At 71.3% G+C, this 115,343-nt stretch carries 91 protein-coding genes, 1 tRNA gene and 2 pseudogenes; 48 read left to right on the forward strand and 46 right to left on the reverse strand.

The features are described 5' to 3' along the window. The 3 genes and pseudogenes from ABZV93_RS24290 to ABZV93_RS24300 form a co-directional block, all read right to left on the reverse strand. Positions 1–209: pseudogene (locus ABZV93_RS24290) on the reverse strand (hypothetical protein); the annotation flags it as partial. A gap of 118 nt (positions 210–327) precedes the next feature. Continuing rightward, positions 328–538: pseudogene (locus tag ABZV93_RS24295) on the reverse strand (IS3 family transposase); the annotation flags it as partial. 290 nt (positions 539–828) lie between these two features. Then, positions 829–901, reverse strand: a tRNA-Arg gene (locus ABZV93_RS24300). Between the two features lie 216 nt (positions 902–1,117). On the opposite strand from ABZV93_RS24300, the gene ssb reads away from it, so the two are divergent. Both ssb and ettA read left to right on the forward strand, forming a co-directional pair. Further along, on the forward strand, positions 1,118–1,738 hold the full coding sequence (ssb, locus tag ABZV93_RS24305; RefSeq protein ID WP_354940012.1) for a single-stranded DNA-binding protein: 621 nt from the start codon (positions 1,118–1,120) through the stop codon (positions 1,736–1,738). A 192-nt stretch (positions 1,739–1,930) separates the two neighbouring features. Then, positions 1,931–3,613, forward strand: coding sequence for an energy-dependent translational throttle protein EttA (gene ettA / locus ABZV93_RS24310; RefSeq protein ID WP_354940014.1), 1,683 nt, complete (start codon positions 1,931–1,933; stop codon positions 3,611–3,613). 173 nt (positions 3,614–3,786) lie between these two features. On the opposite strand, the gene ABZV93_RS24315 is transcribed toward ettA, so the two are convergent. Next, positions 3,787–4,359, reverse strand: coding sequence for a MarR family transcriptional regulator (locus tag ABZV93_RS24315; RefSeq protein WP_354940017.1), 573 nt, complete (start codon positions 4,357–4,359; stop codon positions 3,787–3,789). Between the two features lie 98 nt (positions 4,360–4,457). On the opposite strand from ABZV93_RS24315, the gene ABZV93_RS24320 reads away from it, so the two are divergent. Further along, positions 4,458–5,009 carry a YceI family protein gene (locus tag ABZV93_RS24320; protein WP_354940020.1) on the forward strand — a complete coding sequence of 184 codons (552 nt, stop codon included), beginning with the start codon at positions 4,458–4,460 and terminating at the stop codon, positions 5,007–5,009. A 187-nt stretch (positions 5,010–5,196) separates the two neighbouring features. Further along, entirely contained in the window at positions 5,197–5,619 is a 423-nt protein-coding gene (locus tag ABZV93_RS24325) for a thioesterase family protein (protein WP_354940023.1), read from the forward strand. Positions 5,620–5,807: 188 nt separating this feature from the next. Here the strand turns inward: ABZV93_RS24325 and ABZV93_RS24330 are convergent, their stop codons facing one another. Beyond that, entirely contained in the window at positions 5,808–6,464 is a 657-nt protein-coding gene (locus ABZV93_RS24330; protein WP_354940026.1) for a DUF1707 domain-containing protein, read from the reverse strand. Positions 6,465–6,741: 277 nt separating this feature from the next. Between ABZV93_RS24330 and ABZV93_RS24335 the strand changes: the two genes are divergently transcribed. Then, entirely contained in the window at positions 6,742–8,187 is a 1,446-nt protein-coding gene (locus ABZV93_RS24335; RefSeq protein ID WP_354940029.1) for a Gfo/Idh/MocA family oxidoreductase, read from the forward strand. Between the two features lie 36 nt (positions 8,188–8,223). Here the strand turns inward: ABZV93_RS24335 and ABZV93_RS24340 are convergent, their stop codons facing one another. The 8 genes from ABZV93_RS24340 to ABZV93_RS24375 all read right to left on the reverse strand — a co-directional run bounded on the left by ABZV93_RS24340 (position 8,224) and on the right by ABZV93_RS24375 (position 18,930). Beyond that, complete coding sequence (locus ABZV93_RS24340) at positions 8,224–10,689, reverse strand: glycoside hydrolase family 95 protein (protein WP_354940032.1); 2,466 nt, start codon at positions 10,687–10,689, stop codon at positions 8,224–8,226. Positions 10,690–10,831: 142 nt separating this feature from the next. Beyond that, positions 10,832–12,544 carry a glycoside hydrolase family 13 protein gene (locus ABZV93_RS24345; protein ID WP_354940035.1) on the reverse strand — a complete coding sequence of 571 codons (1,713 nt, stop codon included), beginning with the start codon at positions 12,542–12,544 and terminating at the stop codon, positions 10,832–10,834. 60 nt (positions 12,545–12,604) lie between these two features. Next, complete coding sequence (locus tag ABZV93_RS24350; RefSeq protein WP_354940038.1) at positions 12,605–13,003, reverse strand: globin; 399 nt, start codon at positions 13,001–13,003, stop codon at positions 12,605–12,607. Then, positions 12,996–14,045 carry an ABC transporter ATP-binding protein gene (locus ABZV93_RS24355; protein WP_354940041.1) on the reverse strand — a complete coding sequence of 350 codons (1,050 nt, stop codon included), beginning with the start codon at positions 14,043–14,045 and terminating at the stop codon, positions 12,996–12,998. The genes ABZV93_RS24350 and ABZV93_RS24355 overlap by 8 nt, the downstream gene beginning before the upstream one ends. Beyond that, complete coding sequence (locus ABZV93_RS24360; protein WP_354940044.1) at positions 14,042–15,061, reverse strand: ABC transporter ATP-binding protein; 1,020 nt, start codon at positions 15,059–15,061, stop codon at positions 14,042–14,044. Before ABZV93_RS24360 ends, ABZV93_RS24355 begins: the two co-directional genes overlap by 4 nt. Next, positions 15,062–16,015: an ABC transporter permease gene (locus ABZV93_RS24365; protein WP_354940047.1), complete on the reverse strand. Its 954-nt coding sequence runs from the start codon at positions 16,013–16,015 to the stop codon at positions 15,062–15,064. Continuing rightward, positions 16,012–17,094: an ABC transporter permease gene (locus ABZV93_RS24370; RefSeq protein ID WP_354940050.1), complete on the reverse strand. Its 1,083-nt coding sequence runs from the start codon at positions 17,092–17,094 to the stop codon at positions 16,012–16,014. The genes ABZV93_RS24365 and ABZV93_RS24370 overlap by 4 nt, the downstream gene beginning before the upstream one ends. A gap of 9 nt (positions 17,095–17,103) precedes the next feature. After that, the gene (locus tag ABZV93_RS24375) at positions 17,104–18,930 is read right to left on the reverse strand and encodes an ABC transporter substrate-binding protein (RefSeq protein ID WP_354940053.1); all 1,827 of its coding nucleotides are present in this window, start codon (positions 18,928–18,930) and stop codon (positions 17,104–17,106) included. A 264-nt stretch (positions 18,931–19,194) separates the two neighbouring features. Between ABZV93_RS24375 and ABZV93_RS24380 the strand changes: the two genes are divergently transcribed. Next, positions 19,195–19,623, forward strand: a complete 429-nt coding sequence (locus ABZV93_RS24380; RefSeq protein ID WP_354940055.1) for an OsmC family protein — start codon at positions 19,195–19,197, stop codon at positions 19,621–19,623. 90 nt (positions 19,624–19,713) lie between these two features. On the opposite strand, the gene ABZV93_RS24385 is transcribed toward ABZV93_RS24380, so the two are convergent. Then, positions 19,714–20,625: a mechanosensitive ion channel family protein gene (locus ABZV93_RS24385; RefSeq protein WP_354940058.1), complete on the reverse strand. Its 912-nt coding sequence runs from the start codon at positions 20,623–20,625 to the stop codon at positions 19,714–19,716. A 255-nt stretch (positions 20,626–20,880) separates the two neighbouring features. On the opposite strand from ABZV93_RS24385, the gene ABZV93_RS24390 reads away from it, so the two are divergent. The 3 genes from ABZV93_RS24390 to ABZV93_RS24400 are packed head-to-tail and all read left to right on the forward strand — an operon-like array spanning position 20,881 to position 22,578. Beyond that, complete coding sequence (locus ABZV93_RS24390) at positions 20,881–21,279, forward strand: hypothetical protein (RefSeq protein ID WP_354940061.1); 399 nt, start codon at positions 20,881–20,883, stop codon at positions 21,277–21,279. Continuing rightward, positions 21,266–21,655, forward strand: coding sequence for a DUF5130 family protein (locus ABZV93_RS24395; RefSeq protein WP_354940063.1), 390 nt, complete (start codon positions 21,266–21,268; stop codon positions 21,653–21,655). The genes ABZV93_RS24390 and ABZV93_RS24395 overlap by 14 nt, the downstream gene beginning before the upstream one ends. Positions 21,656–21,714: 59 nt before the next feature. Further along, positions 21,715–22,578 (forward strand): nucleotidyltransferase domain-containing protein, encoded by an 864-nt coding sequence (locus tag ABZV93_RS24400; protein ID WP_354940066.1) that lies wholly within the window; start codon positions 21,715–21,717, stop codon positions 22,576–22,578. Positions 22,579–22,707: 129 nt separating this feature from the next. Here the strand turns inward: ABZV93_RS24400 and pepN are convergent, their stop codons facing one another. Continuing rightward, positions 22,708–25,263, reverse strand: a complete 2,556-nt coding sequence (gene pepN, locus ABZV93_RS24405; protein ID WP_354940069.1) for an aminopeptidase N — start codon at positions 25,261–25,263, stop codon at positions 22,708–22,710. Positions 25,264–25,473: 210 nt separating this feature from the next. Between pepN and ABZV93_RS24410 the strand changes: the two genes are divergently transcribed. Further along, positions 25,474–26,103 (forward strand): DsbA family protein, encoded by a 630-nt coding sequence (locus ABZV93_RS24410; RefSeq protein WP_354940072.1) that lies wholly within the window; start codon positions 25,474–25,476, stop codon positions 26,101–26,103. A 197-nt stretch (positions 26,104–26,300) separates the two neighbouring features. On the opposite strand, the gene ABZV93_RS24415 is transcribed toward ABZV93_RS24410, so the two are convergent. The 4 genes from ABZV93_RS24415 to ABZV93_RS24430 all read right to left on the reverse strand — a co-directional run bounded on the left by ABZV93_RS24415 (position 26,301) and on the right by ABZV93_RS24430 (position 34,013). Then, the gene (locus ABZV93_RS24415) at positions 26,301–29,459 is read right to left on the reverse strand and encodes a M36 family metallopeptidase (RefSeq protein WP_354940075.1); all 3,159 of its coding nucleotides are present in this window, start codon (positions 29,457–29,459) and stop codon (positions 26,301–26,303) included. A gap of 176 nt (positions 29,460–29,635) precedes the next feature. Then, positions 29,636–30,922, reverse strand: a complete 1,287-nt coding sequence (locus ABZV93_RS24420) for an MFS transporter (protein WP_354940078.1) — start codon at positions 30,920–30,922, stop codon at positions 29,636–29,638. 44 nt (positions 30,923–30,966) lie between these two features. Continuing rightward, positions 30,967–32,634 carry a beta-N-acetylhexosaminidase gene (locus ABZV93_RS24425; RefSeq protein WP_354940081.1) on the reverse strand — a complete coding sequence of 556 codons (1,668 nt, stop codon included), beginning with the start codon at positions 32,632–32,634 and terminating at the stop codon, positions 30,967–30,969. Then, entirely contained in the window at positions 32,631–34,013 is a 1,383-nt protein-coding gene (locus ABZV93_RS24430) for an MFS transporter (RefSeq protein ID WP_354940083.1), read from the reverse strand. Before ABZV93_RS24430 ends, ABZV93_RS24425 begins: the two co-directional genes overlap by 4 nt. A gap of 215 nt (positions 34,014–34,228) precedes the next feature. Between ABZV93_RS24430 and ABZV93_RS24435 the strand changes: the two genes are divergently transcribed. Then, the gene (locus ABZV93_RS24435; RefSeq protein WP_354940086.1) at positions 34,229–35,404 is read left to right on the forward strand and encodes an ROK family transcriptional regulator; all 1,176 of its coding nucleotides are present in this window, start codon (positions 34,229–34,231) and stop codon (positions 35,402–35,404) included. Between the two features lie 66 nt (positions 35,405–35,470). Next, a complete protein-coding gene (locus tag ABZV93_RS24440; RefSeq protein ID WP_354940089.1) occupies positions 35,471–35,932 on the forward strand; it encodes a ribose-5-phosphate isomerase in 462 nt (153 codons plus the stop codon). 30 nt (positions 35,933–35,962) lie between these two features. Here the strand turns inward: ABZV93_RS24440 and ABZV93_RS24445 are convergent, their stop codons facing one another. After that, positions 35,963–37,192: a GNAT family N-acetyltransferase gene (locus ABZV93_RS24445; protein WP_354940092.1), complete on the reverse strand. Its 1,230-nt coding sequence runs from the start codon at positions 37,190–37,192 to the stop codon at positions 35,963–35,965. A gap of 98 nt (positions 37,193–37,290) precedes the next feature. Between ABZV93_RS24445 and ABZV93_RS24450 the strand changes: the two genes are divergently transcribed. The 8 genes from ABZV93_RS24450 (at position 37,291) to ABZV93_RS24485 (ending at position 48,412) form a co-directional block, all read left to right on the forward strand. Then, entirely contained in the window at positions 37,291–38,139 is an 849-nt protein-coding gene (locus ABZV93_RS24450; protein ID WP_354940095.1) for a DMT family transporter, read from the forward strand. 372 nt (positions 38,140–38,511) lie between these two features. Next, the gene (locus ABZV93_RS24455; RefSeq protein ID WP_354940098.1) at positions 38,512–40,932 is read left to right on the forward strand and encodes a helicase; all 2,421 of its coding nucleotides are present in this window, start codon (positions 38,512–38,514) and stop codon (positions 40,930–40,932) included. Positions 40,933–40,985: 53 nt separating this feature from the next. Continuing rightward, positions 40,986–41,894, forward strand: a complete 909-nt coding sequence (locus tag ABZV93_RS24460; RefSeq protein WP_354940101.1) for a Gfo/Idh/MocA family oxidoreductase — start codon at positions 40,986–40,988, stop codon at positions 41,892–41,894. Between the two features lie 139 nt (positions 41,895–42,033). Next, positions 42,034–43,056, forward strand: a complete 1,023-nt coding sequence (locus ABZV93_RS24465; protein WP_354940104.1) for a Gfo/Idh/MocA family oxidoreductase — start codon at positions 42,034–42,036, stop codon at positions 43,054–43,056. Then, positions 43,053–44,075, forward strand: a complete 1,023-nt coding sequence (locus ABZV93_RS24470) for a Gfo/Idh/MocA family oxidoreductase (protein WP_354940107.1) — start codon at positions 43,053–43,055, stop codon at positions 44,073–44,075. Before ABZV93_RS24465 ends, ABZV93_RS24470 begins: the two co-directional genes overlap by 4 nt. A 135-nt stretch (positions 44,076–44,210) precedes the next feature. Then, the gene (locus ABZV93_RS24475) at positions 44,211–45,005 is read left to right on the forward strand and encodes an RNA methyltransferase (RefSeq protein ID WP_354940109.1); all 795 of its coding nucleotides are present in this window, start codon (positions 44,211–44,213) and stop codon (positions 45,003–45,005) included. A 3-nt stretch (positions 45,006–45,008) separates the two neighbouring features. Next, positions 45,009–45,857 (forward strand): class I SAM-dependent methyltransferase, encoded by an 849-nt coding sequence (locus ABZV93_RS24480; protein ID WP_354940112.1) that lies wholly within the window; start codon positions 45,009–45,011, stop codon positions 45,855–45,857. An 80-nt stretch (positions 45,858–45,937) separates the two neighbouring features. After that, on the forward strand, positions 45,938–48,412 hold the full coding sequence (locus ABZV93_RS24485) for a polysaccharide lyase 8 family protein (RefSeq protein WP_354940115.1): 2,475 nt from the start codon (positions 45,938–45,940) through the stop codon (positions 48,410–48,412). A 7-nt stretch (positions 48,413–48,419) separates the two neighbouring features. On the opposite strand, the gene ABZV93_RS24490 is transcribed toward ABZV93_RS24485, so the two are convergent. Next, a complete protein-coding gene (locus ABZV93_RS24490) occupies positions 48,420–50,294 on the reverse strand; it encodes an ABC transporter ATP-binding protein (RefSeq protein WP_354940118.1) in 1,875 nt (624 codons plus the stop codon). A 184-nt stretch (positions 50,295–50,478) separates the two neighbouring features. On the opposite strand from ABZV93_RS24490, the gene ABZV93_RS24495 reads away from it, so the two are divergent. Then, complete coding sequence (locus ABZV93_RS24495; protein WP_354940121.1) at positions 50,479–51,009, forward strand: MarR family transcriptional regulator; 531 nt, start codon at positions 50,479–50,481, stop codon at positions 51,007–51,009. A 13-nt stretch (positions 51,010–51,022) separates the two neighbouring features. Here the strand turns inward: ABZV93_RS24495 and ABZV93_RS24500 are convergent, their stop codons facing one another. The 3 genes from ABZV93_RS24500 to ABZV93_RS24510 all read right to left on the reverse strand — a co-directional run bounded on the left by ABZV93_RS24500 (position 51,023) and on the right by ABZV93_RS24510 (position 56,775). After that, entirely contained in the window at positions 51,023–51,979 is a 957-nt protein-coding gene (locus ABZV93_RS24500; RefSeq protein ID WP_354940123.1) for an SWIM zinc finger family protein, read from the reverse strand. After that, entirely contained in the window at positions 51,976–54,843 is a 2,868-nt protein-coding gene (locus ABZV93_RS24505; RefSeq protein WP_354940126.1) for an SNF2-related protein, read from the reverse strand. Before ABZV93_RS24505 ends, ABZV93_RS24500 begins: the two co-directional genes overlap by 4 nt. Before the next feature lie 156 nt (positions 54,844–54,999). After that, positions 55,000–56,775: a hypothetical protein gene (locus ABZV93_RS24510; protein WP_354940129.1), complete on the reverse strand. Its 1,776-nt coding sequence runs from the start codon at positions 56,773–56,775 to the stop codon at positions 55,000–55,002. A gap of 246 nt (positions 56,776–57,021) precedes the next feature. Here ABZV93_RS24510 and leuS point away from each other — a divergent pair, with 246 nt between their 5' ends. Next, positions 57,022–59,538, forward strand: coding sequence for a leucine--tRNA ligase (gene leuS, locus ABZV93_RS24515; protein ID WP_354940132.1), 2,517 nt, complete (start codon positions 57,022–57,024; stop codon positions 59,536–59,538). 28 nt (positions 59,539–59,566) lie between these two features. Here the strand turns inward: leuS and ABZV93_RS24520 are convergent, their stop codons facing one another. After that, the gene (locus ABZV93_RS24520; protein ID WP_354940135.1) at positions 59,567–62,461 is read right to left on the reverse strand and encodes a BTAD domain-containing putative transcriptional regulator; all 2,895 of its coding nucleotides are present in this window, start codon (positions 62,459–62,461) and stop codon (positions 59,567–59,569) included. 272 nt (positions 62,462–62,733) lie between these two features. Between ABZV93_RS24520 and ABZV93_RS24525 the strand changes: the two genes are divergently transcribed. The 7 genes from ABZV93_RS24525 to holA all read left to right on the forward strand — a co-directional run bounded on the left by ABZV93_RS24525 (position 62,734) and on the right by holA (position 72,813). Beyond that, entirely contained in the window at positions 62,734–63,189 is a 456-nt protein-coding gene (locus ABZV93_RS24525) for a hypothetical protein (RefSeq protein WP_354940138.1), read from the forward strand. Between the two features lie 339 nt (positions 63,190–63,528). Next, a complete protein-coding gene (locus tag ABZV93_RS24530) occupies positions 63,529–65,853 on the forward strand; it encodes a class I tRNA ligase family protein (protein ID WP_354940141.1) in 2,325 nt (774 codons plus the stop codon). A 166-nt stretch (positions 65,854–66,019) separates the two neighbouring features. Continuing rightward, positions 66,020–66,874, forward strand: a complete 855-nt coding sequence (locus tag ABZV93_RS24535) for a DegV family protein (protein ID WP_354940144.1) — start codon at positions 66,020–66,022, stop codon at positions 66,872–66,874. Positions 66,875–66,946: 72 nt separating this feature from the next. Then, positions 66,947–67,888, forward strand: a complete 942-nt coding sequence (locus ABZV93_RS24540; RefSeq protein ID WP_354940147.1) for an aminoglycoside phosphotransferase family protein — start codon at positions 66,947–66,949, stop codon at positions 67,886–67,888. 232 nt (positions 67,889–68,120) lie between these two features. After that, positions 68,121–69,089, forward strand: a complete 969-nt coding sequence (locus ABZV93_RS24545; RefSeq protein WP_354940153.1) for a ComEA family DNA-binding protein — start codon at positions 68,121–68,123, stop codon at positions 69,087–69,089. 56 nt (positions 69,090–69,145) lie between these two features. Then, complete coding sequence (locus tag ABZV93_RS24550) at positions 69,146–71,641, forward strand: ComEC/Rec2 family competence protein (RefSeq protein ID WP_354940156.1); 2,496 nt, start codon at positions 69,146–69,148, stop codon at positions 71,639–71,641. A 167-nt stretch (positions 71,642–71,808) separates the two neighbouring features. After that, the gene (gene holA / locus ABZV93_RS24555; protein WP_354940159.1) at positions 71,809–72,813 is read left to right on the forward strand and encodes a DNA polymerase III subunit delta; all 1,005 of its coding nucleotides are present in this window, start codon (positions 71,809–71,811) and stop codon (positions 72,811–72,813) included. A 159-nt stretch (positions 72,814–72,972) separates the two neighbouring features. Here holA and rpsT read toward each other — a convergent pair whose 3' ends face one another. From rpsT to ABZV93_RS24590, 7 genes are all read right to left on the reverse strand, one after another. Further along, the gene (rpsT, locus tag ABZV93_RS24560) at positions 72,973–73,233 is read right to left on the reverse strand and encodes a 30S ribosomal protein S20 (RefSeq protein ID WP_354940162.1); all 261 of its coding nucleotides are present in this window, start codon (positions 73,231–73,233) and stop codon (positions 72,973–72,975) included. Positions 73,234–73,360: 127 nt separating this feature from the next. Beyond that, complete coding sequence (locus ABZV93_RS24565; RefSeq protein ID WP_354940165.1) at positions 73,361–74,077, reverse strand: hypothetical protein; 717 nt, start codon at positions 74,075–74,077, stop codon at positions 73,361–73,363. An 82-nt stretch (positions 74,078–74,159) separates the two neighbouring features. Then, positions 74,160–75,077, reverse strand: coding sequence for an ABC transporter ATP-binding protein (locus tag ABZV93_RS24570; RefSeq protein WP_354940168.1), 918 nt, complete (start codon positions 75,075–75,077; stop codon positions 74,160–74,162). Continuing rightward, positions 75,074–76,003 carry an ABC transporter permease gene (locus ABZV93_RS24575; protein WP_354940171.1) on the reverse strand — a complete coding sequence of 310 codons (930 nt, stop codon included), beginning with the start codon at positions 76,001–76,003 and terminating at the stop codon, positions 75,074–75,076. The genes ABZV93_RS24570 and ABZV93_RS24575 overlap by 4 nt, the downstream gene beginning before the upstream one ends. After that, positions 75,987–76,997: an ABC transporter ATP-binding protein gene (locus tag ABZV93_RS24580; protein WP_354940173.1), complete on the reverse strand. Its 1,011-nt coding sequence runs from the start codon at positions 76,995–76,997 to the stop codon at positions 75,987–75,989. Before ABZV93_RS24580 ends, ABZV93_RS24575 begins: the two co-directional genes overlap by 17 nt. A gap of 137 nt (positions 76,998–77,134) precedes the next feature. Further along, positions 77,135–78,109 carry a phosphotransferase gene (locus ABZV93_RS24585; protein ID WP_354940176.1) on the reverse strand — a complete coding sequence of 325 codons (975 nt, stop codon included), beginning with the start codon at positions 78,107–78,109 and terminating at the stop codon, positions 77,135–77,137. A 111-nt stretch (positions 78,110–78,220) separates the two neighbouring features. After that, positions 78,221–79,228, reverse strand: coding sequence for a hypothetical protein (locus tag ABZV93_RS24590; RefSeq protein WP_354940179.1), 1,008 nt, complete (start codon positions 79,226–79,228; stop codon positions 78,221–78,223). 307 nt (positions 79,229–79,535) lie between these two features. Between ABZV93_RS24590 and lepA the strand changes: the two genes are divergently transcribed. The 3 genes from lepA (at position 79,536) to hemW (ending at position 84,854) form a co-directional block, all read left to right on the forward strand. Beyond that, the gene (lepA, locus tag ABZV93_RS24595) at positions 79,536–81,377 is read left to right on the forward strand and encodes a translation elongation factor 4 (protein ID WP_354940385.1); all 1,842 of its coding nucleotides are present in this window, start codon (positions 79,536–79,538) and stop codon (positions 81,375–81,377) included. A 222-nt stretch (positions 81,378–81,599) separates the two neighbouring features. Beyond that, the gene (locus ABZV93_RS24600) at positions 81,600–83,474 is read left to right on the forward strand and encodes a long-chain fatty acid--CoA ligase (RefSeq protein WP_354940180.1); all 1,875 of its coding nucleotides are present in this window, start codon (positions 81,600–81,602) and stop codon (positions 83,472–83,474) included. 87 nt (positions 83,475–83,561) lie between these two features. Beyond that, a complete protein-coding gene (gene hemW, locus ABZV93_RS24605) occupies positions 83,562–84,854 on the forward strand; it encodes a radical SAM family heme chaperone HemW (RefSeq protein WP_354940183.1) in 1,293 nt (430 codons plus the stop codon). A 185-nt stretch (positions 84,855–85,039) separates the two neighbouring features. Here the strand turns inward: hemW and ABZV93_RS24610 are convergent, their stop codons facing one another. The 3 genes from ABZV93_RS24610 to ABZV93_RS24620 all read right to left on the reverse strand — a co-directional run bounded on the left by ABZV93_RS24610 (position 85,040) and on the right by ABZV93_RS24620 (position 87,702). Next, a complete protein-coding gene (locus ABZV93_RS24610; RefSeq protein WP_354940186.1) occupies positions 85,040–85,378 on the reverse strand; it encodes a DUF4870 domain-containing protein in 339 nt (112 codons plus the stop codon). Positions 85,379–85,837: 459 nt separating this feature from the next. After that, positions 85,838–86,689: a DUF3097 domain-containing protein gene (locus ABZV93_RS24615; RefSeq protein WP_354940189.1), complete on the reverse strand. Its 852-nt coding sequence runs from the start codon at positions 86,687–86,689 to the stop codon at positions 85,838–85,840. A 107-nt stretch (positions 86,690–86,796) separates the two neighbouring features. Further along, positions 86,797–87,702 carry an MBL fold metallo-hydrolase gene (locus tag ABZV93_RS24620; RefSeq protein ID WP_354940192.1) on the reverse strand — a complete coding sequence of 302 codons (906 nt, stop codon included), beginning with the start codon at positions 87,700–87,702 and terminating at the stop codon, positions 86,797–86,799. Between the two features lie 331 nt (positions 87,703–88,033). Between ABZV93_RS24620 and hrcA the strand changes: the two genes are divergently transcribed. The 6 genes from hrcA to ABZV93_RS24650 all read left to right on the forward strand — a co-directional run bounded on the left by hrcA (position 88,034) and on the right by ABZV93_RS24650 (position 93,811). Next, a complete protein-coding gene (hrcA, locus tag ABZV93_RS24625) occupies positions 88,034–89,053 on the forward strand; it encodes a heat-inducible transcriptional repressor HrcA (RefSeq protein WP_354940195.1) in 1,020 nt (339 codons plus the stop codon). 38 nt (positions 89,054–89,091) lie between these two features. After that, positions 89,092–90,225, forward strand: coding sequence for a molecular chaperone DnaJ (gene dnaJ / locus ABZV93_RS24630; protein WP_354940388.1), 1,134 nt, complete (start codon positions 89,092–89,094; stop codon positions 90,223–90,225). A gap of 79 nt (positions 90,226–90,304) precedes the next feature. After that, positions 90,305–90,658: a histidine triad nucleotide-binding protein gene (locus ABZV93_RS24635; protein ID WP_354940198.1), complete on the forward strand. Its 354-nt coding sequence runs from the start codon at positions 90,305–90,307 to the stop codon at positions 90,656–90,658. Between the two features lie 223 nt (positions 90,659–90,881). Beyond that, entirely contained in the window at positions 90,882–91,913 is a 1,032-nt protein-coding gene (locus tag ABZV93_RS24640) for a PhoH family protein (RefSeq protein WP_354940391.1), read from the forward strand. Between the two features lie 117 nt (positions 91,914–92,030). Beyond that, a complete protein-coding gene (ybeY, locus tag ABZV93_RS24645) occupies positions 92,031–92,501 on the forward strand; it encodes an rRNA maturation RNase YbeY (protein ID WP_354940201.1) in 471 nt (156 codons plus the stop codon). Then, on the forward strand, positions 92,498–93,811 hold the full coding sequence (locus ABZV93_RS24650) for a hemolysin family protein (RefSeq protein WP_354940204.1): 1,314 nt from the start codon (positions 92,498–92,500) through the stop codon (positions 93,809–93,811). Before ybeY ends, ABZV93_RS24650 begins: the two co-directional genes overlap by 4 nt. 128 nt (positions 93,812–93,939) lie before the next feature. Here ABZV93_RS24650 and ABZV93_RS24655 read toward each other — a convergent pair whose 3' ends face one another. Beyond that, positions 93,940–94,323: a VOC family protein gene (locus tag ABZV93_RS24655; RefSeq protein WP_354940207.1), complete on the reverse strand. Its 384-nt coding sequence runs from the start codon at positions 94,321–94,323 to the stop codon at positions 93,940–93,942. 37 nt (positions 94,324–94,360) lie between these two features. On the opposite strand from ABZV93_RS24655, the gene ABZV93_RS24660 reads away from it, so the two are divergent. Beyond that, a complete protein-coding gene (locus ABZV93_RS24660; RefSeq protein ID WP_354940210.1) occupies positions 94,361–94,873 on the forward strand; it encodes a MarR family transcriptional regulator in 513 nt (170 codons plus the stop codon). Between the two features lie 23 nt (positions 94,874–94,896). Here ABZV93_RS24660 and ABZV93_RS24665 read toward each other — a convergent pair whose 3' ends face one another. The 3 genes from ABZV93_RS24665 to ABZV93_RS24675 all read right to left on the reverse strand — a co-directional run bounded on the left by ABZV93_RS24665 (position 94,897) and on the right by ABZV93_RS24675 (position 97,131). Beyond that, positions 94,897–95,679 carry an SDR family NAD(P)-dependent oxidoreductase gene (locus tag ABZV93_RS24665; protein ID WP_354940213.1) on the reverse strand — a complete coding sequence of 261 codons (783 nt, stop codon included), beginning with the start codon at positions 95,677–95,679 and terminating at the stop codon, positions 94,897–94,899. Positions 95,680–96,058: 379 nt separating this feature from the next. Continuing rightward, positions 96,059–96,259 carry a DUF397 domain-containing protein gene (locus ABZV93_RS24670; RefSeq protein ID WP_354940216.1) on the reverse strand — a complete coding sequence of 67 codons (201 nt, stop codon included), beginning with the start codon at positions 96,257–96,259 and terminating at the stop codon, positions 96,059–96,061. After that, complete coding sequence (locus ABZV93_RS24675) at positions 96,256–97,131, reverse strand: helix-turn-helix transcriptional regulator (protein WP_354940219.1); 876 nt, start codon at positions 97,129–97,131, stop codon at positions 96,256–96,258. Before ABZV93_RS24675 ends, ABZV93_RS24670 begins: the two co-directional genes overlap by 4 nt. 195 nt (positions 97,132–97,326) lie before the next feature. On the opposite strand from ABZV93_RS24675, the gene ABZV93_RS24680 reads away from it, so the two are divergent. The 6 genes from ABZV93_RS24680 (at position 97,327) to ABZV93_RS24705 (ending at position 102,928) form a co-directional block, all read left to right on the forward strand. Beyond that, on the forward strand, positions 97,327–97,656 hold the full coding sequence (locus ABZV93_RS24680; protein WP_354940222.1) for a hypothetical protein: 330 nt from the start codon (positions 97,327–97,329) through the stop codon (positions 97,654–97,656). Positions 97,657–98,256: 600 nt separating this feature from the next. Then, complete coding sequence (locus tag ABZV93_RS24685; protein WP_354940225.1) at positions 98,257–98,379, forward strand: hypothetical protein; 123 nt, start codon at positions 98,257–98,259, stop codon at positions 98,377–98,379. Between the two features lie 97 nt (positions 98,380–98,476). Then, a complete protein-coding gene (locus tag ABZV93_RS24690; protein WP_354940228.1) occupies positions 98,477–98,773 on the forward strand; it encodes a hypothetical protein in 297 nt (98 codons plus the stop codon). A gap of 294 nt (positions 98,774–99,067) precedes the next feature. Beyond that, positions 99,068–99,418 (forward strand): cytidine deaminase, encoded by a 351-nt coding sequence (locus ABZV93_RS24695; RefSeq protein ID WP_354940230.1) that lies wholly within the window; start codon positions 99,068–99,070, stop codon positions 99,416–99,418. A 15-nt stretch (positions 99,419–99,433) separates the two neighbouring features. After that, positions 99,434–100,363 carry a GTPase Era gene (gene era, locus ABZV93_RS24700; RefSeq protein ID WP_354940233.1) on the forward strand — a complete coding sequence of 310 codons (930 nt, stop codon included), beginning with the start codon at positions 99,434–99,436 and terminating at the stop codon, positions 100,361–100,363. 171 nt (positions 100,364–100,534) lie between these two features. After that, positions 100,535–102,928, forward strand: a complete 2,394-nt coding sequence (locus tag ABZV93_RS24705) for an excinuclease ABC subunit UvrA (protein WP_354940236.1) — start codon at positions 100,535–100,537, stop codon at positions 102,926–102,928. A 90-nt stretch (positions 102,929–103,018) separates the two neighbouring features. Here the strand turns inward: ABZV93_RS24705 and ABZV93_RS24710 are convergent, their stop codons facing one another. Beyond that, positions 103,019–104,005 carry a GNAT family N-acetyltransferase gene (locus tag ABZV93_RS24710; protein ID WP_354940239.1) on the reverse strand — a complete coding sequence of 329 codons (987 nt, stop codon included), beginning with the start codon at positions 104,003–104,005 and terminating at the stop codon, positions 103,019–103,021. A 232-nt stretch (positions 104,006–104,237) separates the two neighbouring features. Here ABZV93_RS24710 and leuA point away from each other — a divergent pair, with 232 nt between their 5' ends. Continuing rightward, positions 104,238–105,941: a 2-isopropylmalate synthase gene (leuA, locus tag ABZV93_RS24715; RefSeq protein WP_354940242.1), complete on the forward strand. Its 1,704-nt coding sequence runs from the start codon at positions 104,238–104,240 to the stop codon at positions 105,939–105,941. Between the two features lie 227 nt (positions 105,942–106,168). On the opposite strand, the gene ABZV93_RS24720 is transcribed toward leuA, so the two are convergent. From ABZV93_RS24720 to ABZV93_RS24740, 5 genes are all read right to left on the reverse strand, one after another. Next, positions 106,169–107,329: a Gfo/Idh/MocA family oxidoreductase gene (locus ABZV93_RS24720; protein WP_354940245.1), complete on the reverse strand. Its 1,161-nt coding sequence runs from the start codon at positions 107,327–107,329 to the stop codon at positions 106,169–106,171. Beyond that, positions 107,326–108,099 (reverse strand): ThuA domain-containing protein, encoded by a 774-nt coding sequence (locus ABZV93_RS24725; RefSeq protein WP_354940248.1) that lies wholly within the window; start codon positions 108,097–108,099, stop codon positions 107,326–107,328. The genes ABZV93_RS24720 and ABZV93_RS24725 overlap by 4 nt, the downstream gene beginning before the upstream one ends. Beyond that, complete coding sequence (locus ABZV93_RS24730; RefSeq protein WP_354940251.1) at positions 108,096–109,175, reverse strand: LacI family DNA-binding transcriptional regulator; 1,080 nt, start codon at positions 109,173–109,175, stop codon at positions 108,096–108,098. The genes ABZV93_RS24725 and ABZV93_RS24730 overlap by 4 nt, the downstream gene beginning before the upstream one ends. 216 nt (positions 109,176–109,391) lie before the next feature. After that, complete coding sequence (locus ABZV93_RS24735) at positions 109,392–110,006, reverse strand: malonic semialdehyde reductase (protein ID WP_354940254.1); 615 nt, start codon at positions 110,004–110,006, stop codon at positions 109,392–109,394. Between the two features lie 67 nt (positions 110,007–110,073). Continuing rightward, entirely contained in the window at positions 110,074–111,042 is a 969-nt protein-coding gene (locus ABZV93_RS24740) for a LacI family DNA-binding transcriptional regulator (RefSeq protein WP_354940257.1), read from the reverse strand. A 360-nt stretch (positions 111,043–111,402) separates the two neighbouring features. Between ABZV93_RS24740 and ABZV93_RS24745 the strand changes: the two genes are divergently transcribed. Then, positions 111,403–113,517: an ABC transporter substrate-binding protein gene (locus ABZV93_RS24745; protein ID WP_354940260.1), complete on the forward strand. Its 2,115-nt coding sequence runs from the start codon at positions 111,403–111,405 to the stop codon at positions 113,515–113,517. Between the two features lie 435 nt (positions 113,518–113,952). Here ABZV93_RS24745 and ABZV93_RS24750 read toward each other — a convergent pair whose 3' ends face one another. Further along, entirely contained in the window at positions 113,953–114,309 is a 357-nt protein-coding gene (locus ABZV93_RS24750) for a Fe-S cluster assembly protein HesB (protein ID WP_354940262.1), read from the reverse strand. Positions 114,310–114,524: 215 nt separating this feature from the next. Here ABZV93_RS24750 and ABZV93_RS24755 point away from each other — a divergent pair, with 215 nt between their 5' ends. Then, positions 114,525–115,289, forward strand: a complete 765-nt coding sequence (locus tag ABZV93_RS24755) for a type II CAAX endopeptidase family protein (RefSeq protein ID WP_354940265.1) — start codon at positions 114,525–114,527, stop codon at positions 115,287–115,289. Positions 115,290–115,343 lie beyond the last annotated feature (54 nt).

Raw genomic sequence — 115,343 nt, forward strand, 5'->3', positions numbered from 1 at the left:
AGCAGGATCGAGGAGAAGACCGCCCACTGCGCGAGCTCGAGCAGGGTGAGCCACCACGCCGGCCTGGTGGGGGACAGGTTGCCGAGGACCCACAGTGACTCCCGGAAGAAGGACCTGCCCCACCGGGCCTGCTGGCGGACGAAGTGGTTGAAGCGCTCGGGTACGGCGGTATGCGCGATCGCGTGCCGTCCTCGCCGTGGCCGCCACACTCGCTCTAGCCGGCTGCAGTCCGCTGAAGGCTCACATCGAGAGTGGCGGCAAGAGCAAGGTCACCGTCACCGCAACACCGTCGAAGGGGACCGCTGCACGATCCGGTGACAGGTGGGGTTAGGCAGCCTGAGTGGCTCGTGGGGCTGTGATTGTCTCGTACTCGATGGGGGTCAGCCGGTTGAGGGCGTGTTGGCGTCGTCGTCGGTGGTAGGTCCGTTCGATCCAGGTCACGATCGCGATTCTGAGCTGGTCGCGGGTGTCCCAGTAGCGGGGTCCAGGACGTTGTTTGCAGCAGGGCGAAGAACGATTCCATCGCGGCGTTGTCCCCTGTGGTGCCCTTGTCCGAGAACTCGCCACTGCTCGCAGCGCCACCGGACGCCGGGCCAGACTTCGGTGAGGACACCGAGGACCGGACCCACGCAGTATGGCTATCGGAAGGCGGGCACCGAGGCCGCCGTCATAGACGTGTTCGGCTCAGATCGGACGACCGGTGCTGCGCCCTGGGGTCGTGCTCGGACCTAGTGAGTACGTCGGTCGTCTTCCGTGGTGGTTGCGGCGGGCTGCAGCGGGCGGACGGGTTGTAGCGCCCGCGCCTGCATATTCGCAGGTCAGAGTGGGTGCGCCCGGGAGGATTCGAACCTCCGACCATCGGATTAGAAGTCCGGTGCTCTATCCGCTGAGCTACGGGCGCCGGTCCACGTCAGGAGTGACCGCGTTCTGCTTCGTCGCGGCAAGAGCGTAGTTGTCGTGCCGGACGCGGACAGACTAGTACCCGCCTCGGGCGTGCCGGTTTTCTGTCCACAGGTCGGGGTTCGGCGACTTTGTCCACAGGCGGGATTTCGGCGGGCTGATCCGCCGGCGATCCGGGCCAAGGTGGTGACCACAGATCACGAAGAAGGGTCGCCCCATGAACGAGACGATGATCACCATCGCCGGCAACGTCGCCACCGAGCTGCGCTTCGTCCGCTCAGATCGCGGCACGTCGCTCGTGTCCTTCCGGCTCGCATCGACGCCGCGGCGGTACGACCGCAACCAGGGCGGCTGGGTCGATGGCCATACGACGTATGTCACGGTCGTCTGCTGGCGCACCCTCGCCGAGAACGTCGCCGGCAGCCTCCACAAGGGGGACCCGGTGGTCGTCTTCGGCCGCCTCCGAGTGGAGAACTGGGAGCGCGAGGGGAAGACGGGCACGACCGTCGAGGTCGAGGCCCAGTCGCTCGGTCACGATCTGTCACGGGGAACCTCGGCTTTCCGGCGGACCCGCCGTGAGCAGCAGCGGGAGGTCACCTCCGACACCTCGCTGGCCGAGGAGCTGGCCAGGAGCTGGGACATCGGCGAGGCCGCCGACGGCTCCGCCGCTGCCGGCGAGGATGCGACACCAGGCGACACCGACCGCCCGGACGGGCGTACAGACGTCGGCGTCGATCACACCGAGGACGGCGCGATGCCCACGCGCCGGCGCGGCAACGGCCAAAGCCCCCTGGCCAACGCCGACGCCTCGGACGGCGCCGATCGGCGGGCTGCCTGACAAGCCCGCCAGCAGAGAGCGCGGGCTTCCCTGAGTGCCCGCCTCTCCAGCTGCCGGGCGGCGACCTCGGCTGCGGTGTAACCCACCCCCACCGCGGACGTGCCCCCGGACGCCGCCCGGCAGCACCCCCACGTCGTCGATGTTGCAGGATGGTTGTTGTCTTGTTTGCCCCCGACCCCGAGGTGGAATCGCGTGCCGGAGTACATCTACACGATGCGGGGCGTCCGCAAGTCGCTCGGCGACAAGGTCGTCCTCAACGACGTGACGCTCTCCTTCCTACCCGGCGTGAAGATCGGTGTGGTTGGTCCCAACGGGACGGGTAAGTCCACTCTGCTCAAGATCATGGCCGGCATGGAGCAGGTCTCCAACGGTGACGTGCTACTTGCGCCCGGTTCCTCCGTGGGCATCCTGCTTCAGGAGCCGCCTCTGACCGAGGACAAGACCGTCCTGGAGAACGTCCAGGAAGGGGTGGCCGAGACCAAGCAGATGCTCGACCGCTTCAACGAGATCTCCGCGGAGCTCGCGGACCCCGACGCCGACTACGACACGCTCCTCGCGGAGATGGGGGAGCTGCAGACCCAGCTCGACCACCGGGACGCCTGGGACCTCGACTCCCGGCTGGACATGGCGATGGACGCGCTGCGCTGTCCGCCCGGTGACTCCGACGTCACCCGCCTGTCCGGTGGGGAGCGGCGTCGGGTCGCGCTCTGCAAGCTGCTGCTGTCCCAGCCCGACCTGCTGCTGCTCGACGAGCCCACCAACCACCTCGACGCCGAAAGCGTCCAGTGGCTGGAGCAGCATCTGGCGGCCTACCCGGGCACCGTGCTGGCCGTCACCCACGACCGGTACTTCCTCGACAACGTTGCCGGCTGGATCCTCGAGCTCGACCGTGGCAAGGCCCACCCGTACGAGGGCAACTACTCCACCTACCTCGAGACCAAGCAGCAGCGACTGTCCATCGAGGGCCGCAAGGACGCCAAGCGCCGGCGGATCCTGGAACAGGAACTGGAGTGGGTGCGGTCCAACCCCAGGGCCCGTCAGGCGAAGAACCGCGCGCGTCTGCAGCGGTACGAGGAGCTGGCGGCCGAAGCCGAGCGGGTGAAGAAGATCGACTTCGAGGAGATCCAGATCCCGCCAGGCCCGCGCCTCGGCAACGTCGTCCTCGACGCGCACGGCCTCAAGAAGGGGTTCGGTGACCGCGTACTCATCGACGACCTGTCGTTCTCCCTCCCCAGGGCCGGCATCGTCGGTGTGATCGGCCCGAACGGCGTCGGCAAGACGACGCTGTTCCGCATGATCGTGGGCGAGGAGAAGGCTGACGCCGGTGAGCTGCGGGTGGGGGAGACGGTCAGCATCTCCTACGTCGACCAGACTCGCGCCAAGCTCCCCGCGGAGAAGAACGTGTGGGAGACGGTCTCCGACGGCCTGGACTGGATCCGGGTGGCCAGCTTCGAGATGCCGAGCCGTGCCTACGTCGCGTCGTTCGGCTTCAAGGGGCCCGACCAGCAAAAGCGTGCCGGCATCCTCTCCGGCGGCGAGCGCAACCGGCTCAACCTCGCGCTGACGCTGAAGCAGGGCGGCAACATGCTCCTGCTCGACGAGCCCACCAACGACCTCGACGTCGAAACGCTCCAGTCGCTGGAGAACGCGCTGCTGGAGTTCCCCGGCTGTGCGGTCGTGACCTCCCACGACCGGTGGTTCCTCGACCGGGTGGCCACCCACATCCTCGCCTGGGAAGGCACGGACGAGAACCCCGGGAAGTGGTTCTGGTTCGAGGGGAACTTCGCCGACTACGAGGCGAACAAGATCGAGCGTCTCGGACCCGAGGCGGCTCGTCCCCACCGGGTCACCTACCGCCGGCTCACCCGCGACTGAGCATTGAGGGAGTCGGCCCGTCACCCGGTGGGTGGCGGCCCGTCGCCTGGTCGGGGAGGGCCGGCAGCGGACCAGGCGTGATCACGGGCGCGTCGGTCCCCGCGCAGGTGGCGGCGGCCGAAGGGGTAAGCGGCGACCGGCGCCTGGTCGACTGAGTGTCCGCGCGAGCGGGCTCAGTCGGCAGTCGACAGCTCTGGGGTGGCAGGTGCGTTGGCATCGGCCACCCCGTTGTCGTTCTCTTCGCCCGGGCATCCCGCCACGAGATCGCCTGCGCGGTCACGCCTACCGGTCAGTGCCGCCGTGTTGCGGGCGCTCACCGCGGCGAACACCCGGCCTAGCGCGGCAAGATCTTCCTCGCTCACCAGGTCGATCAGCCCGTCGCGCACACCTGCCACATGGTGCGGGGCGGTCTCCACCAGCCGGGCGTACCCCGCATCCGTGAGTCGAGCCAGGACACCCCTCCGATCGGACGGGCAGGCCTCGCGCTCGACCAGGCCGGCGGCCTCCATCCGGGCGATGGTGTGCGTGAGCCGGCTACGGGAGTGATGCACCGACTGCGCCAGCTCGGCCATCCGGAGGGTGCGCTCTGGCGACTCCGACAGCCGGACCAAGATCTCGTACTCCGGCATCGACAGCCCCAGGGCCCGTAGATCACGGTCGATGCGCTCCATCAACTGCGCGCTCCCGAGGAGGTAGGCGCGCCAGGCTCGCTGCTGCTCAGCGCTGAGCCAGTTCGTTGATCCCATGCATTCAGCATACTCGATGGTTGACAGTTCAACCATAGTGCTGGCACCATGGCGTACGTACGAAGGTTTAACCTTCAACATACTGCTGTGGAGGCACCATGAGCACCCTGACGACCCCGCCCGAGCTGACTGCCGGAACCTGGACGATCGACCCGGTTCACTCCGAGGTGGGCTTCACCGTCCGTCACCTCATGACCAAGGTGCGTGGCTCGTTCCGCGACTTCGAGGGAAGCCTCGAGATCGCCGACGACGCGGCCGCGTCCAAGGTCAACGTGCAGGTCCAGCTGGCCTCGATCGACACCGGAAACCAGCAGCGCGACGATCACGTCCGCTCCGGTGACTTCTTCGACATCGAGAAGTTCCCGGCGATGACCTTCGTGTCCACCGGCGTCCGCCCGCACGCCGACGGTTTCGTCCTGGTAGGCGACCTCACGATCAAGGACGTGACCAAGCAGGTCGAGCTGGTCGGTGAGTTCCTCGGTGTCGAGGACGACGCCTACGGCAACACCCGCGCCGGGTTCGACGCCAGCACGACCATCAACCGCAAGGACTTCGGCGTCGACGCCAACGTCCCGCTCGGCGGCGAGAAGTTCCTGATCGGCAATGACATCGCCGTCCAGCTCTCGGTCCAGGCGATCCTGCAGAAGTAAGCAAGACGCGTACGCCCACGGCAGCAGCGGGGTGGCTCGAGCATCGCTCGAGCCACCCGTTGCGCATCTTCGCTGCCTGTGGGCCCCGATGTACTGCGTGACCGCGCGGGGAGTTCGGCAGCTGCGAGCAGCTCGGCGCGCGGACCGGGCCGAGCCGGGCGGTAGGCGGCCTGAGAGGATCGCCACCGTGAGTCGCTTCGTCTTCCGCTGCCCGCTGCGCTGGTCCGACATGGACGCTTACGGGCACGTCAACAACGTGGTCTACCTCCGCTACCTGGAGGAGGCGCGGGTCGCGATGTTCTTCGAGGGCGCGCGTACCGCCGGGGTGAGCACGTTCGAGGGGGAGCTGGTCGTCGTCCGGCACGAGATCGACTACCGCCGCCCGCTGGTGTTCCTGCCGGAGCCGATCGAAGTCGAGACCTGGGTGACCGACATTCGGAACTCGTCCTGCTCGCTGCGCTACGAGGTCAGGAACAACGACGTCGTGTACGCCGAGGCGCGCAGCGTGCTCGCCGCCTACGACGCGAAGGCCGGACACGCCCGCCGGCTGACTGACCCCGAGCGCGCCTGGCTGGAGAAGTTCCGCGACGACGCCGCGCCGACGGCGTGATCCCGGACGGCAGCTGAACGCGTACGCCGAGACGCAGGGGGCTGCCCTGCACCGGCCGCGTCGCTCCGCAGCCGGGACCGCGCGGAAGGCGGCGAACCGCCGGTACCGCCGCGGAGCGAGAGTACGCAAGGCCCGGGTAGCTTGCCGCGGCCGCACGCGAACCCTGCCAGGTCGGCTGCGGGGCTGACCTAGGCCGGCTCGACCTCCGCGCGAGCCGTGTCGCCGCCGCGGCGCTTCTGCTTCACGTCGACCCCGCCCCAGAACGCGAACCCGGTGACGCGGACGACCGGCCTGCCGTCCTGCGGGTCGGAGTGCTGGGAGGTGCCGTCGAAGCCGCCCATGATCCCCACGCCGTCGATGGTCACCGTGACGTCATCGGGGACGACGATCTCGATACCGCCCATCACCGCGAAGGCGCGAATCGTCGTCTCCCGCTGGGTGAACCGCGCCTCACGTAGGTCGAGCTGGACGCCGCCCATCATGGCGAACGCGGTGTAGTCGGGCGGCACCAGCCACGCACCGCGCCTGGTGGCCCCCGACAGCACCGCGATCGAGAACGACTGCCCGGCCGCACCGCCGGTGATCCGCGAGTCCGGCCCCGTCGGCGCCGCGGCCGCCCGTGGCGGTTGCTGGACCGTCGACCCCACGCCGGGCAGGTCGGTGGTGAAACGTTCGAGCTCGGCGTAGGTCTTGGCCGCGTAGACGCCCTCGAGTCGCTCGTCGAGTTCTTCCAGGGTGAGGCGGCCCTCCCCGGCGGCGTCGCGGAGGACGTCGGCGACACGCTGCCGGTCGGCGTCCGAGGCCCGCAGGTGGCTCGGGCCGGTGGGTTCGGGAAGCTGGCTCACGGCGCAAGTTTAGGGTCTGCTCCGCCGATCATGCGCGACAAATGACCGCGCGGCAGAGTCCGGACGCCGTGCGTCCGGGGGCCGACCTTGCCTTGCCACCCGCCGTTACGCTGGTCTACGTTCCGAGCAAGCGCTTACCCGCCTGTCCGACCGCTCCGCCGCGAAGGTCGGCTGCCCGAGGTTGGCGGGAGCGCCGTCCGACACTGGATCCAGGTCGCGGAGCAGTTGCCTGAACACAGCAGTAGCCGCAGGTGCAGATCGCCGAGAGGGAGTCTCGATGACCACGGAGCAACCGTCCACCCAGGAGAGTGCCGTCGACGCCGGAACCGCCCTGGCCGGGTCCGGCAGCGGACGGACCCGATACGCAGTGGTCGGCTTGGGGTCGCGCTCGCGGATGTTCACCACCGCACTGCTCACCGAGTACCGGGACCGCGGCGAACTGGTCGCGCTGTGCGACCCGAACGAGACGCGGATGAGCTACCACAACAAGTCGTTCGCCGACGCCCACGGCACCGAGCCGATCCCGACGTACCGTCCGGACGAGTTCGTCTCGATGCTCGCCGAACAGCGGGTGGACGTGGTGATCGTGACGTCGATGGACCGTACGCACGACCACTACATCGTCACGGCGATGGAGAACGGCTGCGACGTCATCAGCGAGAAGCCGCTGACCACGGACGCGGACAAGTGCCAACGCATCCTTGACACCCAGGCGCGCACCGGCCGCAAGCTGACCGTCTCGTTCAACTACCGCTACGCGCCGCGCAACTCCGCGGTCAAGGAGCTCATCCAGTCCGGTGCCATCGGCGACGTGCTGTCCGTCCACTTCGAGTGGGTGCTGGACACCAAGCACGGAGCGGACTACTTCCGCCGCTGGCACCGTGACAAGCGCAACTCCGGCGGGCTGATGATCCACAAGGCCAGCCACCACTTCGACCTGGTCAACTGGTGGCTGGGCGAGACCCCGAAGACGGTCTTCGGCTTCGGTGACCTCCGGTTCTACGGCCGGGACAACGCCGAGAGCCGCGGCGAGGCCCCGCGCCCCTACCGCAGCCACGGCAGCCCCGACCTGGAATCGGACCCGTGGGCCATCGACCTCGCCGGAGAGCCGACGCTGCGTGCGCTCTACCTCGACGCCGAGCACGAGGACGGCTACATCCGCGACCGCAGCGTCTTCACCGACGGCATCAGCATCGAGGATGACATGGCGGTGCTGGTGAAGTACCGCTCCGGCGCGACCCTCAGCTACCACCTCACGGCGTACTCGCCCTGGGAGGGCTACCGCGTCATGTTCAACGGCACCAAGGGCCGACTCGAACTCGACGTGGAGGAACGCTCCTACGTCAGCGGCGCCGCGCAGGACCCGAACAAGCCGGGCGGCGGCGCCGACGACACCGACCCCACGAACCCCGAGCAGAGTGCCGACAGGCCGCCGGCCACGCCGATCGACGCCGCTCGGCTGACGCTGCGTCCGTTGTGGGACGTGCCCCGCCGGGTCGAGGTCGAGGAGGGCAGCGGCGGTCACGGCGGCGGCGACCGGCGGCTGCTGAACGACCTGCTCGGCGACGCAGAGGCCGACCCGCTGGGCCGAGCGGCGACGCACGTCGACGGTGCGTACGCGATGCTCGTCGGCGCGGCCGCCAACCGTTCGTTCGCCACCGGAGGTCCGGTCGAGATCGCCGACCTGGTGGCGTTCCCCGGCGGCGGAGCAGAGTCCAGGTAACGAGCACGACGGACACCTCGCGCGCTGCGGGCCGGCTCAACCTCCGGCCCGCAGCCGGTAACGGTGGCCGGCGTGTGCGGTGAACCCGATCACGTGGTCGACGTCGTCGCGGCTGTGCGGCACCGACTCGCCGGTGGTGCGGTCAGTCAGTGAGTACGCCGATCCGACGAGGTTCGTGGACAGGCGCAGGTCACGGGTCTGTCCGGGCAGCAGGTCGATCCGGTCCGCCCGGCAGTCCACCCAGCCGGCGTCCACGGTGATGTCGCCACGGGCCCGCAGCCCGCACACCCGGCCCCTGGACCACGCCGCGGGCAGTGCCGGCAGCACGTGCACGAACGCCGTTCTGCCCTCCAGCCTGCTCTGCAACAGCATCTCGGCGATGCCGGCCGTGCCCCCGAGGTTGCCGTCGATCTGGAACGGCGGATGGGTGTCCCACAGGTTGGGCAAGGTGGAGTTGCGCAGGAGTTCGCGCAGCATCAGGTGCGCGTGGTCGCCGTCGAGCAGCCGCGCCCAGAAGTTCACCTTCCAGGCCTTGCTCCAGCCGGTGCCACCGTCGCCGCGGGCGCGTAGGGACGCCTGTGCCGCCTTGGCGAGCTCGGGTGTGATGAGTGGCGAGATCTGGCTTCCCGGATGCAGGGCGTAAAGGTGGGAGACGTGCCGGTGGTCGTCGGTGGCCACGTCGAGGTCACCCTTCCACTCCTGCAGATGTCCCCAGGAACCGATCCGCAGGCCGGGGTCCAGCCGAGCCAGGGTGTCAACCAGGCGTTGGCGGAGCTCACCATCGGCGTTCAGCATCTGTGCGGCCGCGAGCGTGTTGGACAGCAGGTCCCACACGATCTGCTGAGACATCGACGCGCCGGCGGTCACCGGCCCGTGCTCGGGTGAGTAGCTGGGGGAGACCACCAGCGTCCCGTCGGTGTCCTCGACCAGGAAGCCGAGCCAGAACCGCGCCGTCTCGGCCATCACCGGGTAGGCGCGTTCGCGCAGGAACTCCACGTCGCCGCCGAACTCGTAGTGCTCCCACAGATGGCGGCACAGCCACGCGCCGGCCTCGGGAAACCAGAACGCCGTCGGCCAGTCGTGCACGCCGGCGAAACCCCAGACGTTCGTCTGGTTCTGGACCACCCAGCCGCCGACGCCGCAGATCTGGCGGGCGGCCTCCCGGCCCGGCGGACGCAGGCCGTCGATGTAGTCGACCAGCGGGCCGACGGTCTCGGCGAGGTTGGTGACGTGGGCGGGCCAGTAGTTCATCTGCAGGTTGATGTTGACGTGGTAGTCGCTGTTCCACGGTGGTGTGGTGGAGGTGTTCCAGCCGCCCTGCAGGTTGGCCGGCAGCGAACCCGGACGGGACGAGGCGATCAGCAGGTATCTGCCGTACTGGAAGAACAACGTCTCCAGCTCGCGGGCGTCCGGACCCGTGCCGTCGTAGCGGGCCAGGAGTTCGTCGGTGGGCATCGGCGAGCGCGCCGGCTGGCCGAGATCGAGGTGGACGCGGCCGAAGAGGTTCGCGTGGTCGGCGACGTGCGCGGCGCGCAGACTCGCGTACGGCTGCGCGGCGGCGGCGTTGACCCGGCGAGTGAGCCGGCGGTGCGGGTCGCGCCCGCGATAGTCGGGAAAGGTGGGGGAGTACGACGTGCCCGCACCGAGGATGACGGTGACCGCGTGCGCCTCCCGGACGAGCACCGAATCCTCGCAGTCGAAGAGCATTCCGTCCTCGGCGACGACGAGCACCTGCGCCTCGTAGCCGAGCTGGTTGTCGGGAAGCGCACCGCGGACGGTGATCCGGCCGTTGTGGACGCGGACGTGCGCGCCGGGATGAGGTGTCTCCAGGCACACTGTCAACGACAGGTTGCGCGGCTCGCTCGCGCGCAGCCTGGTGACGAGTACGTCCGCCGGATAGCTGGCGAAGTGCTCGCGGGTGAAGCGCACGCCGTCCAGGTGGTAGTCGACCCAGGCAACTCCCTCGGTCAGGCTGAGACCTCGCCGGTAGTCGAGGGGAGCCGCACCGGGATCGTGCAGGTCGAGAACGAGAGTGCCGAACGGCTGGAACGCACCGAACGCCGTGGCGGGCTGGCCGAGAGCGGCCGCCAGCCGAGCGGGCTCGACCGCGCCCGCGGCGACGATCTCGCGGCGTACCGCGGCCAGCGCGTCCGGACGGGGCTGCTCCCACAGGCCGTGACGGTAGGACCGGCCGTCCTCGACCGCACCGGGTCCGCCGGTCCACAACGACTTCTCGTTCAGGGCAAGGCGTTCGGTGGCGATCCCGCCGAACACCGAAGCGGCAAGACCGCCGTTGCCGATCGGCAGCGACTCGCGTTCCCAGTCGTCGGCCGGTGTTTCGTACCACAGCGTCGCCGCGTCGACGGCATCGGGAATCGAGGGGTCGGCAGCCGATCGTGAGGACGTGATGGCGAGCCTCCTGACGAGTGGTCGGGAACGGGCTCGAGCTAGTCCTTGATCGTACCTCCGTGATTTCGGCCGTGTCAGGAAAGAGAGGTGCATCGTGATGAGCGAAGTAGGACAGGAGAAACGAAGCCGCCGGGCGGTGGAGTTCCGTGGGGAACCACCGCCCGGCGGACGTCGCGCAGGTGCTGTCAGGTCACGCCAGCTGTCGGATCACCTGAGCTTGGCAGATCGGGCGAGCTCAGGAGGACAGGCGCAGCCAGACCGAGGTGTCGGTGGGCAGCTTGCCGTCCGGCAGCGGTGCGCTGGCCAGCAGCACCTCGGCGTCGGAGGGCAACTCCACCGGCTCTTCGCCGAGGTTGACCACACACCGGAACGACGAGCCGCGGTCGAACGCCAGCACGTCGGCGTCGCTGTCGCGCCACGCCAGCTCGGCCTCGCGAGGACCAGTAGATCCACCAGACCCAGCCGACTCCGACAGCCCGGACAGCTCGGACAGTGAACGCCGTACCGACAGCGCCTCGCGGTAGAGCGAGAGGACGGAGTCCGGGTCGCCGGTCTGCGCCTGCACGCTGAGCTGCTTCCACTCGGCAGGCTGCGGCAGCCACGGCTGCGCGTCGCCGAAGCCGAGCGCGGGCCCGTCACCGCTCCAGGGCAGCGGCACCCGGCAGCCGTCCCGGCCGCGATGCTTGTGCCCGGATCGCTCCCAGATCGGGTCCTGCAGCACCTCGACCGGGAGGTCCTCCACCTCGGCCAGGCCGAGTTCCTCGCCCTGGTAGACGTACGCGCCGCCGGGCAGGCTGAGCATCAGCAGCGTGGCGGCCCGGGCCCGCGCGCGCCCCAGCTCCAGGTCGACCGGGACCGTGCCGGCCGGCTTGGCGATCTCGTCGGCGTCGCGGCCGTAGCGGGTGACGTGCCGGATGACGTCGTGGTTGGACAGCACCCAGGTGGGCGGTGCGCCGACCTCGTTGAGCGAGCTCAGCGTGTGGTCGATGGAGGCGCGCATCTGCGCGGCGTCCCAGCCGCGCTTGAGGAAGTCGAAGTTGAACGCGGTGTGCAGCTCGTCCGGACGCAGGTAGCGCGCCAGCCGGTTCGCGCGCGTACCCACCCAGGCTTCGGCGACGAACACCCGCGCACCTTCCGGGGTGCCGGCGTAGGACTCGGCCACGGCCCGCCAGGAGCGGTAGATGTCGTGCACGCCGTCGCGGTCCCAGTGCGGGTGGTCGGCGAGCTCGGGCTCGGCAAGGAGCTCCTCGTCGTCCCAGCCGATGTCGGGCAGAGCGGGGTGCTTGTCCATCCCGTGCGCGACGTCGATCCGGAAGCCGTCCACGCCACGGTCGAACCAGAACCGCAGGATGTCCTCGAACTCCCGGCGAACCTCCGGGTTGGACCAGTTCAGGTCGGGCTGCTCCGGCGCGAACAGGTGGAGGTACCACTCCTCGGGCACGCCCTCCTCGTCCAGCAGTCGGTTCCACGCCGGACCGCCGAAGACCGAACGCCAGTCGTTGGGCGGGAACGCGCCGTCGGGTCCGTGACCGGGGCGGAACCAGTACCGCGCCCGCTCCGGCGATCCGGGGTCGGCGGCCAGCGCCTCCTTGAACCACGCGTGCTGGTCGGAGGTGTGGTTGGGCACGATGTCCAGAATCACCCGCAGGCCGAGCTCGTGCGCCTCGGCGATCATCGCCTCGCCCTCGGCGAGGGTGCCGAACTCCGGCGCGATCGCCCGGAAGTCGGCCACGTCGTACCCGCCGTCGGCCATCGGGGAGACGTACCACGGGGTGATCCAGATCGCGTCCACCCCCAGCTCGGCGAGGTAGGGCAGCCGGGACCGGATGCCGGCGATGTCGCCGATGCCGTCGCCGTTACCGTCGGCGAAGCTGCGGATGTAGATCTGGTAGATGACGGCGGTGCGCCACCAGTGGGGCGAGGAGTTGCCCGGCGAGGAGTTGCTCATGGAGGGAGAGCTTCCCGGTCGTGGAGGGCTTTCGGCAAGTCCGGGTGGCGACGGCCCTGGCTAGAGCAGGTTGGGCCGCTGCCCCTCGACGGTGTTGACCATCGAGTTGGCCGCCATCACGAGGTACGTCCACAGCTGGTGCTCGTGCTCGGGGTCCAGGCCCAGCTCGTCCAGGGCCGTCCGCATGTGCCGCAACCACCGGTCGCGGGCGTCCTCGGTCACCGCGAACGGTACGTGCCGCATCCGCAGCCGTGGGTGACCGCGCTGCTCGGAGTAGGTGCGGGGGCCGCCCCAGTACTGCTCGAGGAACATCCGCAGCCGCACCTCGGCGGCGGCGAGATCCTCCTCGGGGTAGAGCGCCCGCAGCTCCGGGTCGCTCGCCACCCCGGCGTAGAACCGGGCCACCAGCCGCTCGAAGGTCGGGTGGCCGCCCACGGCGTCGTAGAAGGTCTCACTCATCGCGTTCCATTGTGACAACAGGTGGCGGCGCGGCGGCCGCCAGGTGGCAGGCGACGTGATGAGCGTCCCGCTCGGCGCCCAGGATCGGCAGGGGAGTACGCAGGCACGACGGCGCCACCCCGGCGGCCTCGGACGCGCCGGAGGCCAGGGCGGGGCACCGCGGGTGGAACCGGCAGCCCACCGGGATCGAGGTGGCGTCCGGGGGCTCGCCGGACAGCACGATCGGCCCCGGCACCGGCGAGTCGGGCAGCACCGACACCAGCGCCCGGGTGTAGGGGTGGCGCGGGGCGGACAGGACCTCCTCGGTGGGCCCGGACTCCACGATCCGGCCGAGGTACATCACCGCCAGCCGGTCGGCGATGCTCCACGCCAGCCCCAGGTCATGGGTGACCACCAGCGCCGCCAGCCCGAACTCCTCCCGCAGCCGCAGCAGCAGCGCCAGGATCTCCCCCCGCACCGAGGCGTCCAGGGAGGCCACCGGCTCGTCGGCGATGATCACCTTCGGCTCGAGGACGAGCGCGCCGGCGATCACCACCCGCTGCCGCTGCCCGCCGGACAGCTCGTGGGGGTAGGCGAGGAAGAAGCGCTCGGCCGGGCGCAGCCCACACCGGGACAGCGCCTGCGCGACCCGGTCGCGTTCGTTGTCGGTGATCCCGTGGATGCGCAGGCCCTCCGCGACCGCCTCGTAGACGGTGTGCCGGGGGTTCAGCGCGCCGGTCGGGTCCTGCAGGACGAGCTGGACCGCTCGCCGGTACGTCTTGAGTCCGGCGCCGGAGGTGGCCATCGGCGCACCGGCGTAGCTGAGAGTGCCGGCGCTGGACTTCACCAGCCCGAGCATGGCCCGCGCCAACGTCGTCTTGCCGCAGCCGGACTCACCGGCCAGGGCGAGGATCTCCCCGGGCGCGAGGTCGAGGTCGACCCCGTCCACGGCCCGGGCCCGGCGGCCGCCGCGTACGCCGAAGTCGACGCACAGGCCGCGGGCGGACAGGATCGGCCCGGCCGGTCGCGCGATCGGGCGCGTGGCCGGCTGCTGGTCGGTCATCGCGTACTCCTCGAACGGTCGTCCGTCTCGTCGGCCCCGCCTGTGAGGGACCCCGGACACCCCTCGACGCGTACGCAGGCCGCCGCCCGCTCCGGCCCGGCCGGCCACAGCTCCACCGGCGTCGACGAGCACTCGGGGAGTACGACCGGGCAGCGCGGGTGGAACGGACAGCCGCTCGGGATGTCGGTCGGGTCCGGCGGATCGCCGCCCAGCCCGCGGGGGCGTCCACGCGAGGCGAGGTCGCCGACGGTGGGGAACGCCGAGGACAGCGCGCCGGCGTAGGGGTGCCGCGGGTCGGCGAAGACACTCCCGGCCGGGCCGAGCTCGACGATCTTTCCGGCGTACATCACCGCGAGCCGCCGGCAGTGCGCCGACAGCACCGACAGGTCGTGGCTGATCATCAGCAGGGCGATGTCGCGTTCGGCGACCAGCCGGCCGAGCAGCTCCAGCACCTGCGCCTGGATCATCACGTCCAGCGCCGTGGTCGCCTCGTCGGCGATGACCAGCCGGGGCGAGCAGGCCAGCGCCATGGCGATCATCACCCGCTGCCGCTGCCCGCCGGACAGCTCGTGCGGATAGCTGCGGGCCCGCCACGCCGGCAGCCCCACCTGGGTGAGCAGCTCCTCCGCGCGGCGCAGTGCCGCGGCCTCGCCGACGCGTTCGTGCACCAGGATGGGTTCGGCGACCTGCCGGCCGATCCGGTGGACGGGGTTCAGTGCGTGCATGGCGCCCTGGAAGACGATGGACGCCCCGGCCCAGCGGACCGCGCGCAGCTTCCCCCAGGACATGGCGAGTACGTCCTCGCCGTCGACCAGGACCTGTCCCTCGACCGTCGTACCGGCCGGCAGCAACCGCAGCATGGCCAGGGCGAGGCTGGACTTGCCACATCCGGACTCACCCGCGATGCCCAGCGTCTCACCCGGTGCCAAGGCGAGGTTGACACCACGGACGGCAGGGATGTCGCCGCGCGAACCGTGGTAGGTGACCGCCAGGTCGCGGATCTCCAGCAGCGACATCTACCGCCCCCGCAGTCTCGGGTTGAACACCGCTTCCAGCGCGCGCCCGCACAACGTGAAGCAGAGAACGACGACCAGGATGGCCAGGCCCGGGGTGAGGAGGTACCACCAAGCGCCGAACGTCACCGCGCCGGAGGAGTTGGCCCGGCTCAGCATGCTGCCCCAGGAGACCCGGGCGGGGTCGCCGAGCCCGAGGAAGGACAGCGTGGCCTCGGCCAGCACGGCGCTGGCGACCTCCAGGGTGGTGCTGGCCAGCACCAGCGGCATGACGTTCGGGAGCACGTGCCGGGTCATCTGGTGCCAGTGGCCGGCGCCGAGCGCACGGGCGCGTTCGAGGTACGGACGCGCCTCGACCGCCAGGGTCTGCGCCCGGATCAGCCGGGCGGTGCCCGGCCAGGACGTCACCCCGATCGCCACCACGATGGTGGTCAGGCTCGGCCCGAGCACGGCGGCCAGCGCGATCGCCAGCACCAGGCGCGGCAGCACGATGAACCAGTCGGTCACCCGCATCAGCAGGCCGGTGAACCAGCCGCCGAAGTGGCCGGCGGCGATGCCGACCAGGGTGCCGATCCCCATCGCCAGCAGGGTGGCCGTCACCCCGACGAGCAGGGAGATCCGCGCGCCCCACAGAGTGAGCAGCAGCACCGAGCGACCGGTCTCGTCGGTGCCGAGCGGGAACGCCGCGCTCGGCGGCTGCAGCCGGTCGCCGGTGGCCTGGGTCACGTCCAGCCCGGCGCTGTCGGTGATCAGGGGAGCGGCCAGGGCGAGCACGACGATGACCGCCATCCCGACCAGGCCGGCCATGCCGGCTGGCTGGCGGCGGTAACCGGCCCAGAACCGGAGCAGGGCGGCCTTGCGGCGTTCGCGTACGACCGATCGCACCGAGCGCAGCGCCCCGGCCTCGGCAGGCGCGGGTGTCCCGGCGGGTGTCCCGGTGTCGGGAGGTGTGGTCATGAGTGGCGCACCCTCGGGTCGAGGAACCGGTACACGACGTCGGCCGCAGTGTTGGCCAGGATCACCGCCGTGGAGAAGAACAGGAACGTCCCCTGCAGCAGCGGCAGGTCGGGGATGCGCAGTGCCTGGTAGGCGAGCAGCCCGAGCCCGGGCCAGCTGAACACCGTCTCGGTGAGGATCGCGCCGCCCACCACACCACCGAGTTGCAGGAAGACGAGGGTGACCGTGGGCAGCAGCGCGTTGGGTACGGCATGCCGGCGGCGTACGTCGTCGTCCCGCAGCCCCTTGGCGCGGGCGGTGACCAGATAGTCCGCGTCCTTCTCGTCCAGGATCGACGACCGCATCACCAGGACGTACTGCGCATAGATCACCGCGGTCATGGTGAGCACCGGCAGCACCAGGTGGTGCAGCGTGTCCAGCGCCTGCGGCCAGAAGCCGTCCGGGGTGTACGGGGAGACCATGCCGTTGACGGGGAACAGCCCGAGGTACCGGCCGAACGCCATGATGACGATCATCCCGAACCAGAACGTCGGCGCCGACCACAGCGTGAGCGACACACCCACCTGCACCTTGTCGAACCTGCTGCCCTGGCGCCAGCCGGCCCGGGTGCCGATCCACAGCCCGAGCGACACCGCCAGCACCAGAGCGGTGCCGGTGAGCAGCACCGTCGCGCCGAGCCGGGCGCCGATCAGCGAGGTGACCGGCTGTTGGTACTGGTAGGACTGGCCGAGGTCCCCGGTGAGCACGCCCTGCAGGTAGTGCACGAACTGCAGCGACAGCGGCTGGTCCAGGCCGAGCCGGTGCCGCAGGGCGGCGCGTTCGGCGGGCGTGGTCGGCACGTCCCGGGTCAGCGCGTCGACGGGATCGCCGCCGAGGACGCGGAACAGGAAGAACGCCGAGAACACCACCATCAGCAGCGACACCGCGGCGCCGCCCAGCTTGGCCAGGGCGTACTTCGCGAAGCCGCGGCCGGCAGCGGCCGAGCCACTGTGCCCGCCGCCGCTCGAAACGCTCGAACCGTCCGAACTCTTCGACGCGGCGCCCGGCGACTCCGCCACCAGCGAGGGATCCATGCTCATCCGTGCGGGCTACTCTCGCTCGTCGGCGGTCCGGCGGCGGCGCACCGCGACCAGTGCGGCGGCCGCGGCGACCACGACGACGACCGCACCGCCACCGAGGTAGAGGCCGGTCCGCGACTCCTTCTTCTCGGCCTTCACCACCGGCTTGGCCGAGACGAACGCCCAGTTGCCCTGCTGGCCGGAGATCATGCCCCGCTTCGCCGGCTGCTTGACGAAACCGGTCCAGCGGTCGCTGCGGTAGGCCTCCAGCGTGTCGGCGTACCTCAGTACGACAACCGGCGCCTGGGTGTAGAGGATCTGCTGCATCTGCTTGACGAGATCCGCCCGCTTGGCGAGGTCGCTCTCCTGCTTCTGCTGCTCGTGCAGCTTGTCGTAGGCGGGGTTGCAGTAGAAGGTCTCGGTGTCGCGCTGGGTGCCGGAGCCGTCGTCGGGGAGCACGCCGCACGTGTGCAGACTGAGGATCGACGTCGGGTCGGGCCCCACGCCCCAGCCGGAGAAGATGATGTCGTACTTCCCGAGGTAGAGCAGGTCGTTGAGCTTGGTGAAGTCGGCACTCTCGATCTTGGTGTCGATGCCGATCTGCTTCCACCAGCCCTTGAGGTACTCCGAGTCGGTGGCCTCCGACGGGGTGTCGGCGTGGTTGAGCAGCCGGAACTTCAGCGGCCGGCCGTTGCCCGGCATCCGCCGGATGCCGTCGGGGCCACGCTTGTAGCCCGCCTTGTCGAGTATGCGGTTGGCCTCGGCGATGTCGTACGTCACCTTCTCCGACCCGCTGGGCTGCCAGAAGTACGTACTGAAGATCGGCGGTATGTAGCTCACACCGGGCTGGGCGAGACCGTCGTTGACCTTCTTGATCAGCTCGTCCTTGTCGATGGCGTGGTGGATCGCCTGCCGCACCCGGGGGTCCCTCAGCGCCGGGTGCCCGTCGCCCAGCGTCTTGCCGTCCTTGGTGCGCGCGCCGACGTTGAACGTGATGGCGCTGAACCGGCGGTTCTGGGCCTGGTTGAGGGTGATCCCGGGCTTGTTCCGCAGCGCCTTGTACTGCGCGGGGGTGAGGCCGCTCACCAGGTCGACCTCACCGGCGAGCAGCGCCTGCACGCTCGCGTCGGGCGTCTTGTAGTAGCGGAAGACGAGTTCGTCGTAGGCGGGCGGGCCGTCCCAGTAGTTCTTGTTCGCCTTCAGCCGGATGTACTGGTCGGTCTTGAACTCCACCACCTGGAAGGGCCCGGAGCCGACCAGCGGGAAGTCGAAGTTCTTGAAGTCGCCGATGTTCTTCACCTTCGACCAGATGTGCTCGGGCACGATCGCGTTGTCGAGGGCGAGCATCTGGTTGGTCGGTCGCTTGAGCTTGATGACCAGGGTGGTGTCGTTCGGCGCGTCGACACTGGCGAAGTTCTCCACCAGGTCGGAGGAGGACGCCCGGGCCGCCTTGTCGGTCATCATCAGCCGGTAGGTGAACGCCGCGTCGTGCGCGGTCAGCGGCTTCCCGTCGGAGAACTTCACGCCCTTGCGGATCGTGTAGGTCCAGGTCAGGTGGTCCGCCGACTCCTCCCACTTCGTGGCCAGTCCCGGAATCGGCCTGAAGTCCTTCGCACTCCAGTCGATGAGCGAGTCGTAGGTCAGCCCTGCCACGGTGTAGCCGATCGCGAAGAACGACATGAACGGGTTGAACGTGTCCACCGACTGCGAGGCGGCCACGACCAGTTGCCTCGGCTGCTTGCTCGCCGGCGCCTCCTCGGCGTGCCCGACGCCGGCGGGGAGGCAGAGCGCGACCACGGCGAACAGCGCCGCCAGGACGGCGAGGGCTCTCTTCCGCGATCGGGTGGCTGTCGGCATGAGGGTCCTCCTGAGGCGGCCACGAGGTCCCGCGTACGGCCGGTGCGCGGGTCCACGAAGTGGGTGTCACGAACGCGATCCCACAAGAAAGTTGCTGCTGAGGTTTGTACCAGGCAGAAATCTGACGGAGATCGTCGACGAATGCTGGCGGTCGGTGGCACGCCAGGTCAAGGGTGGGTCCGCAGGTGGGACGAGCCGGTCGCAGGGCAGGATGGCGTGGTAGTACGAAACCACCCGAACGACCACCGAACGACCGGAGGATCCATGGCCACCACGCGTACGGCGAACGCCCACTGGGAGGGCTCCCTGATGGAGGGGGCCGGCCGAGTCTCGCTGGACTCGTCGGGCATCGGCACCTACGACGTCACCTGGGCGTCGCGAGCCGAGAACGCCGCCAGCGGCCGGACCAGCCCCGAGGAACTCATCGCCGCGGCGCACTCGACGTGCTACTCGATGGCGCTCTCGCACGGGCTCGCCCAGGCGGGCACGCCGCCGGAGAAGGTCGACACCAAGGCGGACGTGACGTTCCAGCCCGGTGAGGGCATCACCGGCATCCACCTGACCGTGCGCGCCAGCGTGCCCGGTCTGGACGCCGACGGGTTCGCGGCCGCGGCCGAGGGCGCGAAGGAGAACTGCCCGGTGTCGAAGGCGCTCGCCGGCACCAAGATCACCCTCGACGCCGCGCTGGTCTGAGCGTCGTACGAGCCTGTACGTCGTACCAGTCGTACGGCCTGAACGCCGTCTACTGGGACGGGCCGCACACCGGGACGGGCCGGCCGGGGGTCACACCCCGGCGGCCTGGCCCGGCTGGCCCGGCCAGATCGGCGCGGGCACCCGGATGCCCTTGGCGTCGAACAGCGCCTTCAGCCGCAGCCGCAGCTCCCGCTGGACCCCGAAGTGCTCGTTGGGCCGGGTCTTGCCGATCACCCGCAGGGTCAGCGCCGCGCCGTTGACCTCCTCGATCCCGACGACGTGCGGCGCCTCCAGGATCCGGTCGCGGAACTCGTCCTCGTCGCTGAGCGTGCGGGCGGTGTCGTTGATGAGCTCCTCGACCTGGGCGACGTCCTCGTCGTAGGCGACCGAGACGTCGAGGACCAGGCTGGACCAGCCCTGGCTCTTGTTGCCCACGCGGACGATCTCGCCGTTGCGCACGTGCCACAGCACACCGTCGCCGTCCCGCAGCCTGGTCACCCGCAGGCCGACGCCCTCCACGGTGCCGGTGGCCTGGCCCATGTCGATGACGTCGCCGACGCCGTACTGGTCCTCCAGCAGCATGAAGACACCGGAGATGAAGTCCTTGACGAGGTTCTGGGCGCCGAAGCCGATCGCGACGCCCACGACGCCGGCGCTGGCGATGATCGGCGCCATGTTGTAGCCGAGCTGCTGCAGCACCATCAAGGAGGTGACACCGAAGATCACCGCCGTGGCGATGCTCTTGAACAGCGATCCCAGCGCGTGCGCCCGCTGGGCCCGGCGCTCGTGGTAGAGCCCGCCGGGGTTGGACAGCAGCGCGGCCGCCTTCTGGCTGCCGAGGAAGTGCTTCGGCTTCGGCAGCCCGGCCGTCGTGCCGACCACCCGGTCGATCAGCCGGTTGAGGCCGAACCGGACGGCGACGGCCAGCACGATCAGCAATGCGATGTGCGCGGGCACGTCGGCGAGCTGGGTGAATCGCTCCCAGGTGAGTGCGAGGGACATCAGCGGGTTCCAGGTGGCGCGGGGACGTCGGACCGACTCGAGCCTAGGTGGGCACTCTCGGCGAGCCGTCACCAGCCCGTCTGGTCGCGGGGTCGCGCCGGTGTACGAGATGCACGGTTCGCCCCGGATCGTCGCTCCTCGGGTGCGGTGACGCGCCGGGTGAGGCGCGCGGTGATGTGGCCGGTGATGTCCCCTGGCCGTCAGGCGGCGGGGCACCCGCGCACGTGCGGGCGAGGGTGAGTACGGTTGTGGTCCGTGACGAAGGGTAGGGCGATGATCGGTCGGGCTTTGCCGCGTGTTCTCGTCGTGGGTTCGCTCGCGACCGTCGGTGCCGTCGGCTCGGCGGGCGTCGCGCTGGCGGGGACCCCCGACACCTGGACCAAGGAAACGCCGATGCCGATGCTGGAGGTGCTCGGCATCTACGCCGGCATCCCGATCGGGTTGTTCGCGCTGATCACCTTGCTGGTGCTGACTCCTTCGCTGATCCGCGGTTCGCGGGTGCAGCCCGGCGTCTCCTGGAGCGGCCAGCCGGAGTGGTTCGGTGACCGGCCGGGCGCCGAGGAGAGCGTCGAGGCCGACCGCACCGAGCGGTCCACGGGTGGCCCCGAGGGCCCCACCGGCGCCGGACGAGGGGGCGCGGGTGGCCAGTGGTGACACGCTCAGCTCGCGGGAGCGCGCCGACATCGAACGCGCGGTCCGCATCGCCGAGCAGCTGTCCGGCCTGAGCTTCTCCGTCTACGTAGGCCCCGCCGAGGTTCCCGCGCGGGAGTACGCCGAAAAGCTGCACGCCGAGCTCGCGGCCCCCGAACACAGCGTCCTGGTGTTGGTCGACCCTGGCCGGCGCCAGCTGGAGATCGTGACCGGCACCGAGGCCCGCAGATTCCTTCGCGACACCGACTGCCAGCTGGTGGTGCTGGGCATGAAGTCGGCGTTCGCCGACGGTGACCTGGTGGGTGGCCTGGTGTCTGGCATCCAGCAGCTCGGCGACCACGCCCGTCACCCCCGCACGGTGCACACCGACGAGCCGTAGGATCGCCTGAACCCCCGCAGTTGACCCAGCGAGGAGCCATCCCTGTGGTTGCCCCTGGCATGTCGATTCCCGCAGCCCTTGCTCCGCTGCCCGCCGGGTACGCCGAGTTGTACCGGCGGCTGTACCACGTGGTGGATGCCGACGAACGGATCCGGGCGATGTGGCTGTCCGGGTCGCTGGCCCGTGGTGACGCCGACGCCGGGTCGGACCTGGACGTCCTCCTCGCCGTACGCGACGACGACTTCGACGCCTTCGCCGGCTCCTGGCGGGAGTGGCTCGGGACCGTCACGCCGACGCTGATCGCCCGGGCGCTGCCGTTCGCCGCCGGCGCCTTCTACGTCACGACGGCCGACTGCCTGCGGCTGGACGTGGTGACCGAGCGGGTCTCCGGCCTGGGCGAGACGCCGCACCGCCACCGGCTGGCCGTCCTCGACCGCGACGGGCTGGACGCCACGGTGCCCGCGCCCGGGCCCGGCCGGGGTCCGGACACCGAGCAGATGGCCCGGCTGGTGGAGGAGTTCTTCCGGCAGCAGGCCATCTTCCCCGCGATGGTGGCGCGCGGCGACTGGCTGTGCGTCTGTGTCGGCGTTCAGCAGGCCCAGCAGATGCTGTACGACCTGTTCGTCCAAGCCAACCAGCCGCTGCCCCCGATGGGGATCAAGCGGTGGAGCGCGAAGCTCACTCCGGAACAACGCGCGGTGCTGGAGCGCCTGCCTGCTCCCTCTCCGAGCAACCCGGCCTCGGCGATCACCGCGATGCGGGCGACCGCGCTGGCCTGGCGGTTCGTCGGGAAGGCCACGCTGGTCGCGGCGGGGGTGCCGTGGCCGGCCGAGCTGGACCGCGCGGTCGGTGCGTACGTGGACCGCGAGGTCCCCTCGTTCCTCGCCGCGGCGTCCGCGCCGCCCGACGCCCGTCCGGGGTGACGCTTCCGGCCGCGGAGGCGGCCGTGCGGGAGACGTGAGGGGCCGGTGCCGGGATCACCCGGCACCGGCCCTTTCGTACTGCTCAGCCGCCCGAACCCTCAGCCCCACAAGGGTTCGGCGAGCGTCAACTCAGGCGTGCGCGTCGCGCTCCTGCGCCCGCAGCCCACGCTCGATGTCGGCGACACCCTCCTCGACCAGCCGCCGCACGGCTGGCACCGGCTGCTTCTCCTCCAGCCAGGCACGCACCCGGTCGACCGTGTCCTGCGTGGCCAGCTGACGCGGGAACAGCCCGATCAGGACGTACTGCGCCATCTCGTTGGCCTTGCGGTCCCAGACCCAGCCGGCCGCGTCGAGGTAGCGGTCGACGTACTCCGCGAGCAGCTCCTCCTGGGCGGGCTGCCAGAAGCCGCGGATGGTCCGGAACTGCGTCTGGTTGGGTACGTCGTCGCGGTCGACGGCGATCTCCCAGGCGCGGGCCTTCGCCTCCGCCGTGGGCAGCGAGGCCCGGGCTTGCGCGGCGGCCTCCTGGCCCTTGATGGTGGCGTCGCGTTCGAGCTCGGCGTCGATCCGGGCGTCGTCGATCGCGCCCAGCCGGGCGAGGTTCTGCACCAGCAGCCAGCGCAGCTCGGCGTCGACGGCCAGGCCGTCCAGGACGACCGCACCCTCGAGCAGGTCACCGAGGTAGCCGGCGTGCTCGTCGATGGCCGCCGACGCGAACGAGCGGACGAGCGCGAGCTGGTGGTCGCTGCCGGGTTCGGCGTCCTGGGCCAGCGCGAGCACGCCCGCGGCGAACGCCCGGCGCGCCTCCTCCCGCCGCTCCGGAGCGGTGTACATCTCCACCGCCGTGGCGGCGGTGCGCAGGAGCAGCTGGACGACGTTGATGTCCGGCTCCTTGCCGACCCCGCTCAGCACCAGCGCGAGGTAGTCGCGGGCGGCCAGCTCCGCGTCGCGCGTCATGTCCCACGCGGCGGTCCAGCACAGCGACCGGGGCAGGGAGTCGGTCAGGTCGCCGATGTGGTCGACGAGGGTGGAAAGCGACCGGTCGTCCAGCCGGATCTTGGCGTAGGTGAGGTCGTCGTCGTTGAGCAGAACGAGGTCCGGACGGCGGGCACCCACCAGTTGCGGCACCTCGGTGCGCTCGCCGACGACGTCCAGCTCCACCCGGTCACGGCGGACCAGGCCCTCGTCGGTGCGGTCGTACAGGCCGACCGCCACCCGGTGCGAGCGCAGCGTGGGCTGCTCGGCGATCGCGGACTGCAGCACCGCGAACGACCCGAAGTTCCCCTCGGCGTCCTCGTCGAACTCCGCGCGCAGCGTGTTGACCCCGGCCGTCTCCAGCCATTCCCGGCTCCAGGAGTCCAGGTCGCGGCCGCTGGTCTCCTCCAGCGCCTCCCGGAGGTCGTCGAGGGTGGCGTTGCGCCATTCGTAGGCCTTGAAGTAGTGCCGGAGCCCGGCGAAGAACTCATCCCGCCCGACCCAGGCCACCAGCTGCTTGAGGACGCTCGCGCCCTTGGCGTAGGTGATGCCGTCGAAGTTGACCTCGACGTCGGCCAGGTCGCGGATGTCGGCGGAGATCGGGTGCGTCGAGGGAAGCTGGTCCTGGCGGTAGGCCCAGGTCTTGTCGGTGTTGGCGAACGTCGTCCAGCCGTGCGACCAGCGGGTCGACTCGACCTGGCACAGCACGCTGGCGTACGTCGCGAACGACTCGTTCAGCCACAGGTCGTCCCACCAGCGCATGGTCACCAGGTCGCCGAACCACATGTGCGCCAGCTCGTGCAGGATCGTCACCGCCCGCGCCTCGTACGACGCGTCGGTGGTGCGGCTGCGGAAGAGGTACTCGTCGCGGATCGTCACGCAGCCGGCGTTCTCCATCGCGCCCATGTTGTACTCGGGCACGAACAGCTGGTCGTACTTCGCGAACGGGTAGGGGTAGTCGAACAGCTCCTCGAAGAACGCGAACCCGCGCTTGGTGACGTCGAAGATCTCCTCGGCGTCCAGGTGCTCGGCCAGCGAGGCGCGGCAGTAGACGTCCATCGGGATCTCGGCGTGCATACCGGTGTAGGTGTCGTGGACCACGTGGTAGGGCCCGGCAACCAGCGCGGTGATGTAGGTCGAGATCCGCGGGGTCGCGGCGAACCGCCACACCGACACGCCCTCGCCCGCGGCCTCCGGCTCGGGGCTGGGGGAGTTGGACACCACCCGCCAGGAGCTGGGCGCGGTGACGGTCAGCGCGAACGTGCCCTTCAGGTCCGGCTGCTCGAACGTCGCGTACATCCGGCGGGCGTCCGGCACCTCGAACTGCGTGTAGAGGTAGGCCTGCCCGTCCACCGGGTCGAAGAAGCGGTGCAGTCCCTCACCGGTGTTCATGTACGCGGCGTCGGCGACAACCCGCAGCTCGTTGTCGGCGGCGAGGTCGGTCAGCGTGATCCGGGAGCCGTCGTACACGTCGGCGGGATCCAGCGAACGGCCGTTGAGGGTGATCTCGCGGACCGTGGGGGCGATCAGGTCGACGAACGTGCTCGCCCCGGACTCGGTGCTGGTGAAGCGGAGCACCGTCGTGGACGAGTACGTCCTGGCCTGCTGGTCGGTGGCGGTGGTCAGGTCGAGGTGTACGTCGTAACCGTCGACCGACAGGAGACGGGCGCGCTCACGGGCCTCGTCGCGGGTGAGGTTCGTGCCTGGCATGCCGGCCATCCTTCCACGCGCGGCCCGGAGGCGGCGACCGAGATCGGGCAGGTGGCGCGCGGTCGCGGCGTTCGGGGAATGCCGCCGGGGCGGGGCGGGTTGGATTCGTTCGGGGCCGATCGTCGCCCGTGAACGGCGCGTCGCCCGTGAACGGCACGGCGCCGTGACCGGCCGAACACCGTGAGCGGCAGAACACGAGGAGGAGCAGGTATGGCCGAGCAGCTCGAGACCGCTGATTTCTGGTTCGACCCGATCTGTCCGTGGGCGTGGATCACGTCCCGCTGGATGCTCGAGGTCGAGCAGGTACGGCCGGTGCGGACCCGCTGGCACGTGATGAGCCTGGCCGTCCTGAACTCCGGGCGGGACCTGTCCGAGGACTACAAGAAGTCCATGGACAGCGCCTGGGGACCGGTGCGGATCGCGATCGCGGCGGCGCAGCGGGCCGAGCAGGAGGGCGCCGACGTGAACGTGGTGCTCGGCCGGCTCTACACCGAGCTCGGCACCCGCTTCCACCACGAGAAGAAGCCGCGCGAGCGTGCGACGTACGAGGAAGCGCTGGCGGCCGCCGGGCTGCCGGCCGAACTCGTCGAGGCCGCCGGGTCCACCGACTACGACGAGGCACTGCGCAAGAGCCACGCCGAGGGCATGGACCAGGTGGGGTACGAGGTCGGCACGCCGGTGATCAGCGTGGCCGGCTCGGCCTTCTTCGGTCCGGTCGTCTCGCCGATTCCGCGCGGTGAGGACGCCGGGAAGCTGTGGGACGGCGTACGGCTGGTCGCCGGGACCGACGGTTTCTTCGAGCTGAAGCGCAGCCGTACCCGCGGACCGGTCTTCGACTGACCTTCGGCCGAGTTCCGACTGGTCTTCGACTGGTCCGGTTGGAGCCTCCCGGGGCCCTGGGCGTCCGAGCGCAGGCCAGGGCCCCGGGAGCGTTCATCGGGGCCAAAGTCTCACCCTGAGGTTGACCTTCAGTGCCGACTTCGGTTCCGGTCTCGAGTGCGCCTCGAGGTCCGCCTGGCCCGGCGTCAGCTCCGGCATCAGTTCCACACCGCCGATCGGGTGGGAGCGTGCCGGGTGTGCCGGTCGGCGCCGTACACCATCAGCTCGGCTACCGCGATGTCGCCGGCCTCGGCGGACGCCAGGCAGTTCGAGGTGGCCAACGGGTCGGCCTCCTGCTCGCCGCGGTAGGCCGGATTGCCGGTGCACTGGGTGTCCAGGACGACCAGCCGCAGGTGGGTGGCGCGCCGATCACGTACGTCGAAGTCACGGAAGCCCAGGTCGGGCCGCATCGGCCGGGGCCGGGCGGTGTCGAACGCGGGTCCGGCGGCTGGGGCGAGGATCCGGGTCCAGCGGCCGTGCGGTCCGTCGCACCGCGGGCCACCCTGCACCTGCGCGCAGGTCTCCACCGCGAACCTCCGCAGGGCCGCGAACCGGTCCGTGGTCACCGCGCTGACCCGCACCGAACGCACCCATCGAGGTGCCGAGCCGGCCAGGTCGACCGTGACCGTCGTACCCCGTGCGTCCGGTCGCTGTCCGGTGACCGACCACGCCGTGGACTCCCGGTCGTCCACCAGCGCATCCAGCTGGGCAGCCTCCTGCCCGTGGGACGAACCGCCGGGCAGCACCCGCGCGCCGTTGGCCGCCGACGCGAGGTTGGGGTTCAGGTAGAGGGTGAGGTGGCGGGTACGACCGGCCTTCAGCGTCACGGTCGTGTGTCCCATGCCGTAGCCCGGTGCGCTCCAGGTGAGTTCGTAGCGTCCCGGCAGGAGCCGTACCGTCATCCCTCGGGTCGTCGCCGGATCGGTGTCCGCGACCGGAGTGGACGGGTCGGCGTACCTCCCGACGTGGATCCGGGCACCGGCGACCGATCGGCCGTAAGGCCGGGCGATCGCCGCCATCACCAGCTGTACGTGCGCGGCGGCGGGGCGGACGAATCCCGGCACGGTGAAGTCGGGCTCGCCGCGACGGTCCCCGCCCGGCGCGGTGGCCCGGGCGCCGAACCCGCGCCGTGCGAACGCCTCCCACAGCTCCGGCAGGTCGGCCCCGCCGAACCGCAGCCGGTTCGCGGCCAGCAGCGCGTTACGGGCGCCCAGCATGGAGACGCTGCTCTGCTGCAGCGACATCGAGTCCACGAGGAGCTGGATCCAGCGCCGGTTGCCCGGGCACCTGGTGACCGGAAGGGCGCCGCGGGCGCACGACCGCTGCAGCGCCCGGTCACCGGGCGGGGCGGTCGCGGCGTACTTGCGCACCAGCGCCCGGCGGATGTCCCAGTTGACCGCCGACCAGATCTCTCCGTCGGCGGCCAGCCCGCCGGCCGGGTCGTAGCCGACGTTGCCGTAGTTGAGCGGGGCGGTGCCGATCCGGTAGTTGCGAACGCCGCGCCAGTCGCTGCCCGCGACGTACGCCCCGATCGCCGCGCTCTCCGCCGGGCCGGTCGTCGAGCGCGCCTCCGGGGACGTCCTCGTGCCGGTCTCGGCGAGGAACTCCGCCGCCACCAGGTCGGCCCAGCCCTCCGCGACCGCCCGGCCGGCGACGGTGGTGATGCCGGCGTCCGGTCCGCCGACCAGCCGGCTGGCCATCGCGTGCGCGTACTCGTGCGCCACCACCCCGGCGTCGAAGGCGCCGTCCACGCAGGGGCCGTACCACTGCGCGGCCACCGGCTGGAAGAGGTAGTGGCCGGCGATCCCCGGCAGCCCGTCCTGCAGGGTCACCTGGTGGGCGCCGTTACGGCCGGTGAAGGTCGGGAAGCCGCCGCTGACCGCCGCCGTCTGCACGTGCCCGAGTTCGCGGTCGCCGTCCAGGCCGGCTCGGGTGCCGGGGGTGCCGGGGTTGACCTGCTGGAGGTTCCCCCGGCCCTCGTCGAACCCGAGCGCGTACGTCCAGTCGTGCAGCCGTGAATGCAGGGAGAAGACGTTCGCGACCGCCGCGTCGACGTCGTTGCCACCGGGCACGAGGGTGGCGGACGCGCACCGGGACCGGTGCCAGCTGTCGGTGAAGCCGGCGCCCGGACCGGCGACGGTGCGCTGCACGACGGCCGGAGGGACGAGCAGGTCGTACCACGCCGGTGCGGTGCGGGCGGCGTTGTTCACCGCCGCGTCCGCGCTGCTCGGTGGGCTGTACTCCGGACGCGCGTCCTCGGTGCCCAGGTGGTCGACCCGGTGGTGGAGCACCAGCACCGCACCCGTCACCGCGTCCACGAACGAGGTGTCGGCGTACGCCTCACCGCCCTGGACGTCGACGACGTTCACCTCGTACGCCGGTCGCACTCCCCGGCCGGGCACGCCGACCGCGACCAGCCTGGCCTGCTGGGCCTGCGCCATGCCGACCACGGTGAACGTCGTCCACCGGCGCCGGTCGCGGGGGCGGTCGAGCAGGCCGACCGAGCCGGGGCTGACCACCCGCCCCACGTCGGCGGCCGCGCGCAGCCAGGCCTGGACCGGGGTCAGCCGTGCGGGCGGCGGGGGAGCCGCGTCACCGTACGCCGAGGACGTGACGTAGACGACCTGGTTCCCGGCCACCGCCACGGAGACCAGGCCACCGGCTCCGGCCGGCAGGCTGCCGAACCGCTCCCGGAAGGTCACCACGCCCGCCCGACCGGCGTCCCGTACGGCGGGTGCGTCTTCGTCCGGCACAGCCGAAGCGACCACGTCCTGTGCTGCCGAAGCCCCCGGGCCGGTCCCGTCGGTGAGCCCGTCGGTGAGCCTGGAGTCCTGGACGACCTCCAGGTCGCGCACCCGGTCGGCGGACATCCGGAAGAGCAGACGGTTGGCGGCCAGGAAGCCGCGCGCCACCTCGACCCGGGAGCCGCCGGGCAGGCCGGTCGCCAGCGGACCGTCCACCCGGGTGATCTCGGCGGGGGTGGCGAACCTCGTCCACCGCACCGTCGCCGCCAGCCGGTGTGCCGCGGTTCGCTGTGCGCGCGAGGGGATCAGTTGGCCGTGGCGTACGTCGCGGTCCTCGCTCACCAGTGGCCGGTCCAGCGCCAGCACGCCGGCCGTGCCGGTCGCGCCGGCCGTACCGACCGGGCTGGGTCTGTCCGCGGGTTCGCCGGTGGACTCGTCGGCCACGGCGGGGGACGGCAGGCTCAGACCACCGATCGCGACCGCGGGCAGCCCGAGCACGAGCGCAGCTGTCCGGATCGTCCGGGCGAGCCGGCCCGTCGGGGCGGATCGGCGGGTCTGGCGCTGTGCGCGCATGGCACTCCTCCTGGCGCCGGCCCGCTGGGATGGCACCACCTTCGGTAAGCCGAATGGGGAAGAGATCGACTGCCTACGCGGACGAAGATTTCACGAGGACGTCACGCTACGAGGTCGAAACGCCGAGAAATGTACTCAGCGTGACCGAAATGTGTTCAGGAGATGGATCGGAGGCGTCAGCGCCGGTGGGCAGGCTCGGCCGCCGCGACCTTCGCCGGGGAGCCCGGCTCTTCCGCCCGGCCACGCAGCGACCGCTGGACCAGGCCGATGATCGCCGCGACCAGAGCCGTCACCGCCACCGTGCTCAGCGCCGACCGCAGCCCCACCTGGTCGGCGAGGAACCCGATCAGCGGCGGCCCCGCCAGCATCCCGGTGTTGCCGATGGTGGAGGCCAGCCCGACTCCACGAGGTCCGCCGATCGCGCCGGCCCGGGCCATCGCGACCGGGAACATGTTCGCCAGCCCCAGCCCGACCGCGAGCAGTCCGGCGAAGGCGACCGCGAGGCTGCCGGCCCACGCGGTGGTGAGGACTCCGGCGGCGGCGAGGACCGCTCCGCCGCTGAGCACCCTGGTCTCGCCGAGCCGTTCGATCAGCCGCCCGCCGGTCAGCCGCCCGGTTGCGATCGCCACCGAGTAGACGCCGAAGCCGTACGCCGCCACACCGGCCGCCGCGCCGAGGTTCTCCCGCAGGTGCAGCGCCGTCCAGTCGCCGATGGCTCCCTCGCCGTAGGCCGTACACAACGCGACCACACCCAGCAGGACGACGGCGAGGCTGATCGGAGTGCGCGCGGCCTGCCGTCCCGGTTCGTGCTTCCTCGCCGTCGCCTTCGCCGCCGGGCCGGCAGTGCCGTCGGCCATGCCGTCCGGGCGTACGGGCTGGTCGGTGCCGGTGAGCAGCATCGGCCGGGCAAAGCAGACCGCGACCAGCACGCCGGCCACCGCGACCACGGCGAAGTGCTCGACGGAGGTGAGGTGCGCGGCGAGCAGGCCGCCGATCACCGCGCCGACCAGCCCGCCGACGCTCCACAGCCCGTGCATCGGCGACATGATCGCCCGGCCGGACGTCGCCTCGATCTCCACGGCCGCGCTGTTGAGTGCGACCAGCAGGACGCCGTAGATCGCACCGAACACGAACAGGATGGCGCCGAGGGCGACCACCGAACGCGCCAGCGCCGGTGTGACCAGGCCGGCACACACCAGCGGAAACGACGCGACGAGCACGAGGCGGGTGCCCAGGCGTTCGCACAGCCCGCCGGCGAAGTACATCGACGCCGCCGAGCTCACCGTCATGCACAGCAGGGCCAGCCCGAGCGCCGTGGCCGATGCACCCACCTGGTTCTTGATCTCGGGGATGCGGACGATCCAACTGGCGAACAGCACGCCGTCGGCGGCGAAGAACACCGTCAACGGGTACAGCCGCGTGACCGGGTGGCGGCCGCCGGTCAGGAGCTCGCGGGGTGACACGGGTGAGAACTCCTCGGGTCGGTGCGTCGGGTGATTCGGATCGTTCAGGTGGAGGAGGTGTCCACGTCGCCGTGCTCGGAGATCCGCTCGTGCAGCTCGATCTCGGCGGCCATCGTCGAACCGGACTGGCGGCGCCGGTCGCCGGTGCCGCCGCCCTGCCACGGGTGCGGACCGGCCGCCGGGCGGAACTCCACCCCGGCCGCGGTCAGCCGGTCCAGGTGCGCGGCGAGTACGTCGTCCCCACCATCCACCCCGGCGGTCGACGGCCGGCCGTTCCATGCCACCTCGGCGAGCACGCTGGCCCGCGGGAACATCATGTAGTCCAGGTGCCGCTCGGAGGCGATGTACTCCGTCCACGCCTGGAACTGCAGCCCCAGCACCCGCGAACGCTCCACCGGCGACCAGTCCGCGGGTACCGGCTCGAACGCCGCCACCTCCGGCAACGTGATCGGCCCGCCCTGCGACAGCGGCTCCTCGGGCAGGTCGGACTGGTCGTAGTTGAGGTACGTCGGGTAGACCGGCGTACGCACCACGTCATAGCCGGCACCGGCCGCCTTGCGGGCCACCGAGTCGCCGCGCCAGGCCATCACGATCGAGTCGTCCAGCAGCCCGCCGGTGACGAACGCCTCGTCCCACACCACCATCCGGGCGCCCCGCCGCTTCAGGTGCGAGCCGAGGGCGCGCAGGAAGTGACCGTGCAGGTCGATCGGTGCGGCCAGGCCGAGTTCCTTCTGGTACGCCGAGATCTCCGGGTCGTTCGCCCAATCGGTGATCACGCACTCGTCCCCACCGAGGTGGACGTACGGCGTGGGTACCGCCTCCAGCAGTTCGTCCAGCAGTTCGCCGACGAACTCCACCGTCGCGGGCAGCGGGTTCATCACACCGCCGGAGATGCCCCAGCCGGTGAGGACCCGGTGCTCGCCGACGCCGAGCTCCGGCCGGGCGGCGAGCAGCGCGGAGGAGTGGCCGGGCAGGTCGATCTCGGGCACCAGTGTGACGCCGCGTTCCTGTGCGTACGCGTGGATCTCGGCGAGGTCGTCGAGGGTGTAGTAACCGCCGTGCGGCGTACCGTCGTGGCGGCCCGCCGCGCGGTCGCGACTCAGCTGGGTGGCCGGCCGGTGGCTGCCGACCTGGTGCACCTCCGGATGCCGGCGGCTCTCGATCCGCCACCCCTGGTCGTCGGTGAGATGCAGGTGCAGCCGGTTGTAGCGGTGCATGGCCAGCAGGTCGACGTACCGCAGCACGGTGCGCTTGGGGAAGAAGTGCCGGGCCACGTCGAGCATCGCACCGCGCCAGGTCAGCGCCGGTGCGTCGGTGACCTCACCGCACTGGACCACCCAGCGGGTGCCGGCGCGTGGCGCCGCCCGCCAGGTGTCGTCGGGAAGCAGTTGCCGCAGCGTGTGCAGCGCGTTGACCAGTCCGTCTACGGTGGCGACCACGATGTCGACGCCCCGTTCGTGCACGCGCAGCCGGTAGCTCTCGGCGGTGCCCGAGGTGGGCTCCAGGTGGAGGGTCACCGCACCGGCCGGCCCGGCCTGGGCGACGGTGGGCAGCGGCAGCCGCAGCGAGGTGAGGAGTTCGCGGACCACCTGCGACATGCCGTCCGCGCCCGGTGTCTCCACCACGCCGGTGCCGGCGGTGAGTTCGTACGCGCCGGTGGCGGCGGCCGCCGAGCCGGGCCGGGGGAGCAGGGTCTGGAAGCGGTCGGTCACGGCTGGCTCCGTTCGGTCGACGTGGCGGACGTCGTGTGCGTGGTGGGTTCGGTGGGTGCGGCGTGCGCCGGGGCCGCGCCGGTCGCCGGCGTTCTGGGCCGGGTCCAGCCGCGCAGGGAGAACGCCACGCCGGCGGCGAGGACGGCGAGCACGGCGACGGTGGACAGGGCGAGCGGCAGGCCGCGACGGTCGGCGACGAACCCGATCAGCGGTCCCTGGCTGAGGATGCCGACGCTCGCCGACATCGAGATCCGGCTCACTCCGCGCGGCCCGCCGAGCGCGCCGGCCCGGCTGATGCAGACCGGGTAGACGTTGGCCAGGCCCAGCCCGAGGACGACGTACCCGGCGAACGCGACCGGCAGGCCACCGCCGCCTGGCAGGTGGCCCGCCCAGCTCGCGACGAGGACGCCGACCGCAGCGAGTGCGAAGCCGCCGGACAGGACGGCCGTCTCGCCGAGCCGCCGGATCAGCCGGGAGCCGAGGAACCGGCCGCCGGCGATGGCGCAGGCGTAGGTGGCGTAGCCGTATCCCGCGACGGCGGCGGTGGCGCCGAGGTCCTGCCGCAGGTGCAGGGCGGCCCAGTTGTTCGAGGCGTACTCGCCGAACGCCGTACAGGCCGCGACCAGCCCGAAGGCGAGGACGATCCACCGGACGCGGCGCCAGGCGTTCGCCCGGTCGGCGTCGGACGCTCCGTCGCCGGCGGCTGCGGCCGCTGCTCCGGCCGCGCCCGCCGTCTTCGTCGCCGTCGCCGTCGCCCGGCCCGTGCGCAGCAGAGCGGGGCCGGCGGCCGCCGTCACCGCCAGACCGAGAAGCGCGGTGAGCCCGAGGTGCACCACCGGGCTGAGGTGGTCGGCGAGGAGGCCGCCGAGCGCGGCGCCGACGAGCCCTCCGACGCTGAAGATGCCGTGCAGGGTGGGCATCAGCGGGTTGCCGCTGGCGGTGGCGACCTCGACCGCGGTGCTGTTGAGCGCGATGTTGAACGTGCTCTGCGCCACGCCGAAGAACGCCAGCGCCGCACCGAGTGCGCGGACCGAGCCGGCCAGGCCGGGCAGGACGAGGAGCGCGCACAGGGCGAACCCGGCGACCACCAGCACGCGGCGGGTGCCGAAGCGCTCGCAGAGCCGGGCGGCCACGGTGAGGGCGGCCAGGCTGCCGAGCGAACCGCACAGCAGGGCCAGTCCCAGGTCACCGGCCGAGGCGCCGACCTGCGCCTTCACGTCCGGTACGCGGACCAGCCAGTTGGCCGGCACGAAGCCGACCAGGCCGAAGAACACCGCCAGCGACACCGGATGGCGGGTCTTCGGCGGGGAGTCGGGGAGCGCGGCGGCCGCCTCCTGCGCGGGCGGCGATCCGCCGGCGCCCCGCGGGCGTGCTGACAACGTGGCCTCCGGATACGTGGCTGGGAACGGGGCGGCTGGGAACGTGCCCGAGAACGGGCTGGAGTGTGAGCGGCGGCGCCGGTGCCGTCGCGTCGGATCAGCGAGCTGGATCTGTGCGCGAGTACGTGTCGCCCCGCGCGCTCGGTGTTCGGTGACGGTTGACCGGGTGCCCGGGCGCGGGCTAGCTTCACTGAAATTAACAGGCAGGGTTCCTTATGAAAAGGGGTGGAACCATTCCGCGGACGGCCTCGCCGCACACCGCGCGGCTGATCAACGACCGGCTGGCGTTCGACCTGCTGCTGGAACGCGGACCGCTCACCCGGACCCAGCTGCGTACCCTCACCGGGCTGTCCGGCCCCACCGTCGCCGACCTCGTCCAGCGGCTGGAGTCCGCCGGCCTGGTCGCGCCGGTCGGTGAGGCCGGCGCCGAGCGCCGCGGCCCGAACGCCCGGCTGTACGGCGTGGTCGCCGACCGGGCGCACGTCGCGGGTGTGGAAGTGCGCCCGGACCACGTCCGCGCCGTGGTCACCGACCTCACCGGGCAGCCCGTCGGCACCGCCGTGGTCGCCCAGGACGCCCGGGTCGCCCCGGACCGGCTGGTGCGCGACGCGCTCGACGGTGCCCTCGCCGACGCCGGTCGCGCCGGCGACTCACCGGCCATGGTCGTGGTGGGTACGCCGGGCCTGGTGGATCCGGGGACCGGCGACGTGGCGTTCGCGGTCAGCCTGCCCACCTGGCACGGCAACCTGCTGCCCGGTCTGCGCGAGCGATTCGGCCCGCGGGTGCTGCTGGAGAACGAGGTCAACCTGGTCGGGCTGGCCGAGCACCGCCTCGGCGTCGCCCGGGGCCGGGACACCTTCGCGCTGGTGTCCCTGGGCGACGGGATCGGCGTCGCGGTGGTCCTCGGCGGGCGCCTGCACCGGGGTGCCTCCGGCGGAGCGGGCGAGGTGTCGTACGTGCCGGCCGACGGTGGTACGTACCAACAGGTCGCCGGTGGTGCGGCCGTGGTCGAGACCGCCCGGCGGCACGGGCTCACCGGCTCGATCGACGACCTGGCCGGGCTGGTCGGCGGCGCTGTGGAGCGCGCGGAAGCTGGGGGCGACCCGGCGGCGGAGGCGTTCCTCGACGACCTCGCCGACCGGATCAGCACCGGCGCGGCGGCCGTGTGCGCCGTCCTCGACCCGGGGTACGTCGTGCTCGCCGGCGCGGTCGGCCAGGCCGGTGGTCCCGCCCTCGCCGAACGTGTCGCCCGCCGGCTCGCGGCCCGCCTGCCGCTGCCCACCGAGGTCGCCGCCAGCGACGTGTCCGGCAACCCGGTGGTACGCGGCGCGGTCCTGGTCGCGCTGGACCACCTGCACCGCGAGACGTTCGGTCTGCCCGCGGCCAGGTGAGGCGGCGACACGCGTACGGGTCGCCTGCCGTCGGGTCGGCCCGGCCCGGCTGCCAGACTCGACCGCATGCGCGTGCACATCGGCTCGGACCACGCGGGCTTCGAACTCAAACAGCACCTGGTCGGCTGGCTGGGTGAGCAGGGCCACGAGGTGGTCGACCACGGGCCGGCGGCCTACGACCCCGAGGACGACTACCCGCCGTTCTGCCTGCGGGTCGGGCTCGGCGTGGTGGCCGACCCGGAGAGCCTGGGCATCGTGCTCGGCGGCTCCGGCAACGGTGAGCAGATCGCCGCCAACAAGGTGGCCGGCGTCCGGGCCGTCCTGGCGTGGAACCTCGACACCGCCCGGCTGGGCCGGGAGCACAACGACGCCAACGTGATCTCCGTCGGCGCCCGGATGCACTCCGAGGACGAGGCCACCCGGATGATCGAGGTGTTCCTGCGGACGCCGTTCTCCGGCCTGGACCGGCACGCCCGCCGGATCGAGATGCTCCGCGAGTACGAGGACACCGGGGTCGTTCCGGACTGACTCCCCGCTCCCGCATCCCGCCCGGCCGCGTCAGAACGGGGTGTCGAGCAGGGGGAGCACGTCGGAGGTGAACGCCCGGCCGGCCGCGACGAGGCTGCCCGGCGTGCGTTCCTCGACCAACCCCGCGGCGCCGAGTGCCGCCAGCACCGGCCGGCCGAAGTACGCCGCGCCGAGATCGACCACGTCCAGCACCAGGTCGGGCTCGCGGTCGACCCGGCCGCAGGAGGCACCGGACTCGTCGCCGGCCAGGTGCCACCGCCCGGCGTTCCACGGACACAGGTCGTCGCGTACTTCCAGTACGACATCGACCGGCGTGGTGTAGCGCCGCTCCGACAGCGCCCGGCCGACGTCGACCAGCCGGGCCCACATGCCGTCCCGCACGGTGACCATGGCGGCTCGGGAGTCCCGTAGCCAGGTCAGCAGCGGGTCGTCGAGAGACAGCCGGCGGTGGGTCACCTTGGCCATCAGGTCCTGGTCGGCGAGGAACTGCCACAGCGCGGCGTACGACGCGGTGTCGGTCGCGTGCACCCGCTGCACGATGGTGGTGCCGTTCGGCCCGCCCGGCTCCCAGGTGGACTTGCTGCGGTAGTACGCGAACCCGGTGACCTCGCCGCCGCGCTCGGCCAGGACGCAGCGCAGCGCGCTCGCGCCCCCGCGCTCGCTCTCCGGGTCGGCGATCTCCCCGCGCCGCCAGGGCTCGTTGTGCCGGAAGTAGCCCGGCCGGGTGGGCACGATCGCGTCCCGTACGCCGGCGCAGACGTCCAGCGACTTCTCCGGATCGGCGTACCTGATGGTCACCTCGTCCGCCCCGGGCACCGCACGCATCGCCCGCTTCGCCCGGCCGACCTCGGCGTACACCCACTGCGTCGCGCAGCCGTAGCCGTAGCGCCCGTAGATCGCCGGCTCGGACGCGGTGAGGACGGCCACCGGCTCCCGGCCCGACTCGTGCAGGTCGTGCAGCTGGTGCCGCATCAGCGCGGTGAGCACCCCGCGCCGGCGATCGGTGGGCAGCACGCCCACCAGGCTGACCCCCGCGACGTCGAGCGCCCGCGGGCCGGGGACCGTCATCGTGAACGAGAAGATCGCGGCGTGCCCGGCCAACGTGTCGCCGACGAAGGCGCCGATGCTGCGGTCCGGCTCGAACCTCGCCCGCTCGACCTCCGCCGCGTCCTGCGGCCAGGTCTCCCCGAACGACAGCTCCATCATGGTGAACGCCTGCTGCCACGCGTCGTCTCCGAGCGGGCGTACCTCGATCGTCATGGCGCACTGCCTACCAGACCGACGACGCCGTAGGCGAGGGGATTGTGGTCCGGACTCAGGCAGCGTCTCGAAGTGGGCTACTGGCAGGCTCGTACCTCGTGTCCACCACAGCCATCGGCGCCGCCGTCCTGCTCGCCGCGGTCCTGCACGCCACCTGGAACGCCCTCGCGCACGCGATCACCGACAAGTTGGTCGCGGTCACGGTGCTGTCGCTGGCGTTCGTGGTCTTCGGTGCCGCGGCGCTGCCGTGGGTGGGTGTCCCGCCACGGGCGGGCTGGCCGTACCTCGCCGCCTCGGTCGGCGTGCACATCCTCTACAACGTCGCGCTGATGCGGTCGTACCGGCTCGGCGCGTTCAACCAGGTCTACCCGCTGGCGCGCGGTATGTCGCCGTGGGTGGTCGCGATCGTGGCGGCGCTGGTGGTGGGTGAGCGGCTGGGCACGGTCGGGCTGACCGGCGTCCTGGTGGTCTCGCTGGGCCTGGGATGCCTGGTGTTCGCCCGCGGACTGCCGCACCGGGACGAACTCCCCGCGCTGGCCGCGGCCGCCACCACCGGGCTGCTGATCGCGACGTACACGGTGCTGGACGGCCTCGGGGTGCGGGCGTCGGGGACGCCGTTCGCGTACGCGGCCTGGCTGTTCCTGTTGCATGGCGGCGTGCTGGTCGGCTGGGCCCTGCAGCGTCGCGGGGCTGTCCTGCTGGCCGACGTACGCGTGAACTGGCGCACCGGCCTGGCCGCGGGATCCTGCGCGGTGGTGGCGTACGGCATCGTGCTCTGGGCTCAGAGCCGCGGAACTCTCGCCACGGTGGCGGCGTTGCGGGAGACCAGCGTCATCGTCGGTGCGGTGATCGGCGCCGTCGTCTTCAAGGAACCGTTCGGCCGTTGGCGGACCGTGGCGACCGTGGTGGTCGCGACCGGGATCGCTCTACTGAACTTCGGCGGCTGACGCCTGACGCGACCTGATCCGGCGCCTGACCCGACCCGGCAGAGCGTGGTGCGATAACACAGCACATTGCGCGGCGCAGCGATATCGGGGAATTCGGCGGACGAAAACAAATGCTGATTTCCGAAATTCGACTCTGGCGGAACAGTCGACACGCTTGGTAGCGTGGGCTGTTTCTTTCGCCACTTCGATTCGGCAGGGGAAATGACCGAGAATTCCAGGTCCGCTGTGTCCAAACTGTCCCACACACGTGCGTCCACCGAAGAATTCGAACCGAACGACTCCGCAAATTCTAGCCCGAATTCACGCCCTGCGTCAAGTTCGGCCGCGAATTCGGTCGATGCCGAGATCGCTTATGAACAAGGCCATGTCGGCATGCTGTACGACCGGCTGGACGCGCTCCGTGAGCGCACTCGGCGTCGGCTGGACGCCGTCCACCGCGGTGAGCACGTGCTCAACCACCAGTCGATGTCCGAACGCCAGTCGTACCACGAACTCCTTACCGGACGGCTTTCCCAACTGGGCGCCGTCGAGCGTGGGCTGTGTTTCGGCCGGCTCGACAACGACGACGAGACCCGCTTCTACATCGGCCGGCTCGGTCTGTTCGACGACGACTACGAGCCCGTTCTCGTCGACTGGCGGGCACCGGTGGCGCAGGCGTTCTACGGTGCGACGCCGGCCCGCCGGCTCGGTGTCCGCCGTCGCCGGCACCTGCGTACCCGCGGGCGCACGGTGATCGGCATCGAGGACGACGTGCTCGACCTGGCCGCCCTGGACGACACCGAACGCCGGCAGTTGTCCGGCGAGGCGGCGCTGCTCGCGTCCCTCACCGCCGGCCGCGCCGGCCGGATGAACGAGATCGTGGCCACCATCCAGGCCGAGCAGGACCAGGTGATCCGTTCGGACCTGGCCGGGATCCTGGTGGTGGAGGGCGGCCCCGGCACCGGCAAGACGGTGGTGGCGCTGCACCGGGCGGCGTACCTCCTCTACACCCACCGGGCGCGGCTGGCCGGGCGCGGTGTGCTGATCGTCGGGCCCAATCCCACGTTCACCCGCTACATCGACCAGGTGCTGCCCTCCCTCGGCGAGACCGAGGTGGTGCTCGCCACGCTCGCGGAGCTGTATCCGGGGGTCAGCGCGACCGGGCGGGACGAGCCGCTCGCCGCGCGGGTCAAGGGCGACCCGCGGATGGCGGACGTGGTGGCGGCGGCCGTCCGTGACCGCCAGCGGGTGCCCGACAACGACCTGGATCTGGTCGTCGACGGCGAGCCGTACGTCCTGTCCCGTGCCCTCTGCGAGCGGGCCCGGGATCGGGCCCGATCCGCGCGCGACGGCGAGCCGGCCAACCGCGCCCGCCGGCACTTCGTCCGCGACATCCTCGGTGCGCTCACCCGGCAGGCCGTCGACCGGCTGGGTGCCGACCTGCTCACCGACGCAGATGTGGAGGACATCCGCCGGGAGCTGGCCGGGTCGCCGGAGGTGCGGGCCGCGATCGACGGCCGGTGGCCCGAACTCACCCCGACCGAGCTGCTCGCCGACCTCTACAGCTCCGCCGACCTGATCGCCTCCGCGGCGCCCGCGTTCACCGCGGCCGAGCGGGCGGCGTTGCTGCGCCCCGGTCCGCCGGACGGTCAGCAGTGGACCCCGGCCGACGTCCCGCTGCTGGACGAGGCCGCCGAACACCTCGGCGAACTCGACCGTACGGTCTTCGCCGCCGCGGCCGCCGAACGCCGGGAGGTGGGAGAGGTGTCGGAGGACACCGGTTACGCCCGGGCCGGGATCGAGCTCCAGCAGGAGTACGAGCAGTTCGCCGACGACTTCACCTCCGACGACGTCGATCCGCTGGCCGAGGGCGTGGTCCGCCGCTACCGCGCCGGCGAGGCCGGCGGACCGGTCACCGAGAACGCGCTGGAGGACCGGGGCTGGGTGTATGGCCACGTGATCGTCGACGAGGCACAGGAGCTGCCGGCGATGGCGTGGCGGCTGCTGATGCGGCGGTGCCCGGCGCGGTCGATGACCCTGGTCGGCGACCTGGCCCAGGCCGGCGCGCCCGGTGCTCCGGCGACCTGGGCGGAGGTGCTCGACCTGTGGGCGCCGGGACGCTGGCGCCGCGAACGCCTGACCGTCAACTACCGCACGCCGGCGCCGATCATGGCACTCGCCGCCGACGTACTCGCCGCGATCGACCCGGACGCCGCGCCGCCCGGCTCGGTCCGCGACGGCGCCGAGCCCTGGTGGGAGAGCGTGGACGAGGCCGGGCTCGCGCCCGCGGTGACCGCCGCGCTGGACCGTGAGCTCGCCGCGCTGGATGCTGAGGCGTTCTCCGGCAGCGCGAACCCCGGCGCGAACCCCGACGGTCACTGCGACGGTCACTCGGCCGGTCACCCGGACAGGGGTGTGCCGGCCGGCAGGCTGGCGGTGATCGTGCCGGAGTCCCGGTTCGCCGAGCTCGGTCGGCAGCTGCGCGCGGCCCGTACCGACGTCGCGCTCGGCGGCAGCCCCGCCGTCCTCGACGCCCGGGTCGCGCTGCTCACCGTGGCGCAGGCCAAGGGGCTGGAGTTCGACTCGGTGGCCGTGGTCGACCCGGCGGCGATCCTCGAGGCCGGCCGGCCCGACACGTCCAGTGCGTACGACCTGTCGCCCGCGCACGGCGCGGGCGACATGTACGTCGCGCTCACCCGGGCGACCCGCAGGCTCGGAGTGGTCACGACCGGGCCGCTACCGGACGTGCTGGCACGCCTGGCCCGCGGATGCGGGCACGAGGACGAGCACGAGAGTCGGCACGTGACGCGCTGACGACGTACAGTGCCTCCTTGGTCACGGGTTCGGAAGTGGAGGGGTGCCGGCGGATGAGCGGTCCAGCGTCTGGTGAGGCGGGCGACAACCTGCGGATCGGCCTGCTCGGCGTCGACACCTCCCACGCCGGCGCGTACGCCCGGATCCTGAACGAACAGGCCGCCATCCCCGGCGCCCGGATCACCTGGGTGTGGGGCGGGCAGGTGCGCGCGGACCAGCCCGGCGCCCGCACCCTCGCCGCGACGTACGACATCGGCCGGGTGGTCGCCGAGCCGACCGAACTCCTCCACCAGACCGACCTGGTGCTCGTCGTCGACGACGCCGGGCACGGCCGGCACCACGTGCCCCAGGCCCGGGTGTTCGTGGCCGCCGGGGTGCCGGCGTTCCTGGACAAGCCGATGGCGCGGAGCCTCGGCGAGGCACGGACGCTGTTCCGGCTCGCCGCCGAGCGGGGCGTGCCGGTGACGAGCTCGTCGGCGCTGCGGTTCGCCCGGGAGCTCGCCGACGACGAGGCGTACCTCGCCGACCTCGGGGAGCCCTCGTCGGTGGTCAGCGTCGGTCCGGGGGAGTGGTTCCACTACGGCGTGCACGCCGTCGAGCAGGTGTACGCCGTCCTCGGGCCCGGTGTGCGCTGGGTGCAGCGGACCAGTTGGCCGGAGCGGGACGTGGCGGTGCTCGGCTACGGCCCCGGCGGCCCGAGCGCGGTCGTGCAGGTTCTGCGCGACGCGACGTGTGGTTTTCATCTCACCGTGCACGCCCGGAAGGGCCGGCACGCCATCGCGATCGAGGACGCCGACGCCTACTACACCGGCCAGTTGCGCGCGGTGGTGGAGATGGTGCACACCGGTGTGCCGCCGGTCCCGCCCGCCGAGACGCTGGAGATTCTCGCCGTCCTGCGGGCCGGCGAGCTGTCCGCAGCGGCCGACGGGGCCCGGGTCCACCTGGCCGACGTACTCGCCTGAGACGACTGCGGCGCGGAGAGCGCCCGGGCGGGGTGGCCGTCCGCGCATCGGACAGCCCTTCCCTTCGGGTGGCCGGGCCGATAGGCATATGGTCTGCACCAGATCTGGTGAGATCGGGCTAAGGAAGGGTTTGCCACAGGTGAAGGTCTCCAGAGTGGGCGTCGTCGGTCTCGGCGGCATCGGGCGGGTGCACATCGGCGGTTGGCGGGAGCTGGGGGTCGAGCTGCACGGCTTCGACGAGCTGCCCGAGTCCAGGGCGGTCGCGCAGGAGGACCTCGGCCTGCAGGTGCACCCCGACCTCGCGTCGCTGCTGCGGTCGGTCGACGTGGTGGACGTGTGCACGCCCACCGACACGCACGCACCGCTGGCACTGGCCGCGCTGCGCGCCGGCAAGCCGGTGATCTGCGAGAAGCCGCTGGCCCGGACGCTGGACGAGGCGGACGAGCTGATCGCGGCCTCGGAGCAGGCCGGCGTGCCGTTGTTCACCGCGCAGGTGGTGCGGTTCATGCCCGAGTACGCCTCGGCCCGCGACGCGGTGGCCGCGGGGCGGATCGGCCGGCCCGGCGTCATGCGGTTCACTCGCGAGGGCGGCATGCCCAACCCGCAGGGCTGGTACCACGACATGGCCCGCTCGGCCGGGATCATCGGCGACGTGATGATCCACGACATCGACTTCGCCCGCTGGATCGCCGGCGACGTCGTCCGCGTGTACGCCAAACTGATGCGTCCGGCCGGACCGCAGAACGGCCCGACCCACGCGTACGCCATCCTCACCCACGTCGGCGGCACGATCTCCCACCTGACCGCGTCGTGGGCCCGGCAGGGCGGCTCGTTCCGCACCAGCTACGAACTCGCCGGCAGCGAGGGGCTGATCGACTACGCCTCCGACCAGCGCCCGGTGGTCCAGACCATTCCGGGGACGCTCGCCGCTGCCGCCGGGTCCAGCTTCGGCTCGTCGTTCACCCGCGAGCTGGCGGAGTTCCGCGCCGCCATCGAGGGCGGACCGCAACCACGGGTGACCGCCCACGACGGGCGCGCCGCCCTGGCCGTGGCGCTCGCCGCGGTCACCTCGGCGCAGACCGGGCAGGCCGTCGAGCTGCCGGTCAGCTCCACCCCGTACGAAGGAAGCGCACCAGTGGCCGCGGAGGTGGCGTCGGCATGACCAACACGACCCCAGTCAAGATCGGGATCCTGTCCTTCGCCCACCTGCACGGCGCGGGCTACGCGTCGGTGCTGGCCGGCATCCCCGGCGTCGAGCTGCGTGCCGCCGACGAGAACGCCGAGCGCGGCAAGCCGCTCGCGGACCGGTTCGGCATTCCGTTCACCACCTCCTACGACGAGCTGCTCGAGTGGGGCCCGGACGGCGTGGTGATCTGCAGCGAGAACGCCGGGCACCGGGCGCTGGTGGAGAAGGCCGCCGCGGCCGGCGCGCACGTGCTGTGCGAGAAGCCGCTGGCCACCTCGCTGGCTGACGGCAAGGCGATGATCGACGCCTGTGACGCGGCCGGCGTGCACCTGATGACGGCGTTCCCGGTGCGGTTCGCCCAGCCGATCGCCGGGCTGGAGCGGATCGTCCGGTCCGGTGGGCTCGGCCGCATCCACGCGGTGGCCGGCACCAACCCGGGCACGATGCCCGGCGGCTGGTTCGTCGACCCCCAGCTGGCCGGCGGCGGCGCGGTGATGGACCACACCGTGCACGTGGCCGACCTGCTCCGCTGGATGCTCGGCTCCGAGGCCGTCGAGGTCTACGCCCAGCACAACCGGATCCTCTACCCCGACCTGCCGGTGGAGACCGCCGGCACGATCGCGGTCACCTTCGCCGACGGCACCGTCGCCACCATCGACTGCAGCTGGAGCAAGCCGAAGTCCTACCCGACGTGGGGCGCGGTCACCATGGAGATCGTGGGGGAGGACGGCGTCGCCTCCGCGGACGCGTTCGCCCAGACCATCAACGTCTACTCCGACGGGCCGGGGCGGCAGGGTCCGCAGAGCGCGTCGTGGACGCCGTGGGGCGGCAACGCCGACGCGGGCCTGGTCGAGGCGTTCGTGTCCGGGATCCGGGAGGGCACCGCACCGCACCCGGACGGCTGGGACGGCTACCGCGCGACCGAGATCGCGTTCGCTGCGTACAAGTCGGCGGAGACCGGCCAGCCGGTGAAGCTCCCCCTCGAGATCGCGTAGGCCCTTCGCGTACGTCACACAGCCTGGTTGTCGGCGACGGCCCCCACCCGCGCGGTGGGGGCCGTCGCCGTTCTGCGTGGTGACCGCGTCGGCCCGGGCCGGGTCCGCTCACCGCGCGGTGGAAGACTGGGCGGCGTGCGGGAAGACGTGTCGCCCAAGGACCGGTTCGTGACCGTGTACGGCTTCCGGCCGGTGCTGGCCGCGCTCGCCGACGAGGCGCTGCAGATCGACAAGGTGCTGGTGGCCGAGGGGTCCCGCGGCCCGTCGGTGCGCGAGATCGTCGCTGCCGCCGACGCCAGGGGAGTGCCGGTACGCCGGGAGCCGGCTCATCGGATCACCCTGCTGTCCGGCAACGGGCGGCACGACAACGGCGTGCTGGCCGACGTGGTGGCGCCGCGGATGCGGACCCTCGCCGGTGCGCTCGACGTACGCCACCACGAGCGACCGCGCACCGTGCTCGTGCTGGACGGGATCACCACCCCGTCGAACGTCGGGATGATCCTGCGCTCGGCCACCGCGGCCGGCGTAGCCGGCGTCGTCGTACCCCACCACGGCGTGGCCGGCATCGACCCGCTGGTGGTGAAGGCCTCCGCGGGCGTGGCGTTCCGGGCTCCGGTGCTGCGGGCGGAGACCGCGCAGGACGCGGTCGAGCGCCTGGTCGAGGCGGGGTACGCGGTGTTCGGGCTGGCCGCCGACGCGCCGGAGACGGTGTTCGACGCGGAGGTGCCGCCGTTCGCCGCGTTCGTGCTGGGCAGCGAGACGTCCGGGGTGAGCCCGGCGATCCGGCCCTACGTCGGCACCTGGGTGCGGATCCCGATGCCGGGAGACGTCGAGTCGCTCAACGTCGCCGGCGCGGCCGCCGTGGTGTCGTTCGAACTCGTACGCCGCGGACTGACCACGAGCACGCCGACCACGAGCGGACGGGGCTGAACGATGTCCACCAACTCCACCGGGGCCGGCGGGACGGCCGACTCCACCGGGTCCGCCGGGTCGGCTCTCAACGACTACATCCGCCCGGCCGACCCCACCCAACGCGAACGGCGCGCGGAGTCGTTCGGTGCCAGTGCCGCCGCCTACGCGGAGTTCCGGCCGAGCTACCCCGAGGCCGCGGTGCGCTGGGCACTCGAACCCGTCGCGGGCGACGATGTCGTACGCGTGCTGGACCTCGCCGCCGGGACCGGCAAGCTGACCGAGGTGGTCCGCGGTCTCGGCGTGGAGGTCGTCGCGGTCGAGCCCGACGACGCGATGCTGGCCGAGCTTCACCGGCGGCTGCCCGACGTGCTTGCTCTCCACGGGACCGCGGAGGCGATTCCCGCACCCGACGGCGCGTTCGACGCGGTGGTGGTGGGGCAGGCGTTCCACTGGTTCGACCGGGACCGTGCCCTCGTGGAGATCGCCCGGGTGCTGCGGCCCGGTGGAGTACTCGCCACGCTGTGGAACCTGCACGACGACGGTGTCGCGTGGGTGGCCGGACTCAACGAGGTGGTGCAGGCGCTGGGTTCGGTCCGCGAGACCCGCGAGTCGCCCATGCGGCAGGAGTTGTTCGAGCACCTGGCGTTCACCGACCAGGCGACCGCGGAGTTCGGGTCCCACGAACGCCGGACCAGTGAGCAGGTGGTCCGGATGCTCGGCACGCACTCGCGGATCCTGGTGATGGACGAGGTCGACCGAGCACAGGTGCTCGCCCGCGTCCGCGGCTACCTGCGGGCCAGGCCGGAGACCTTCTCCGGAGAGTTCGACGTTCCGCTCGTCACCATCGCCCTCCGCGCGGTCCGGATCTAGCGGACGTCCTCCGTCCACGATTCCGCCGCCACCACGGGGAGGACGCCCTGAGGAGAAGTGCGCCACGTTACGGTCTCGTGGTGGTCGTTCTGCTGCTTTCTCTGCTGGGGCTGGGTGTTCCCGCTGACACGCCCGGTGACAGCGACGGCTCCTCCGGCCACGACGCCCACTCGCCCGGCTCGTCCGGTGACGGGGGCAGCTCGTCCACTTCCTCCGGCTCGGTGAACTCCGCCGACTCCTTCGACACCCTTCGCCTGCGCTGGAAGGACTCCCTGGACGGCGGCCCGGACCTGAACACCGAGGACCCCGACGTCGCGCGCCGGATCACCGGCATCACCCAGGCGGCGCGGGGCTTCTGGGAGACGATGGACACGACTCCGCAGACCTACGTCTGGAGCGACCTCGCCGACGTCAGCGCGAACGGCTACGCGATCGACGCGACGTACGTCCGGCTGCGGGCGATGACGCTGGCCTTCTCCACGGCGGGTTCCCCCCTGCACGGCGACGCCGCCCTGCGAGACGACATCATCACCGCCCTGGACTGGGTGAACACCCACTGGTACAACGATGCGACCGTGGCGCGGGGCAACTGGTGGGAGTGGTACGTCGGCGCTCCCACCCGGCTCAAGGACATCACGGTGATGCTGTACGACGAGCTGAGCCCGGCGCAGCTGCACAACTACACCGCGGCCCTCGACCATTTCGTGCCGTCCGACATCGGAACCTGGCGAGGCGCGAACGCCACCGACATTCTGGTGCACCAGCTTGTGAGCGGTGTCCTGCAGAAGAGCAGCGAACGCATCACGAACGTACGAAACCTCATCCCGCCACTGCTGGACTACGCCACCAGCGGGGTCGGCTTCTACGAGGACGGCTCCTACCTCGACCACGTCGCAGTGGCCTACAACCTGTCGTACGGCAAGGAGTACCTCAACAGCCTGTCGAACATCGTCTACCTGCTCAGCGGATCACCGTGGGACATCGCCGCACAGGACGCCGGGAAGTTCTACGCCACGATCTACAACGGCTACGAACCCCTTGTCTACAAGGGCGCCGGGATGGACATGGTGCGCGGCCGCGCGATCGGGCGGGACATCGAGCAGGACCACGACGCCGGGCACGCCGTCATCGCCAACATCGCCACGATCGCCACCGTCGCGCCGCCCGAGCAGGCCGCGAGGTTCAAGGCGATGATCAAGTCCTGGGTGGGTGCGGACACCTACAAGAACTTCTACGCCGCCAGTAACTCCCGGGCCACCTTGTTCGTGGTGACCACCGTGAAGGAGATCATGGCCGATCCGGCGATCGAGCCGCGCCCGGAACCGATCGGCCACTACGCGTACAACAGCATGGACCGGACCGTCCACCGGGCAAAGGGTTTCGCGTTCGCGATCGCCAAGAGTTCCAAGCGGGTGCTGAACTACGAGCAGATGAACAACGAGAACGCCAAGGCCTGGTACACCGGCGACGGCATGACGTACCTCTACAACGACGACCTCGGGCAGTTCGCCGGCAACTTCTGGCCGACCGTCGACATGGCGCGGCTGCCCGGGACCACCACCGAGGTCCGTCCCCGCTTCCGCGGCAACCCCGAGGGAAACGTGCAGAACGGCGACGGGGAAGGGGTGCCGACCAATTCCTGGTCGGGCGGAAGTGTGCTCGGAAACTTCGGTGCCTCGGGCCTGCACCTGCGCCCGGTCGGCGGGGTGCTGGGCGGCTCGCTCAGTGCGCGGAAGTCGTGGTTCATGTTCGACGACGAGATCGTCGCGCTGGGCTCGGACATCACGACCACCACCCCGGCCGGCCGCCGCGTCGAGACCGTCGTGGAGAACCGCAAGCTGAACACGGAGGGCACCAACCGGCTGACCGCCGACGGGGAGGCCGAGCCGAGCACCCCCGGCTGGTCGCGGGAGCTCACTGACGTCGGCTGGATCAACCTCGGCGGCAACGACGTCCGTGACTCCATCGGCTACTACTTCCCGGGCGGCGCGACGGTGGACGCCCTGCGGGACACCCGCACCGGCCGCTGGTCCGACCTGTCCGCCAACGGCAGCGGCGGCCCGGAGTACACCAACCACTTCATGACGCTCACCCTCGACCACGGCGTGGATCCCGCCGCTGCGTCCTACAGCTATGTGCTCCTGCCGAACCGGACTCCGGCGCAGACCCGTGACTACGCAAGGAGGCCGGACATCGCCGTCCTCGCCAACACCGCCGCGGTGCACGCCGTCCGCGAGAACACCCTCGGAGTCACCGGCTACAACTTCTGGACCGACGCGGCCACCAGGGCAGGCGAGGTCACCAGCAACAGGCGTGCCTCGGTGATGACGAGGGAGGTGGCCGGTGACACGTTCGAGATCGCGGTGAACGACCCGACGATGGAGAACCCGGGGACGATCGACCTCGAGGTCGACCGAGCGGCCCTGTCCCTCGTCTCCGGCGATCCCCGGATCACGGTGACCCAGCTGAGCCCGACCATCAAACTCGCGGTGGACGTCCATGCCGCAAGGGGAAAGTCGTTCACCGCGAAGTTCCGCCTGGCGCAGGGTCGGTAGCACCGGCTCATGACGCGGGCACCACGGCGAGTTCGCCCTCGCCGTCCTGGCGGGCGAACTGCGTTCGGTACAGCTCGGCATACAGCCCGCCGGCCGCCAGCAGTTGCTCGTGCGTTCCGCGTTCGCGTACCTGCCCCTGGTCGAGAACCAGGATCTCGTCGGCGTCGCGGACGGTCGACAGGCGGTGCGCGATCACCAGGGACGTACGCCCGGTCAGCGCGGTGGCCAGTGCGGCCTGCACGGCGGCCTCCGACTCCGAGTCCAGGTGCGCGGTGGCCTCGTCCAGGATGACGATCGACGGCGCCTTGAGCAGCAGGCGGGCGATGGCGAGCCGCTGGCGTTCGCCGCCGGACAGCCGGTAGCCGCGGTCGCCGACGACCGTGTCCAGCCCGTCGGGCAGACCGGCCACCAGGGGACCGATCCGGGCGGCGTCCAGGGCTGCCCACAGGTCGGCGTCGGTTGCCTGCGGGCGGGCCAGCAGCAGGTTGGCGCGGATGGTGTCGTGGTACATGTGCGAGTCCTGGGTCACCACGCCGATGACCGACCGCAGCGACCGTTGGGTGACCGAACGCACGTTGTACCCGCCGATGCGAACGGCGCCGCCGGTCACGTCGTACAGCCGGGACACCAGTGAGGCGAGCGTCGTCTTGCCGGCGCCGGAGGGGCCGACGACGGCGACCATGCGGCCCGGCGCGACCTCGAAGGTCACGTCGCGCAGCACCTCCTCACCGGCCTGCCTGGACAGCGTGGCCACCGACTCCAGGGAGGCGAGGGAGACCTCCGCCGCGGAGGGGTAGCGGAACGACACGTGGTCGAACTCCAGCGCGGGTTCGACGTCCGCCGGGAGGTCCGTCGCGTCCGCGCGGTCGGCGACCATCGGCGGCAGGTCGAGCACCTCGAGGACCCGTTCGAAGCTGACCAGCGTCGTCATCACGTCGACCTGGAGGTTCGACAGCGAGGTGAGCGGTCCGTACAACCGGGTGAGGTAGGCGGTGAGCGCGACCACCGTGCCGATGCCGAGCGCGCCCTCGACGGCGAAGACGCCGCCCAGACCGTAGACCAGGGCCACCGCGAGCGCGGCCACGAGAGTGAGCGAGACCCGGAAGATCCCGGCGTACGTCGCGGTGGTCACCCCGATGTCGCGCACCCGGGCGGCCTTGCCGGCGAAGTCGCGGGAGGAGTCCTGCGGGCGGCCGAACAACTTGGCCAGCATGGCGCCCGCGACGTTGAACCGCTCGGTCATCGTCTGGGCCATGGTGGCGTTGAGCCGGTAGCTCTCGGCGGTCGCCGCGCGCAGCCGAGGCGCCATCATCCGGGCGGGCAGGACGAACAGCGGCAGCAGCACCAGTGCCAGCAGGGTGATCTGCCACGACATCGCGAGCATCGCGGCGAGCACGAGCACCACACTGAGCAGGTTGCTCACCACGTTGGACAGGGTGGAGGTGAACGCCTGCTGGGCGCCGAGTACGTCGCCGTTGAGGCGCTGGATGAGCGCGCCGGTCTGCGTACGGCTGAAGAACGCGACCGGCATTCCCTGCACGTGGTCGAACACCGCGGTGCGCAGGTCGAAGACGAGGCCCTCGCCGATTCGGGCGGAGAACCATCGCTGGGCCAGGGTGGCGGCGGCGGACAGCAGGGCGAGAAGCGCGACGACGCCGGCCAGGGACACCACGACGTCGGTGCGGCGTGGGGTGATGCCGTCGTCGATGATCGCGCGGAAGAGCAGGGGAGTGACGGCGCCGACGGTCGCGTCGACGGCCACCAGGAACAGGAAGATCGTCAGCAGGCCGCGGTAGGGGCGGCCGAACGCGAGGATGCGGCGGATCGTGCCGGGAGCGAGCTTGTGCCCGCGTACCGAGGTGTCCTTCATGAAGGACCGCATGGCGGCTCCTCCGCCGCCTCGGTTCATCGACATAGAAGCCCTTCGGGTGGGGGACTGGATTCGGTCCGGCTCGGGGTCCGGTTCGTGGCTGAGCCGGGAACCAGATTTAGGGAGGTTAACTCACTAAGAGGTAATCTCACAAGATGGTGACCGTGACGGCCCGCGACCCCATAGGCTGACGACTGTGCACGGACCGGACAGCGCATCGGACGACCCCAGGGGCGACGCGGCCGACGACCCGGCTGACGGCTCGACGGACGACACCGCCGAGCAGATCGCCGCGCTCCTCGACGGGCTGGTCCGGCGGCAGCGCCGGGCCGGGCGCGGCTCGCTGGAGGCGCTCGGCGTCGAGGTCACCCAGGGGCAGATGCGGGTGCTACGGACCCTGGGCCACGCCGAGAACCCGTTGCGGATCAGCGAACTCGCCAACCAGCTGGGCATCGTGCCCCGCTCGGCGACCTCCGTCGTGGACGACCTGGAGGAGGCCGGCCTGGTGGCGAGGAAGCCCGACCCCGCCGATCGCCGGGCGACGCTGGTGAACCTGACACCCGCGGGCGGGCGCATGCTCGCCCGCATCCGGCGCAGCCGCCGTGACGCCATGGTCGCGATGGTCGAACGCCTGAACGCCCGCGAGCGCGCCGACCTGCTGCGGCTGCTGGGCCGGCTGGCCGAGGACGACGGGTGTACCGACCGCCCGGGCCACGGCAGGTCCTAGCGTCGCCTCTCGGCTACGGCTGGTCCGGCTCGTCCTCAGGCGCCGTTTCCTCGCCGGGTGCCGCCTCGACGTCGGCGGTGGCAAGCCGCCACGCGCGCCGGGCCGCGGCGGCGGCCAGTTCGGACAGGGCGCCGGGGTCGATTCCCGAGCCCGGTGGCGGCTCCTGGGCCAGTGGCACCGGGTGACCGGGCCGGTCCGGCGGGAGTGGCGGGAGCGGCGGCTCGGGGCGATCGCCCGGCTGGTCGGCGTACGCCGAACGCGCCGGCACCGACCCGTCGTCCACCACCCGCGAATGGCGTACAGGCGTGGAGGAATCGGCGCCGGGCAGGCCGGCGGTCCGACGGGCCCGCAGCGCGGTGAGGATGTCGTCCCGGCTGCGGCCACGCAACCGCAGCGCGGTGAACGGGTCGGCGTCCAGCAGGTCGGCGACGAGGTAACACACCGCGGCCGCGTGCTTGCACGGCTCGCCCCAGTCAGGACAAGAACAGGCCGGCCGGATGTCACCGGGACCGGGCAGCAGGCTCAGACCGGCCGCACCGACGTCCTCGACCACCTCCGGGGGAAGCTCGCCGTCCAGCAGCGCGGCGGTGCGGCCGATCTGGGTGCCGATCACGTCGAGCACCCGCTCCCACTCGGCCCGCCGGAACGTCGGCACCCGGATGGTCACGGTGTAGGGGTCCGGGCGGCTGCCCTGCACCGGCGCCATCACCAGGCCGGCGGTGAGCTGGACCCGGCCGACGGCGCCGCGGCGGGCGTAGGAACGACCGCGGGCGAGCCGGCCCGGGTCGAGGGCGGCGCGGTGTTCGAGGGCGTCCACCCAAGCCCGCCCCCACCAGGTCAGCCCGAACGGCCGCCGGCTGCCGGCGCCGGTGGCCGCCGGTGGGCGGTGCCCACCACCGGCCGGCTCGTCGGACCACCAGTCGCCGGACGTACGGCTGCCGCCCGGTCCGCGTGGGTTGCCCGGGCTCACGGCGTACTCCCCAAGGCGACCAGGTCGGCGAGCTCGTTGTCGGACAGGTCGGCGATCCAGCTCTCACCGGACCCGATCACCGAGTCGGCCAGCTCGCGTTTGGCCTCGATCACGGCCGCGATCCGGTCCTCCAGCGTGCCCTCGGTCACCAGCCGGTGGACCTGCACGGGATGGTCCTGCCCGATGCGGTAGGCGCGGTCGGTGGCCTGGTTCTCCACCGCGGGGTTCCACCACCGGTCGAAGTGCACGACGTGGGTGGCGCGGGTGAGCGTGAGCCCGACGCCGCCGGCCCTGAGGGAGAGCAGGAACACCGGCGCCGCGCCGGCCTGGAAGTCGGCCACCATCCCTTCACGCTTGCGGGCGGTGATTCCCCCGTGCAGGAAGAGGTTTCGTACGCCCCGGCTGTCCAGGTGGTCCTGCAGCAGCCGGCACATCTCGACGTACTGGCTGAAGATCAGCACCGACTCGCCCTCGGCGAGGATGACGTCGAGCAGGTCGTCGAGGGCGGCGAGCTTGCCCGACCGCCCCGGCAGCGGACCGGACTCGTGGAGGTACTGCGCGGGGTGGTTGCAGACCTGCTTGAGCGCGGTGAGCAGCGCCAGGACCAGGCCACGCCGGGCGACGCCCTCCGACTCCTGGATCTCGGCCATCACCTCGGTGACCACGGCCTTGTAGAGGGTGGCCTGCTCGGTGGTGAGGCCGACGACCACGTCGCTCTCGGTCTTCGGCGGCAGCTCCGGTGCGATCCCGGGATCGGACTTGCGCCGGCGCAGCAGGAACGGCGCGGTGACCCGGGCCAGGCGTTCGGTGGCGGCCGGGTCGCGGTAGCGCTCGATCGGGACGGCGACCCTCTGCCGGAACCGCTCCAGCGGCCCGAGCAGGCCGGGCGTAGTCCAGTCCAGGATCGACCACAGCTCGGAGAGGTGGTTCTCCACCGGGGTGCCGGTCAGCGCGATCCTCGCCGCGGCCGGGATCGTACGCAGGGCGCGGGCCGTGCGGGCCAGGGGATTCTTCGCGTGCTGGGCCTCGTCCGCGACGACCAGCCCCCAGCGCGCGCCGGCGAGCTCCGCGTGGTCGCGGCGGACGACGCCGTACGTCGTGAGGACCACCTCGTCCGGGGCGAGGTCGGACAGGTGCCGGGTGCCACCGTGATATCTGCGGACCGGCGTCGTCGGCGCGAACCGGCGCAGCTCCCGCTGCCAGGTGCCGAGCAGTGTCGTCGGGCACACCACCAGCGTCGGCCCCAGGTCCAGCGGGCGGCGATGCAGGTGGACCGCGATCAGCTGGACGGTCTTGCCCAGACCCATGTCGTCGGCCAGGCAGCCGCCGAGGCCCAGACCGGTGAGCTGGGCGAGCCAGGCCAGTCCGCGTTGCTGGTAAGGGCGCAGGGTGGCCGCGAGGTCCGGCGGCGCGGCGACGTCGGTGTCGGCGCCCACGTCGGTGAGGAGCTCGGCGAGTCGGCCGATCCGCTCGTCCGGCACGAACTTGATGCGCTCGTCGTCGACCGTCAGCTCACCGGCCAGCGCGGCGGCCAGCGCCTCGGCCGCTCCCAGCGTGCGTGGCCCGCGCCTGCGCAGCCGGTCCAGCAGCTGCCGGTCGACGCGTACCCACCGGCCGCGCAACCACAGGAACGGCCGCTTCGCCTCCGCGAGCGCGGCGATCTCCTCCTCGGTCAGCTCCGCTCCGTCCAGCGTCGGCTGCCAGCGGAACTCCAGCATCTGGCGCAGCGAGAACGCGGGCTCGCCGGCGCCGGCCACGCGCGGAGTGGTGGCCTTCGCCTTCAGCGACAGCGCGCCGCCGCCGAGCTCCTTGGGCCACAGCACCTCCGTGCCCACGAGGTCGAGGGCCTCGGCTCCCCGCGCCAGCAGGTCCTCCAGGTCGGCGTCGGCGAGGTCGATGGCCGCCGGCGTGGCGGCGGTGAGCGCGGCGCCGAGCGGTGGCCAGGCCCGGGCACCGCGGCGCAGCGCCAGCAGCAGGTCGGTCTCGGCCTGGGCGCCGAGCCTTGCCAGGACCGCGGCCGGCGCGGCCCACAGGTCGGCGACGTCCACCAGCAGGCTGGGGTCGACGGCACTGCGGAGCTGGAGTACGCCGCGGAACGGGGGAGCGGGTGCCGTCGCCTCCTCGTCCGGCGTCTCATTGTCGGGTGCCTCGACCTCCGGCGGCTGGATCCGCAGCACGAGCTTGGCGCCCGGCCGGTCGGTCTCGGCCGCGGCCTCGTCGGCAGCCAGCCAGGCGGCCACCTGCTCGGCCAGCGGAGTGGGTGCCAACGCCTCGAACGGGGTCAGCGCCGCCCCGGCCGAGGGTTCTTCCTGATCTCCGGAGTCCCGGGCGAGCGTGTCGGCGATCGCGTCCCAGAACGCCTGAACCAGCGCGCTCGCGCCACTCATCCGCAGCGGCCGGCTGCCCGGCACCGGCAGCGCGTGCGCCGTCGGCGGCATCGCCGCGACCAGCTTCGCCAGCCAGGCCCGGTCGTCTGGATCGAGCGGGCCTGCCCGCCAGGCGCCGTACCCCTGCGGACTCGCCGCCGGGCGCAGCCGTCCACGCGCGACCAGGCCGAGCCCGGCGAGCGCGGCGGAGGCCCAGGCACGGTAGGAGGCGGTCGCGTCCGGAGGAGCCTGACGCCCGCACAGCAGGGTGAGCGCCTCCGGCAACGGGACCAGGCGAGCGGGCACCCGGGCGCGGCGTACGCGAGAGCCGGCGGGCAGAACGACCTCCACGCCGTGCTTACCTTGGTCGTCTCCGCCATCGACTCGGTCGCCCCGGTCAGTCCCGCCCGGAGCCCATAACGCGAGCACACCGGCACGCGGCGGGTCGGCCGGGACGAACACCGCCTCCAGGCCGGCCGGGTCCGGTTGCTGTGTCACCTCGCGAAGGCTAGCGGCCGCCGCCGACACCTCCGGCCGCCGGCCGCCGACCGCTGGTCGTCGCGGGTCAGCCGGCGACCAGCTCCGCCGGGCGGACCGTGATCGCGAACGGCGCGGTCGCCTCGAACGCTTCGCCACCGGTCACGGGTGTGGTGGCTACTCCGGGGCGCCGAGCCTCCACGAACCGGGCAGTGCGTCCAGCGCCTCGCGCAGCCGTACGGCGTCCGCCCCCTTCACCTCCCCCTCGGGAGTGGCGTCGGCCAGCGCGTACGCAAGCGCCGCCAGCACCTCGGCCCGGGCGTACCCCGCGTCGAGCAGCCGCTGCGCGGTCGCCCACAGCTGCGGCGGGTCGTCGAACCACAGGCACCGGACGACCGCCGTGCGGGCCGCGATCTCCCGGGACGTCGGCTCCGCGACCTCCGCGCCGTCCCAGTCCTCCGCGTCCTCCGCGTCCTCCGTACTGTCCGAATCCTCCGAGCCGACCCGAAGGTCGTCGGCCACCAGCGTGGCCACCGCGTCGTCGTCGGTGACGTCGAACCCCGGCGCGGGCACCCGGTTGAGCGCGAACATCCGGCGTTCGAAAACCTCGTCGGCGTTGTCCTGGTCGGGATCGAGGTCGGCCAGCAGCGACTCCACCGCGGTCCGCGCCGGGCCCCACGCCGACGGGTCGTCGTAGGTCTCGGCGAACCTCGGCGCGAACGCCCGCACGGCGGCGAGCACCCCCTCGACCGAGGAGGTGGACAGGTCGTTGCGCCGCCCGGCGTACCGCACCCAGGCCGTCAGCACCGCCGGCACGGCGTCGACGTACCGACGGTCGAGCAGGCCGGTACGCGGAAGCCAGCCGAGCAGGTATCCCTCCAGCTTGACCGGGCTGACCCGCAGCGGCTGCCCCCGGTCGTACTCGCACCCGAAGTCCACCAGTTCCTTGGCGAACGCCCGGGCGGCGTCGACGTCGGCCGGGCTGAGCTCCGCGACCTCCGGCGAGGCGGCGAAGTCCTGGACGAGTTGGGCCCGGCGGGCGTCCGGCCACGGCGGCGGCTCGGGGACGGACCCGCCGTCGGGCAGGGTGCGCAGCCGGGCCAGGAGCGCGGCACGCAGGTCGCGGAACGAATCACCGAGCGGAGGCTCGACGGCCTCGTCGGTGGCCGCGAACGCCTCACCCAGAATGATCTTCGCGTCCGCCGGGTCGACCTCGGTCAGCGTCAGGTCGGGGTCGGCGGCGACGGTGGCCTGCGCCTGTGATTCCAGTTCGGCGGCCCGGTCGGTCGCCCAGACGTCCTTGGCGATGCCGCCGAGGTTGTGGTCGACCAGCACCACGAGGCCGTGCGGTTCGTCTCCGTGCTCCTTGTCGGGATAGGCACACACCAGGATGTACTGCGTGTTGTCGCCGAGGTCCTCGCTGACGGCGAGGCACCGCTCGACCCTGGCAGAGCCCAGGCGTTCGGCCCACGCCGGCACACCGTCGCGGGAGGCCGGCCCGTCGAGCGCGGACCGGGCCAGCTCGGCAACCGGGGGCTCGGCCAGGGCGGCGAGGCCGTACAGCAACGCGACCGCTCCGGCGCCCCCGGCGCGGCGGGCCTCTGCGACCAGCACCGGCCCGAACGCCTGGGTGGGGAGCTGCCACCAGGTGCCGATCACGCTGGAGACGAACCCCTCCGCCTGCAACGGCGAGGTCAGCGCCGTCAGCTGCGGGGTGGCGGCCAGCACCTCGGCGGCGAACTCCGCCGCCGGGTGGCCCGTGGGCCCGTCGCCGGGGCCGCCGGCCGATCCGGCACCTTGGCCACCGAGCTGACCGAAGGCCGCGTCGGCCCCGGGTCCCGGCGTGTGCGGGCCGGTGGGGCGGCCGGCCCGGCCGTCCTCGCGTCGTCGGGCTCGGCGGGTGTCGGAGGGGCGGCGGCGGTCGCCTCGGCGTCCTCGGCTTCGCGGACTCATGGGCGGAAGCCTTTCACGTCCGGCCCCGCGCTCGCCGGGCCGGGACGGCGTGCGACTGCTGTCCGCGGGCCGCCGGAAGTGACCGGTGCGCTACCCTGGGCCGCATGCGGACGGCTCTGCTCCTTATCGAGCCGCGCTGACCATCAGCGGGTGCTTCGAGCACCGCGTCGGCGTGGCAACCCCTCCTGTGCGAGGGGTTTCTTCTTTTGTCGGAGCGTCCACCAGTCCTCGACGGAGTCAGGAACGATGAGCGAACCCAGCGCCCGAGACGGCCACGCCGCGGCGGACACCTACGATTTCCACACCATCCAGGGCAAATGGCTGCCGGTGTGGCAGCGGATGGACCCGTTCCGGGCCGACCGGCTCGCGGGCGACGACCCGGTTGCCGAGCCCGACACCCGCGAGCGGCGCTACCTGCTCGACATGTTCCCGTACCCCTCCGGCGACCTGCACATGGGCCACGGCGAGGCGTACGCCTTCGGTGACCTGCTGGCCCGCTACTGGTTCCAGCGCGGCTACAACGTCCTGCACCCGATCGGCTGGGACGCGTTCGGGCTGCCGGCGGAGAACGCCGCGATCCGGCGCAACGCCCACCCCGCCGAGTGGACCTACGCCAACATCGACACCCAGGCGGAGTCGTTCAAGCGGTACGCCGTCTCCTTCGACTGGTCCCGCCGCCTGCAGACCTGCGACCCGTCCTACTACCGCTGGACGCAGTGGCTGTTCCTGCGCCTGTACGAACGTGGCCTGGCCTACCGCAAGGCGTCCTACGTCAACTGGTGCCCGACCGACCAGACGGTGCTGGCCAACGAGCAGGTCGTCGCCGGCAACTGCGAACGCTGTGGCTCGCCGGTCACCAAGCGTGAGCTGACCCAGTGGTACTTCAAGATCACCGACTACGCCCAGCGGCTGCTCGACGACATGGAGCCGCTGGAGGGCCACTGGCCCGAGCGCGTGCTGAGCATGCAGCGAAACTGGATCGGCCGGTCCGAGGGCGCCTACGTCGACTTCGCCGTCGAGGGACGCGAGGAGCCGGTCACCGTCTTCACCACCCGGCCGGACACGCTGTTCGGCGCCACGTTCTTCGTGGTGGCGCCGGAGTCGAAGCTGGCGGCCGAGCTGGTGACGGCGGACCAGCGGGAGGCGTTCGAGACCTACCTCGAGGACGTCAAGCGCACCACCGAGATCGAGCGGCTGTCCACCGAACGCGAGAAGACCGGCGTCTTCCTGGGCGTGCACGCGGTCAACCCGGTCAACGGCCAGCGGATCCCGATCTACGCCGCCGACTACGTGCTGGCCGACTACGGCACCGGCGCGATCATGGCGGTCCCGGCGCAGGACCAGCGCGACTGGGAGTTCGCCCGCCGCTACGACCTGCCGATCGTGCGTACGGTGCAGCCGCCGGCCGACTTCGACGGCGAGGCCTACGTCGGCGACGGCCCGGCGGTCAACTCCGCGAACGCCGAGGTGAGCCTGGACGGTCTCGGCGTCGACGAGGCGAAGACGACCATCATCTCCTGGCTGGAGAGCAAGGGCCTCGGGCGTGGTGCGGTGACGTACCGGCTGCGCGACTGGCTGGTGTCGCGGCAGCGTTACTGGGGAGCGCCGATCCCGATCGTGCACTGCTCCACCTGCGGAGAGGTGCCCGTCGCCGACGAGCAGCTGCCGGTCGAGCTGCCCGACCTGCGCGGTGCGGACCTGTCCCCGAAGGGCACCTCGCCGCTGGCGGCCGCGAGCGACTGGGTCGAGGTGGAGTGCCCGAAGTGCGGTGGAACGGCGCGCCGGGACACCGACACGATGGACACCTTCGTCGACTCCTCGTGGTACTACCTGCGTTACTGCTCCCCGAACGACGAGGAGGGTCCGTTCGAGCCCGACGACGTTCGCCGGTGGATGCCGGTCGACCAGTACGTCGGGGGCGTGGAGCACGCGATCCTGCACCTGCTGTACAGCAGGTTCTTCGTGAAGGTGCTGCACGACATGGGCGTGCTCGACTTCACCGAACCGTTCAAGGCGCTGCTCAACCAGGGCCAGGTCATCAACCAGGGCAAGGCGATGAGCAAGTCGCTGGGCAACGGTGTCGACCTGGGTGAGCAGCTCGCGATGTACGGCGTGGACGCCATTCGGCTGACGATGGTGTTCGCCGGGCCGCCCGAGGACGACATCGACTGGGCCGACCTGTCGCCGGCGGGTTCGCTGCGCTTCCTGCAGCGCGCCTGGCGAGTGGCCAGCGACGTGGCGAGCGAACGCGGTGCCGACCCGGCCGACGGTGACCGTGCACTGCGCAAGGTCACCCACGCGGTGATCAAGGAGGTCACCGAGCACGTCGAGTCGTTCAAGTTCAACGTCGCGGTCGCCCGCCTGATGGAGCTGACCAACGCCGTACGCAAGGCGATCGACACAGGTCCCGGCGCTGCCGACCCGGCGGTGCGGGAGGCGGCGGAGGCGCTCGCGGTCATGCTCAGCCTGATCGCCCCCTACACCGCCGAGGACATGTGGGAACGCCTCGGTCACGAGCCGACGGTGGCGCTGGCCGGCTGGCCGACCTACGACGCCGACCTCGCCGCGGCGGAGACGCTGACCGCGGTGGCCCAGGTCGCCGGAAAGCTGCGGGACAAGTTCGAGGTGTCCCCGGACATCTCCGAGGACGACCTGCGTCAACTCGCGCTTGCGTCGGAGCGGGTGCAGAGCGCCCTGGCCGGCCGGGAGATCCGCAAGGTGATCGTGCGGGCCCCGCGGCTGGTCAACATCGTCCCGGGCTAGGGCGTCTCGGGGTGTGTGCGCACCGCCCCTAGGAGAGGTGGGCGAGGTCGGCCGCGGAGGCGGCCAGCCTCGCCTGTACCTCGCTTTCCGCGGAATTGCCGCATCGCGCGTGCGCGGCGAGCGCGTCCCGCCAGCAGTCGCGGGCGGCCTCGTGCTCGCCTGATGCGTGGAGCGCATCGCCGAGTCTGGTGAGGGCCCGGGCGGCTCCCGGTTGGTCGTCCCGACGGCGGTAGAGGTCGAGGCTTCGTCGTAGCTGCTCCGCCGCCGTGTGCGGATCACCCGTTTGAAGGTGGGCCGTGCCCAGACCTGCGTACGTCTCGGCCAGGCCGTACTCGTCGCCCTCGACGTGCTGGATCTCCAGCGCGCGCTGGAGTGCGTCGAACGCCTCGTCCAGCTGCCCCATATCAAGGTAGGACAGGGCCAGGTTGCTCAACGTACCGGCCTCTCCGATCCGGTCGCCGATCTCGCGCTGGATCTCGATGGCCCGCTGCCGGCAGTCGATCGCGTCACCGTGCCGGGACAGCATTCGGAACACGCTGCCCAGGTTGTCCAGCGAGCTGGCCTCACCGAACCGGTCACTGGTACGGCGCCTGACCTCCACCGACGCCTGAAAGCAGGCACGTGCCTCGTCCAGGTCGCCGCGCTCGCGGTGCGCGACACCGAGCCGGTTGAGTGTCCACGCCTCGCCGGAGTCGTCGTGCGAACGGCGTGCCGCGTCCAGCGCGACGCGTTCGGCGGCCACCCACTCCGCTGCCCTTCCGCGAAGGTAGTAGTAGCTCCAGACCGCGGCTGCGAGCTGCCAGGCGGTCGTAGCTTCACCCGAGTCCGCAGCAATCCGGATCAGCGGTAGGAAGGCCGAGCCTTCCAGGTCGCACCAGTCCAGGGCCTGCGCATAACCGGTGAAAGTCTGCGGCTCCACCGCGAACTGTGCGGGCGGCAGCTCCAGGTGACGGCGCGCCGGATCGAGCATCCGGACCGCGGCGTCGGCCGTCCGCAGAATCCAGTCGAGGAGCCGGCGCAGGGCGTTGTCGCGCTCCTGCGGTGGCTCCTCGGCAGTCAGCACCTCCCGGGCGTAGGCGTGCAGCAGGTCGTGGGCCCGCCATCGTTCGACATGCACCGGCTCGATCAGGTGGCATCCGGCGAGTTCGTCCAGGAGCCGAAGGGCGGTCGTCCGGCTGGTTCCGAGCGCGGCCGCGGCGGCCGCGGTGGGGAACTCGGGGGAGGGACCCAGGCCGAGCAGCCGGAAGGCGCGGGCAGCCTCGGGGGACAGTGCGCGGTAGGACCAGGAGAACACCTCGCGGACAGCCGCGGTGGGGTCGCGCGGCACGTCCAGTGCGTCGAGCCGCCGGGACGGATCGGCGAACTCGGCCGCGACGTCGGCAAGGGAGAGGGACCGGCGCCGGGCAACGCGTTCGGCGGCGATGCGAAGTCCCAGCGGGAAGCCACCGCAGTACTCGCCGATGGCAAGCGCGGCCTCCGGCTCGTCGTCGACCCTGCGCGGACCGAGGATCGACCGCAGCAGGTCGTGTGCGGTCGCGGGGGAGAAGCGGTCCAGCGTCAGGCGACGGGCGCCGTTGCGGGCGACCAACCCGGCAAGATCATCACGGCTGGTCGCCAGGACGAAGCAACCAGGCGTTCCCGGGAGCAACGGGCGTACCTGCTCGGCCGATCGCGCGTTGTCCAGGATCAGCAGCACCCTGCGGCCCGACAGCACCGAACGGAGCAGCGCGGCCCGGGCCTCGACACCACGCGGGACGGAGTCTCCATCGACGCCAAGCGACCGCAACAGGTGGTCGAGAGCTGCGTCGGTCGGCAGTGGCGCGTCCGGGTGGTAGCCATGCAGGTCGATGTGGACCTGGCCGTCCGGGAAGCGGTGGGCGACGCTGTGCGCCCAGTGCAGTGCGAGCGTCGTCTTTCCGATCCCGCCCGCGCCGTCGACGGCCACCAGCACCGGAGACGTCGCGGGTGGCGCATCCGGCAGGCCGATCAGTGCGTCCAGCGCACGAAGTTCCTCCTCCCGCCCGGTGAAGTCGGGCAGGTCGGCGGGCAACTGATGTGGGACGAGAAACGAGGGCGAGTTCGGCGAGGAAGCCGGCTCCGGCTGCTCCGCCGCACGGCCTGGTTGGTCCGTCGTCCGGTCCAGCTGATTCGTCGCCCGATCCAGCTGGTCCGTCGCCTCGGCCGGGGAGGTCCCCGCCTGGACTGTCGCGCCTGCCGGGACGGGGGCGTTCGGAGGCGCAGGGGTGTCCCGTGGGAGGTCGAGGCCCGCCTCGGCTCGCAGGATTCGCTGGTGCAGATCGCTCAGGGCCGGCGTGGGCTCGACGCCCAGGTCCTCGTCCAGGCGGCGCCGGAGCTCCTGGTAGGCGGTGAGTGCGTCGGCCTGGCGGCCCGTGCGGTACAACGCGAGCATCAGTTGTCGCCACAGTCCCTCGCGGTAGGGGCTGTTGGCGGTCAGCGTCCGGAGTTCGGCGACCAGTCCCGCCTCACGTCCCAGCGCGAGGTCAGCCTCGATCCGGGCTTCCGTGGCGGTCATCCGGCGTTCCTCGAGCCGGTCCACCTCCGCCTGCAGCTTCAACGTCATCGGGACGTCGGCGAACGGCGCACCGTGCCACAGTTCCAGTCCCGCGCCCAGGAAGTCGCGAGCCGACTCGAAGTCATGTCCGCGCAACGCGTCCTCGCCGCGGCGAAGGAGGTCCTCGAAGCGGTCTACGTCCACGTCGCCGACGTCGAGCCGGAGTTCGTAGCCCGGCTGGCTCGTGCGCAGGAGACGACCGTGGGGGTCGGCGAGGAGGCGGCGCAGGCGTACCGCATACCCGTGGATCTGGTTGACGGCGCCGCGCGGCGGCCCGTCCGGCCACACCTCCTCGATCAGGGAGTCGATGGACAGTGGCTGGCCCCGGCCGACGACCAGTGCAGTCAACATCGCCCGCACCTTGGGCGCACTGAGGCGTTCCCAGCCGTCGTCGGCTAGCAATTTCAACGGCCCCAGAATCCGAATCCGCATCGCTTGTCTCCCCGTAGCGGCTTCCTGTCTCACCCGTGTGGACGCGACGACACGGCTCCAGCTTGCATCCAGGTCGGGTTCAGGTTCCATCCAGGTCTGGTCAAGGCGCGCTCGGCACTGTGGTTCGGGTCGGGCCGGCGCGGGGTCGGCCCGCAGCGCAAGGAACCGTCAGGACCAAGAAGGAGAACGTCATGATCGCTCGCGTCATCAAGGCAGCGGCCACCACCGGCTTTGGGCTGCTGATGGCGGCGGCGCCGATGGTGGCACCCGCTGCTCAGGCCGAGATCGTCACCCCCGGGCCCGAATCGGCCTACTCCTACGAATGGAACACCGGGGTGCTCACCTCGGGTCCGTCCGGCACCTACCACTGCATCTCCACCACCGGTTCGACGGCCTGCTACAAGCCGTACGGCGACAAGATCTACGTCAAGGACACGAAGGCCGACGGGTACTCCGCCGTCATGCGGTGGTACACCAACTACGGTCGCTGGGGCACCTGCCGCAACCCGTACAAGGCTGGGACGTGGGTGGTGTGCGACAAGGATTTCGCCGAAGGAAGCTGGTTGAACTTCCGCGCTTCGAGGTACGACGGTGAGACCAAGAAGTGGATCGGCCCCGAGTCCGACCTGATGGCGAGCACCACCTGAGGTCGACGTTCCCTCGGCGTCTTTCCCGCCGGCGTGGCCCTTCGCCGCGACCTCGCGGGCGGCGTTCCCCGGTCCGACGGGCCGGGGAACGCCTTCGTCCACGCCGACCGATGGCTCCATTGGATCCGGGTTCGGACATTCGTGCTGCACCCACCGGGGCCAACGGGCTATCCTCCTGGCATGTCGGTGGTCCTGCTCCTTACCGGGCCGCGCTGACCTCAGCGGGTGCTCTGCACCGCGTCGGCGCGGCGAACCCCTCTGCGTGAGGGGTTTCTTCATGTCCGGCCACCGGTGATCAGCGACCTCGCGCGATCGCCGTCGATCTTCAGGCGGTGCACCATGACCACAGCCGACCCCACCAGGCCCCACGACAGCGTCGCGTCCGAACCTGCCTACCGCTACGACGGGCCGCTGGCCGGTCGGATCGAGGCGCGCTGGCAGGCGTTCTGGGCCGAGCACGGGACGTTCCACACCCCGAATCCTGTCGGCGACCTCGGCCCCGGCCACGATTACGACGCCTGTCAAGCGGGGGTTGACAGGGCGCGGGCGGACGCTCCGAAGTTCTATGTGCTGGACATGTTCGCGGGCCCGTCCGGCTCCCTGCACGTAGGTCATCCACTGGGTTATGTGGCGACCGATGTCTACGGGCGGTACCTGCGGATGCGCGGCCACAATGTGCTGCACGCGTTCGGGTTCGACGCCTTCGGCCTGCCCGCCGAGCAGTACGCGGTCCAGACCGGACGGCACCCGCGGGAGACCACCGAGGCCAACATCACCACCATCCGGCGGCAGTTGCGGCGACTGGGCCTCGCCCACGACGACCGGCGCAGCGTGTCGACCACCGACGTGGACTTCTACCGCTGGACGCAGTGGATGTTCCTGCAGATCCACGGGGCGTGGTACGACGACGAGCAGAGGCGCGCCCGGCCGATCGCCGAACTGGAGAAGGAGTTCGCGGCCGGGCGGCGAGCTGTCCCCCGCGGACGGGACTGGCACGCGATGGCCGCTCACGAACGCCGGGAGGTGCTGGACTCCTACCGCCTGGCCTACCTGGCGGACGTGCCGGTCAACTGGTGCCCGGGCCTGGGCACCGTGCTGGCCGACGAGGAGGTCACCGCCGAGGGGCGCAGCGAACGCGGGAACTATCCCGTCTTCGCCCGCACGATGCGGCAGTGGATGCTGCGCATCACCGCGTACGCCGACCGCCTGGTCGACGACCTGGACGTGCTGGACTGGCCCGAACCGATCAAGGCCCAGCAGCGCAACTGGATCGGCCGCTCCCGCGAGCAGGGCGAGGCGACCTACCGGCTGCACGACTGGCTGTTCAGCCGGCAGCGCTACTGGGGTGAGCCGTTCCCGATCGTGTACGACGAGCACGGCCCGGTCGCGCTGCCCGAGTCGATGCTGCCGGTCGTGTTGCCGCAGACCCCGGAGTACGCGCCCATCACCTTCGATCCCGACGACGCGTCGTCGGAGCCGGTCGCGCCGCTGGGGCGGCTGACCGACTGGGTGGAGGTCACGCTGGATCTGGGTGACGGCCCGCGTACCTACCGGCGGGAGACCAACACGATGCCGCAGTGGGCGGGCTCGTGTTGGTACGAACTGCGCTACCTCGATCCGCGGAACGACGAGCACTTCTGCGACCCGGCGCTGGAACGGCACTGGCTGGGCAGCCGCGGCGGCACGGACCCGGGCGGGGTCGATCTCTACGTGGGCGGGGTCGAGCATGCCGTACTGCACCTGCTGTACGCGCGCTTCTGGCACAAGGTGCTGTACGACCTGGGCCACGTGTCGAGCCGGGAGCCGTTTCGCCGGCTGGTCAACAACGGCTACATCCAGGCGTACTCCTACACCGACGAACGCGGGGTGTACGTGCCCGCCGCCGAGGTGGTCGAGCGCGACGGCACCTTCTGGTGGCGAGACCGTCCGGTCACCCGATCGCTGGGAAAGATGGGCAAGAGCCTGCGCAACATGGTGACGCCCGACGAGTTGTGTGAACGCTACGGCGCGGACACCTTCCGGGTGTACGTCATGGCGTCCGGCCCGCTGCAGGCGTCCCGGCCATGGGATCCGCGTGGGATCGTCGGGGCGCAGCGGTTCCTGCAGCGGGTGTGGCGGAGCCTGGTCGACGAGGAGACCGGCGCGACGAGGGTCGTCGACGAGCCGGCCGGCGAGGAGACTCTTCGCCTGCTGCACCTGACCATTGCCGGTGTCCGGGACGACCTGGACGCCCTGAGCTTCCACACCGCGGTCGCCCGTCTCACCAGGCTGTCCCGGCACGTCGCGGGCCTGGCCGGCGAGGTGCCGGCGGAGGTGGCACGGCCGATGGTGTTGATGCTGGCGCCGTTCGCTCCTCACCTGGCCGAGGAACTGTGGCAGCGGCTGGGAGCGGAGCAGGCCACGCCACGTCAGGCCGGGTCGCTTGCGTACCTGCCCTTTTCAGAGGCGGATCCGGCCTACCTGGGCGCGCGGACGGTGACCTGCGTGGTGCAGGTCTCGGGCAAGCTGCGAGGCCGGATGGACGTACCACCGGACATCACCGCCGACGAGCTGCGTCAACGCGCGCTTGACATCGAGCCGGTGCGCAGGGCGCTGCGTGGGCGGGCGGTCTCCCGCGTCGTCGTGCGTCCGCCCGGGCTGGTCAACATCGTGCCCGCGGAATGAGCGACGTGCGCCTGCCAAGGAACCTCCGTCGGTCGTCGTCGAGCGCCCGGTCGAGCACGGACAGGTCCCGTCGCTGTCCCCGACCACACAGGCCGGGGGAGTTCTGCTCAGGGCGTAGCTGATCGAACACCCGGCGGACTCGGCCGGTGGAGGCTACATTTCTCTCGTGGTGCGACACGTGGCCCTGGTGACCGACTCGACCGCACACCTCGATGGCCGGGAGGTTGCCGACTACGGAATCTCCGTCGTGCCGACGCAGGTGACGGTCGGCTCCACCACGTACACCGACGGCGACCCGGAGGTGACCCGACTGGTCACCGACTCCCTGCGCCGTGGCGAAAGCGTCCGCACCGCACGTCCCTCGCCGATGGAGTTCCTGGCCGGCTACACCGCCGCGGCTCGCACCGGCTACTCGGCCGCGGTGTCGATCCACCTGTCCGGCGACCTTTCCGGCACCCACGACGCGGCCAGGCTGGGCGCGGTCCAGGCTCCCCTGCCGGTCGCCGTGGTCGACTCACGCCAGGTGGGCATGGGACTCGGCTTCGCCGTGCTCGCCGCCGCCGACGCAGCCAGGAAGGGTGCGGACGCGGCCGAGGTGGTCGAGCTGGCGCGGGCGCGTGCCGCCGCGACCGAGACGTATCTCTACGTCGACTCACTCGACTACCTGCGCCGCGGTGGGCGGATCCGGCTCGCCCAGGCGATGGTGAGTTCGGCCCTGCCGTCCAGGCCGATCCTGCAGCTACGCGACGGCCGGGTCACACCATGTGCCAAGGTGCGTACCGGTGCCAGAGCGATGGCCGAGCTCGAGCGCCTCGCTCTGGGAAGTGCCGGCACCCGCAGTGTCGAGATCGCGGTGCACCACCTCGGGGCGCCAATCCTCGCCGGTGAGCTGGCCTCGCGGTTGGGGCGGCGCGTACGCCGGCTCGCTCGCATCGTGTTCCGGGAGGCCGGCAGCGGGATCGGCGCGCACGTCGGGCCGGGCATGGTCTCGGTCGTCGTGTCGCCCACCGACGTCGACTGAACGCGGGCCGGTCCTGGGGCCGACCCCTCGACGTCGTACGCCACATCCCGCCGTGCCCTACCCTGGGCGACCGTGAGCGCAGGTGGAACGTCGCGTCGGGACATGCTGGCCGCGATCGGCGACAGATACCAGATCCCGGTCGAGGACATGGCCGCGGTTCCGGCTCAGGGTGCCGCCAACGACGTGTACTTCCTCGGCGACCACCTCGTCCTGCGCATCCCGCGAGGTGGCGGCGCCCGGCTGGCCGAGCTCGCCAAGGAGGCGACGCTCATCCCCGCGGTCCGCCGGGTGGGGGTGCGAACGCCCGCGGTGGTGACGTACGACGACAGCTGCTCTGTCGTCAACGTTCCCTACCTCGTGGTCGAACGCGTCCCTGGCCGCGACTTGGCCGCTCTGGGCACCGAACCCCACACGGCAGCCGACGCCTACCGCGACGTCGGGGTGGGCCTCGCCCGGCTGCACCAGCTGACCCGCGCGCGCGTGGGCTCGCTACCTGGTGTCGCGCAGCTACCGGAGGACGATCCGCGGGCCCATGTGCTCCGGCTGGCGGAGAAGGGGTACGTCGACGTGGACACCGCGGGCTGGCTGGTCGGATGGTTCGACCGGCTGGAGCGCTGGCGGCCCGTCGACGTGGCGCCGGCGGTCGTGCACGGCGACGTCTCGCCGACCAACATCGTGGTCGCGAGCGCCACCCCCGAACGCGCCACCCTGGTGGACTGGGGAGACGCGGCCTGGGCTGATCCCGCTGTCGACTTCGCGAAACTGCCGTTGCGCGCGGTGCCGTACGCCCTGCGGGGTTACCTGGACCAGGTGCCGCCGCGAGCTCTGGCGGAGGCCGAACACGCCTGGTCGGCGAGGGTGCTCTGGTATCACCTGTCCTGGGCGCTGCACCGTGTCGGCGACGTGCCGGGAGAACCCGAACGCGTGTGGACCAGGCCGCCCGCGAGCCGGCTGCTCGAGCTGCTGCGGTTCTTCGCCGCCTCACCGCCGGCGCCCTGGCCCGACCTGGCCTGAGGCCGGCTCTGGCCTGAGGCCGGCTCTGGCCTGAGGTCGGCTCTGGCCTGAGATCGGGCCTGGCCTGGCCTGAGGTCGGCCTCTGACGCGCGCGGCCTTCCTGGCGCACCCGCCTCTCTCGGCTGCAGCCAGCTTGCCGACTTCCTGTCCACAGGCTGCCGACCGGCGGGATCGTCCACAGGCCCTTCTTGTTGCCGGCAACGGCATCCGCGTTCTTCGTAGCGTCGTCCGCGTGTTGCGTCGACGGCCTCCTCCCCAGCACCGGGCGGGGCCCGAGGAGACCGCCCGTGCGGTCCGCCGGGTCCACGCGCTTCGGCGCTCGCCTCCGCGCGCTGTCGTCACCGGGGGATGGGTGCCACAGGTTCCCCCCGACCGGGTTGGTGCCGCCCGCGCGCAAGCCGGTGCGGCGTTCGGTGAGCCGTCGTCACCGGTGTGGTCGAAGGAAGGCGAGGAGCGCATGCGGCAGTCCGGTCACGCCGAGGAAGAACACCCCTACCGGCCGCTCGACGACGACTTCGCCGAGCACGACGACCTGCTCACGGACGCGAGCGAGGAGTCACCGGCGTGGGCGCTGCGGCGAGGCCATGTCGTGGTGGTCGCCGTCGTACTGCTGCTGGCGGTGATCGGAGCCGCGGTGATGGTGATCCGGGACCGTCCCGTGCGCGAGACCGTCATCGAGCCGGCGGCCCGTGCCACGGTGGTGGCGACACCGGGGACCTCGACCTCGGCGCCCGGCTCGCCGGCTCCGCGGCCGTCGCCGACGCTGGTGGTGCATGTGGCAGGCAAGGTACGCAGGCCGGGAGTGGTGCACCTGCCCGGCGGTTCCCGGGTGTTCGACGCAGTCACCGCCTCCGGTGGAGCGCTGCCGGGAACCGACCTCGACACCGTCAACCTCGCTCGCCCCCTGCTCGACGGTGAACAAGTTCCGGTAGGCGTGACGCCACCGCCCGGTGCTCCACCCGCCGGAGGTGACGGAGCCCCGAGCGCGGGGCCGCCGTCGGCAGGCGCACCTCTCGACCTCAACTCCGCGACCTCCGCGGAGCTGGAGGAGCTGCCCGGAGTGGGCCCGGTACTCGCGCAACGGATCGTGGACTTCCGCACCGAGCACGGACGGTTCGTCGATGTCGAGGACCTGCGCGAGGTCACCGGGATCGGTGAACGCACCTTCGCCGAGCTGCGCGACAAAGTGACGGCGCGGTGACCGGCCCGGTGGCTGGCCCGGGCGCGAGGCCGGTGACGAGGCCGCCGGCAAGCCCGGTGAGGACCACGGTGGTCTCCGGTGCGCTCGGCGCGCTGAGGGCCGCCGCGGGCCAACTCGTCGAGACGGTGCGCACGTCGATCCGGGTCGGCGACGACGGCACCTCCGTGCCCGCGGGCGCTCGCGCCCCGGTCGACGCGCGGCTGGTGCCGGTCGCGCTGGCCGGTTGGCTGTGCACGGTCCTGATCCCCGTCGTCCCGCTCGTCCCCGCCGCCGGTGGCGCGGTCGCCGCGGCACTGGCGGGAGTGGTCCTGGTCGGCCGCCGGAGCCGACCGGGTGAAGTGCTCGGACGATCCGCGGGTCTGGCCTGTCTGGGCGCCGCAGTCCTGACCTCGGTCACCCTGCTGCACGTCTCGGCGGCGAGGAGTGGGCCGGTCCCCGGGCTGGCCGCGAACGCCTCGGTCGCCACGACCGAGCTTCGGGTGCGCACCGATCCACGGGTGCGCTCGTCTCCCGGCCACCGTTCGACCTACGTCGTGCTGGAGGCCGACGTCCTCCGGCTCACCCGCCACGGCGTGACGACCGCCGTGCGGACACCGGTCGTGGTCACCGGTCCGGCGACGTGGTCGAGGGTCGAGGTCGGCCAGCGCGTACGAGCCGTCACCCGCTTCGCCCCGACCGACCGGGGTGAGCGCGCGGCGGCCGTCCTCGCTGCCCGATCGCCTCCGGCCCTGCTCGAGCGGGCGGGGTCCCTCGACCAGGCGGCGAGCCGGTTGCGGGCAGGGCTTCGTGCTGCCGTGGCCGGGCTTCCACCGAACGAACGCGGCCTCGTGCCCGCTCTGGTGGTGGGCGACGTTTCCCGCATGCCCGAGCAACTGGAGGAGGACTTCCGCACGGCGGGTCTGTCCCACCTGACCGCGGTTTCGGGTACGAACCTCACTATTCTGCTGGCGTTCGTGCTCGGGGCGGCCAGATGGGCTGGCGTGCGCTCGTGGGGACTGCCACTGGTCGGCGCCGGCTGCGCGGTGGGCTTCGTGGTGCTCGCCCGCCCCGAACCCAGCGTGCTGAGAGCCGCTGCGATGGGGGTGGTCGGCCTCGCCGGGCTGGCAGTCGGATCCCGTCGCCACGGTGTGCCGGCCGTGGCCTGTGCCGTTCTGATGCTGCTCCTGGTCGACCCGTGGCTGGGCCGTACGTACGGCTTCGCCCTGTCGGTCCTCGCCACCGCCGGCATCGTCGTCCTCGGCCCGCCGTTCTCGGATGCACTCGCCCGCTGGCTGCCCCGCTTCGCCGCGACCGCGATCGGAGTCCCACTGGCGGCCCAACTCGCCTGTACGCCGGTGGTGGCGGTGCTCTCCGCGTCCGTCAGCGCGGTCGCCGTCGTCGCCAACATGCTGGTAGCCCCGGCCGTCACACCGGCAACCGTCCTGGGCATCGCGGCGACCCTGGTGTCGCCGGTCAGTGTGAGCGTCGCCGGCGTGCCGGGCCACCTGGCCGGTTACGCCGCGCGGTGGATCGTGGAGATCGGCACCCGGGCGGCACGCCTGCCCGGCGCGAGCCTCACCTGGCCGTCGTCCGCGCTCGGCGTCGGAGTCCTCACCCTGCTGTGCGTGGCGGCAGTGGTCGTGACTCCCCGGTTGCTGCGCCGGCGTGGGGTGACGCTGGCGCTCGCCGGCGGGCTGGTCGCCTGGATCGTTCACCCCGTCCAGGTGCCAGTGTCGTTGGGGCCGCTGACAGGCTGGCCGCCGGCGAGCTGGGTGCTGGTGGCCTGCGACGTGGGGCAGGGAGACGCGCTGGTGCTCCGCGCCGGGCCCCGGTCGGCCGTCGTGGTCGACACCGGTCCCGATCCCGTCGCGGTCGACCGATGCCTCACCGATCTCGGCGTGCGGCAGGTGCCGTACGTCCTGCTCACCCATTTCCACGCCGACCACACGACCGGGCTGCCCGGCGTGGCACGGGGACGAGTGGTCGGCGAGGTCGGCATCCGTCCCGGAGCCGCCACCGGTGCCGACGCCCGGCGCGTCCGCGACTGGGCCGGCTCCGCGGGGGTTCCGGCCACCGCCGTCGCTGTCGGTGAGGAACGCCGGGCAGGAGCGCTGACCTGGAAGGTGCTGGGACCGGCCGGTCGGCTGGCCGACCCCGAGAACCGCGCCGCCGACGCCGACTCGGGGGACTCCGAGGAGGGTGCGGCGGAGAACGACTCCAGTGTCGTGATCCTGGCGCGCGTCCAGGGGATCAGCGTGCTGATGACCGGTGACGTCGAGCCGTCGGGCCAGCGACGGTTGCTGTCGTCCGGCGCCGACCTGCACGCGACGGTGCTGAAGGTTCCCCATCACGGATCCCGCTACCAGGACCCGGACTTCCTCCGGGCGGTCGGCGCCCGGATCGCGGTGATCAGCGTCGGAGCGGACAACGACTACGGCCATCCGGCGCCGTCGACGCTCGCGGCTCTGGCCGGCACCGGTGCGAGAGTCGCCCGCACGGACCAGAGCGGTGCGGTGGCCGTGGTGAAGGACGGCGCGGGACTCGGCGTGGTTGCCCGATCTCAGCCGAGGTGAGGGGCCCGATCTCCGTCGAGATGAGGGGCCGCCCTACGTCGAGATGCGGGCCCCGTATCCACCGAGGTGCGAGGCCCCGTCCTCCGTCGAGCTGTGGGGTCCGGTCTCCGCCGCGATGTGGGAGCGGGGCAGGTCGACTGTCGGCGCCTCGTGGGATGCTGTGGCCGATGCCCAAGAAGTCCACCCAGGCGGCCCCCGGCGACGGCGTCCTCGGGACGGTCACCCTCGTCCTGGGGCCCGAGGAGTTGCTGGCCGAGCGCGCGGTCGCCGGCACGGTGCGAGCGGTCCGCGCTGCCGACACCGACGCGGACGTGACCGATCTGGAGGCGTCCAACCTCACCGCCGGCGGCCTGGCGGAGTTGACCAGCCCGTCGCTGTTCGCCTCCGCCCGAGCCGTCGTCGTACGCAACCTCGACGGCCTCCCCGCCGACTCTGTGGACGCCCTGGTCGGCTACGCGCGCTCACCCCAGCCGGATGTCGCGGCGGTGCTCGTGCATCGCGGCGGGCAGAAGGGGCGCGGTGTGGTCGACAAGCTCCGCAAGGCTGGTGTCCGGGTGGTCGCCTGCGAATCACCGCGCAGTTCGGAACTGCCCGCGTTCGTCGCTCGCGAGGTGCGCTCGGCCGGGGGGCGGATCGAGCAGGAAGCCGCGCAGTTCCTGGTCGAGGCCGTCGGCCGGGACCTTCGTTCGCTGGCCGCGGCGACCTCCCAGCTGGTCTCCGACACCGACGGCCAGTCGATCACCGAGAGCGCTGTCCGGCGTTACTTCGCCGGCCGGGCAGAGGTGACCAGCTTCGCGGTCGCCGACGCCGCGATCGCCGGCCGCACCTCCTACGCACTCGAGCAGTTGCGCTGGGCGCTTCGGTCCGGGGTCGCACCCGTGCTGGTGACGTCGGCTCTGGCCTCGGGAGTTCGCGGTCTGGCCAAGCTGTCCGGCGCGCGCCCCGGCCTGGGGGAGGCCGAACTCGCTCGCGAGATCGGCGTGCCGCCGTGGAAGGTCAGGACCCTGAAGGGTCAGTTGAAGGCCTGGACCCAGGAGGGTCTGGCCTCCGCGCTACTGGCCGTCGCCCGGGCGGACGCCGACGTCAAGGGCGGCGCGGACGACGCCGAGTACGCCCTCGAACGCGCGGTGCTGGCGGTCGCGTCGGCCCGCACCAGCGCTCACCGGCGCTGACACGGCAGGATCCGGCAGGCAGGTTCGGAGCGCCCCAGCGGGACGGGCGCGCCATCTGCCGCCGGGACAAACCGGACGAGGGCAGCACAAAAAGCTGCCCGGCCACGAGGGCCGAGCAGCTCTTCGAGCAGGTCCCGGGACCGCGTGCCCCGGAAAGGCCTAGAGGGCGGCGGACCGCTTGAAGATCGCCGACTTCTTGTTGGCAGCCTGGTTCTTGTGCAGAACGCCCTTGGAGGCGGCCCGGTCGAGCAGGCGCCCGGCCGCGCGGGCCAGGTCCTGTGCCTTGGCCGTGTCGCCGGAGTCGGCGGCCTCGCTGAAGTTGCGAATGGCCGTCCGCAGCGAGGAGCGCGTCGACTTGTTGCGAAGCCGGCGGGTCTCGTTCTGCTTGATCCGCTTGATCTGGGACTTGATGTTCGCCACTGAGCTGAAGCCTCGATCGCAGGTCGTACGGGAATGGACACGCGGCGGGGTCCGCCCGCGCGCGATGAATGAGCCTACCAGCCGGGCGGGGACGACCCAACTGTGGGCGGATCGACCCGAACCTCGCCTACTCGGTCTCGGTGAGCGTGAGCGATCGTAGCCGTTCCCCGGCGAACCACGTCGCCGCCACGATCGTGACCACCAGCAGGACGACCCCGGTGCCGAGCCCGACCGCCGCCTGGATGCCGTCCCTGGTGATCAGCGTGTCGGCGACCGCGAGGGACCACTGCTGGATGCTGAGCACCTGGGCCCCGGGGACAAAACCGCCGACCAGGCTCTCCCAGATCAGCGCGTAGATGAGGCCGAAGACGACCGCGTGCCGGGTGATCACGGCCAGCATCAGGAAGAGCGCGCTGTAGGCCAGCCCGGCGACGAGGGTCCCGACGGCGAAACCGACCGCGACACCGTTGTCGAACCCGGACATGATCACCCCGGCCAGCAGGGTCGGGACGGCCGCGAAGGCGACCAGGCAACCCACCGCCACGGCGAGCTTCGTCACCACGATCGTCGGGCGCGGCAACGGTTTGGCGAGCACGTAGATGATCGAGCCGTCGTCGATCTCCGGACCGATCACGCCCGTGCCCGCGATCAGGCCGAGCAACGGCACGATCGTCCCGAGCGCGAGGGTCTGCAGCAGGGTCGTGCCGACCTCCAGGCTGGGGCCGATCACGAGCCGCAGAAGGATCGCGAGGAGGACGAGCACCGCCGGCAAGATGAACAGGAGGAGTACGCGTCGTTTCCCGAGCAGGGTGCTGGCGGTGAGCCTGGCGATCGTGGCGTTCATCGGTCCCTCGTCCGGTCTTGCGTCGGGTCACTCATCGGGTCTCGCGTCGGGTCACTCATCGGGGCGCTCATGGGAACAGGCCTCACGCGGTGATGAGGTAGGAGAAGACGCTCTCGAGGGACTCGTCGGACGGCGAGATCTCGTAGAGCCGGACACCCGCGGCGCGGGCCACCTGCGGCACGAGCCAGGTGAAACGCGCGAAGTCGACCGCCTGCACCCGCAGGCAGCGCTCCCGGGCGTCGAGTTCGACACCGGCGGACGATCCGTCCGCGATGAGTGCCGAGGCGAGCCTTCGGTCGTCACTGGAGCGGATGACGTACTGGTGCGGCCGGTCGATCATCAGTCGCCGGATCTCCCGGAAGTCACCGGACGCGGCATGCCGCCCGGCCACCACGACCTCGATGTGGGAGGCGACCTGCTCGACCTCCTCCAGGATGTGCGAGCTGAACAGCACCGTGCGGCCGGCCTGCCCCATCGACCGCAGCAGGTCCATCAGGTGCAGCCGCTGGCGCGGGTCCATGCCATTGAAGGGCTCGTCCAGCAGCAGCACCGACGGCCGGTGAACCAGCGCGGTCGCCATCTTGATCCGCTGCTTCATCCCCTTGGAGTACGTTCCGACGGCGCGGTCGGCGGCCGGGACCATCTCGACGGTCTCGATCGCCTCCCGCGCGGCGGCCTCGGGATCGGCGAGACGGTGCAGCTTCGCGTTCGCGAGGACGAACTCCCACCCGGAGAGGCCGTCGTAGAGCGCCTCGCGTTCGGGCACCAGGCCGATGTGGCGGTAGGCGGCCTGGTCACGCCAGACCTTCTCCCCGTCCAGCGTGACGGTGCCCGCGGACGGTGCGAGGAAGCCACCCATCATGTGGATCAGCGTGGACTTGCCCGCGCCGTTGGGCCCGAGCAGTCCGGTGACGCCCGGTCCGATGGTCATGTCGACGTCGTTGACCGCGACGACGTTGCCGTACCACCGGGAGACGTGGTCGAGCCGGATGACGCTCACGAGGCCGCCACCTTCCGATAGCGAAGCATCAGCAGGCCGAACGACCCGCCGATGACGAGCACGGTCACGAGTACGTACGCCAGTGCGCCCAGCCAGCCGGTCGGCGGCGGCACCGGGCTGGCACTGGTGGCACCGAGCGCGATCACCTGGACGCCGTCGACCAGGGTGACGGGGGAGAACAGGCCCGCGTAGCCCGCGGCGGTTCGGTGCCCCTGCTCGCCGAGGATCGCCGACATGAAGCTCGACCCGCCGTAGGCCACTGTCAGCACGGTGATGATGGCGGCCACCCCGAACCCGCGCCGGGTGGTCAGCGCCGAGATCACGCCCGAGATCCCGGCGAGGACCAGGGAGAGGAGGGCGACCCCGGCCAGCCCGGCGAGGAGGCCCTTGGTCTGTGCGCCGAACGGGTACTTCCCGAGCAGCGCACCGGCGTAGATCACCAGCAGGGGCGCGGCCATCAGGATGAACAGCGAGGCGACCAGCGCGGCGTACTTCGCGACCACGTAGTCGATCCGGACGAGCGGCCGGGAGAAGTACAGCGTGATCGTGCGGAAGCGCAGGTCGCGGGAGAAGAGCTGGGGCGCCTGGGCGGCGGCGAAGATGGCGACGACCGCCTGGGTGTAGACGAAGTACCTCGTGTAGGGGACCGGTAGCTCGGGTGGTTTGACGGCGAACGTGACGGCGACGAGGATCGCGGCCGGCAACAGCATGACCGCACCGAGCAGGAACGGCAGGATCTTCGACCTCGCGGTGCGGCCGAGGCCGTACGTCGAACGCAGGCTCGCGACGAACAACGACCGCAGGATGTAGCCGCGGCCGAGCCGGGGGCCGCCGTAGCGGCGGTAGCCGATGTCGTGGATCACGCCGGCCGGCGCGGCGTACGCCGTGCTCTGGGGGAGCGACGTGCTCTCAGGGGGTACCGACACGGTGCGCTCCTCCCTGGTCGGGGCCGGCCGGACCACCGGCGGCGGTGACAGCACCGGTCTGGTGGACCGCGCCGCCGTCCCGGAAGATCTCCTCGATACGGTGCCGGCGCTGCTCCATCCGGACCAGGCCGAGATCGAGTTCGGCGGCGGTGTCGCGTACCACGTCGAAGGTCTCCTCGCGGGCTATGTCGATCATCAGCAGGCGCCCGTCGGGAACCACCCGGAGCCCGTGGCCGGCGAGCGCGTGGCCGAGCCGGTCGCGGGCCGCGGTCCAGTCGGGACCGGAGTCGAACGCCGCGACCTCCACGGCCAGCACCTGCGTGGTGCGGGTGAACTCCGCGGTCGAGGAGGCGCGCAGCAGCCGCCCGCCGTCGATGATCACCACCTGGTCGCTGATCCGCTCCAGTTCGCCGAGCAGGTGCGACGTCACCAGGACCGAGATCTCGAAGTCGGTGCCGATCCGGCGGACGAGGCCGAGCATCTCGTCCCGGCCGGCCGGGTCCAGGCCGTTCGTCGGCTCGTCGAGGAACACCAGCCGGGGGTCGTGGACCAGCGCCTGGGCAAGCTTGACCCGCTGCCGCATTCCGGTGGAGTAGCCGCCGATGGGGCGGTAGCGCTCCTCGTACAGCCCGACGTGCCGCAGCGTGTCGGCGGTGCGTTCGCGCGCGCTCGCGGCCGGCAGCCCGGACATCCGGGCCATGTGGACGACGAACTCGGTCGCCGACATGTCGGGTGGCAGGCAGTCGTGCTCGGGCATGTAGCCCACCCGGTCGCGGATCGCCGGGCCCTGCGTGGCGACGTCGAGGTCGAGCACCGTCGCCTCGCCCGAGGTGGCCGGCTGCAGACCGAGCAGGATCTTGATCAGGGTCGACTTGCCCGCGCCGTTGGCGCCGACGAGTCCCGTCACTCCGGGACCGATGTCGACCGTCAGCTGGTCGAGCGCGGTGACGCTCGGGAACCTCTTGGTGAGGTCGTGGATCGAGATGACGGGCACGGGACGAAAACTAGTGCTCCGGAGGCCGCGGGTAATCCGACTCGCGGACGAACATTTTCGTTCCTACCCCTACGGAAGTGCCGGAGGTCGCCACCGGGAACCCACCCAAAGGAGGGTCAGGGGCGGACGCCGGGCCCTCAGCCGACCCAGCCCCGACGCAGCGCGAGCCAGGACAGCGTGGCCTGGGCGTACCACCCCTGGTGAGCGCGGAGGTACGGCGAACCGGAGACCGCCGGCTGCAGGGAGGAGTCGGTGAAGTAGCCGGCGAGACCGGCGAGTACGGCGTCCACGGCGGCCCCGTCCACGCCCTCGCCGAGTGGGTGCGCGGCCAGCAACGCGGTCGCGTCGTACCCGTCACCGCACGCCGAGATCAGCACGGTCACGAGGTCCAGCCAGGCGGGCCCGCGGCTCGGCCAGTTCCAGTCGCAGAACCACACCCGCCCGTCGTCGCCCAGGATCACGTTGTCGTCGCGAAGGTCGCAGTGGACCACGCTGTCGCCGGCGAGGGCGTCCGGCGCGGCGTCCTCGAGCGCCGCGAGCTCGGCGACCTGGGGGTCGACCGGTGCACCTCCGGCGCCGGACGCCCGCGCGAGCCGCCCCCAGTAGCCGAAGTCCTGGGCCAGCCACTCGCGCGCCTGCGGCACCACCAGACCCTCCGGTACGGGAGTCAGCACCTCCGCGAGTCCGGTCAGTGCGGTGAGGACGTCGGTGAGCTCGTCCGGCTTCCACGGACGCGACGGTGGCCGCCCGGGAACGTCGTCGAAGCAGAGCACCACCCAGTCGAACTCCTCCAGCGTCCACCGCAGCGCCGGCACCGGCGCCGCCGACGGGATGCGGGACGCGATCCGCGCCTCGGCGCGGTAGGAGTCGGCGATCGCCGGGGAGCGGTCGGCGGAGACCGCCTTCACGAACGCGCGCTCGGTGCCGCCACTTCCGGCGAGGACCAGCCGGGACGCGAAGCCCGGCGTGAAGCCGGACCGCTGGCTGGCGGTCGCCACGACCTCGCCGCCGAGCCGCTCGGTGATCCGGTCGCGCAGGGGTTCGGGCAGGTCGGCCCACTGGGGGCGGACCGCGGTCGCGCCGTGGGGCACCGGGCCGGCGTGCGAGGTCATCCGCCGATCCTGACAGCCGCTGCGTACGGACGCGATCGTGGGGGCAGGCCCGCCCGGTCGGTCAAGGAAAGAGAGGCGAACTCGCTCACGGCACGGGCGAGGCGAGCGGGCTCAGCCCGCGTGGGCGGGTAGGTCGGACGTGTCGGGCAGGCCGGGCATGCCGGGTGCTCCGGTGTCGGCAAGGAGGCGGAACGTCCCCGCCGCCTGCGCGGCCGACGGCGCGATCTCCGCGACGCCGGTCCGCCGGTCCGGCCCGGTGAACGCGAACCGCAGCCCGGTCGGAGTCCACGCGGCGGCGTCGCCGAGGTGACCGGCCGGCAGCGGCAGCACCACCGTACGGTCGGTGTGGCGTTCGTACACGAGCAGTCGGGAGCGCCCGCCCTGGTCCACCCGGACCGCGACCTGCTCGCCGGTCACGTCGGCGGCCAGCGGCCATGGGTTGTGCGGACCGTTGAGTTCGGCGGGCCACTGCAGCCGGCCCCCGGGCGAGCACGCCCAGCCGATCCGGCCGTTGTCGTCGACGACGACGAACAACCCCGCGTGGGGTACGGCGAACAGCAGGCGGACCGAGGAGTGGTCGGGCCAGATCTCCTCCACCGTCCCGCTGTGCAGGTCGACCGCGACACAGGTCAGGTCGCCCTGGTAGGCCCGGTTGACCGCCAGCCGCCGCCCGGCCGGGTCGAGCCAGGTCCCGCCGATCAGCAGTCCGGCCACGGTGAGGACCGGCCGCGGCCGGCCGTCCCGGCGCCGCAGCAGCCACAGCGTCGCGGACGGGTCGGAGCGGGTGGTGATGGCCAGGGCGAGGGCGTCGTGGGCGGGGTGGGGGAGCAGCTGCAGACCGAGCGCGGCGAGCGTGCCCAGGAGCCGGGCCGGCCGGTCCGGACGGCCGAGGATGATCCGGTGCTGGTCCGGGTTGGCGTGGTGCAACAGGACACCGCCGTCGTCGAGCGGCAGCATCCGCGACTGCGGGCCGGTCGGTGCCAGCCCCGGAACCGGACTCGGCGGCCGGGCCGGATCCAGTGGCCAGTGCTCGACGTGCCAGCCGGCGACGCCGTCGGAGGCGAGGCAGGCGGCGTAGGAACCACGGGGGGAGAACCGGAAAGCAGTGCGAGTCAGCATGCGCGCGCGAACTCCTGGCCTGGTAACCCGGTCGACCGGCCGACCACCGGGGCGTACACGTTGTGTACACATATGACTACCAACTGCGCCTGAACTCCGGTACGTCGCCCCGTCCTGGTCCGACCGAGGCTCGCTGGCCGCCCGCCGGAGGCGTGCTGACCGCTCGCCCCCCACCGCCCGCTCAACCCACGCCGCCCTGACCGGGTCGCGGTCCGTGGGATGATGAACTCGTTCCCCCACCGACCGGAATGGATCGTCCGTGCCCGTACCAGCGTCCGCGCCCCAACCCGGCCAGACCGATCCGGCGATGATCCGGAACTTCTGCATCATCGCCCACATCGACCACGGCAAGTCGACGCTCGCCGACCGCATGCTCCAGCTCACCGGAGTGGTCGATGCGCGGTCGATGCGCGCGCAGTACCTCGACCGGATGGACATCGAGCGAGAACGCGGCATCACGATCAAGAGCCAGGCGGTCCGGTTGCCGTTCCAGACCAGCGCCGGCGGCGACGGTGCGGACGACGGGGCGCCGTCGACGTACGTCCTCAACCTCATCGACACGCCCGGGCACGTCGACTTCACCTACGAGGTCTCGCGCTCGCTGGCCGCCTGTGAGGGCGCGGTGCTGCTGGTCGACGCGGCGCAGGGGATCGAGGCGCAGACGCTCGCCAACCTCTACCTCGCGCTGGACGCGGACCTGCACATCATCCCGGTGCTGAACAAGATCGACCTGCCGTCGGCGCAGCCGGAGAAGTACGCCGCCGAGCTCGCCAGGATCATCGGCTGCGACGAGAGCGACGTGCTCAAGGTGTCGGCGAAGACCGGTGAGGGCGTGGAGGACCTGCTGAACGCGATCGTCGCGCAGGTGCCGCCGCCCGAGGGCGACCCCGACGCGCCCGCGCGTGCGCTGATCTTCGACTCGGTGTACGACACCTACCGCGGCGTGGTGACCTACATCCGGGTCGTCGACGGCAAGATCGGCCACCGCGAGCGGGTGCTGATGATGTCGACGAAGGCGTCCCACGAGACCCTCGAGGTCGGGGTCATCTCACCCGACCCCACACCGTCGGCGTCACTCGGCGTCGGCGAGGTCGGCTACATCATCACCGGGGTGAAGGAGGTCCGGCAGTCCCGCGTCGGTGACACCGTGACCCAGGCCGGCAACCGCGCCGAGAAGGCGCTCGGCGGCTACCGCCACCCCAACCCGATGGTCTACGCCGGGTTGTATCCCCTCGACGGCGACGACTACCCCGACCTGCGCGAGGCGCTGGACAAGCTGCAGCTCAACGACGCCGCGCTGCTGTACGAGCCGGAGACCTCCGGCGCGCTCGGCTTCGGCTTCCGCTGCGGCTTCCTCGGCCTGCTGCACATGGAGATCGTCCGCGAGCGGCTCGAACGCGAGTTCAACCTCGACCTGATCTCCACCGCGCCGAACGTCGTCTACCGGGTCACGATGGAGGACGCCTCGGAGGTCGTGGTGACCAACCCGAGCGAGTTCCCCCGCGGCAAGATCGCCGAGGTGTACGAGCCGGTCGTACGCGCCACGGTCCTCACCCCGGCCGACTTCATCGGCGCGGTGATGGAGCTGTGCCAGTCGCGGCGCGGACAGCTGCAGGGCATGGACTACCTGTCCGAGGAACGCGTGGAGATGCGTTACACCCTGCCGCTGGCCGAGATCGTGTTCGACTTCTTCGACGCGCTGAAGAGCCGCACCCGAGGCTACGCCTCGCTCGACTACGAGCCCACCGGCGAGCAGGTGGCCGACCTGGTGAAGGTCGACATCCTGCTGCACGGCGACCCGGTGGACGCGTTCAGCGCGATCGTGCACAAGGACAAGGCCTACACCTACGGCGTGGCGATGGCGCAGAAGCTGAAGGACCTCATCCCGCGCCAGCAGTTCGAGGTGCCCATCCAGGCCGCGATCGGCTCCCGGATCATCGCCCGGGAGAGTGTCCGCGCCATCCGCAAGGACGTGCTCGCGAAGTGCTACGGCGGTGACATCACCCGCAAGCGGAAGCTGCTGGAGAAGCAGAAGGAAGGCAAGAAGCGGATGAAGATGGTCGGCCGGGTGGAGGTGCCGCAGGAGGCGTTCATCGCGGCGTTGTCCACCGACTCGGGGAAGAAGTCCGAGTCCGGCGGCAAGAAGTAGCCCCTGTGAGGCACGTGCATCACCGCCGGTGCCACTGCATACCGCGCATTCGGGCGTACGCCGAACTGCCTGGTTCGTCCACTCGGGCTACTCCCACAGCGGCTCAGTCACTACGGTGGAGCCAGGCCGGCACGGCAGGTCAGGCGACCACGCCCTGTACGCCGGATGTGCCACCGGCCCGGACCGTCCCTACGCTGCTCCTCACCGAGGTGGAGGCCCGCCATGTCCAGTGACCTGCTCTGGGGGAGCAACCCAGGCGACGTCGACCAGTCCAAGGTCGACAACCGCGCGTCCACCGTGGCCGAGCTGATCCTGCACAGGTTCGAGTCGACGCCCGACGCCGAGGCGTTCCGGTACCCCGTCGGGGACGGCTGGGAGTCGGTGACCTGGGGGCAGACCGGTGAGCGCGTACGCCGGCTGGCGGCCGGCCTGATCTCCCTCGGCATCGAGCCCGAGCAGCGGGTGGCGATCGCGTCCAGCACGCGCTACGAGTGGGTGCTGGCCGACTTCGCGATCATGTGCGCGGGCGCTGCCACCACGACGATCTACCCCACCACCACGCCGGACGAGGTGAGCTACATCCTCGGCGACTCCGGCAGCCGGCTGGTCTTCGTCGAGGATGACGAGCAGCTGAAGAAGATCCGCGAGCACCGGGCGGAGCTGCCCGACATCGCCTGGCTGGTGACGTTCGCCGACGGCGCCGGCAGTGCCGAGGGGGCCGGCGACGGCGACTCCGACAACCTGCTGACCCTCGCCGAGCTGGAGGAACGCGGCGCGGCGCACCTCGCCGAACACCCCGACGCCGTCGAGAAGGCCGTCTCCACGATCGGGCCGGACAGCCTGGCCACGCTCATCTACACCTCTGGCACCACCGGGCGGCCGAAGGGTGTACGCCTCACCCACGACTGCTGGACCTACGAGGGCGCGGCCATCGACGCGGTGCGGATCCTGCACCCGGACGACCTGCAGTACCTCTGGCTGCCGCTGGCGCACTCCTTCGGAAAGGTGCTGCTGTCGGCGCAGGTGCAGATCGGTTTCTCCAGCGCGATCGACGGCCGGGTCGACAAGATCATCGAGAACGTCGCCGTCGTCCGGCCGACCTTCATGGGCGCCGCGCCCCGGATCTTCGAGAAGGCGTACGGCAAGATCAACTCCACGATCGAACACGAGGGCGGACCGAAGGCGGCGTTGTTCCACTGGGCAGTCGGCGTAGGGCGCCGGGTGTCGGAGCTGCGCCAGCAGGGCACCGAGCCCTCCGGGGTCCTCGCGCTGCAGTACAAGGTCGCCGACCGGCTGGTGTTCGCCAAGATCCGGGACCGGTTCGGCGGGAGGCTGCGGTTCTTCGTCTCCGGTTCGGCCGCGCTCAGCCAGCACCTGTCGGAGTGGTTCCACGCCGCCGGCATCCTGATCATCGAGGGATACGGCCTGACCGAGACCAGCGCCGGCTCCTGCGTCAACCTGCCCGGACGGTTCCGGTTCGGCAGTGTCGGCCCGGCGTTGCCCGGCACGCAGGTGCGGATCGCGCACGACGGCGAGGTACTGATCAAGGGCCCCGGCGTGATGCGCGGCTACCAGGGGATGCCCGAGCTGTCCGACGAGGTGCTCGACCCGGACGGCTGGTTCCACACCGGCGACATCGGCCAGCTCGACGACCAGGGGATGCTGCGGATCACCGACCGCAAGAAGGACCTGTTCAAGACGTCCAACGGCAAGTACGTCGCGCCTCAGGCGATCGAGACGATGTTCAAGGCTCTGTGCCCGTACGCCAGCCAGGTCGTGGTGCACGGCGAGGGCCGGACGTTCTGCTCGGCCCTGGTGACCCTGGACGAGGACTCCATCGTCGGCTGGGCGCGCGAGAACGGCCTGGAGGGGCGCAGCTACGAGGAGATCGCCCGCTCCGACCAGGCGCGGGCGATGGTGCAGGGGTACGTCGACCGGCTCAACGCCCAGCTCAACCGCTGGGAGACGATCAAGAAGTTCGCGATCCTCGACCACGACCTCACCGTGGACGACGGCGAGATGACTCCGAGCCTGAAGCTCAAGCGCCGGGTGGTGGAGACGCGGTACGCCGACGTCCTGGAGGCCTTCTACTCGTGACCTTCCTCGTGACCGTGCCCATGGCCGTACCCGTGACCGTCGGGACGACCGCTCGACGACTGTCCGACGACTGATTGCCGAAAGACCGTGCCCTCGACCCTGCCCGACGGTGAACCCGTCCCGAGCGACGGCGCCCTGCCGCCGGCCGCGCTGGAAGGTGCAGCCGACCGGCCGTTCGGGGTCTACGTCCACGTGCCGTTCTGCGTGACCCGCTGCGGCTACTGCGACTTCAACACCTACACGGCCGAGGAACTCGGCCCGGCCCCGGGGGCGTCCCGCGCGACGTACGCGCAGGCGGCGATCGGCGAGATCCGGCTGGCCGGCCGGGTGCTGAAAGCGTCGTCGGCGCCGTCGGAATCCGCGGCGCCGCCGGGGCGCACCGCGCCGGTCTCGACGGTGTTCGTCGGCGGCGGTACGCCCACGCTGCTTCCGCCCGGCGACCTCGGCGCGGTCCTGCACGCGGTCGAGGAGGAGTTCGGTCTCGTGCCCGGCGCCGAGGTGACGACCGAGGCGAACCCGGAGTCGGTCGACCGGCGCTACCTCGACGAACTCCGGGCGCAGGGCTTCAACCGGATCTCCTTCGGCATGCAGAGCGCCCGCCCCCACGTGCTCGCCACCCTCGACCGCCGGCACACCCCGGGCCGGCCGCAGGCGGTTGTCGAGCAGGCGCGGGCAGCCGGGTTCGACCACGTCAACCTGGACCTGATCTACGGCACGCCGGGGGAGTCCGACGAGGACTGGCAGGCCAGCCTGGACGCCGCGGTCGCGGCCGGACCCGACCACGTGTCGGCGTACGCGCTGATCGTGGAGGAGGGCACCCGGCTGGCCGCCCAGATCCGGCGCGGCGTGCTCACCGCCCCGGACGACGACGTACTCGCCGACCGCTACCTGCGGGCGGAGGAGACGCTGAGCGCGGCGGGCTTCTCGTGGTACGAGGTCTCCAACTGGGCGCGGGAGGAGTCCGCGCGGTGCCGGCACAACCTGCTGTACTGGACCGGCGGGGACTGGTGGGGGATCGGCCCCGGCGCCCACAGCCACGTCGGCGGCGTCCGGTGGTGGAACGTCAAGCACCCCGCCGCCTACGCAGAACGCCTCGCCCGGGGCGTGAGCCCCGCGCACGCGCGGGAGGTGCTGGACGCGCCGACCCGCACGGTCGAACGCGTCATGCTGGAGGTACGCCTGTCCGACGGGCTGGCGGTAGGTGTTCTGGACGACACCGGGAGGGCGGCGGCCCGACGCGCGGCGGCGGACGGGCTGGTGACACCAGAGGCGCTGGCGGCCGGCCGGATCGCCCTCACCCTGCGCGGCCGGTTGCTCGCCGACGCGGTGGTCAGGGACCTGCTCGGCTGGGGCGGCGACCTCCTGTCAAACACCGGTTGACACGCCGCGGGGACCGGTGTCCGCGTCCGGTCATCTTCTGCATGCCGGCCGTCGGCACTTTCCTCGACGGCTGTCAGCCCTTCCCTGACAGTCGTCAGCCCTTCCCTGACAGTCGTCAGCCCTTCCCTGACAGTCGTCAGCCCTTCCCTGACAGTCGTCAGCCCTTCCTTGACAGCTGTCAGGCGTCACTTGACGAAGCGGATGTTCACCGGATAGCGGTACCACTCGCCCCGGCGGGCTGCGACGCTGGCGAGGATCACCAGCACGACGTAGGCGATCCCGATGAACGGCAGCAGCACCAGCCCGATCACCACGAAGACGAGCAGTCCCGCGACCGCGGCCGCCAGCAGCGTGGTGAGCTGGAAGTTCAGCGACTCGACCGCGTGGTACCTGACGTACGCCGAGTCCTTCCCCCTGGCCAGCAGGACGATCAGCGGGCACAGGAACCCGAGGGCGACGTAGGCGGCGACGAAACTGCCCAGGTGGGCGGCGAACGCCCAGTTGCGCTCATCCTCCAGCGTCATGGCGCCCGAGCCCGCGGGCGGCTGCTCCGGAGGAGGCGGAGGCGGCGGGAAGGCGCCGGACCCCGGCTCCGGCGAGGGGGTGGTACCCGGCTCCGGCGAGGGCGGCGGAGTCGCACCGGCCTCCGACGGGGGGTATGGCTGGTACGGCGTTCGGCCAGGCTCCGGCGAGGGCGGCGGAGTGCCGTTGCCCGGCCGGGGTTCCTCGTGCTGCTGGCTCATGTCGGCCCCCTTACCCGATCCCAGGGTGGCCCTCACCGAGTCGCCGGGGGACGTGACCGGTGCGCCGGGGGGATCTGGTGACGCGCGCGACAGGCCGACCGCCCGACGCGCCCTCCCTTCAGCCTGTCACGCCCGGGCCGCCGGCGGCACCGACGCATCGGGCGAATGCGTCGTACCGTCCCGTCCGGGCGAAGTCTCCGGAGCCGGCGCCGGCCGGAAAGGATTCAGACGCGGAAGGATTCAGTCGGCGTCGACGGTGACGAAGTCGATGAGGTGCTCGACCCGGCCGAGCAGGGCGGGTTCGAGGTCGCGGAAGTCGCGGACCGTGCCCAGGATCTGTTTCCACGCCCGGGCGATGTCGGCCTGCTCGTCGTGCGGCCAGCCGAGGGCGGCGCAGATGCCGTGCTTCCACGACGTCTGCCGCGGGATGTCGGGCCATCGGTCCAGACCCACGCGCTCGGGTCGTACGGCCGCCCAGATGTCCACGAACGGGTGGCCGACCACGAGGACGTGGGCGCCGTAGGGCCCGCGGGCGACCTCCTCGGCGATCCGGCTCTCCTTGCTGCCGGGCACCAGGTGGTCGACGAGGACGCCGAGCCGGCGCCGGGGCTCGGGCCGGAACTCCGCCACGACGGCGGCGAGGTCGTCCACGCCTTCGAGATACTCCACGGCGACGCCCTCGATCCGCAGGTCGTCGCCCCACACCTTCTCGATCAGCTCGGCGTCGTGGCGGCCCTCGACGTAGATCCGGCTGGCCCGGGCGACCCTGGCCCGGGAGTTGCGGACCGCGATCGAACCGGACGCGGTGCGGGCGGGTCCGGCGGCCGGCGCGGCCTTCGGGCGCCGGATCGCGACCGGCTTTCCCTCCAGCCAGAACCCCGGGCCGTACGGATAGCTGCGCCGAGCCCCGCGCCGGTCCTCCAGCACCACGAGGTCGCGTTCGATCGCGACCACCGCGCCGCAGAAGCCCGTGGTGGCGTCCTCGAGCACCATCTCGGGCTCGACGTCCACCTCGACCGTCCGGCCGAGCTTCGGTGCCCGCCAGTCGGTGGTCAGGACGTCCTGCGTATAGCGATCACCAGGTCCGGCCATGATCGGTGAGCGTAGCGGCGGACCGGCCCGCGATCGGGGAACGCCACGCCGCCGGCCCGGGGCCGGGCCTCGCAGGCGCCGTTCGTCGTACGTCCGGTGGCGTTCGGCTACTGGCCCAGCAGGGGGAGGGAACGCCGGCCCGGCCCCGGTCCTTCGGGCCCGGTCATAGGAGCGCCGGACTCCCGCAGGTGCCGGTAGCCCCGGCGAACCGCCTCGGCCAGCCGCTCGGTGGGGTAGGGCCACTCCGCCGCCGCAAGCGCCTCGGCCTCCGGCACACCCTCGCCCGCCAGCCGGCGGATCGTCTCCGCGACCGCGGTGGCGTCGCCGAACTGCGCGGTCACGAACGCCTGGTCCACCACCGCACCGTGACCCGGCACCACCGCCGACGACGGCGTGAGCAGGCCGGTCAACACCTCCAGTGTCGACGGCCACTCCAGCGGGAACGAGTCGTCGCCGTACGCCGGCGGACCGGACTCCTCCACCAGGTCACCGGCGAACACGACGTCGGCGTCCGGCACCCGGATCGCCACGTCGCCGTCGGTGTGGCCACGGCCGGGGTGGACGAGCTCGACCACGCGGTCGCCGAGGTCGATCACGGACACCGAGGCGAACGTACGGGTGGGCGGGGTCAGCACGAGATCGGCCATGTCCCGCTCCCACTCAGGCGAACGGCCGGCGAGGGCCGCGCGCGCATGCTCGCCCCACTCGGCGAGCGCACCGGGAACCGTCTCGTGCCCGTAGATCGTGGCGTCGGCGAACCGCTGGTTACCGAACGTGTGGTCGAAGTGCCAGTGGGTGTCGACGACCCACCGGACCGGCAGGTCGGACAACTCGGCGAGGTCCGCGCGGAGTTCGTCCGCTTCGCGCGGGCCGCCCCTGGTGTCCACGACGAGCAGCCCGTCGGCGCCGACGACCACGCCCACGGTGACGTCGAACGACGGGTAGCGCCGGGCGAAGCAGCCTTGGCCGACCTCGGTCCACTTCTCGGTCCGGCCGGTACGGGGGACATTCACGCCCACAGCATCCCATTGCCGTGGTCAGCACAAGGTGGCCGTGTCGCCGTAGACTGGCACTCAGGTTCGGCGAGTGCCAGTCTGGTGCCGGTCCAAGATCCGTTCGGACGGCGTACTCGCGCGTGGGCTCGTCGAGGTGGGCGGGCCCACTGCCACGCCCGGCGGCTCGCCCGGGCCGGTACCGTCCGAACCACCGCGCGGTCAGCGGGACCGGCACGACCAGCCGCACGAGCGGGACAGCAGGACAAGCAGCGAGCAGCACAGCAACACCGCAGGCAACAGCACCGCAGAAACACGTGGAACCGCGCCAGGACGAAGGAGGCCGAAGCCAATGCTCGACGACCGGAAGTTGGCCGTCCTCCGCGCGATCGTCGAGGACTACGTCCACACCGAGGAGCCGGTCGGATCGAAGGCCCTGGTCGACCGGCACAACCTGGGTGTCTCTCCGGCGACCGTGCGCAACGACATGGCCGCGCTGGAGGAGGAGGGCTACATCGCCCAGCCGCACACCAGCGCCGGCCGGATCCCCACCGACAAGGGCTACCGCCTCTTCGTCGACCGGCTGACCACGATCAAGCCGATGTCCAGCGCCGAGCGCCGCGCCATCTCGGCGTTCCTCGAGGGCGCTGTCGACCTGGACGACGTGGTGCACCGCACGGTGCGCCTGCTCGCCCAGATCACCCGGCAGGTCGCGGTCGTGCAGTACCCCACGCTCACCCGGTCCACCGTCCGGCATGTGGAACTCGTCACGTTGTCGTCGAGCCGGCTGCTGATCGTTTTGATCACCAGCACCGGCCGGGTGGAGCAGCGGGTGGTCGACGTGGGCACCACGGTGGCCGACGAGTTCCTGCGCGACGTCCGGTCCCGGCTGAACGCCGCGGTCACCGGGCGGCCGCTCACCGAGGCCGCGTCGGCGGTTGCCGACCTACCGGACACCTTCGAGGTGTCCCAACGCTCGCAGGTCACCGCCATCGTGTCGACGTTCCTGGAGACCGTCGCCGAACGCACCGAGGGCCGGATCGCGGTGAGCGGTACGGCCAACCTCATCCCGTTCGGCGCGGAGTTCCACACCTCCATCCGGCCGGTCCTGGAGGCGCTGGAGGAGCAGGTCGTCCTGCTCCGCCTCATCGGTGAGGCCACCGACCCGTCCGGGTTCACCGTCCGGATCGGTCACGAAAACCCCTTCGTCGAACTCTCCACGGCCTCGGTGGTCACCACCGGCTATGGTCCTGGGGACGAGGCCGTCGCCAATCTCGGGGTGGTCGGGCCGACCCGAATGGATTACCCGGGCACCATGGGAGCGGTTCGCGCCGTAGCCCGCTATGTCAGCCAGATCCTCGCAGGGGAATGATCCGAGGGAATGAGTCAGTGCCGAAGGCATCCCAGAGCATGAGCCAGGACTACTACGAGCTCCTCGGCGTCCGCCGCGACGCCTCCGCGGAGGAGATCAAGAAGGCCTACCGTCGGCTGGCGCGCACGCTGCACCCAGACGTCAACCCCGACCCCGAGACGCAGGAGCGGTTCAAGGAGGTCACCCGCGCCTACGAGGTCCTGTCGGACCCGAAGAAGCGCGAGGTGTACGACCTGGGCGGCGACCCCCTGGCGTCCGGTGCGGGCCAGGGCGCGGGCTTCGGTCCCGGGTTCTCCTTCACCGACATCATGGACGCGTTCTTCGGCTCATCCGGCACCCGCGGCCCGCGTCCGCGCACCCGGCGTGGCCAGGACGCGCTGTTGCGGCTGCCGGTCGACCTGGCCGAGGCGGTGTTCGGCGCGGTCAAGGAGATCCAGGTCGACACCGCCGTGGTGTGCCAGAGCTGCCAGGGCGGTGGCGCCGCTCCGGGAACGTCGCCGACCACCTGCACGGTGTGCGAGGGCCGCGGCGAGGTCAACTCCGTCCAGCGCTCGTTCCTGGGCCAGGTGATGACCACCCGGCCGTGCCCCCGTTGCCAGGGCTTCGGGACGATCATCCCCAACCCCTGCCCGGAATGCGCGGGGGAGGGCCGGGTGCTGTCCCGCCGTACGCTCGCGGTCAAGATTCCGGCCGGTGTCGACGACGGCACCCGCATCCAGCTGTCCGGCCAGGGAGAGGTGGGGCCCGGTGGCGGACCCGCCGGCGACCTGTACGTCGAGATACAGGTCGAGCCGCACGAGGTGTGGACCCGGCACGGCAACGACCTGCACTGCACCGTCAAGCTGCCGATGACCGCCGCCGCGCTCGGCACCACGATCACCCTGGACACCCTGGACGAGGACTCCGTCGAGGTGGAGGCCAAGGCGGGCACCCAGTCCGGCCACGAGCTGGTGATCCCCGGCCGCGGCGTACCCCACCTGTCCGGCGGTTCCCGGCGCGGCGACCTGGTGGTGCACGTGGTGGTGGAGACCCCGTCCCGGCTCGACCACGCCCAGCGGGAGCTGCTCACCGAGCTCGCGCGGCTGCGTGGCGAGGAGAAGGCCAGCGGGCAGTTCACCTCCGAGCGGCGCGGTGGGGTCTTCTCCCGCATCCGCGACGCCTTCAACGGCTGAACCACGTGACCGAGCCGAACGAGGCAACCGGGCCGACCGGGCCGACCGCCGTGACCGAGCCGACCGAGGGGAGTCGGGCGTGACGAGCGACGCCGACTGCGTGTTCTGCCGCATCGTGGCGGGGGAGATTCCGGCGGAGGTGATCCGGGAGACCGAGCACACGCTGGCCTTCCCCGACGTGAGCCCGCAGGCGCCGGTGCACGTGCTGGTGATCCCCAAGGACCACCGGGCCGACCTCGACGCGGTGGTCGCCGCCGACCCCGGGCTGGCCGGTGAGCTGCTGCGCGAGTGCGCCGCGGTGGCCGACCAGTTGGGCGTACGCGAGTCCGGCTACCGCGTGGTCACCAACATCGGCACGGAGGGTGGCCAGGGCGTGCTCCACTGCCACCTGCACGTGCTGGCCGGACGGCAGATGTCCGACGCGCTCGGCTAGGTCGCGGCGCGGTCGCGGCCCCGGCCCCGGCCCTGCCGACGGCCCGGCCCCGCCGCCGGTGCCGGCCGCCCCGAGGGGGGTTCCCGGGGTGATCCGCACGCCGCGGCACACCGGGGCATCTCGCCCACAGCGGAAATACCAGTCCCGGTTCCGGCCGGGCGGAGCTACGATGAACGACGTTTCGAGCGTCGGGATACCGAAGGAGGGGCCGAACAGGCCGCCCATGGCGCAGACCAGCCCCACACAGACCAAGATCGTCGTACCCTCCAGCATCTCGATGGTGAGCCTGCTCGGGCCGCGCGACGAGTTTCTCCGAGTGGCGGAGAAGGAGTTCGACGCGCAGATCCACGTCCGCGGCAACGAGATCACCGTGACCGCGTCGCCGGAGGAGCGCATCCTCGTCGAGCAGCTCTTCGACGAGCTGGTCGCGATCGTCCGCTCCGGGCACGGCCTGACCTCCGACGCGGTGGAGCGCAGCGTGGCGATGCTGCGGACCCGCGACGCCGAACGCCCCACCGACGTCCTCACCCTCAACATCCTGTCCAACCGCGGCCGGACGATCCGGCCCAAGACGGTCGGGCAGAAGCGCTATGTCGACGCGATCGACCAGCACACGGTGATCTTCTCCATCGGCCCGGCCGGCACCGGCAAGACCTACCTCGCGATGGCGAAGGCGGTCCAGGCGCTGCAGGCCAAGCAGGTCAACCGGATCATCCTCACTCGTCCGGCGGTCGAGGCCGGTGAGCGGCTCGGGTTCCTGCCCGGCACCCTCTCGGAGAAGATCGACCCCTACCTCCGGCCGCTGTACGACGCGCTGCACGACATGATCGACCCCGACTCGATCCCGCGGCTGCTGACCGCCGGAACGATCGAGGTCGCGCCGCTCGCCTACATGCGTGGCCGCACCCTCAACGACGCGTTCATCATTCTGGACGAGGCGCAGAACACCTCGCCGGAGCAGATGAAGATGTTCCTCACCCGCCTGGGCTTCGGCTCCAAGATGGTGGTGACCGGCGACGTCACCCAGATCGACCTGCCGGGTGGCACGTCGTCGGGGCTGAAGGTCGTCCACGACATCCTCGACGGGCTCGACGACGTGCACTTCAGCACGCTGGGCAGCCAGGACGTCGTACGCCACAAGCTGGTGGGCCGGATCGTCGCCGCCTACGACGCCTACGAGGCCAAGCGCTCCACGGACACCGGCGGCCGTCCGGTCGAGGTCGGCCGGCGTCAGCCCGCGCCGCGGCGTCCCTGACCGGCTCGCCGATCGGTCCAGCGCACGGCACCGTCGAGACGCCACCAAGACGCACCGAGACCCGCCGAGACGCCACCGAGATTCCGCCACCATCGCGAAGGCACCTGTGAAGCGCCCATGAGCATTGACATCGCCAACGAGTCCGGCGTCGAGGTCGACGAGCGCGAGCTGTCCCGGCTCGCCCGCTTCGTTCTGGACCGGATGCGCCTGCACCCGCAGGCCGAGCTGTCGGTCGTCCTCGTCGACGAGGAGACGATGGCCGAGCACCACGTGCGATGGATGGACGAGCCCGGACCGACCGACGTACTCGCGTTCCCGATGGACGAGCTGCGGCCCGGCCGGGAGGGCGAGGAGCCGCCGAGCGGGCTGCTGGGCGACGTGGTGTTGTGCCCGCAGGTCGCCGAACGCCAGGCGAAGGACGCCGGTCACTCCACCGAGGACGAGTTGCAGCTGCTCGCCACTCACGGGATCCTGCACCTGCTGGGGTACGACCACGCCGAGCCTGAGGAGCATCAGGAGATGTTCGGCCTGCAAGCCCGCCTGCTGGCGGAGTGGCAACCACACCGTGGGGCGGGCGACGACGGATGACCGGTGACGTCTGGCTGGTCCTCCTGGCCGCCGTCCTGGTCCTCGTCGCCGGGTTCCTCGCCTCTGCCGAGGCTGCCCTGTCGGCGTTCTCCAAGTCACGTGCCGACGGTCTGGTCGCGGCCGGCCGACGTGGAGCGGACCGGGTACGCATGCTGGTCGAGGACCGCGCGTCGTACCTCAACACCGCGCTGTTCCTGCGGCTGGTCTGCGAGCTGACCGCCACCGTGCTGGTCGCGGACGTGCTGTTCGGCGTCATCCAGGCGACCTGGGCGGCGATCCTGGCCACCGCCGGGGTGATGATCCTCGTGTCGTACGTCGTGGTCGGCGTGGCACCGCGCACGGTCGGCCGCCAGCATCCCGACCGGGTGGCGCTGATGACCGCGCCGTCGCTGATCGCGCTGACCCGGGTGCTCGGCCCGCTGCCGAAGCTGCTGATCCTGCTCGGTAACGCCCTCACCCCCGGCAAGGGCTTCCGCGAGGGGCCGTTCGCCACGGAGGCCGAGCTGCGCGAGCTGGTCGACATCGCCGAGGCGAGCCGGGTGATCGAGTCCGGCGAGCGGGAGATGATCCACTCGGTGTTCGAGCTGGGCGACACCATCGTGCGCGAGGTGATGGTTCCCCGTACCGACATCGTGGTCATCGAGCGCAACAAGACCCTGCGCCAGCTGATGTCGCTCGCCCTGCGCAGCGGCTTCTCCCGGATCCCGGTGATCGGGGAGAACCTCGACGACGTGGTGGGCGTGGCCTACCTCAAGGACGTCACCCAGCGCGTGTACGACAACCGCCAGGCCGAGACCACCGAACGCGTGGAGCAGGTGATGCGCCCGCCCGCGTTCGTGCCCGACTCCAAGCCGGTCGACGGCCTGCTGCGGGAGATGCAGCAGCAGCGCACGCACCTCGCGATCGTCCTGGACGAGTACGGCGGCACCGCCGGCCTGGTCACGATCGAGGACATCCTGGAGGAGATCGTCGGCGAGATCACCGACGAGTACGACGTGGCGCCGCGCGCGGTCGAACGCCTCGGCAGCGGTGCGGTGCGGGTCAGTTCGCGGCTGCCGATCCACGAGCTCGGCGAGCTGTTCGACCTGGAGCTGGACGACGAGGACGTGGACAGCGTCGGCGGGCTGATGGCCAAGCACCTGGACAAGGTGCCGATCCCGGGGGCGAGGGTCGCCGTGGAGGGCCTGCAGCTGCTGGCCGAGGGTCCGGTCGGTCGGCGCAACCGGATCCCGACCATCCTGGTCACCCGGGTGGACGAGCGCTCGTGGGACGAGGCCGAGGAGAACGCCGAGGAGCGCACCTCCTCCTGACCTGCCGCGGGACTGGTCCGGGCGAACGCCACCTCAAGGTCGCGCGCCCTAAGGGCAGGTGTCCTGCGTCCCGGCGTTTCGAGGCCCGGCGTTCGGAGGCCCGGCGTTCGGAGGCCCGGCGTACCGAGTCACGCGCCCTGGTTCGGCGGCCGTTCGCTGGTGAGCGCGAGGTTGTTGCCGTCCGGATCGCGGAAGAACGCCATCCACAGCTCGGTCACCTCGTCCCGGTGCACGAGATGCGGTCCGTCGAGGAACTCCACGCCGCGCTCGCGCAGCCGGGCGTGCTCCGCGTCGAGGTCGTCGACCCGGAAGTAGAGCGTCACCCGGCCGGCGAAGTCCGGCGTCTCCGGGACGCCGAGGTAGAGGCGTACGTCACCGGACTGGAAGAACGCCATCGGCTGCCCCGGCACCCGGAACAGGAACGGGATCTGCAGAACGTCGCGGTAGAACTCCACCGCCCGATCGACGTCATCGACGCTGATGTGCACCTGGGAGAGTGGTCCGACTGACACGGTGCCTCCTATACTTAACCCCGGTGAAAGGATAACCATGGTTAAGCAAGGTGGGCAAGACGGTCTCCCGGCGACTCCCACCGGAGTTCCGGACGACGACGTGCACCAGACCGCCAACCTCCTCCACTCCGCGGCGCTGCGGCTGCTGCGGGTCGCCCGTACCGCCGACACCGAGATGGATCTCGACGGCCCGCGGGCCTCGCTGCTGTCGGTCCTGGTGTTCGCCGGACCGCGGTCGGTCGGCGCGCTGGCGCGGATCGAGCAGGTGTCGGCACCCGCGATCACCAAGTCGGTCACCGCACTGGAAGGTCTCGGACTGGTCGAGCGCACACCCAACCCGGGCGATCGCCGGGTGGTGCTCGTCACGGCCACTCCGGCCGGCCGGCGGTTGCTGGAACAGGGCCGGGCCGCGCGGGTCCGCGCCGTGGCCGAGCTGTTGTCCGGACTGTCCGACCGAGATCTCGCCACCTTGCGCCGTGCCTCCGGACTGGTCGGCCGCCAACTCCAGCGGCACCCGGCCGGCGAGGGCGGGCAGGACAACCCGCTCTGAGCCGTGGAAACAGCGGCGGTGACCTACGCCGACAGGCCGCCGTCGACGACGTACGTCGCACCAGTGACGTAGGACGCCTCGTCGCTGCCGAGGAACAGGATGACCTGGCCGATCTCGCGTGGGTCGGCCTGGCGCCGCAGCAGCGTGGGCGTTTGGCGTTGCAGGTGTTCGCGGGCCTGTTCCGGGGTCTCTCCAGTGGCTGCGGCTCGCCGGCGTACATGGAAGTCGGTCAGCGTCGGGCCCGGACAGACGGCGTTGACCCGGATGCCGTCCTCGGCATGGTCGTACGCCATCGCGCGGGTCATGGCCAGCAGGCCCGCCTTGGTCGCGTCGTACTGCGCCATCCCGGCGCGTCCGGCCAGGGCGTTGGCGGAGGAGACGTTGACGATGCTTCCGCCGCCGCGACGGACCATCTCCGGGATCGCGAACTTCGCGCAGTAGGCCGCCTGCAGGAGGTTGCCGCGGACGATGTAGTCCCACGAGGCGGGGTCGGCCTCGGTCACCGGGCCCCATACCCGCACCCCGGCGACGTTGGCGAGGATGTCGAGGCCGCCGAAAGCGCCGACGGTCTCCTCGACCGCGCGCTGGGCCTCGGACTCCTCGTCCAGCCGGGCCGCCACGGCCAGTACCCGGCGACCCTCCGGGTCTATTCCGCCGGCCACCTGTTTCGCCGCCGACTCGTCGACGTCGACCACCGCGACCGAAGCGCCCTGTTCGGCGAACAGGTGCGCGGTCGCGGCACCGATCCCGCCGCCGCCCCCGGTCACGAGAACGACCTTTCCCTCCACCCGGCCGGAAGTGTTCATGGTGATCATCCTTGCCGAGTCGAACCGGGCCGGTCCAGCACGTCGCCCGGCCGAAACCGTCCACGCCGCACGGGCGCGTGTGTGTGACCGGGACGGAAAAGGCGAGCAGGGAAGCGGCTCCGCGAATTGCCCGAACCGTGCTTCACGCCGTTACGAAAAGCGCCACCGACGATCTTCCGAGTACGACCCTCACTCGCCGGATCGCAGAATTCGAAATGACAGAACACTCATCATCTCTCATGTGAGAACTACCTCACGAAACGCCGATGGCCACCGGAATTCATCCGGTGACCATCGGGAGTTTGGAGGACGCGACGGCGCCTACCGCTCCGGGGAGAACCGAAGGCGCCGCCGCACCCGTGGTGTTACGACGAACGCCTCAGCGGGGAAGGTCGTACTTTCCGGCCTTGACGTCACCGACGAACGCGACCCAGGCCGCCGGAGAAACGGCGAGCACGCCGCCGTTCCGGTCCTTGGTGTCGCGAACGCCCACGCGGGCGGTCGATGTGCCGACCTCCACGCAGTTGCCACCGTTGTTGGAGTAGCTGGCCTTCTTCCAGCCGCTGAACTGCTCACTCACGATGAGTTCCTTTCCATCTCTGCTGCCGCCTCGGTGAGAAGAGCGGCACTGTCCTCGGTTGACAGCGCCGCCTTCTGGAGGCGCTCCCACAGGCTTTCATATTGTCCGACCTCGTTCCCTTCCATGAGAACGACGTCGGCCGTCAACGTGTCCACGGCCGCCACAACGGGGTCCTTACGGTCTTCGAATGTGTAAAGACTGAAAGGGCCCCTCGGGACCATGTAGCCCTGCACTTTCGCAGAAACCGGGAGCACCCGAAGACTGACACGCCGTCGGGAGCCGACCGAGGCGAGATAGTGCAACTGCGAGGCGAGAATCTCTGGTGGCGCGGAAAATCCGCGGGCCACCACCTCGTGAATGATGACTTCGTAACTTTGCGGTCCGTCCGGGTCCCACAGCATCGTCTGCCGACCCGACCTTGCGCGCAGGACCGCTTCGGACGTGGTGGGGATCGACCCCACCAGTGTCAGGTCGTCGGTCTCGCACACCGACTGGGTGTACGCCTCGATCTGCAGCAGACCGGGAACGATCGTGCTCTGGTACTCCCGGATCGTCTCGGCGCCGGATTCGAAGTCGGCGTACGTGGCCTGCCGCCGGTCCATCGGCTGGGACGTCCACCAGCCGTGGACCGCCGCCGTCCGGGCGAGCTCGACGAGTTCGGCGCGGTCGTCGCCGGTGACGTCGAGCGCGTCGGCGATCTGCCGGATGACGATCTCGTCCGGCCTGCCCTGGCCGTTCTCCAGCCGGCTGATCTTCGCCGCCGAGACACCGATCTCATTACCGAGCTTGGCGTGGGTCAACTTCGCGCGTTCGCGTTGTTCGCGTAGCTCCCGGCCGAGCCGGTGCCGGCGAACCGTCGGACTGCTTCTCACCCGTGCTCCCTGTCGCCGATGCGTACCCGGGTGCCCTGGTTTCGGGCCGAGAGGTACCTTCCCGTCCTGTACGGAGTGTCACCACTTTTTACAGAACGTCGCCAAATGAGGTTTGGATCATAGGCGGTGGAGCATCATCACTCCTGCCGAATGATGCAGATTCGGCGAGAACCCGAGTTCCGGTGGGGAGGCATGATGATCGGAACCACCTGGCACGACCAACAGCGGGACATCAGTGCCCGCCTCGCGCCGTGCACCGCGGCCGCGGGCCGGATCGCAGCCGAACTGGCCGACCGGTTCGAGCCCCTGGGAGTCGACGCCGCACCGGTGTGGGACGAGGTCCGGGGCCGCTGGGGTGTGCGAATCGTCGAGCCCGCGAACGGTCAACTCCACATGCACGTCTGGCTGGACGGCGACCACTGGACCTGGACACCCGGGTGCGTGTGGTCGGCGCCCGCCGACGACTGCGACGGCGTGGTCCGCTTCGTGCTGACCTGGGTCACCGAACACCGGGTGGTCGTGTGATGGCCACCTTCGAACTCCCGCCGCGTCGACTGGCTCGACCCCCGAAGTCCTTGGCGCGGCGGGCATCCAGACTGGCCGGCCCGGGGACGTCCCCGGCCCATTCCCTGCGTTTCCGGGTCGGCCGCGCCACCGTGACGGGCTCGCTCAGCACCGCCGCCACCGTGCGGGATGTGCTCCGCGAACGCGCCATCGCCCGCGACCTCGGACCGGAGGCGGTCGACGCGCTGGCCCGGGACATGGTGATCCGGCACACCCCCGAACGCTCCAGCTTCGGGCTGCGTCGCTGGCGTGGCCTGCCCGTACCCACCCTGCGCAGACCGGTGTGTGCCGACTGCGCCGGGGTGTGGCCCTGTGCGCACGTGCGCTGGGCCGAACGCCGTACCACGGCTGTTGCCAGCACTGGCGGACGTACGCCTCACCGACACTCCGGTGCCAGGGCAGCCGAGATGTCGGCGACCCCCACGAACCCCCCGCTCGCCCCGTCCACTAACAAAAACCTGATTAGGGACGGGCGGGGTCGGAAAGAAAGAGTAAGTCCCCCGGGCGAACGACTTTGGCAGAAGTGACGCTCGGAACCCCCTGATGAGAGGACGTTAAGCCATGCAGGCTTTCACCGCTACCCCCGGCAACGGCTCCAGCTCCGCCGACGAGACCCTCTTCGGCAGCACCGGTGTCCAGCGCGACCAGCTCACTGGTGAGCTGCTGGGCGACCCCCGGGCCTGAGCCCCCGAAGGACGGGCCCTCGGACAACGGCGTCCGGGGGCCCGCCCCTGGCCCTGCACGGGGAGGGCCAGGGGCAACTTCATGTCCGGGACGATCTATGAACGCGCTCACTCGCCTGTACGAGACCAATCCTGAGTTCGTGTCCTACTGCCTGGACGCGTTGTTCGTCCTGGCGGTGGGCTACATGGTTTCCTGTCACCTGCATCCGGACGTCGACTGCCGCAAGTGCAAGGGCACCGGCAAGCACCGGAGCTTCATCTACAAACGAGCCCGTCGGCAGTGTCATCACTGTGGTGGTACGGGCAGGACCCGCCGCTTCTTCGCCTGGGCGACGGACATCGGCCAGCCGCGACTACGCGCGCCCCGCTGGCACAAGGCGAAACGCCACGTCTGACGCGGCACTCGGGTGAGGCTTCCCCGATCTGCTTATCGGAGATTCGCCGACACCGGGCCTTCGAATCGCCCGTAGCGCCTATGGCGCGTCCCTGCGATCGCTTCGGGGAACCGTTCCCAGTCGAGGAGTCGGCACGGATTCCTCCGCGGAAGAATCCGTCGGCGATTCCCGGTTAACGATCAACAGCTGAACCTCGTACTCCGGAAGCGGCGTCTGCGACCAGACGAGTGCCGCGCTCGCGCGGGTGCGGATCACGCGTCGCCCGTGCCGCGGCGTACACCCTAGGATCGCCGGGTGACCAGTGCCGAGCTTGATCCCGAAGACGCCAAGATCATCACCCTGGCCCGCTCCACCCGAGCGCGCGCCGGAGCGCCCGAAGGCGCCGGCGTCCGCGACACCACCGGCCGCACCTACACCGCCGCCACGGTGGATCTGCCCTCGTTGCGGATGTCCGCCCTGCGGCTCGCGGTGGCGATGGCGGTGTCCAGCGGAGCCGACGGACTCGAGGCGGCAGCCGTGGTCACCGAGGCGGCGGAGGCCGCGGCGGAGGACGTCGCCGCGGTCGCCGACCTGGCCGGCGCCGGCGTCCCGGTCCTGGTGGCCGGGCCGGACGGGACCGTCCGGACGGTCGCCCACAGCGGATAGGGGACAATCGACCGGGTGAGCGAGGCTACGACGCAGTTCAGGAGCGGGTTCGCCTGCCTGGTGGGACGCCCCAACACCGGCAAGTCCACGTTGACGAACGCCCTGGTCGGTCGGAAGGTCGCCATCGCGTCGTCCCGGCCGCAGACGACGCGGCACACGGTGCGGGGGATCGTCAACCGGCCGGACGCCCAGCTGGTGCTGGTAGACACCCCAGGTCTGCACAAACCTCGCACCCTTCTCGGCGAGCGCCTGAACGCGCTCGTCCTCAGCACCCTCGGTGAGGTCGACGCGGTGGGGGTGTGCCTGCCGGCCGACGAACGCATCGGGCCGGGCGACCGCTTCCTGGTCAACGAGATCGCGAAGGTTCGGAGGCGTCCCACGGTGGCGATCGTCACCAAGTCCGACCTGGTCGACCCGAACCGCATGGTCGAGCACCTCGCGGCGGTCGCGGCGATGACCAAGGACACCGGCGTCGAGTGGGACGACATCGTGCCGGTGTCGGCGCAGGACGGCACCCGCGTGGACCTGCTGGCCAACCTGCTCGTCGACAAGCTGCCGCCGGGGCCGCCGCTCTACCCCGAGGGCGAGCTCACCGACGAGCCCGAGGAGGTCCTCGTCGCCGAACTCATCCGCGAGGCCGTCCTCGAGGGTGTCCGCGACGAGCTGCCCCACTCGGTGGCCGTGCTGGTGGAGGAGATGGGGCTGCGCGAGGACCGCCCGAAGGACCGGCCGCTGCTCGACATCTACGCCCACCTGTTCGTCGAACGCCCCAGCCAGAAGGCGATCGTCATCGGCGCCAAGGGCCGCCGGCTGGTGGAGGTGGGCACCACGGCGCGCAAGCAGATCGAGACGCTGCTGGGTACACCGGTCTACCTCGACCTGCGGGTCAAGGTCGCCAAGGACTGGCAGCGCGACCCCAAACAGCTGCGCCGGCTCGGGTTCTAGCCCGGCAACCCGCGGCCCGGAACCCCGAGGCCCGGAACCCCGAAGTCCGGGTCGGGCGCTTCCCGGCGGGGGACCTCGTCAGGAATCGAGAAGCACGCGCGGACCCGGGGCGGCTAGCGTGACTGCCGAAGACCTGGACACCCCACCGGACGCCGCACTGATGGAGACCCGATGACCAAGGCCCCCAAGACGGCAGCGCAGCCGCCCGTGCCGCACGTCGCCGACAGCCACGACCTGATCCGCGTGCAGGGCGCGCGGGAGAACAACCTCAAGGACGTGAGCGTCGAGCTCCCCAAGCGCCGGCTGACGGTGTTCACCGGGGTGTCCGGCTCGGGTAAGAGCTCGCTGGTGTTCGCCACCATCGCGGCCGAGTCGCAGCGGATGATCAACGAGACCTACAGTGCGTTCGTCCAGGGGTTCATGCCGACGCTGGCCCGGCCGGAGGTCGACCTGCTCGACGGGCTGACGACGGCGATCATCGTGGACCAGGAGCGGATGGGGGCCGACCCGCGGTCCACCGTCGGAACCGCCACCGACGCCGCCGCGATGCTGCGCATCCTGTTCAGCCGGATCGGCAAGCCGCACATCGGTTCCCCGCAGGCGTTCTCGTTCAACGTTCCCACCCGGGTCGCGAGCGGAGTGATGAGGACCGAGAAGGGCCAGACCGAGCAGAAGTCGGTCGTACGCAACGCCGTCTACCAGGGCGGCATGTGCCCGCGCTGTGAGGGCATGGGCAACGTCAGCGACATCGACCTCGCCGCGTTGTACGACGAGAACAAGTCGCTCAACGAGGGTGCGCTCACCATCCCCGGCTACAGCATGGAGGGGTGGTACGGCCGGATCTTCCGCGGCTGCGGCTACTTCGACCCGGACAAGCCGATCCGGAAGTTCACCAAGAAGGAACGCAACGACCTCCTCTACCGCGAGCCGACCAAGATCAAGGTCGACGGCATCAACCTGACGTACGCCGGACTGATCCCGCAGATCCAGAAGTCCTTCCTGTCCAAGGACGTCGACGCCCTCCAGCCGCACATCCGTGCGTTCGTGGAGCGGGCGGTGACGTTCGCGGTGTGCCCGGAGTGCGAGGGAACCCGGCTGAGCAAGGAGGCCCGGTCGGCGAAGATCAACGGCAGGAACATCGCCGAGCTGTACGCCATGCAGATCAGCGACCTCGCCGACTGGGTACGCGATCTCGACGAGCCGTCGGTGGCCCCGCTCCTCGCCGGGCTGCGGCACCTGCTGGACTCGTTCTCCCGGATCGGGCTGGGCTACCTCTCCCTGGATCGGCCGGCCGGCACGTTGTCCGGGGGAGAGGCGCAGCGGACGAAGATGATCCGCCACCTCGGGTCGTCCCTGACCGACGTCACCTACGTCTTCGACGAGCCCACGATCGGGCTGCACCCGCACGACATCGCGCGGATGAACGAACTGCTGCTGCAGTTGCGGGACAAGGGCAACACCGTCCTGGTGGTGGAGCACAAGCCGGAGACGATCGCGATCGCCGACCACGTGGTCGACCTCGGCCCCGGTGCCGGCACCGAGGGCGGCACGGTCTGTTTCGAGGGCACCGTGGAGGGGCTGCGGGCCAGCGACACGGTCACCGGCCGCCACCTCGACGACCGGGCGAGCCTGAAGCCGTCGGTGCGTACGTCCGCGGGCGCGCTGGAGGTCCGCGGCGCCTCCACCCACAACCTGCGCAACGTGAACGTCGACATCCCGCTCGGGGTGCTCACCGTGGTTACCGGGGTCGCGGGTTCGGGAAAGAGCTCACTGATCCACGGCTCGGTCGCCGGCCGCGACGGCGTGGTGGTGATCGACCAGCGCGCGATCCGGGGTTCCCGGCGCAGCAACCCGGCGACCTACACCGGCCTGCTCGACCCGATCCGCAAGTCGTTCGCCAAGGCCAACGGCGTGAAGCCCGCGCTGTTCAGCGCCAACTCCGAGGGCGCCTGCCCCGCCTGCAAGGGGGCGGGGGTGATCTACACCGATCTGGGTGTGATGGCGACGGTCGAGTCGCCCTGCGAGGAATGCGAGGGGAAGCGGTTCCAGGCCTCGGTGCTGGAGTACACCCTGGGCGGCCGGAACATCGCCGAGGTGCTGGCGATGTCGGTGGCCGAGGCCGAGGAGTTCTTCGGCGAGGGTGAGGGGAGTACGCCGGCCGCGCACAGGATCCTCGACCGGCTGGCCGACGTCGGGCTGGGATACCTCCACCTCGGCCAGCCGCTCACCACCCTGTCCGGCGGTGAACGCCAGCGGCTCAAGCTGGCCACGGCGATGGCGGAGAAGGGCGACGTCTACGTCCTCGACGAGCCGACCACCGGACTGCACCTGGCCGACGTCGAGCAGTTGCTGAGCCTGCTGGACCGGCTGGTCGACTCGGGGAAGTCGGTCGTCGTGATCGAGCACCACCAGGCCGTGATGGCGCACGCGGACTGGATCATCGACCTCGGCCCCGGCGCCGGACACGACGGCGGCCGGGTCGTCTTCGAGGGGACTCCGGCCGACCTGGTGGCCGCCCGCTCCACCCTCACCGGCGAGCACCTCGCGGCCTACGTCGGCGCCTGACGCTGCACAGGTCGGCGCGACGCGGCCTAGGTTCCCGGGCCGTCGGTCGGGGCGTACGTTCTCGAAGGCGAACACCCCGACCGGCTCCCCTCACACGGCCCGCTGCCAGCCGAGGTGGCGGGTGACGATGCGGTATCCGAGGGCCTCGTTGACGGCGATCATGTACGAGTTGGACTCGGCGTTCCAGGTGTCCAGCCAGCGGATCTCGGGCTCGGCGGTCCGCAGCCACGCGACCATGTCGGCCTTCAGCAGCATGCCGAGCCGGTGGCCGCGGTGGTCCCGCATGACAGCGGTGTCCCACTGCCAGGCCCACTCGGGCTGGTCGACCGGCCGGCCGACGACCGTGTGGCCGGCCAGCGGCCCGTCGGTGCCCAGCCGGGCGATCACTCGGTAGAGCTTGTTGCCCGCGGCCTCCTGCGCCGCCTCGAAGCCGCGCATCCGCTTGGCGTCGAACACCTCGTCCTCGATGTCGAGGTCGTCGGTGGGCGCGTCGTTGATCGCCGCGGACATCTCCGCGACCTGGTCCAGCAGGTCGTCGGGGATCGGGCCGTCCATCCGGATCAGGGTGTAGTCGCGGGCGGCCTCGGCGGCCCGCGCTCGCAGCTCCTCCACCCGGGCCGGGGCGACCTCGGTGAGATCCTGGCGCCGCTGCACCTCCACGCTGGCGCGGGTGAAGCCCATCGCGGTGGCGAACGCGGCCGGCACCTCGGCGTCCAGCGTGCCGGTCGTGGCGAGCCGGCGGCCGGTCGCACGAATCCGGGCCAGGCCCTCCTCGCACAGCGCCCGCCCGCGCCCTTCGCGGCGTTTGTCCGGATGGACCGACACGCCCATGCCCGCCATGTGCGTGTTGTCGCGCTGGGAGAAGTGCAGGTGCAGCGAGCCGGTGACCTGTCCGTCCTCGATCGCCAGCCAGGCCTCGCCCGGCTCGCCGTCCCAGCCGTACCGCAGCGAGGAGACGAAGCCACGCTCGGTGGGCGGCGGGTCCCATGGGGCGTCGACCGCGTGGGTGGCCCGGTGGAAGGACAACGCGGCGGCGACCGCCGCGGCGTCGTCGGGGTCGAGGCGCTGGAGGTTCATACCGCACAGGGTGCGGGCGGGAGCGGTACCGGGCAACCGGATTTCCCAGGTTGGGGAGGGGGCTTGCCGGGCCGGTGTCGTACGGGGCTAAGCTGACCAACCTATGTGGTACGCAGGACTCCTCCTTCGCTGCCGCGGCGGGGCCCTCTAGGCCGGGCTCCTCGTCGCGGGCTGCACGACGTCCCGGCCGGTCGAAGCGTCATCCGCCTCCCGAGATCGAGGACCTCTTCCGATGCCACATCACCAGCGACCGAGCCGTATGCCCTTCCACCGCTACTCCGCGTTCCCGCCGGTCGACCTGCCCGACCGCACCTGGCCCAACGCCCGGATCACCCAGGCGCCCCGGTGGCTCACCACCGACCTGCGGGACGGTAACCAGGCACTGATCGACCCGATGAGTCCGGCTCGCAAGCGCCGGATGTTCGACCTGCTGGTCCGGATGGGTTACAAGGAGATCGAGGTCGGCTTTCCGTCGGCCAGCCAGACCGACTTCGACTTCGTACGCGCCATCATCGAGGAGGGTCTCGTCCCCGACGACGTGACCATCTCGGTGCTGACCCAGGCGCGCGAGGACCTGATCGAGCGCACCGCCCAGTCTCTGGTCGGCGCCAAGCGCGCGACCATCCATCTCTACGCCGCGACCGCCCCGATGTTCCGCCGCGTCGTCTTCGGCGTCGACCGGGACGAGTGTCGTGCGATCGCCGTCCAGGGGACCGAGTGGGTGGTGAAGTACGCCGACCAGCTGCTGGGCGACACCGAGTTCGGCTTCGAGTACAGCCCGGAAATCTTCGTGGACACCGAACTCGACTTCGCCCTGGAGGTCTGCGAGGCGGTGATGGACGTGTGGCAGCCCGGCCCGGGCCGGGAGATCATCCTCAACCTGCCGTGCACCGTCGAGCGGTCGACGCCCAACGTCTACGCCGACCAGATCGAGTGGATGAGCCGCAACCTGTCCCGGCGGGAGCACGTGTGCCTGTCGGTGCACACCCACAACGACCGGGGTACGGCGGTGGCCGACGCCGAGCTGGCCGTCCTGGCCGGTGCCGACCGGGTCGAGGGCTGCCTGTTCGGCAACGGCGAACGCACCGGCAACGTCTGCCTGGTCACGCTGGGGCTGAACCTCTTCTCCCAGGGCATCGACCCGCAGATCGACTTCTCCGACATCGACGAGATCCGGCGCACGGTGGAGTACTGCAACCAGCTGCCGGTGCACCCTCGCCACCCCTACGCGGGCGACCTGGTCTACACCGCGTTCTCCGGCTCCCACCAGGACGCCATCAAGAAGGGCCTGGAGGCGCTGGACAAGGCGGCGGCGAAGGCCGGGGTGCCGGTGGACGAGTACCCATGGGAGGCGCCGTACCTCCCGATCGATCCCAAGGACGTCGGCCGCTCCTACGAGGCGGTGATCCGGGTCAACTCCCAGTCCGGCAAGGGCGGGGTGGCCTACGTGCTGAAGGCCGAGCACCAGCTCGACCTGCCGCGCCGGCTGCAGATCGAGTTCAGCAGGGTCGTTCAGGCCTACACCGACGAGGAGGGCGGCGAGGTCTCCTCGGCGCAGATCTGGTCGACGTTCGAGGAGGAGTACCTCCGCGCCGACGGGCCGTTCGCCCTGAACGCGGTGCACACCTCCGCCTCCGACGGCGCACGCGATGCGCTCACCGTCACCGTCGAGCACAAGGGAAAGCAGCGGGTGCTCAGCGGTGAGGGCAACGGGCCCATCGCGGCGTTCGTGGACGCGATCAGGCAGGTCGACGTCCACGTCCGGGTGCTCGACTACAGCGAGCACGCGCTCGGTGCCGGCGGTGACGCCACGGCCGCGGCGTACGTCGAGTGCGAGGTCGGCGACGACGTCTTCTGGGGTGTCGGCATGGACGCCAACATTCTCAGCGCCTCGCTGAAGGCGGTCCTGTCCGCTGTCAACCGCGCCTTGCGCTGATACGTCGCGGCTGTGCAACCCGGGTTGCTGCCCCGCTTCCCGCTTCCCGCCCGGCCGGCTGCCGGTGCGCGCGTGATCCGCGCGGTCACCGGCAGCCGATCGTGGCAACCCGCCCCGTGACACCAAGTGCCGTGACAACCAGCGCTTGACGAGGCCTTCGCTTCAGCGGGCGGTGCGTACGCGTCAGCCGGGCGGTGCGTACGCGTCAGCCGGGCGGTGCGTACGCGTCAGCCGGGCGGGGTGAGTGATGTCCAGCCGGAGAGGACGTCCAGAACAGGCCCCTGCGCGCGCGCCTTGGCCTGGGTGTACGCCTCCTCCAGTACGTCGGCCACCAGGACCCGCCGGCCGTCCCGTGCGGACTCGATGGCGGCGTACACCATCGCCAGGCTGGCCACGTTGTCGCGGGCGGTGCCCATCGGGGTGGTCCCCGTCCGCAGGGCGGCGACGAACTCCCGCAACGAACCGGCGATGCCCGGATGTGGATCCACCTCCGAGGTGTCGCCCTCCGGCGCGGTCTCCCCGCCCTCGACGATCTCGAGGGTGGGGGGACCGTCGCCGTCCCACAGCGCCGTGCCGTGTTCGCCGCTGGCCCGCCACGCGGCGTTCCACGAGGTCTCCTGGCCGGGGCTGCACCAGCTTCCGGTGTAGACGTAGCGCAGCCCACCGCCGAACTCGAAGATGGCCGTCGCGGCGGCGTCCCCGGCGTACCAGCTCCAGCCCGGGTTGTACTCCTCGCAGTAGACCGCCACCGGGTCCGCCTCGAGCAGGAATCGCGCGCTGTCGAAAGCGTGGATGGCCATGTCGAGCACCAGCGGGTGGTCCATCGCGTCCCGGAACCCGCCGAAGTGCGGTGCCTTGAAGAACTCCGCGGTCAGGATGCCGAGGCGGCCGAGCTGGCGGAGCTGGCGCCGGTAGGCGAACAGGTTGGCGTCGTACCGTCTGCTCTGGCTGACCATGAACAGCCGGTCGTACGCCTGCGCGGCGGCGGTCAGCTCCAGCGACTCGGCGAGGCTGGCCGCGAGCGGCTTCTCGCCCAGCACCGGCAGGCCGCGCCGCAGCGCCTCCATCGTCACCGGGTGGTGGGCCTCCGGGATCGTCACGTCCACCACGAAGTCCGGTTGCACGTCGTCGGCGAGCGCCTCGACCGTCGGCCCGGCCGCCACGTCACCCGCGCCGGCCTGTTCGAGGGCCTCCTTCGCCCGGGCGACGTCGAGGTCGGCGACGCCGGCGAGTTCCACCTCGTCGTACGCCAGCAGGGTGCGCAGCCAGCCGCGGCCCATGCCGCCGGCCCCGACCAGCAGCGCCCGCAAGGGACGGTTGACAGTGTTGTCGCCGTTGCCGTCGCTGGACGCGGTGCCCGCCGCGCCGGGCGTCGTCCCGGCCGTCATGCCCGCGCCTTCGAGCCGTCGGCGTTCTCGAACCAGCCGGTCGGGCAGTTCTGCAGTCGTGGCAGGTCCCGGGCGGACTCGGCCGGCGCCACCCACTTCACCGCGTTCGCGATCACCCGCCGGACGTCGGGGTGGTGGTAGACCGGGTAGGCCTGGTCACCGGGGGAGAAGTAGAAGATGCGCCCGTTGCCGCGGTGGAAAGTGCACCCACTGCGGAACACCTCACCACCGCTGAACGAGCTGACGAACACGAGCTCGTCCGGGTCGGGGATGTCGAACACCTCGCCGTACATCTCCTGCTCGGGAATGACGATCGGGCTCGGCACACCCTCGGCGACCGGGTGGTGCGGCTTGAGGGTCCACACCAGCTCGCGGTCGTGCTCACTGCGCCAGCGCAGCGAGCAGGTGGTGCCCATCAGCGTGCGGAAGATCTTCGAGAAGTGGCCGGAGTGCAGGACGACCAGGCCCATCCCGCCGAGCACGTGCCGCTGCACGCGCTCCACCACGTCGTCGGCCACCTTGTCGTGGGCGGTGTGCCCCCACCAGGTGAGCACGTCGGTGTCGGCCAGCACCTCCTCGGTAAGCCCGTGCTCGGGCTGTTCCAAGGTCGCCGTACGGACGTCGACCTGGCCCTTCAGGTTCTCCTCGATCCCCGCGGCGACGGCGCCGTGGATGCCCTCGGGGTAACGGGCGCGGACCGCCTCCTCCCGCTGCTCGTGGACGTTCTCGTTCCAGACGGTGACGCGGATCGTGCGTGCGATGTCGGTCATGGAGCTCCTCGGCTCGGAAGGGGAGACTGGCGCTGCGGAGCGGCGGTGCTCCCGCGCTCGTTCAGGACCGGTGACAACAGCACCGGTTCGGCAGGGTTGCCGGAGATGGCGCCGACGACCAGGGCGACGGCATGTTCGGCCATGGCGGCCACGGGCAGGTCCACGAAGGACAACGACGGGGAGGCGTTCCGCGCGGTGGACTCCGCGGCCACCGCGAGCACGGACAGGTCGGTGGGCACGCGCACGCCGTCGGTGGCCAGGACCTCCTCGACGGTGGCGAGGGCTTCCTGGTCGTACACCGCCAGCGCGGTGATCGGCGGGGTGGCGGCCAGCAGCCGCCGGATGCTCCCGGCCAGCTCGCGGCGAGCCGGCCCGGTCCGCTCGGCCACCAGCGACACCGAGTGCCGTGCGGCCGCCTCGTGAGTGGACCGCAGGGTACGCAGGGCGTACCCCAGCCCGCGTTCGTACGCCCCCGCGTTGGGGCCGAGCAGGCCGACCCGGCGGTGCCCGAGCCCGGCCAGGTGCTCCACGCACAGCTCGCCGGCCGCGGCGAAGTCGAGGTCGACCCACGGTAAGCCCTGGGCGTCGGCCGGCTGCCCGAGCAGGGCGGCGGGGATGCCGAGCTCACGGATCGTGGTCACCCGGGGGTCCTCGACCTCGACCTCCATCGGGAGTACGCCGTCGGCCAGCGCGCTGTGGGCGATCCGGCGCAACCCCTCGTCACCCTCGTCGGCGGTCATCAGCAAGACGTCGTACCCGTAGCCGCGGGCGGCGGTGGTGATCGCGGTGACGAACGCCATTCCGACCGAGACGGAGAAGTAGTCGGCGGCCGGCATCACCAGGGCGAGGATCTGGGAGCGGCGGCTGGCCAGGGCCTGGGCGCCCGCGTGCGGCCGGTAACCGAGCGCCTGGATGGCCGCCTGCACCCGGTCGCGGGTCTCGGTCGAGATGCGGCGCTTGCCGCTCAGGGCGTACGACACCGTGCTGACCGACACCCCGGCACGTTCGGCGACGTCCTTGATCGTCGGGATGGTGACCTCCCCCGATACGCGTGTGCCCGACCGAGTGGCCGGCACGGAAGCGGCGGGCCCGGGCGCAGGAGTTGAAGCGGTTCGACAACGAAACTAACCAGCGCGGTCACCGGCTGTCTACGGCGCGAACGCCCTCGGCCGGAGCCGGTCAGTGCGTGCGGCCGGCTCCGGCGCGAGGGCGTGTCGTCGGGTCGCGAGGGCGTCGCTTGGAAGCTGCGAGGACGTCGCGAGGTAGGTGCGAGAACGGGAAGGGGCGGTACGTCAGACCGAGGTGACGACCTCGTCGTAGTCGAGGCGGGGGAGCCGGTCCCGCCAGGCGTTCTCGCCTGGACGGCCGATGTTGACCACTGCGAGCGAGCGGTACCGGCCGTCGGGGAAGAACTCCGCGTCCACCCCGGCCTTGTCGAACCCGGTCATCGGTCCGGCGGCAAGGCCGGCGGCGCGGACGCCGAGGAGGAAGTAGCCGACCTGGAGGGTCGCGTTGAACTGCGCGGAGGTGTGTCGCCGTTCGTCGTCGGCGAACAGGTCCTTGACGTTCGGGGCGTGCGGTACGAGGCGGGGCAGGTGCTCGGCGAACTCGGTGTCCGCGGCGAGGACCGCGACCAGCGGAGCCGCCGCAGTCTTCGCCCGGTTGCCCTCCGCCATCAACGGCAGCAGCCGCTCACGGGACTCGGCCGTTCGCGACAGGACGACGCGCAGCGGCTGCTGGTTGAACGCGGTCGGCGCCCATTTGACCAGCTCGTAGATCTCGCGCACCGTCTCCTCGCTCACCGGCTCGTCGGTGAAGCTGTTGGCGCTCCGGGCCTCCCGGAAGAGCAGGTCGGCCGACTGCGGGTCGATCCGGAGTTCGTCGCGCGTCAGGTCGCTGACTGTCATCAAGTCCTCACCTCGAAGTGCTGCGTCGATGTGCGTACGAGGGTGGGGAACGTTATTGACGCTTCAACTATTCCGTGGGGCCGGTCGCGATCAGCCCGCCGCCGTCACCGGGCTGCCCGGCGATCGCCGCCATCGCGAGCCGCACCGCGGTCCGGGTCATCTGCGCCACCGGCAGCTCCCAGCGGGGGAGGCCCGGGACGCCGGGGCGCTCGCGGGTGCTCGCCACCGCGACCACCGGCAGGTCGGCCGGCACGCCGTAGCCCAGCTCGCGCAGGATCTCCACCAGGCCCGGCACGTCATGCACCGTGACCAGCGCCGTGGGCGGGTCGTCGACGTCGAGCAGACGGCGTACCCGCGCGGCGAGGGTGCCGGGGGAGTTCGAGGATCTGATCACGGTGAGCTGGGCGCCGGCGTCCCGGGCGCCGAGCCGGGCGCCGGCCAGGCCGCGCCGGGCGTAGCTCACACCCTCGCGGAACTCGGTGTCGGTGGAGGCCACGAACCCGATCCGATGGTGCCCGGCCCCGGCGAGCATCCGCACCGCCTGTGCGGCCGAACCCCCGAAGTCGAAGTCGCACCAGGGCAGGCCGCCCGGGTCCTCCGGGCAGCCGAGCAGCGCGGTCGGGAACCCGAGCTCCCGGACCACCGGGATTCGCGGGTCGTCGCTCAGCACCGACATCAGCACGGCGCCGTCGGCCAGCCGGCCCCGGGCCACCCGGCGCACGTCGGCCACGCTGTCCTCGCCGGTGAGCAGCAACAGGTCGTACTCGTGTTCGCGGGCGGCGGCGCTCAGGTCGTGCACGAACCGCCAGCGCAGCGGGTTGTACGCCCCCTCGGAGGGAACCGAGAGCGCGAGGACCCGGGTGGCGGCTCCGCGCAGCGCCCGGGCGCCGACGTGCGGCTGGTAGTCCAGCTCGCGAATCGCCTGCTGCACCGCCTCCCGGGTCTGCGGGGAGATGCTGCGCCGGTTGGACAGGACGTACGACACCGTGCTCGGCGCCACGCCCGCCAGCCGGGCGACATCGGCGATCGTGGCCACCGGCCGTCCCCTCGTCAGGAGTGTTCGTTACTGCTCCGTTGTCGAATCATTTCGACAGGGATGGACGCTAGAAGGCACGTCGCGACAGTGTCAAGCCACCGGCCTGTGTCCGTTCGAGGACGCTCGTAACGTTCGGACTGGTTGGAGTCTTGACACGGCGTCCGTTCCCCCGATTACTGTTTCCGCCAGATTGCACAGTCGAATCGAATCGACAGATTGCGCGGTCGGTGTGCACTGCACACGGCGGCGTACGCGTCACCTGTTCCGTACGTGTTCTCGGGGTGGCCGGTGCACCCACCGTGCCCCCGTGAACCGGTCCGTTCCTGTTCCACACATGGGTTTCGTACATGGGAGGTCGCGATGTCGGGGTCTGACGAACTCACCAGGCGCCGGCTGCTCTTCGGCGCCGCCGTGGTCGCCGGCGGCGTCACGCTCGGCGCCTGCAGCAGCAGCGGCGGGGGAGGGAACTCCACCGGTGAGGGACCGAAGCCGAGCAAGGGTCCCGCCAAGCGGGGATCGGCCCAGAAGCCGCTGTCCCCGCCGCGGCAGCTGAAGGAGTCGCCGCAGCTGGCCGCGCAGGTCAAGGCGGGAAAGCTGCCCGCACTGAAGGACCGGCTGCCCGCCAAGCCCTACGTCATCCCGCACTACTGGGCGCAGACCGGGAAGTACGGCGGCACCCTGCGGCTGGCCAGCGGTTCGAGCAACGACGCCGCCATCAAGGAGTACATGTACGGCCACTCCCCACTGCGCTGGCTCAACGACGGCCTCACCCTCGGCCCGGGCCTGGCGGAGAGCTGGGAGTCCAACGAGGACGCGTCGGTGTGGACGTTCCACTTCCGCAAGGGCCTCAAATGGTCCGATGGGCAACCGTGGACCACCGACGACATCATGTTCTGGTGGAACGACATGGTGCTCGACCCGGAGTTCAGTGAGGGCATCCCGGACGAGGCCCGGTCCGGCAAGGGCACGGTGGCGAAGTTCGCAGCACCCGACGAGAACACCCTGGTGATCACCTACGACGCGCCGAGCCCGATGGTGCCGGACATGATCGCCAACTGGGTCAACCGCGGGATCGCCGCGACCTGGATGGAACCCAAGCACTACATGAAGCAGTTCCACCCGAAGTACAACAAGTCCGTCGGCAAGGACTGGACGACGAAGTTCGACGAGAAGCGCAACACCGTCTTCAACCCCGAGACCCCGACCATGGGCGGTTGGCAGCTGGCCACCTACTCCGAGGGCCGGGCGACGACATGGAAGCGCAACCCCTACTACTACGTCGTCGACCAGGCCGGCAACCAGCTGCCGTACCTCGACGGGCTGAACTTCCGGGTGGTCGACAACATCGAGACCCGCAAGCTGCAGATCCAGTCCGGGCAGTTCGACCAGGTGCACGGGCCGTTCAACAGCCTGACCCTCGGCGACATCTCCGGGCTGAAGCGCTCGCAGACCAAGAGCGGCATGAAGATGCTGTTGTGGGACAGCGGATCCGGCACCGGCTCCATCTTCTTCTTCAACCAGGACTACGACGACGCCGCCATGCGCGCGCTGATCCGCAAACCGGAGTTCCGCCAGGCGCTGTCGCTGGCGTACGACCGCGGCGAGGCACGCAAGTCGATCTACTTCGACACCGGCACACCCACGACCGGTGGGTACGGACCGAAGACGCGTGAGTTCCACCGCGGCGACGGCCCCGGGATGTACAAGCAGTGGCGGGAGTCGTGGGTGAAGTTCGACCCCGAGCGCGCCAAGTCGATGCTGGACAAGCTGGGTGTGGTCGACAAGGACGGCGACGGCAAGCGGGAGAAGCCGGACGGCAGCAAGCTGATCGTCCGCCTGAACTACCCCGCCGACATCGACACCACCGGCGAGCACATGAAGAAGAACCAGCTGCTGAAGAAGAGCTGGGACGCGATCGGCATCGACACCCGGCTCAGCCCGGTCTCGCCCACATCCTTCGGTGACCAGTGGGCACAGGGAAAGCTGATGACCACCACCGCGTGGGAGACCAGCACGATGAGCGTCGCCGCCGACATGCTGTGGCTGATGCCGATGGAGCCTTCCCGGTGGGCCTCGCTGCAGGGGCAGTTCTACTCACTGCGGGGTACGCCCGACGAGAAGAAGCAGCTCGACGTCGACCCGTACAAGCGCACGCCGCCACGGGCCGTGCCCGAGCCGGGCGGTCCGGTGGACCGGCTGTGGAAGCTCGCCGACCAGGTGCGGGTCGAGGTCGACCAGACCAAGCGGGACAAGCTCGTCTGGGACATGATCAAGGTCCACATCGAGCAGGGGCCGTTCTTCATGGGCGTGGTCGCCAACTACCCGCAGATCGTCCTCGTCAAGGACGGCTTGCGCAACGTACCCACCAAGGAACAGACCGCACTCGGCGGTCTGGTCAACGACTGGCACCACCCCACGCCCGCGGCCTACGACCCCGAGGCGTGGTTCTGGGACGACCCGAAGGCGCACAGCTGAGGGCCGCTCCCGAAGGGCCGGCGACAAGCTGGGAATCGATCTCGGGGTGAACGCACGACGGTGGCCGCCGGTGGAGAGTTTCGTCTCCACCGGCGGCCACCGTCTTGTCGCGGTCCGGGTCCACCCGGGCGTTCGAGCCGCCCCAAGGTGCGGGCGGCGACGCGCCGGATGCATGCGGGCACTGGGGTGTGCTGCGAAGTCTTCGGTGCACTCTCGGTACACCCCGGTGCACTCTCGATACACAGCTGCGCGTACAGCAGGGCTGGTCCCCGCGTCGTCCGCGGATCGCACGCCCTCGCGTACCACCAGGGTCTCAGCTCGCGACTGCGGTGGTTTCCGCGTTGCGAGTCCGAGCCGGGGCAGCTGGGTATGAGGCGCCGTTCCCACACCCCAGGTACGGAACGACGCCCGCCCCCCGAAACGGTCCTGCCCTGCTCAGGCGGTGGGACCGTCGGGGCTCTGGCTGTTCTGCGAGGGAGCGGCGCCGCCGGGCTGTCCACCCGCCTGGCCGGCCTGGCTGCCCAGGAAGAACTGCACGCTGCCCTGAGCGTCGACCTCGGCGTCGAGCACCATCTCGTCGAGCATGCTGGAGGCGCTCTCCTCCAAGAAGACGCGCGCGCCCTGCTCCTCGACGACCGCGTCGCCCGCGGTGGGCTCGGCGGCGACCGCGAGGCTCAGGCTCTGCTGGTCCTCAGGCTGTGCGGTGATGCGCAGACCGGCGCTTCCGGGAAGTTCGGGGCTGTTCGTCAGGGACTGGATGACGAGGGCAGCGTTGTTCGTGAGTGCAAGCAAGATTGCTCCTCAACTAGAGATCATGGGTGACCGGGGAACTGCGCCCGCGCGCCGTCGAAGGCGTACGTCAGGGCGCCACTGGCCCGACCGGCTGGCAGGTGTGAATCACTCCCCGATGCACTGGACGCCGGTGATTCCACCCTTGCCCCTGATCGGCGCTGAGTCAAACCAAGCGTGTCGGCGGGCGCGTGTGGAGGTGTGGAGATGATGGATGGGTGACCAGTCACCCATCGCCATCGGAGTCTTCCGGCCCTGTCCCCGCACCGGGAAACGTCCCACCCGCCGGCCCCGACACGCCCGGCGGCACCGAGGTCGCGCCACCGCCGCGCTGGGGCATCCCCACCGCGATCGGGTCGCTGCTCGGTTTCGTCGTGTTGTCGTTCGCGGTGTCGTTCGGGCTCAGCGCCCTGGGAGTGGATCCGGTCACGGCGACGATCATCGCCACGCCGGTGGGCTGGCTGTCCCTCGCCGGCGTACCGCTGCTGGCCTCCCGGCGGCGGGGGAACGGTCCGCGCTCGGACCTCGCCCTGTGGTTCCGCCCGGTCGACGTCGCGATCGGGTTGGTCGCCTGCCTGGTCGTCCTCCTGGCGGCCACGCTCATCCTGCTGGTCACGATCGCGATGACCGGCGGTACGCCCACCTCAGCGCTGGGTGACGTCGCCGGGCACGCCCACGCCCACTGGCAGGTGGTGGCGCTGGCCGTCATGGCGCTGTGTGCGGCGTTCATGGAGGAAATCCACTTTCGGGGTATGTGGTGGAGTGCGCTGCGCCGGCGCGGCCTGGGCGCCCGGCCGACCCTGCTGGCGACGGCGGTGTTGTTCGCGCTGGTCCACCTCGAACCCACCCGGGTGGTGCTGTTGTTCGCGGCCGGGCTGGCCGCCGGATACGTCCGGATGCGGTCGGATCGGCTGGGGCCCGCGATCGTCACCCACCTGCTGATCAACCTGCTGGCCGCGGTGTCCCTGCTGAGCCTGCTGTGAGCTGCCGTGCCGTGATCTACCGGTGGTGACGTACGGGCGCTCCATGTGCGGCGG

The organism is Actinopolymorpha sp. NPDC004070 (assembly GCF_040610475.1).
Classification (GTDB): Bacteria; Actinomycetota; Actinomycetes; order Propionibacteriales; family Actinopolymorphaceae; genus Actinopolymorpha.

Coding starts and splice junctions, on each gene's coding strand:
- ABZV93_RS24455 (WP_354940098.1), top strand. CDS start 38,512: ATGCTGTACGACCGGCTGGACGCGCTCCGTGAGCGCACTCGGCGTCGG.
- ABZV93_RS24350 (WP_354940038.1), bottom strand. CDS start 13,003: ATGAGTGAGACCTTCTACGACGCCGTGGGCGGCCACCCGACCTTCGAG.
- ABZV93_RS24415 (WP_354940075.1), bottom strand. CDS start 29,459: ATGCGCGCACAGCGCCAGACCCGCCGATCCGCCCCGACGGGCCGGCTC.
- ABZV93_RS24360 (WP_354940044.1), bottom strand. CDS start 15,061: ATGTCGCTGCTGGAGATCCGCGACCTGGCGGTCACCTACCACGGTTCG.
- ABZV93_RS24490 (WP_354940118.1), bottom strand. CDS start 50,294: ATGCGGTCCTTCATGAAGGACACCTCGGTACGCGGGCACAAGCTCGCT.
- ABZV93_RS24365 (WP_354940047.1), bottom strand. CDS start 16,015: ATGACCACACCTCCCGACACCGGGACACCCGCCGGGACACCCGCGCCT.
- ABZV93_RS24440 (WP_354940089.1), top strand. CDS start 35,471: ATGCGCGTGCACATCGGCTCGGACCACGCGGGCTTCGAACTCAAACAG.
- holA (WP_354940159.1), top strand. CDS start 71,809: ATGCCCAAGAAGTCCACCCAGGCGGCCCCCGGCGACGGCGTCCTCGGG.
- ABZV93_RS24720 (WP_354940245.1), bottom strand. CDS start 107,329: ATGACGGCCGGGACGACGCCCGGCGCGGCGGGCACCGCGTCCAGCGAC.
- ABZV93_RS24600 (WP_354940180.1), top strand. CDS start 81,600: ATGTCCAGTGACCTGCTCTGGGGGAGCAACCCAGGCGACGTCGACCAG.
- ABZV93_RS24400 (WP_354940066.1), top strand. CDS start 21,715: ATGTCGATTCCCGCAGCCCTTGCTCCGCTGCCCGCCGGGTACGCCGAG.
- pepN (WP_354940069.1), bottom strand. CDS start 25,263: ATGCCAGGCACGAACCTCACCCGCGACGAGGCCCGTGAGCGCGCCCGT.
- ABZV93_RS24510 (WP_354940129.1), bottom strand. CDS start 56,775: ATGAGTCCGCGAAGCCGAGGACGCCGAGGCGACCGCCGCCGCCCCTCC.
- ABZV93_RS24665 (WP_354940213.1), bottom strand. CDS start 95,679: ATGAACACTTCCGGCCGGGTGGAGGGAAAGGTCGTTCTCGTGACCGGG.
- hrcA (WP_354940195.1), top strand. CDS start 88,034: ATGCTCGACGACCGGAAGTTGGCCGTCCTCCGCGCGATCGTCGAGGAC.
- ABZV93_RS24335 (WP_354940029.1), top strand. CDS start 6,742: ATGACCACGGAGCAACCGTCCACCCAGGAGAGTGCCGTCGACGCCGGA.
- ABZV93_RS24640 (WP_354940391.1), top strand. CDS start 90,882: ATGGCGCAGACCAGCCCCACACAGACCAAGATCGTCGTACCCTCCAGC.
- ABZV93_RS24355 (WP_354940041.1), bottom strand. CDS start 14,045: ATGACCGACCAGCAGCCGGCCACGCGCCCGATCGCGCGACCGGCCGGG.
- ABZV93_RS24370 (WP_354940050.1), bottom strand. CDS start 17,094: ATGAGCATGGATCCCTCGCTGGTGGCGGAGTCGCCGGGCGCCGCGTCG.
- ABZV93_RS24445 (WP_354940092.1), bottom strand. CDS start 37,192: ATGACGATCGAGGTACGCCCGCTCGGAGACGACGCGTGGCAGCAGGCG.
- ABZV93_RS24590 (WP_354940179.1), bottom strand. CDS start 79,228: ATGCTGACTCGCACTGCTTTCCGGTTCTCCCCCCGTGGTTCCTACGCC.
- ABZV93_RS24585 (WP_354940176.1), bottom strand. CDS start 78,109: ATGACCTCGCACGCCGGCCCGGTGCCCCACGGCGCGACCGCGGTCCGC.
- ABZV93_RS24375 (WP_354940053.1), bottom strand. CDS start 18,930: ATGCCGACAGCCACCCGATCGCGGAAGAGAGCCCTCGCCGTCCTGGCG.
- ABZV93_RS24725 (WP_354940248.1), bottom strand. CDS start 108,099: ATGACCGACATCGCACGCACGATCCGCGTCACCGTCTGGAACGAGAAC.
- ABZV93_RS24315 (WP_354940017.1), bottom strand. CDS start 4,359: ATGGGATCAACGAACTGGCTCAGCGCTGAGCAGCAGCGAGCCTGGCGC.
- ssb (WP_354940012.1), top strand. CDS start 1,118: ATGAACGAGACGATGATCACCATCGCCGGCAACGTCGCCACCGAGCTG.
- ABZV93_RS24705 (WP_354940236.1), top strand. CDS start 100,535: ATGACCAAGGCCCCCAAGACGGCAGCGCAGCCGCCCGTGCCGCACGTC.
- leuA (WP_354940242.1), top strand. CDS start 104,238: ATGCCACATCACCAGCGACCGAGCCGTATGCCCTTCCACCGCTACTCC.
- ABZV93_RS24385 (WP_354940058.1), bottom strand. CDS start 20,625: ATGTCCCTCGCACTCACCTGGGAGCGATTCACCCAGCTCGCCGACGTG.
- ABZV93_RS24460 (WP_354940101.1), top strand. CDS start 40,986: ATGAGCGGTCCAGCGTCTGGTGAGGCGGGCGACAACCTGCGGATCGGC.
- ABZV93_RS24690 (WP_354940228.1), top strand. CDS start 98,477: ATGAACGCGCTCACTCGCCTGTACGAGACCAATCCTGAGTTCGTGTCC.
- ABZV93_RS24525 (WP_354940138.1), top strand. CDS start 62,734: ATGATCGCTCGCGTCATCAAGGCAGCGGCCACCACCGGCTTTGGGCTG.
- ABZV93_RS24320 (WP_354940020.1), top strand. CDS start 4,458: ATGAGCACCCTGACGACCCCGCCCGAGCTGACTGCCGGAACCTGGACG.
- ABZV93_RS24480 (WP_354940112.1), top strand. CDS start 45,009: ATGTCCACCAACTCCACCGGGGCCGGCGGGACGGCCGACTCCACCGGG.
- ABZV93_RS24410 (WP_354940072.1), top strand. CDS start 25,474: ATGGCCGAGCAGCTCGAGACCGCTGATTTCTGGTTCGACCCGATCTGT.
- ABZV93_RS24470 (WP_354940107.1), top strand. CDS start 43,053: ATGACCAACACGACCCCAGTCAAGATCGGGATCCTGTCCTTCGCCCAC.
- ABZV93_RS24650 (WP_354940204.1), top strand. CDS start 92,498: ATGACCGGTGACGTCTGGCTGGTCCTCCTGGCCGCCGTCCTGGTCCTC.
- ABZV93_RS24380 (WP_354940055.1), top strand. CDS start 19,195: ATGGCCACCACGCGTACGGCGAACGCCCACTGGGAGGGCTCCCTGATG.
- ABZV93_RS24520 (WP_354940135.1), bottom strand. CDS start 62,461: ATGTTGACTGCACTGGTCGTCGGCCGGGGCCAGCCACTGTCCATCGAC.
- ABZV93_RS24660 (WP_354940210.1), top strand. CDS start 94,361: ATGGTTAAGCAAGGTGGGCAAGACGGTCTCCCGGCGACTCCCACCGGA.
- ABZV93_RS24685 (WP_354940225.1), top strand. CDS start 98,257: ATGCAGGCTTTCACCGCTACCCCCGGCAACGGCTCCAGCTCCGCCGAC.
- leuS (WP_354940132.1), top strand. CDS start 57,022: ATGAGCGAACCCAGCGCCCGAGACGGCCACGCCGCGGCGGACACCTAC.
- ABZV93_RS24680 (WP_354940222.1), top strand. CDS start 97,327: ATGATCGGAACCACCTGGCACGACCAACAGCGGGACATCAGTGCCCGC.
- ABZV93_RS24710 (WP_354940239.1), bottom strand. CDS start 104,005: ATGAACCTCCAGCGCCTCGACCCCGACGACGCCGCGGCGGTCGCCGCC.
- ABZV93_RS24745 (WP_354940260.1), top strand. CDS start 111,403: ATGTCGGGGTCTGACGAACTCACCAGGCGCCGGCTGCTCTTCGGCGCC.
- ABZV93_RS24530 (WP_354940141.1), top strand. CDS start 63,529: ATGACCACAGCCGACCCCACCAGGCCCCACGACAGCGTCGCGTCCGAA.
- dnaJ (WP_354940388.1), top strand. CDS start 89,092: ATGAGCCAGGACTACTACGAGCTCCTCGGCGTCCGCCGCGACGCCTCC.
- ABZV93_RS24610 (WP_354940186.1), bottom strand. CDS start 85,378: ATGACGCTGGAGGATGAGCGCAACTGGGCGTTCGCCGCCCACCTGGGC.
- ABZV93_RS24435 (WP_354940086.1), top strand. CDS start 34,229: ATGAAAAGGGGTGGAACCATTCCGCGGACGGCCTCGCCGCACACCGCG.
- lepA (WP_354940385.1), top strand. CDS start 79,536: ATGATCCGGAACTTCTGCATCATCGCCCACATCGACCACGGCAAGTCG.
- ABZV93_RS24735 (WP_354940254.1), bottom strand. CDS start 110,006: ATGACAGTCAGCGACCTGACGCGCGACGAACTCCGGATCGACCCGCAG.
- ABZV93_RS24340 (WP_354940032.1), bottom strand. CDS start 10,689: ATGCACCTCTCTTTCCTGACACGGCCGAAATCACGGAGGTACGATCAA.
- ABZV93_RS24615 (WP_354940189.1), bottom strand. CDS start 86,689: ATGGCCGGACCTGGTGATCGCTATACGCAGGACGTCCTGACCACCGAC.
- ybeY (WP_354940201.1), top strand. CDS start 92,031: ATGAGCATTGACATCGCCAACGAGTCCGGCGTCGAGGTCGACGAGCGC.
- ABZV93_RS24565 (WP_354940165.1), bottom strand. CDS start 74,077: ATGAACGCCACGATCGCCAGGCTCACCGCCAGCACCCTGCTCGGGAAA.
- ABZV93_RS24345 (WP_354940035.1), bottom strand. CDS start 12,544: ATGAGCAACTCCTCGCCGGGCAACTCCTCGCCCCACTGGTGGCGCACC.